Source organism: uncultured Bradyrhizobium sp. (genome assembly GCF_947648125.1).
GTDB lineage: Bacteria > Pseudomonadota > Alphaproteobacteria > Rhizobiales > Xanthobacteraceae > Bradyrhizobium.
Genome location: NZ_CANSMR010000012.1, coordinates 113,093 through 213,704 on the forward strand (window position 1 = coordinate 113,093; position 100,612 = coordinate 213,704).

The 100,612-nt window shown below is 64.6% G+C and carries 89 protein-coding genes, 1 tRNA gene, 1 pseudogene and 1 riboswitch (1 of these 92 only partly in view); of the genes and pseudogenes, 47 read left to right on the top strand and 44 right to left on the bottom strand.

Annotated features, from left to right (window positions below):
* The 3 genes from Q0030_RS21805 to Q0030_RS21815 form a co-directional block, all read left to right on the top strand.
* Nucleotides 1-551: the 3' end of an acyl-CoA desaturase gene (locus Q0030_RS21805; protein ID WP_298371705.1), read on the top strand. It extends 568 nt beyond the left edge of the window; 551 of the gene's 1,119 nt are visible here — the last part of the coding sequence; its start codon lies off the left edge, out of view; the stop codon is at nucleotides 549-551.
* Nucleotides 552-585: 34 nt separating this feature from the next.
* A complete protein-coding gene (locus Q0030_RS21810; protein WP_298371554.1) occupies nucleotides 586-762 on the top strand; it encodes a hypothetical protein in 177 nt (58 codons plus the stop codon).
* Between the two features lie 89 nt (nucleotides 763-851).
* Nucleotides 852-1,088 carry a hypothetical protein gene (locus Q0030_RS21815; RefSeq protein WP_298371557.1) on the top strand — a complete coding sequence of 79 codons (237 nt, stop codon included), beginning with the start codon at nucleotides 852-854 and terminating at the stop codon, nucleotides 1,086-1,088.
* A 24-nt stretch (nucleotides 1,089-1,112) separates the two neighbouring features.
* Here Q0030_RS21815 and Q0030_RS21820 read toward each other — a convergent pair whose 3' ends face one another.
* Nucleotides 1,113-1,484 (bottom strand): cupin domain-containing protein, encoded by a 372-nt coding sequence (locus Q0030_RS21820; protein ID WP_298371559.1) that lies wholly within the window; start codon nucleotides 1,482-1,484, stop codon nucleotides 1,113-1,115.
* A gap of 194 nt (nucleotides 1,485-1,678) precedes the next feature.
* Between Q0030_RS21820 and Q0030_RS21825 the strand changes: the two genes are divergently transcribed.
* Complete coding sequence (locus Q0030_RS21825) at nucleotides 1,679-2,077, top strand: hypothetical protein (protein WP_298371560.1); 399 nt, start codon at nucleotides 1,679-1,681, stop codon at nucleotides 2,075-2,077.
* A gap of 217 nt (nucleotides 2,078-2,294) precedes the next feature.
* On the opposite strand, the gene Q0030_RS21830 is transcribed toward Q0030_RS21825, so the two are convergent.
* Nucleotides 2,295-3,119, bottom strand: coding sequence for a molybdenum storage protein subunit alpha (locus tag Q0030_RS21830; RefSeq protein WP_298371562.1), 825 nt, complete (start codon nucleotides 3,117-3,119; stop codon nucleotides 2,295-2,297).
* Between the two features lie 14 nt (nucleotides 3,120-3,133).
* The gene (locus tag Q0030_RS21835) at nucleotides 3,134-3,946 is read right to left on the bottom strand and encodes a uridine kinase (RefSeq protein ID WP_092123906.1); all 813 of its coding nucleotides are present in this window, start codon (nucleotides 3,944-3,946) and stop codon (nucleotides 3,134-3,136) included.
* A 125-nt stretch (nucleotides 3,947-4,071) separates the two neighbouring features.
* Between Q0030_RS21835 and Q0030_RS21840 the strand changes: the two genes are divergently transcribed.
* Both Q0030_RS21840 and Q0030_RS21845 read left to right on the top strand, forming a co-directional pair.
* Nucleotides 4,072-4,770 carry an ABC transporter permease gene (locus Q0030_RS21840; RefSeq protein WP_298371564.1) on the top strand — a complete coding sequence of 233 codons (699 nt, stop codon included), beginning with the start codon at nucleotides 4,072-4,074 and terminating at the stop codon, nucleotides 4,768-4,770.
* Nucleotides 4,771-4,810: 40 nt separating this feature from the next.
* The gene (locus Q0030_RS21845; protein WP_298371566.1) at nucleotides 4,811-5,659 is read left to right on the top strand and encodes a substrate-binding domain-containing protein; all 849 of its coding nucleotides are present in this window, start codon (nucleotides 4,811-4,813) and stop codon (nucleotides 5,657-5,659) included.
* A gap of 283 nt (nucleotides 5,660-5,942) precedes the next feature.
* Here the strand turns inward: Q0030_RS21845 and Q0030_RS21850 are convergent, their stop codons facing one another.
* A complete protein-coding gene (locus Q0030_RS21850) occupies nucleotides 5,943-7,247 on the bottom strand; it encodes an ATP-binding protein (protein WP_298371567.1) in 1,305 nt (434 codons plus the stop codon).
* The gene (locus Q0030_RS21855) at nucleotides 7,244-7,906 is read right to left on the bottom strand and encodes a response regulator transcription factor (protein WP_298371707.1); all 663 of its coding nucleotides are present in this window, start codon (nucleotides 7,904-7,906) and stop codon (nucleotides 7,244-7,246) included. The genes Q0030_RS21850 and Q0030_RS21855 overlap by 4 nt, the downstream gene beginning before the upstream one ends.
* A gap of 245 nt (nucleotides 7,907-8,151) precedes the next feature.
* On the opposite strand from Q0030_RS21855, the gene Q0030_RS21860 reads away from it, so the two are divergent.
* From Q0030_RS21860 to Q0030_RS21870, 3 genes are all read left to right on the top strand, one after another.
* A complete protein-coding gene (locus Q0030_RS21860) occupies nucleotides 8,152-8,928 on the top strand; it encodes a hypothetical protein (RefSeq protein WP_298371709.1) in 777 nt (258 codons plus the stop codon).
* Between the two features lie 56 nt (nucleotides 8,929-8,984).
* Nucleotides 8,985-9,383 carry a hypothetical protein gene (locus tag Q0030_RS21865; RefSeq protein WP_298371569.1) on the top strand — a complete coding sequence of 133 codons (399 nt, stop codon included), beginning with the start codon at nucleotides 8,985-8,987 and terminating at the stop codon, nucleotides 9,381-9,383.
* Nucleotides 9,384-9,458: 75 nt separating this feature from the next.
* Complete coding sequence (locus Q0030_RS21870; protein ID WP_298371571.1) at nucleotides 9,459-10,229, top strand: hypothetical protein; 771 nt, start codon at nucleotides 9,459-9,461, stop codon at nucleotides 10,227-10,229.
* 35 nt (nucleotides 10,230-10,264) lie between these two features.
* Here Q0030_RS21870 and Q0030_RS21875 read toward each other — a convergent pair whose 3' ends face one another.
* Nucleotides 10,265-11,248: a zinc-dependent alcohol dehydrogenase family protein gene (locus Q0030_RS21875; protein WP_298371573.1), complete on the bottom strand. Its 984-nt coding sequence runs from the start codon at nucleotides 11,246-11,248 to the stop codon at nucleotides 10,265-10,267.
* A gap of 125 nt (nucleotides 11,249-11,373) precedes the next feature.
* Here Q0030_RS21875 and Q0030_RS21880 point away from each other — a divergent pair, with 125 nt between their 5' ends.
* Together Q0030_RS21880 and Q0030_RS21885 are read left to right on the top strand one after the other, a co-directional pair.
* Nucleotides 11,374-11,949: a TetR/AcrR family transcriptional regulator gene (locus tag Q0030_RS21880; RefSeq protein ID WP_298371575.1), complete on the top strand. Its 576-nt coding sequence runs from the start codon at nucleotides 11,374-11,376 to the stop codon at nucleotides 11,947-11,949.
* A 143-nt stretch (nucleotides 11,950-12,092) separates the two neighbouring features.
* The gene (locus Q0030_RS21885) at nucleotides 12,093-12,446 is read left to right on the top strand and encodes a hypothetical protein (protein ID WP_298371577.1); all 354 of its coding nucleotides are present in this window, start codon (nucleotides 12,093-12,095) and stop codon (nucleotides 12,444-12,446) included.
* A gap of 39 nt (nucleotides 12,447-12,485) precedes the next feature.
* Here Q0030_RS21885 and Q0030_RS21890 read toward each other — a convergent pair whose 3' ends face one another.
* The 5 genes from Q0030_RS21890 to Q0030_RS21910 form a co-directional block, all read right to left on the bottom strand.
* Nucleotides 12,486-14,561, bottom strand: a complete 2,076-nt coding sequence (locus Q0030_RS21890) for a pyridoxamine 5'-phosphate oxidase family protein (protein WP_298371579.1) — start codon at nucleotides 14,559-14,561, stop codon at nucleotides 12,486-12,488.
* 60 nt (nucleotides 14,562-14,621) lie between these two features.
* Nucleotides 14,622-15,239, bottom strand: coding sequence for a glutathione S-transferase (locus tag Q0030_RS21895; protein WP_298371581.1), 618 nt, complete (start codon nucleotides 15,237-15,239; stop codon nucleotides 14,622-14,624).
* 236 nt (nucleotides 15,240-15,475) lie between these two features.
* The gene (locus tag Q0030_RS21900) at nucleotides 15,476-15,889 is read right to left on the bottom strand and encodes a Rieske (2Fe-2S) protein (RefSeq protein ID WP_298371583.1); all 414 of its coding nucleotides are present in this window, start codon (nucleotides 15,887-15,889) and stop codon (nucleotides 15,476-15,478) included.
* A 7-nt stretch (nucleotides 15,890-15,896) separates the two neighbouring features.
* Nucleotides 15,897-17,009: an amidohydrolase family protein gene (locus tag Q0030_RS21905; RefSeq protein WP_298371585.1), complete on the bottom strand. Its 1,113-nt coding sequence runs from the start codon at nucleotides 17,007-17,009 to the stop codon at nucleotides 15,897-15,899.
* Between the two features lie 74 nt (nucleotides 17,010-17,083).
* A complete protein-coding gene (locus tag Q0030_RS21910; RefSeq protein WP_298371587.1) occupies nucleotides 17,084-18,148 on the bottom strand; it encodes an amidohydrolase family protein in 1,065 nt (354 codons plus the stop codon).
* Between the two features lie 275 nt (nucleotides 18,149-18,423).
* Between Q0030_RS21910 and Q0030_RS21915 the strand changes: the two genes are divergently transcribed.
* A complete protein-coding gene (locus Q0030_RS21915; protein WP_298371589.1) occupies nucleotides 18,424-18,903 on the top strand; it encodes a hypothetical protein in 480 nt (159 codons plus the stop codon).
* A 7-nt stretch (nucleotides 18,904-18,910) separates the two neighbouring features.
* Here Q0030_RS21915 and Q0030_RS21920 read toward each other — a convergent pair whose 3' ends face one another.
* Nucleotides 18,911-19,621 (bottom strand): DJ-1/PfpI family protein, encoded by a 711-nt coding sequence (locus Q0030_RS21920; protein WP_298371591.1) that lies wholly within the window; start codon nucleotides 19,619-19,621, stop codon nucleotides 18,911-18,913.
* A gap of 75 nt (nucleotides 19,622-19,696) precedes the next feature.
* Here Q0030_RS21920 and Q0030_RS21925 point away from each other — a divergent pair.
* Nucleotides 19,697-20,692 (top strand): annotated as a pseudogene (locus Q0030_RS21925) (DJ-1/PfpI family protein).
* 259 nt (nucleotides 20,693-20,951) lie between these two features.
* Here Q0030_RS21925 and Q0030_RS21930 read toward each other — a convergent pair.
* Nucleotides 20,952-21,500 carry a carboxymuconolactone decarboxylase family protein gene (locus tag Q0030_RS21930; RefSeq protein WP_298371593.1) on the bottom strand — a complete coding sequence of 183 codons (549 nt, stop codon included), beginning with the start codon at nucleotides 21,498-21,500 and terminating at the stop codon, nucleotides 20,952-20,954.
* Between the two features lie 192 nt (nucleotides 21,501-21,692).
* The gene (locus Q0030_RS21935; protein ID WP_298371595.1) at nucleotides 21,693-22,610 is read right to left on the bottom strand and encodes a LysR family transcriptional regulator; all 918 of its coding nucleotides are present in this window, start codon (nucleotides 22,608-22,610) and stop codon (nucleotides 21,693-21,695) included.
* A gap of 113 nt (nucleotides 22,611-22,723) precedes the next feature.
* Here Q0030_RS21935 and Q0030_RS21940 point away from each other — a divergent pair, with 113 nt between their 5' ends.
* The 3 genes from Q0030_RS21940 to rnk all read left to right on the top strand — a co-directional run bounded on the left by Q0030_RS21940 (nucleotide 22,724) and on the right by rnk (nucleotide 24,519).
* On the top strand, nucleotides 22,724-23,290 hold the full coding sequence (locus Q0030_RS21940) for a chromate transporter (RefSeq protein ID WP_298371596.1): 567 nt from the start codon (nucleotides 22,724-22,726) through the stop codon (nucleotides 23,288-23,290).
* Nucleotides 23,287-23,817, top strand: a complete 531-nt coding sequence (locus Q0030_RS21945) for a chromate transporter (RefSeq protein WP_298371597.1) — start codon at nucleotides 23,287-23,289, stop codon at nucleotides 23,815-23,817. The genes Q0030_RS21940 and Q0030_RS21945 overlap by 4 nt, the downstream gene beginning before the upstream one ends.
* 282 nt (nucleotides 23,818-24,099) lie before the next feature.
* Entirely contained in the window at nucleotides 24,100-24,519 is a 420-nt protein-coding gene (rnk, locus tag Q0030_RS21950; RefSeq protein ID WP_298371598.1) for a nucleoside diphosphate kinase regulator, read from the top strand.
* A 4-nt stretch (nucleotides 24,520-24,523) separates the two neighbouring features.
* Here the strand turns inward: rnk and Q0030_RS21955 are convergent, their stop codons facing one another.
* Together Q0030_RS21955 and Q0030_RS21960 are read right to left on the bottom strand one after the other, a co-directional pair.
* The gene (locus tag Q0030_RS21955; RefSeq protein ID WP_163162778.1) at nucleotides 24,524-24,718 is read right to left on the bottom strand and encodes a hypothetical protein; all 195 of its coding nucleotides are present in this window, start codon (nucleotides 24,716-24,718) and stop codon (nucleotides 24,524-24,526) included.
* 142 nt (nucleotides 24,719-24,860) lie between these two features.
* Nucleotides 24,861-25,925, bottom strand: a complete 1,065-nt coding sequence (locus Q0030_RS21960) for a hypothetical protein (protein WP_298371602.1) — start codon at nucleotides 25,923-25,925, stop codon at nucleotides 24,861-24,863.
* A gap of 121 nt (nucleotides 25,926-26,046) precedes the next feature.
* Between Q0030_RS21960 and Q0030_RS21965 the strand changes: the two genes are divergently transcribed.
* The 6 genes from Q0030_RS21965 to Q0030_RS21990 all read left to right on the top strand — a co-directional run bounded on the left by Q0030_RS21965 (nucleotide 26,047) and on the right by Q0030_RS21990 (nucleotide 32,718).
* Nucleotides 26,047-27,273, top strand: coding sequence for a TetR family transcriptional regulator (locus Q0030_RS21965; RefSeq protein WP_298371603.1), 1,227 nt, complete (start codon nucleotides 26,047-26,049; stop codon nucleotides 27,271-27,273).
* Nucleotides 27,274-27,666: 393 nt separating this feature from the next.
* Entirely contained in the window at nucleotides 27,667-28,905 is a 1,239-nt protein-coding gene (locus Q0030_RS21970) for a branched-chain amino acid ABC transporter substrate-binding protein (protein ID WP_298371604.1), read from the top strand.
* Nucleotides 28,906-29,040: 135 nt separating this feature from the next.
* Nucleotides 29,041-29,988 carry a branched-chain amino acid ABC transporter permease gene (locus Q0030_RS21975; protein WP_173638683.1) on the top strand — a complete coding sequence of 316 codons (948 nt, stop codon included), beginning with the start codon at nucleotides 29,041-29,043 and terminating at the stop codon, nucleotides 29,986-29,988.
* The gene (locus Q0030_RS21980; RefSeq protein ID WP_298371607.1) at nucleotides 29,985-31,277 is read left to right on the top strand and encodes a branched-chain amino acid ABC transporter permease; all 1,293 of its coding nucleotides are present in this window, start codon (nucleotides 29,985-29,987) and stop codon (nucleotides 31,275-31,277) included. The genes Q0030_RS21975 and Q0030_RS21980 overlap by 4 nt, the downstream gene beginning before the upstream one ends.
* Nucleotides 31,274-32,023, top strand: coding sequence for an ABC transporter ATP-binding protein (locus tag Q0030_RS21985; RefSeq protein ID WP_028332917.1), 750 nt, complete (start codon nucleotides 31,274-31,276; stop codon nucleotides 32,021-32,023). The genes Q0030_RS21980 and Q0030_RS21985 overlap by 4 nt, the downstream gene beginning before the upstream one ends.
* Nucleotides 32,023-32,718, top strand: coding sequence for an ABC transporter ATP-binding protein (locus Q0030_RS21990; protein WP_229167925.1), 696 nt, complete (start codon nucleotides 32,023-32,025; stop codon nucleotides 32,716-32,718). The genes Q0030_RS21985 and Q0030_RS21990 overlap by 1 nt, the downstream gene beginning before the upstream one ends.
* A gap of 47 nt (nucleotides 32,719-32,765) precedes the next feature.
* Here Q0030_RS21990 and Q0030_RS21995 read toward each other — a convergent pair whose 3' ends face one another.
* Together Q0030_RS21995 and Q0030_RS22000 are read right to left on the bottom strand one after the other, a co-directional pair.
* Nucleotides 32,766-34,529, bottom strand: a complete 1,764-nt coding sequence (locus Q0030_RS21995; protein ID WP_298371612.1) for an adenylate/guanylate cyclase domain-containing protein — start codon at nucleotides 34,527-34,529, stop codon at nucleotides 32,766-32,768.
* A 302-nt stretch (nucleotides 34,530-34,831) separates the two neighbouring features.
* A complete protein-coding gene (locus Q0030_RS22000) occupies nucleotides 34,832-35,746 on the bottom strand; it encodes a LysR family transcriptional regulator (RefSeq protein WP_298371614.1) in 915 nt (304 codons plus the stop codon).
* Between the two features lie 68 nt (nucleotides 35,747-35,814).
* Between Q0030_RS22000 and Q0030_RS22005 the strand changes: the two genes are divergently transcribed.
* Complete coding sequence (locus tag Q0030_RS22005; protein ID WP_298371615.1) at nucleotides 35,815-36,432, top strand: GNAT family protein; 618 nt, start codon at nucleotides 35,815-35,817, stop codon at nucleotides 36,430-36,432.
* A 60-nt stretch (nucleotides 36,433-36,492) separates the two neighbouring features.
* Here the strand turns inward: Q0030_RS22005 and uca are convergent, their stop codons facing one another.
* Genes uca through Q0030_RS22035 form a run of 6 tightly spaced genes read right to left on the bottom strand, consistent with a single transcriptional unit; the run spans nucleotide 36,493 to nucleotide 44,284 of the window.
* Nucleotides 36,493-40,035: an urea carboxylase gene (gene uca, locus Q0030_RS22010; RefSeq protein WP_298371616.1), complete on the bottom strand. Its 3,543-nt coding sequence runs from the start codon at nucleotides 40,033-40,035 to the stop codon at nucleotides 36,493-36,495.
* A gap of 3 nt (nucleotides 40,036-40,038) precedes the next feature.
* Entirely contained in the window at nucleotides 40,039-40,677 is a 639-nt protein-coding gene (locus tag Q0030_RS22015) for an urea amidolyase associated protein UAAP2 (protein ID WP_298371618.1), read from the bottom strand.
* Nucleotides 40,674-41,519: an urea amidolyase associated protein UAAP1 gene (locus tag Q0030_RS22020; protein WP_298371620.1), complete on the bottom strand. Its 846-nt coding sequence runs from the start codon at nucleotides 41,517-41,519 to the stop codon at nucleotides 40,674-40,676. Before Q0030_RS22020 ends, Q0030_RS22015 begins: the two co-directional genes overlap by 4 nt.
* Nucleotides 41,516-42,349 carry an ABC transporter ATP-binding protein gene (locus Q0030_RS22025; protein ID WP_298371622.1) on the bottom strand — a complete coding sequence of 278 codons (834 nt, stop codon included), beginning with the start codon at nucleotides 42,347-42,349 and terminating at the stop codon, nucleotides 41,516-41,518. The genes Q0030_RS22020 and Q0030_RS22025 overlap by 4 nt, the downstream gene beginning before the upstream one ends.
* The gene (locus tag Q0030_RS22030; RefSeq protein ID WP_298371624.1) at nucleotides 42,346-43,164 is read right to left on the bottom strand and encodes an ABC transporter permease; all 819 of its coding nucleotides are present in this window, start codon (nucleotides 43,162-43,164) and stop codon (nucleotides 42,346-42,348) included. The genes Q0030_RS22025 and Q0030_RS22030 overlap by 4 nt, the downstream gene beginning before the upstream one ends.
* 46 nt (nucleotides 43,165-43,210) lie before the next feature.
* Complete coding sequence (locus Q0030_RS22035) at nucleotides 43,211-44,284, bottom strand: putative urea ABC transporter substrate-binding protein (protein ID WP_298371625.1); 1,074 nt, start codon at nucleotides 44,282-44,284, stop codon at nucleotides 43,211-43,213.
* Nucleotides 44,285-44,362: 78 nt separating this feature from the next.
* A riboswitch (guanidine-I (ykkC/yxkD leader) is annotated at nucleotides 44,363-44,473 on the bottom strand.
* Nucleotides 44,474-45,199: 726 nt separating this feature from the next.
* Between Q0030_RS22035 and Q0030_RS22040 the strand changes: the two genes are divergently transcribed.
* The 6 genes from Q0030_RS22040 to Q0030_RS22065 all read left to right on the top strand — a co-directional run bounded on the left by Q0030_RS22040 (nucleotide 45,200) and on the right by Q0030_RS22065 (nucleotide 52,385).
* Complete coding sequence (locus Q0030_RS22040) at nucleotides 45,200-47,170, top strand: AMP-binding protein (protein ID WP_298371627.1); 1,971 nt, start codon at nucleotides 45,200-45,202, stop codon at nucleotides 47,168-47,170.
* Nucleotides 47,167-47,952 carry an ABC transporter ATP-binding protein gene (locus Q0030_RS22045; protein WP_298371629.1) on the top strand — a complete coding sequence of 262 codons (786 nt, stop codon included), beginning with the start codon at nucleotides 47,167-47,169 and terminating at the stop codon, nucleotides 47,950-47,952. The genes Q0030_RS22040 and Q0030_RS22045 overlap by 4 nt, the downstream gene beginning before the upstream one ends.
* A gap of 9 nt (nucleotides 47,953-47,961) precedes the next feature.
* Nucleotides 47,962-48,891 carry a branched-chain amino acid ABC transporter permease gene (locus tag Q0030_RS22050; RefSeq protein ID WP_298371630.1) on the top strand — a complete coding sequence of 310 codons (930 nt, stop codon included), beginning with the start codon at nucleotides 47,962-47,964 and terminating at the stop codon, nucleotides 48,889-48,891.
* Nucleotides 48,892-48,906: 15 nt separating this feature from the next.
* Nucleotides 48,907-50,034: a branched-chain amino acid ABC transporter permease gene (locus Q0030_RS22055; protein ID WP_298371632.1), complete on the top strand. Its 1,128-nt coding sequence runs from the start codon at nucleotides 48,907-48,909 to the stop codon at nucleotides 50,032-50,034.
* A 106-nt stretch (nucleotides 50,035-50,140) separates the two neighbouring features.
* A complete protein-coding gene (locus tag Q0030_RS22060; protein WP_298371634.1) occupies nucleotides 50,141-51,466 on the top strand; it encodes an ABC transporter substrate-binding protein in 1,326 nt (441 codons plus the stop codon).
* Between the two features lie 76 nt (nucleotides 51,467-51,542).
* Nucleotides 51,543-52,385, top strand: coding sequence for an ABC transporter ATP-binding protein (locus Q0030_RS22065; protein ID WP_298371635.1), 843 nt, complete (start codon nucleotides 51,543-51,545; stop codon nucleotides 52,383-52,385).
* 55 nt (nucleotides 52,386-52,440) lie between these two features.
* Here Q0030_RS22065 and Q0030_RS22070 read toward each other — a convergent pair whose 3' ends face one another.
* The 10 genes from Q0030_RS22070 to Q0030_RS22115 form a co-directional block, all read right to left on the bottom strand.
* Entirely contained in the window at nucleotides 52,441-53,085 is a 645-nt protein-coding gene (locus tag Q0030_RS22070; RefSeq protein WP_298371711.1) for a glutathione S-transferase family protein, read from the bottom strand.
* Nucleotides 53,086-53,089: 4 nt separating this feature from the next.
* Nucleotides 53,090-53,833 carry an SDR family NAD(P)-dependent oxidoreductase gene (locus Q0030_RS22075; protein ID WP_298371636.1) on the bottom strand — a complete coding sequence of 248 codons (744 nt, stop codon included), beginning with the start codon at nucleotides 53,831-53,833 and terminating at the stop codon, nucleotides 53,090-53,092.
* A 64-nt stretch (nucleotides 53,834-53,897) separates the two neighbouring features.
* Nucleotides 53,898-55,094, bottom strand: coding sequence for a CaiB/BaiF CoA-transferase family protein (locus tag Q0030_RS22080; RefSeq protein ID WP_298371638.1), 1,197 nt, complete (start codon nucleotides 55,092-55,094; stop codon nucleotides 53,898-53,900).
* Between the two features lie 120 nt (nucleotides 55,095-55,214).
* The gene (locus Q0030_RS22085; RefSeq protein ID WP_298371640.1) at nucleotides 55,215-56,087 is read right to left on the bottom strand and encodes an AraC family transcriptional regulator; all 873 of its coding nucleotides are present in this window, start codon (nucleotides 56,085-56,087) and stop codon (nucleotides 55,215-55,217) included.
* A 215-nt stretch (nucleotides 56,088-56,302) separates the two neighbouring features.
* Nucleotides 56,303-56,983, bottom strand: a complete 681-nt coding sequence (locus Q0030_RS22090) for a hypothetical protein (RefSeq protein WP_298371642.1) — start codon at nucleotides 56,981-56,983, stop codon at nucleotides 56,303-56,305.
* A 79-nt stretch (nucleotides 56,984-57,062) separates the two neighbouring features.
* Nucleotides 57,063-57,641, bottom strand: a complete 579-nt coding sequence (locus tag Q0030_RS22095; protein ID WP_298371644.1) for an invasion associated locus B family protein — start codon at nucleotides 57,639-57,641, stop codon at nucleotides 57,063-57,065.
* Nucleotides 57,638-63,898 carry a calcium-binding protein gene (locus tag Q0030_RS22100; RefSeq protein ID WP_298371645.1) on the bottom strand — a complete coding sequence of 2,087 codons (6,261 nt, stop codon included), beginning with the start codon at nucleotides 63,896-63,898 and terminating at the stop codon, nucleotides 57,638-57,640. Before Q0030_RS22100 ends, Q0030_RS22095 begins: the two co-directional genes overlap by 4 nt.
* 336 nt (nucleotides 63,899-64,234) lie before the next feature.
* Nucleotides 64,235-65,230 carry a helix-turn-helix domain-containing protein gene (locus Q0030_RS22105; RefSeq protein ID WP_298371647.1) on the bottom strand — a complete coding sequence of 332 codons (996 nt, stop codon included), beginning with the start codon at nucleotides 65,228-65,230 and terminating at the stop codon, nucleotides 64,235-64,237.
* 797 nt (nucleotides 65,231-66,027) lie between these two features.
* Nucleotides 66,028-66,462, bottom strand: a complete 435-nt coding sequence (locus Q0030_RS22110; RefSeq protein WP_298371648.1) for a hypothetical protein — start codon at nucleotides 66,460-66,462, stop codon at nucleotides 66,028-66,030.
* 289 nt (nucleotides 66,463-66,751) lie between these two features.
* Nucleotides 66,752-68,305 (bottom strand): winged helix-turn-helix domain-containing protein, encoded by a 1,554-nt coding sequence (locus Q0030_RS22115; RefSeq protein ID WP_298371650.1) that lies wholly within the window; start codon nucleotides 68,303-68,305, stop codon nucleotides 66,752-66,754.
* A gap of 146 nt (nucleotides 68,306-68,451) precedes the next feature.
* On the opposite strand from Q0030_RS22115, the gene Q0030_RS22120 reads away from it, so the two are divergent.
* Nucleotides 68,452-69,432, top strand: a complete 981-nt coding sequence (locus Q0030_RS22120; RefSeq protein ID WP_298371652.1) for a tripartite tricarboxylate transporter substrate-binding protein — start codon at nucleotides 68,452-68,454, stop codon at nucleotides 69,430-69,432.
* Nucleotides 69,433-69,485: 53 nt separating this feature from the next.
* Nucleotides 69,486-69,779 (top strand): hypothetical protein, encoded by a 294-nt coding sequence (locus Q0030_RS22125; RefSeq protein ID WP_298371654.1) that lies wholly within the window; start codon nucleotides 69,486-69,488, stop codon nucleotides 69,777-69,779.
* A 679-nt stretch (nucleotides 69,780-70,458) separates the two neighbouring features.
* Here the strand turns inward: Q0030_RS22125 and Q0030_RS22130 are convergent.
* Nucleotides 70,459-70,533 (bottom strand) — tRNA-Val (locus Q0030_RS22130).
* A gap of 79 nt (nucleotides 70,534-70,612) precedes the next feature.
* Nucleotides 70,613-70,972, bottom strand: a complete 360-nt coding sequence (gene cpdR / locus Q0030_RS22135; protein ID WP_016843340.1) for a cell cycle two-component system response regulator CpdR — start codon at nucleotides 70,970-70,972, stop codon at nucleotides 70,613-70,615.
* Nucleotides 70,973-71,277: 305 nt separating this feature from the next.
* Between cpdR and Q0030_RS22140 the strand changes: the two genes are divergently transcribed.
* The 3 genes from Q0030_RS22140 (at nucleotide 71,278) to Q0030_RS22150 (ending at nucleotide 74,559) form a co-directional block, all read left to right on the top strand.
* Nucleotides 71,278-72,165, top strand: a complete 888-nt coding sequence (locus tag Q0030_RS22140) for an N-formylglutamate amidohydrolase (protein ID WP_298371656.1) — start codon at nucleotides 71,278-71,280, stop codon at nucleotides 72,163-72,165.
* Nucleotides 72,166-72,723: 558 nt separating this feature from the next.
* Complete coding sequence (gene hisN / locus Q0030_RS22145) at nucleotides 72,724-73,503, top strand: histidinol-phosphatase (RefSeq protein ID WP_298371659.1); 780 nt, start codon at nucleotides 72,724-72,726, stop codon at nucleotides 73,501-73,503.
* Between the two features lie 87 nt (nucleotides 73,504-73,590).
* The gene (locus tag Q0030_RS22150) at nucleotides 73,591-74,559 is read left to right on the top strand and encodes a tripartite tricarboxylate transporter substrate binding protein (RefSeq protein ID WP_298371661.1); all 969 of its coding nucleotides are present in this window, start codon (nucleotides 73,591-73,593) and stop codon (nucleotides 74,557-74,559) included.
* A gap of 2 nt (nucleotides 74,560-74,561) precedes the next feature.
* Here Q0030_RS22150 and Q0030_RS22155 read toward each other — a convergent pair whose 3' ends face one another.
* Both Q0030_RS22155 and Q0030_RS22160 read right to left on the bottom strand, forming a co-directional pair.
* Complete coding sequence (locus Q0030_RS22155; protein WP_298371663.1) at nucleotides 74,562-75,209, bottom strand: glutathione S-transferase; 648 nt, start codon at nucleotides 75,207-75,209, stop codon at nucleotides 74,562-74,564.
* Between the two features lie 19 nt (nucleotides 75,210-75,228).
* Nucleotides 75,229-76,122, bottom strand: coding sequence for a LysR family transcriptional regulator (locus Q0030_RS22160; RefSeq protein WP_298371665.1), 894 nt, complete (start codon nucleotides 76,120-76,122; stop codon nucleotides 75,229-75,231).
* Nucleotides 76,123-76,214: 92 nt separating this feature from the next.
* Here Q0030_RS22160 and Q0030_RS22165 point away from each other — a divergent pair, with 92 nt between their 5' ends.
* Nucleotides 76,215-76,967, top strand: a complete 753-nt coding sequence (locus Q0030_RS22165) for a sulfite exporter TauE/SafE family protein (RefSeq protein WP_298371667.1) — start codon at nucleotides 76,215-76,217, stop codon at nucleotides 76,965-76,967.
* On the opposite strand, the gene Q0030_RS22170 is transcribed toward Q0030_RS22165, so the two are convergent.
* Nucleotides 76,951-77,913 carry an IclR family transcriptional regulator gene (locus Q0030_RS22170; protein WP_298371669.1) on the bottom strand — a complete coding sequence of 321 codons (963 nt, stop codon included), beginning with the start codon at nucleotides 77,911-77,913 and terminating at the stop codon, nucleotides 76,951-76,953. The genes Q0030_RS22165 and Q0030_RS22170 overlap by 17 nt on opposite strands.
* A gap of 98 nt (nucleotides 77,914-78,011) precedes the next feature.
* Here Q0030_RS22170 and Q0030_RS22175 point away from each other — a divergent pair, with 98 nt between their 5' ends.
* From Q0030_RS22175 to Q0030_RS22190, 4 genes are read left to right on the top strand one after another with little or no spacing between them, the layout of a single operon-like run.
* Nucleotides 78,012-78,803, top strand: a complete 792-nt coding sequence (locus tag Q0030_RS22175; protein ID WP_298371671.1) for an enoyl-CoA hydratase/isomerase family protein — start codon at nucleotides 78,012-78,014, stop codon at nucleotides 78,801-78,803.
* 8 nt (nucleotides 78,804-78,811) lie between these two features.
* A complete protein-coding gene (locus Q0030_RS22180) occupies nucleotides 78,812-80,005 on the top strand; it encodes an extracellular solute-binding protein (RefSeq protein WP_298371673.1) in 1,194 nt (397 codons plus the stop codon).
* Nucleotides 80,002-81,201, top strand: a complete 1,200-nt coding sequence (locus Q0030_RS22185) for a CaiB/BaiF CoA-transferase family protein (RefSeq protein ID WP_298371675.1) — start codon at nucleotides 80,002-80,004, stop codon at nucleotides 81,199-81,201. Before Q0030_RS22180 ends, Q0030_RS22185 begins: the two co-directional genes overlap by 4 nt.
* Before the next feature lie 52 nt (nucleotides 81,202-81,253).
* Nucleotides 81,254-82,531 carry an MFS transporter gene (locus tag Q0030_RS22190; protein WP_298371677.1) on the top strand — a complete coding sequence of 426 codons (1,278 nt, stop codon included), beginning with the start codon at nucleotides 81,254-81,256 and terminating at the stop codon, nucleotides 82,529-82,531.
* Between the two features lie 54 nt (nucleotides 82,532-82,585).
* On the opposite strand, the gene Q0030_RS22195 is transcribed toward Q0030_RS22190, so the two are convergent.
* Nucleotides 82,586-83,221 carry a LysE family translocator gene (locus tag Q0030_RS22195; RefSeq protein ID WP_298371679.1) on the bottom strand — a complete coding sequence of 212 codons (636 nt, stop codon included), beginning with the start codon at nucleotides 83,219-83,221 and terminating at the stop codon, nucleotides 82,586-82,588.
* Nucleotides 83,222-83,460: 239 nt separating this feature from the next.
* Here Q0030_RS22195 and Q0030_RS22200 point away from each other — a divergent pair, with 239 nt between their 5' ends.
* Both Q0030_RS22200 and Q0030_RS22205 read left to right on the top strand, forming a co-directional pair.
* Nucleotides 83,461-85,260, top strand: a complete 1,800-nt coding sequence (locus Q0030_RS22200; RefSeq protein WP_298371681.1) for a tetratricopeptide repeat protein — start codon at nucleotides 83,461-83,463, stop codon at nucleotides 85,258-85,260.
* A 60-nt stretch (nucleotides 85,261-85,320) separates the two neighbouring features.
* The gene (locus Q0030_RS22205) at nucleotides 85,321-85,980 is read left to right on the top strand and encodes a hypothetical protein (protein ID WP_298371683.1); all 660 of its coding nucleotides are present in this window, start codon (nucleotides 85,321-85,323) and stop codon (nucleotides 85,978-85,980) included.
* 62 nt (nucleotides 85,981-86,042) lie between these two features.
* On the opposite strand, the gene Q0030_RS22210 is transcribed toward Q0030_RS22205, so the two are convergent.
* The gene (locus tag Q0030_RS22210; RefSeq protein ID WP_298371685.1) at nucleotides 86,043-86,990 is read right to left on the bottom strand and encodes an alpha/beta hydrolase; all 948 of its coding nucleotides are present in this window, start codon (nucleotides 86,988-86,990) and stop codon (nucleotides 86,043-86,045) included.
* A 221-nt stretch (nucleotides 86,991-87,211) separates the two neighbouring features.
* Between Q0030_RS22210 and Q0030_RS22215 the strand changes: the two genes are divergently transcribed.
* Complete coding sequence (locus Q0030_RS22215; RefSeq protein ID WP_298371687.1) at nucleotides 87,212-87,688, top strand: Hsp20 family protein; 477 nt, start codon at nucleotides 87,212-87,214, stop codon at nucleotides 87,686-87,688.
* Between the two features lie 156 nt (nucleotides 87,689-87,844).
* Here Q0030_RS22215 and Q0030_RS22220 read toward each other — a convergent pair whose 3' ends face one another.
* Nucleotides 87,845-88,642, bottom strand: a complete 798-nt coding sequence (locus Q0030_RS22220; RefSeq protein ID WP_298371689.1) for a hypothetical protein — start codon at nucleotides 88,640-88,642, stop codon at nucleotides 87,845-87,847.
* Nucleotides 88,643-89,114: 472 nt separating this feature from the next.
* Here Q0030_RS22220 and gltB point away from each other — a divergent pair, with 472 nt between their 5' ends.
* The 3 genes from gltB (at nucleotide 89,115) to Q0030_RS22235 (ending at nucleotide 96,388) form a co-directional block, all read left to right on the top strand.
* Nucleotides 89,115-93,878, top strand: coding sequence for a glutamate synthase large subunit (gltB, locus tag Q0030_RS22225; RefSeq protein ID WP_298371691.1), 4,764 nt, complete (start codon nucleotides 89,115-89,117; stop codon nucleotides 93,876-93,878).
* Nucleotides 93,879-94,017: 139 nt separating this feature from the next.
* Entirely contained in the window at nucleotides 94,018-95,475 is a 1,458-nt protein-coding gene (locus Q0030_RS22230; RefSeq protein ID WP_298371693.1) for a glutamate synthase subunit beta, read from the top strand.
* 214 nt (nucleotides 95,476-95,689) lie between these two features.
* Nucleotides 95,690-96,388 carry a haloacid dehalogenase type II gene (locus Q0030_RS22235; protein ID WP_298371695.1) on the top strand — a complete coding sequence of 233 codons (699 nt, stop codon included), beginning with the start codon at nucleotides 95,690-95,692 and terminating at the stop codon, nucleotides 96,386-96,388.
* A gap of 23 nt (nucleotides 96,389-96,411) precedes the next feature.
* Here Q0030_RS22235 and Q0030_RS22240 read toward each other — a convergent pair whose 3' ends face one another.
* Nucleotides 96,412-98,106, bottom strand: a complete 1,695-nt coding sequence (locus tag Q0030_RS22240; RefSeq protein WP_298371696.1) for an outer membrane beta-barrel protein — start codon at nucleotides 98,104-98,106, stop codon at nucleotides 96,412-96,414.
* A 240-nt stretch (nucleotides 98,107-98,346) separates the two neighbouring features.
* Between Q0030_RS22240 and Q0030_RS22245 the strand changes: the two genes are divergently transcribed.
* A complete protein-coding gene (locus Q0030_RS22245; RefSeq protein ID WP_298371698.1) occupies nucleotides 98,347-99,357 on the top strand; it encodes a KpsF/GutQ family sugar-phosphate isomerase in 1,011 nt (336 codons plus the stop codon).
* Nucleotides 99,358-99,494: 137 nt separating this feature from the next.
* Here the strand turns inward: Q0030_RS22245 and Q0030_RS22250 are convergent, their stop codons facing one another.
* Nucleotides 99,495-100,034, bottom strand: a complete 540-nt coding sequence (locus Q0030_RS22250; RefSeq protein ID WP_298371699.1) for a carboxymuconolactone decarboxylase family protein — start codon at nucleotides 100,032-100,034, stop codon at nucleotides 99,495-99,497.
* An 89-nt stretch (nucleotides 100,035-100,123) separates the two neighbouring features.
* Between Q0030_RS22250 and Q0030_RS22255 the strand changes: the two genes are divergently transcribed.
* On the top strand, nucleotides 100,124-100,459 hold the full coding sequence (locus Q0030_RS22255) for a helix-turn-helix domain-containing protein (RefSeq protein ID WP_298371700.1): 336 nt from the start codon (nucleotides 100,124-100,126) through the stop codon (nucleotides 100,457-100,459).
* Nucleotides 100,460-100,612 lie beyond the last annotated feature (153 nt).

Genomic DNA, 100,612 nt, shown 5'->3' on the forward strand with positions numbered 1-100,612 from the left:
AGCGGTATGTGACGGGCGACGACTCCCGCAACAATTGGCTGCTGGCGCTGGTTACGATGGGTGAGGGTTGGCACAACAATCACCACGCCTATCAAAGCAGTGCGCGGCAAGGCTTCCGCTGGTGGGAGATCGATGCGACCTATTATGTTCTGGTGGCCTTGTCCTGGTTCGGTATCGTCTGGGATCTGAAGGCGCCGCCCGCGCAGGTTCTCCGCAACGAGCAGCGTCTGGGATCGCGTGTGATCAAGCGGACGGCCGAACAGCTCGCCGGCCGTTTCAATCCCGAATACATCGCACAGGCGATCAAATCCTCGGTCCATGAAACCGGATTGTCGGTGCGGGAGGCGCTTTTTCTGTTGCAGCATCGTGCCGACTTGCATCTGCCCAGCATGCCGACGCGCGAGCAGTTGCTCGCTGAAGCCCAGGCCATGTTCGCGAAGACGCGATCATTGGACGACATCGTCGACCGTGCACATGAGCTCCTGGTGGAATCAGTTTGCTTCCTTTTGGCCGTTCCGCCACCGGTGGCCGGCGTAAGCCCGAAAGCTTGAGAGAGCGGTAGTATTTTGCCTCGGGCATCCCTATATGACGTGGATGACCAACTGGCAGAAACCGACCAAGCGAGAAGCCCCCAAGACCAAGGCCGAATTGCGCGAGATGCTGACCGAGGCCGTGCGTAACACGCCGAGCCCGGACCAAGCGTCGAAGCGGCGCCCGGCAAAAGTCAAGACGACCGCGGCTGGGGCCGCCGACGTCGACTAGCCGCGCGCGCCGACCGACCGGATCGCCCGCCCCGGGATACGACCGAATTCCATTCGCGACGAGCGCGAGAATCTTCGTGAAGGAGCAGCATGCGCAAGCTTCCCAAGCCCACCGAACAAGAGATCAATGAGGGACCCCAAGCGGTGTCTTTTCAGATTGCGAACGGAAACGCACGGCAGGACTGCACCCTGCAAACCACATTCCCAACGAAGATGCAGGCGCACAAATATCTGCTCGCGAATTGGCCGGCCATCGAAAAGAGAGCTCGCGATGCCCTTGCGGCGGGGACCATTGAAGGCGGCCAGATCAAGCTCATGATGATCTGAATACCTGACGGAAACACCCAGACCTCACGGCTCCATCGTGTAGGCGCGCCCGGGTTCGAGCGCATAGATCGTCAAAAATCGCAGCGGCCGTTCCGGATCGCAATTGCGAAACAGTGTGTGCGGAACATCGGCCCGGTCCTGCAAGGTCTCACCTGCCCGATATTGTTGCGGTGCCTCGTCGCCATAGGCGGACTCGGCAACCCCCTCGACGATGAAGATCACGCCGCCGACCGGATGCCGGTGCAGCGGAGCAACCCCGCCCGGCGGATAAGTCACCTCGGCAACGACGAGCTCGCGCTGATCGCCGGGCAGCGCAAGTCGCTCGAGGGTCTTGCGCGTGACACCGGCAAAGCCGGCTTGCTGAGCGTTGGCCTGACCGTTGTTGCTTTCAGCCATTGGAACCCTTTCTCATCTCGCGAACGATTGTGTTCTGATCACATCGCAGAGCGATGACTATGGGGGCGCTGCAACGACGCAACAAGCGCCCGAGCCATTTCAATCCGTGCAACACATCTGAGCCGAAGTCCTTGCCACCCCTGCTCCGGCGTTGCAGGATTCCCTCGCCGAAAACCTTCAGCAGTGGGCCTTGCATGAGAACGAGCATCGTTACGACGCCATTGTCGGGAGCCGCCGCCCTGGCGCTCATCCTCGCGACATCAAGTGTCACGCCGGCGTCTTCGGCGCAGGCCGTGCCGGAATGCTCGATGTCGGTGACATTGGCGGATTGGGGCGAGAATTCGACCGGCGACATCGACCTCGCAGCAGGCGAAAGCTGCCAGATCCCGATCGGGATCCGCGGCACGGTGACGGACTCGTCGATCTCGCAGAAACCGGCCTATGGCAAATTGAAGAAGATCAACGCATCGACCTTCGAATACAGGGCGAAGGCCAAATACAAGGGCAGCGACACGTTCGCGATCAAGGCGACAGGTCAGGGACCGAAGGCCTCCGGCACCTCGGTCATCACCGTGCACGCCACGATCAAGTAATCGCTGGCGCATCGCGGTTGGTTCCACCTCTCCCGCTTGCGGGGTCGAGACGAGCGAAGCTCGCTCTTAGGTCGTATTGCATCGAAGATGCAATACGGGTGGGGGCTCTCTCCACGATGTGACTCGTGGAGAGAGCCCCCACCCCACCCCTCCCCCGCAAGCGGGAGAGGGAGCACACCGCCTTAGCAACTGCCACTCAGCGTGACTTTACCGCGTTCTACGCCGGCCGCGCGCCGGTGCGGATGATCGAGCCGACATGCTGGCCGCGCAGCGCCGCGGTGAGCCGGCCGGGAACCAGGCCGTTCACGAGCTGCACGCGTTCGATATGGCGCGCATTGGCCATCACCTCGAGCAGCGCAGGATCGAACGGCAGCGTCCCTTTCAGCTTGGCAAGATCGGCGAAGCTCGTCTCGCGCAGCAGCTGGGCCTTCTTGCCGTTGGGACCATTCGGATCGTCGCTGTACACGCCGTCGACGTCCTCGACGATGGTGAGGCCGGCAGCGCCGAGCGCATCGGCGATCAGGAACGCACCGGTGTCGGCGCGGTGCAGCGGGATGCGCGAGACCGGGAATTCATGATGGTGATACGGCGGGAAGGCGCTGCCGACCACCGCGCGGGCCGCAGAGAGATGGATCGCGAGCTGGCTCGCGATGGTCGGATGCTCGATATAGGACACGCCCTCCGGTGCGAGCAGGCAGCCGAGGATGTGGCCATTCTGGCCGGCCTCGCTCGCGGCAAGCGGCGCGAGCGAGCCGACCGGCAGTCCGAGGTCGAGGCCGACGCTGTAGAGATGGCGGGCGCGGATGCCGGCGCCGGTCAGGATCAGCATGCGGTGCTCGGGCAGCAAGGAGCGCAGCTCGTCGACGATCGGCAGGATCGCTTCATGGCCGCGATCCATGATGGAGCGGCCGCCGATCTTCACCACCTGCACCCAGGGCAGCAGCGGGATCGGGCGTCCGCCGGCGACGGGACGGGTGAGATCGCTGTCGAGCAGGGTCTGGCGCGCGAGCGGCGAAGCGACGTGCTTGATGGTGTCATCCATGGTCGTGTCTCTGCTCAGTTCGCGGTGATGATGGTGCCGACATGCTCGCCCGCGAGCGCGCGGGTGAGATTGCCGGGGACGAGGCCATTGACGACCTGCACCTGGCGGACATGGCGCGCGGTGGCGAGCAGATCGAGCACCGGGAATTCGAGGATCGAATCCTGCAATCCCTTCGCCTTCATCTCGGCGACCGAGATCTTCGGAATGAAGGTGGCGCCCTTCGAGGTCTTGGGGTTCGCGGTGTAGAGGCCGTTTTCGTCCTTCACATAGATCATCGACTTGCAGCCGAATTGTTCGGCGACCAGGAAACATCCGGCATCGGTGCGGTAAGGCGGGATCATGCCCTCGGCTGCGGGCCGCATCCACAGCCCGTAAGGTGGCATGCCGCTGAAGATCACCGCGTTCACCTCGGCGAGATAGAGCGGCACGGCCGAAAGCCCGGCGCCGCTGACCGCGGAGATGCCGTGCTTGGCGAGCAGCTGGCCCAGCATCACCGCATTCTGATCGGCAACCGAGGCGCCGAGCTGCGAGAGCACGCCGGCCGGCAGCCGAAGCCCGGCCGCGATCGAGTAGAGATGCCGGGCGCGGGTGCCCGCGCCGGTCCCGATCAGCATCTTGTGCACCTTGCGGGCGGCGACGATCTCGTCGACCAGCGGATAGACGGCGGCGCGGCCGCGGTCGATGACGCTCTGGCCGCCGATCTTGATCACCGCGGCATCCGGCAGGATCCGGAAGTTCGACGCCGCCTCCGCCGTCGCCAGGAGCTGCGGATCGGTCAGCGACCGCTGCATCAGGAGCGCTTCAAGCTCCGCCGTCGTGTTTGCCATGAGAAACGTCCTTTCTCCAATGCGCCTGGCATTGCTTCCGGATTGCACTGGTAGCGGTAAGTGGGGCGGGTCTCAAGACCTCGATAATTTTGCTTATTTGCCGAGGTCTGGCTTAGTAAGAGACCATGAATGACTTTACCCAAGCGCTGGATATGGCCGTCAGCCTTATCGGCCGTTTTGATCCGGAGCTACGCCAGATCGTCGGCCTGTCGCTCGGCGTCAGCCTGACGGCGAGCCTCTTTGCCTTCGCGATCGGGGCGCCGATGGGCACGGCGCTGGCCATCTACCGGATCCGGGGCAGAGTTGCGTTGATCGTTGCCGTCAATGCGCTCCTGGGGTTGCCGCCGGTCGTGGTGGGGCTTGCTGTTTACCTCCTCCTATCCCGATCGGGGCCATTGGGGGCGCTCGGGATTCTGTTCACGCCAACCGCCATGGTGATCGCGCAGGCCATTCTCGGCATTCCCATCATCATTGCGCTGGTGCACCGGATGATGGTGGATGTCTGGGCTCGCTACGGCGATGCCCTCCTCGTCGACGGCGCCTCGCGCTTGCGTGCCACCTGGCCGCTGATGGCTATCGGACGCGACGGGCTATTAACCGCGTTTCTCGCTGCGTTCGGCCGGGCGATCGCCGAGGTCGGCGCAATCATCATCGTCGGCGGCAATGTGCGCGGCTATACGCGCACCATGACCACTGCCATCGCATTGGAGACGAGCAAGGGGGAGTTAAGCCTCGCGCTTGCGCTCGGCATCATCCTCGTAATCCTCTCGATGACCGTGAGCGCGTTGAGCTTTTTGATCGGACGCATCCTGACCAGTCGCTGAAGCGCCAAACAATATTGTTGTTCAAAGGGAGATCGCTCACATGAACCACTGGTTCGGCTCACTTCGCATCCTCGCAATCATCGCGCTTGCCGTGCTGGGCGCGCAGACCTTCACCCAATCGGGTTGGGCAGAAGATCAGTCAATTGTCGTGGCGTCGACGACCTCCACTCAGGACTCCGGGCTGTTCGGCTACCTACTCCCGATCGTCAAGCAGAAGACGGGGGTTGAGGTGAAGGTGCTGGCACAAGGCACGGGTCAGGCGCTCGACACCGCACGTCGCGGCGATGCCGACGTGGTGTTCGTTCACGCCAAATCAGCGGAGGAGAAGTTCCTTGCGGAGGGATTTGGCGTGAAGCGCTATCCCGTGATGTATAACGACTTCGTCGTCATCGGTCCGAAGGACGATCCGGCGGGCATCAAGGGCAAGGATGTCCTCACGGCGCTGCAGACCATCAAGACCAGAGCCGCGCCGTTCGTCTCCCGCGGCGATCATTCCGGCACCCATATTGCCGAACTGAAGCTTTGGAAGGAGGCCGGCATCGACATCGTGAACGACCGCGGCTCGTGGTACAAGGAAATCGGCCAGGGCATGGGCGCGTCGCTGAACATGGCCTCGGCGTCAAATGCCTATGTGCTGTCCGACCGCGGCACATGGCTGGCGTTCCAAAATCGCGGCGACCTGGCGGTCCTGGTTGAAAGCGACAAGCGGCTGTTCAATCAGTACGGGGTGATGCTGGTAAATCCGGTCAAGCATCCCACGGTGAAGAAGGAAGCCGGCCAGCGCTTCATCGACTTTCTGATTTCACCGGAAGGACAGAACGCGATCGCCGGCTACAAGATCAACGGCCAGCAGCTGTTCTATCCCAATGCGAACGATCCCAATGCTTGAGGAGACAAGGAGCGGCCCGGTCGCGTTCCGTAAGCACGCGCCGGGCCTGACCCACCGCGGGGCAGAGCCTCAGAGCGGCGGGCTGATTGCAAATATGCTCTAACCAATGACCCGCTCAAAGCTATTCGGTTGAGAACCGACGTCATCAATGGGGCGATTGCAACACAAGACAACGCGTTGCGAGGACTTCCGAACTGCACGGGTAGTGATAGTCCGGGCGGGTCTCAAGATGCAATGGCGATGATGCCGCGCGGCCGGCGCCCATTTTGCCGGCCGCGAAGCCTCACCGATCGGTCGCCGGCAGCTTGACGGTCACGCGCAGGCCCGAACGTCCGGCACCGGTCAAATTTTCGAACAGAACCGAACCGGCGGCGCGATCGACGATGCGCTTCACGATCGAGAGCCCGAGCCCGGCGCCCTCTCCGCTCGGCTGACCGCCGCGGAAGAACGGCTCGCCGATCCGCTCCAGATCCTGCGGCGAAACGCCCGGTCCGGAGTCCTCGATCTGGATGACGGCCATTCCGTCCTCCCTAGCGACGGCAAGATCGACGGCCCCTCCGTTCGGCGTGAACTTGATTGCGTTCTCGACCAGGTTCCGGACCGCCGAGATCAGCGACAGCTCATCACCGTTCACCGCGATCGGTTCGACCGTCGTGAAACCGAGATCGATGTTGCGCGCTGCCGCCTCCGGCAGCAGATCGGCGACGACGCCTTTTGCGATCTTGTCCAGCTCCACGGGTTCGCTCACGACGGACGGCGCAGCGTCCTGACGCGCCAGCGCGAGAAGTTGCTCGAGCAGATGCTTGGTGCGCCGCATGCCGCTCTTCAACGCATCGAGCCGGTCGCGCGTCTCCGCCGGCATGTCGAGGGAAGCGAGATTTTCCGCCTGCAGGCTGAGCGCGGTGACCGGCGTTCGAAGTTCATGGGCCGCGTCGGCGATGAAACGCCGTTGCTGGTCCATCATGACGCGCACCCGCCCCAGCAACCCGTTGATCGAGCCAAGGAACGGCTGCAGCTCGCTCGGCGCGCCCGTCGCCGGCAATGCACCGACGTCATCCACCCTGCTCGCATCGAGATCGCCGGCGAGGCGCAACATCGGCCGGAACGATCGGGCAATCACAAATGCCGTCATCAGCAGCAGGCACGGCACCAGCGCGGCAATCGGCAACAGCGTGCGCACGGCCATATCGCCCGCGATCTCGGTGCGGATCTCGGTCTGCTGCGTCACCGCAAAGCGGCTACCGTCCGGCCGTGTCCGAAGCAGCACGCGCACCGGCTGGCTGTGATAGACATCATTGTGCAGCCCATCCGTCAGTCCCCACAGCCGGCGATCGTCGGCAGAGCCGCGCGGCACCTCACCGAGCTCTACGACGGCAACCTCGGCTTCCGCGTCGATGCCGGTGACCGGGCGGCTTTGCCGGATCGGAGCGCTGAGCGCGAAGCTGCCGATCTGGATCAGGACGGAGTCCTGCATCTCGATCGCTTCGCTGTAGGCCCATCTGTAGGCCAGGAGTCCGCCGACGGCGCCCGTCAACAGGATGATCGCAGTGAGTCCGACGAACAGGCGCCCGCGCAGCGATCTCATCATCTCGAACGATCCACCATCCATCCGACGCCGCGCACGTTCCTGATCGCCGTGGCGCCGAGTTTTCTGCGCACGGCGTGGATCAGGAATTCGACCGCGTTGCTCTCGACCTCCTCGCGCCAGCCGTAGATCTGGCGTTCGAGCTCGGCGCGAGACAGGATCGTCCCCGGCCGCGCCAGCAGCGCCTGAAGCAGGGCGAACTCGCGTGCGCTGAGCACGGCTTTTTCTTCGCAAAAAGTAGCTTCCCGCGTTGCCGGGTCGAGATGAAGCTCGCCGTTGGTCAGCACCGGCGGCGCCCCGCTGCCCTCGCGCCGCAGCACCGCGCGCATCCGCGCCAGCAGCTCGGCGATCTCGAACGGCTTGACCAGGTAATCGTCGGCGCCGAGATCGAGCCCCCGGATACGATCGTTCAGCGCATCGCGTGCGGTGAGAATGATCACCGGAAGGCGCGAGGAGCGCTCCCGGATCGCCTTGAGAACGTCGAGACCGTCGGTCAACGGCAGGCCGAGATCGAGCAGCGCGATGTCGTAGGTCTCGCTGCGGCTGGCTTCGATGGCAAGATCGCCATTGCGCACCCAGTCGACCGCATAGGCGGCATCCCGCAGCGCCTCGACGACGGCGGCGCCGATCATCCTGTCGTCCTCCACCACGAGCACCCGCATCGCCTGGCAATCCATCTCGATCCGCACCGGGAGCACGCCCCAGCGAAACTGCGTCGCACCGATCAGCCGGCGACGCTTCCGCGATCATATCAGCTTCCACTTAGCCGCAACTTAGGGGCTTTCGGCGCCCAAATGGCGGCCGCTCCACCCACCTAAGCCGGGGCTAAGTCTCGCCGTGCACGCTCGCTTTCGAACTCGGCGGAACCGCCGACCCTGTCAAAGTGGAGCTTCGCACCGTGCTGGATATCAAACCCATCGGCCGCAGCATGCTGAACAAGGTCCCCGAAGTCACCCTCGTCTTCTGGCTGATCAAGATCATGTCGACCACGGTCGGCGAGACCGGCGCCGATTACCTTGCCGTCCATGTCGGCCTTGGCACCAGCGTGACCGGCCTGCTGATGATTACGCTGCTTGCCGCGGTGCTGGCCATCCAGCTGCGGATGGACCGTTACGTGCCATGGGTCTACTGGCTGACGGTCGTGCTCGTCAGCATCGTCGGAACGCAGATCACCGATGCACTGACCGACAAGCTCGAGATCAGCCTTTACGTCAGCACGGCCGTCTTCGCGATCGCTTTGGCCGCGACCTTCGCGATCTGGTTCTCGGTCGAGCGGACGCTGTCGATCCACAGCATCGTGACCACGCGGCGCGAATTGTTCTACTGGGCCGCGATCCTTTTCACATTCGCGCTCGGCACGGCGGCGGGCGATCTTGCGACCGAAGCGCTGGGCCTTGGCTTCAACGTCGGGGTGGTCGCGTTCGCGGCACTGATCGCGGCGATCGCGGCGGCTTACGCACTCGGCGCCAATGCGGTGCTGACCTTCTGGCTTGCCTACATCCTGACGCGGCCGCTCGGTGCATCGTTCGGCGACCTGCTGTCGCAAGCCCGAGAGTATGGCGGGCTTGGCTTCGGCACGATCTACACCAGCCTCGCCTTCCTGACCGTGATCGTCGCGCTGGTCGCCTGGCTGTCGTTCGAAGGCGACGCCGGCGGAAAGCCTGAGGCGTCGCCCGGCGCGTGAATTCAACTGCACCCCGACGGACACCAATCGAACCAACCCCGCACAGGAGAACCACGATGAACAAGACAACACTCAGCTTGGCGACGGCGATTGTTGCGCTCGCAGTCATCCAGCCGCTCCCCGATGCCAACGCAGGCCTCAGGCTGCTGCCGCACACGCAGACGGCCGCCTCCAGGCTCGGCGACCTGGCGCCCTTCCGCAGCATCGCCGCCGATGTCGCGGCGCTGGTCGACAAGGGCGACCTGGCCGGCGCCAAGACGCGGATCAAGGATCTCGAGACCAAATGGGACGAAGCGGAAGCCGGATTGAAACCGCGCGCGGCTACTGACTGGCACACGGTCGACAAGGCGATCGATCGCGCGCTCGAGGCGGTGCGTGAGACCAATCCGGATGCCGCCAAGTGCAAGAAGGCGCTCGCCGAGCTGCTGTCGATCATGGACTCGATGAAGGCCTGATCTCTCCATCCAGCATTTCGAGCACGCCGGCGGCATCGTCCGCCGGCGACCCGACCTCCCGGAGCGAAGAACCCCATGGAATTATTGTTGCACGACACCGCCGCGGACGAGCGCGCGGGAAAAGTCCCCGCCGTCACGCTCGGCTTCTGGGTCATCAAGATTCTCGCCACGACGCTCGGTGAAACCGGCGGCGATGCCGTCACGATGTCGATGAATCTCGGCTATCTCGTCGGCACCGCGATCTTCGCGATCATCTTCGCTGTTGCCGTCGCCGCGCAGATGGCGGCGAAGCATTTTCATCCGCTGCTGTACTGGACGGTGATCATCGCGACGACGACCGTCGGCACGACCTTTGCCGATTTCGTCGACCGTTCGCTCGGGATCGGATATCTCGGCGGCTCGTCGCTGCTCGCCGGACTGCTCGTTGTGTCCCTTGCCGCATGGCATCGCACCATGGGAACGGTCTCGATCGCGTCGATCGACAACAAGGCGGCCGAAACCTTCTACTGGATCACGATCCTGTTCTCGCAGACGCTGGGCACCGCGCTCGGCGACTGGATGGCCGACTCCACCGGCCTCGGCTATGGCGGCGGCGCCGTCGTGTTCGCCGCCGGCATCGCCATCGTTGCGGCCGCCTATCTCTGGACCAGAGTGTCGCACACGGTGCTGTTCTGGATCGCCTTCGTCCTGACCAGGCCGCTCGGCGCCACCGTCGGCGATTTCCTCGACAAGCCGCTGGATCACGGAGGCCTTGCGCTCAGCCGCTACACGGCGTCGATCGCTCTCGCCGTTGCGATTGCCGCTCTTGTCTTCATCCTGCCGCAGCGGGCCGAGGAGCACGCGTGAATGGCACGCCCGGCAAGACCTGCTCGAACCGTCGATCAGGCCTTGTCGGGCGTAAAGATGACTTTCCCCTTGAAGGCGGCAGCTTGGGCGATCGCCTCGGAAAATCCCTCCAGACCGTATGTCCCGATGACCGGGGCGCTAATCGCGCCGGACGCGACCATCGGCACCAGATGGCCGTACATCGTGGCCAGCGTCTCGTCGGTTGCGGTCTTGCCCCAATGGCCGAGCCAGAAGCCGCGGATGGACACCTCGTTGAAGATCACGCTCAAGGCCGAGCCGGAGAACGGCTGTCCGCTCATCGCGCTGTAGATGACGAGCACCGCCTTCGGCGCCAGGCAGTTCATCAGGTTTAAAGCTGATGTGCCGCCGACGACGTCGAGCGCCAACAGGATCGGCGCGCCGCCGGTCTCCTTGGCGACGCGCTTGGCGAGATCCGGCCCGTCGACCAGCACGATATCGCCGCCGACCGACTTGACCTCACCCACGACCTCCTCGCGCCGGACGACATTGACGGTCTTCAAGCCCAGCGACTTGGCAACCGCGATCACCGCGCGCGCGGTCGCTGAATTGGCGCCGTTCTGGATCACCCAGCCGCCGTGCGGGATCTTCACGAAATCGGTCAGCAGCAGATAGGCGGTCGCCGGATTGACGGCGATCATCGAGAGTTGCTGGACGTCAGCCTTCTCGGGCAACGGCCGCTGCCACGACGCCCTGAACTTGACGCGTTCGGTCCAGGTCGGGACCGTGAACGGGATCAACGTGCGATCGCCGACCTTCAGGTTCTTTACTTCCGAGCCAGCCGCAACCACCCGCCCGACGCCCTCGATCCCGAGCGTCGCCGGCGGCGTCGGCAGATAGCCGTAGCGCCCGGCGATGATCATGAAATCCGAGTTGTTGATCGGCGCAGCCTCCACCGCGACCACGACCTCGTTGGGACCAGGGCTGCCGACGTCGGGCACCTCGTTGAGCTTGACCACATCCTGGGCACGTCCGAACGCAACGACCTGAACAGCTTTCATGGCACGATCTCCCGATTTCATTATGTACTAGTAAGTACAGAACGCAGTTGACGTCAATGGTCCGAACTGCCTTCACGGCAAGGTGAAGGCTTCACATCCGACGCAGGAGTACATAAAAGGGCGGTATGGCAAGGCCGCGCAGCTTCGATCCGGACGATGTCCTGGAGATCGCCCGACAGGTATTCTGGCAGAAGGGCTTTCAGGCGACTTCGCTCGACGAGATCACGGCCGCGAGCGGCGTCGCCAAGCCCAGCCTCTACGCGGCGTTCGGCGACAAGAACGCGCTGTTCCTGAAAGTGCTCGACCGCTATCACGACGGCATTCTGGGCTGGGCCGAGCGCACCCTGGCACAGCCTGTGCCCGCCTGTGAGGCGATCAGGCAGTGGCTCACCGGCTTCATCCCCTACTGCTCGGGTGAGAAGGGACAGCGCGGCTGCCTGTCGATCAATTCCGCGACCGACGGCTCGCTCGATCAGGCCGAGCTCCGCAAGAGCATCGAGCGCTACAACCGGCGGCTCGAAGAGCTGTTGCGCGCGCGGCTGCGCGCCGACCGCGCCGAGTTCAGGAAGGGCTTTGATCCCGACGTCACCGCGCACACCATCATGGTGGTGCATGCCGGGCTGCTGGCGCTCGCTCACCAAAGGCCGGATTCAAAGCGTGTGAAGGCCGTGATCGACCAGGTGATGAGCTTGCTCGCCTGAGTTCGCCGGCACCCGGCCCTGGCCCGGCGGCATGTCGCGCCCTCGCACGAATGTGACTATATGATAATCATCATCTTATTGATGTCACGCGCGTGATGACCATGTCCGGATTGGCTGCTGGGCTGTCCGGATCTGGGGATCAGATGAACAAACCGTTTTGGCGTGCGATGCTTTTTGCCACCGGCTTACTGGCGTTGCCGGCGATCGGCCCGGTGCAAGCCCATGATCACCAGCATCCCGAGTTGAACGGCTGGTACGAGAGCTTGCACAGCGGCAAGGGACCCTGCTGCGACGGCAGCGACGCGCAGCGCGTCGACGATGCCGATTGGGACACCAGGGACGGCCACTATCGCGTCCGGCTCGAGGGTGAATGGGTCGACGTTCCCGATGAGGCCGTCGTCGCCGGCCCGAACCGCGCCGGCCGCACCATGGTCTGGCCGTATTACCTCGACGGCCACCCGCGGCCGCGTTGCTTCATGCCAGGCAGTATGGGCTGAACGTCAGCGAAGACGTCGCGCGTCGACGAACTCGGCTGATCAAAGATCCAGCTGGACCCGTCCCTCGCCGTCGCCATCCGGCTTCGCCGGCACGGCGCAGCAGATCAGCACCTCGTCGTCAGTCACCTCGGCAGTCGGCTCCTTCAGATAGGTCACGGCGCCTGCCAGCAATCGGGTTCGACAGGATCCGCAATTGCCTTCCCGGCAACTGAATGCGGGGCTGAGGCCGCGCTGCTCCGCCAGTTCGAGCAGCGTTCCCGATTCCGGCGTCCAGCGCGCTTCCTTCATCGATGCGGTGAAGGCGACCGGGACCGGCGTGGTCGCAGGCGGCCGGCGCGGCGGCACTGTTGTGGCCACGTCCGGCTTCCGCACCAGCGACGATGGACCAAACGTCTCGGCGTGAATCCTGCCATCGGCAATGTTGTAGCCGCGCAACCCGTCATAGAGCGATTGGGTGAACTGCGGCGGCCCGCACAGATAGAAATCGTAATCGTTGAACGGCAGGACGCGCGACAGCAGCGCCATGTCGATCCGCCCTGCGGCGTCGTAGTCCGTGCCCTGCTCGGCGCCATCGACGTCACTGAGGACGCTGATGATCCGGACTGCGCCGCCTGCAGCATCGGCCAGTTGCTGCAATTCGTTGCCGAACGCGCGCTCGGGCCCGGCATGCGCGGCCTGGAACAGGAACGTCGGCCGGATGCCGCGGGTGCGCAGGCCCTCATAGACCACGTGGCGCAGCATCGCGAGCATCGGCGTGATGCCGACGCCGCCGGCGAGCAGCACCGCAGGCCGCTTCTCGCGCGCATCGATCGTGAAGCCGCCGCTCGGCGCCCGCGCCTCGATGATGTCGCCGACATGGATCGTGTCGTGGAGATGCCGCGACACCAGGCCGTCGCGCTTCACGCTGATGCGGTACATGCCGTCCGACGGCGCGACCGACAATGTGTAGGTGCGAATGACCGGTCTGTCGGAGCCCGGCAATGCGAGGCGGATCGGCAGATGCTGTCCGGCCTGGTGCGGCAGCAGCCCGGCGCCATCGTCCGGCTGCAGATGAAACGAGCGGATCGAGCGGCTCTCGTCGACGATATCAGTGACCTTGAACGGGCGCCATTGCGTCGCGCGCTCCGCCGCGCGGAGCCGGTCGGCGGCCTGCGCCCAATCACCGGTCATCAGAGCATTCGGCGACCAACCTTCGGCCCGGAACGCCCAGCGCAGCGGCAGCGCGCCGCGCCGGCGCACCATACGGCGGACGCGGAAGCTCCAGAGCCGTTCGGCGCCCTGAAACGCCGCGATCTCCGGCGAGTCCAGGATCACCTCGGCATCGCCCGTCAGCTGCAGCATGTCGCCGGTTTCGAAATCGACGAACAGCAGCCCAGCCTTGCCGTTGACGAGGATGTTGCCGAGCGTGTTGAAGAACAGATTGCCGGCGAAATCCGGGACCGTCAGCGTGCCGTCGGCGGCGACGCGGACGAAACCCGCTCTGCCGCCACGATGCGAGACGTCGACCTGGCGGCGATCCTCGCGCTCGGCATAGGACGCCACGAAGAACGTATCCGCCGCCGCGATCGTGTCGCGCGCAGCCTGATCGAGCGTCGTGCCCTGCTCGACTTCTCCGGTGAAAGCTGCGTCCGGCTCGCGCACAAAGGCGAAATCGCGCAGCTGGATGTATTGCGGACAATTGCCAAAGCTCTGATCGAGTTCGAAGCTGAGCGCCTTGCCTGACGATGCACGGAGCAGCCCGTTGGCACGGTTGCGACGCCGGGTGTGCAATTCGATTCCCAGTAGCCCGATCGCATCGCCCTCGCGCATTCCTTCGCTTGCGGGATCGCTGGGCTCCGGCCGCGCCTCGATCTCGAGGCTGCGCGGCGTCGGCGAGGCGATAAAGCCGGGCCGGCCGGCCAGCAGCGAGGCCCAGACGTCGCCGCTGCGGTCCACGCTGCCGACCACGATGAAGGGAATCTGCGCGAAGAAATCGCGATGCTGGTCGGGCATGAAGTCCCGCACGGCGCGCTGGCCGACGGCCGCCATCTTCTCGGCGACGCCGACCTTCTGCTGGATCGCCATCTCGCCGGCATGCCAGGTCGCGAGCTTGCTCTTGGTTCGCCTGTCGCTCATCGCACTGCCCTCCCCTTCGGGGTTGGACGGGCGCGCCCGCGGGCACGCCCGATCGACCTATCACGCAGCCGCAGCCAGGCCGGCGCGCGTCTTGGCAAAGGGCACGAAACCCGGCAACGCCTCGATCCGGCGCAGGAACGCGTTGACGCGCGGATAGGCGGAGAGGTCGACGTTGCCTTCGGGCGCGCTCGACAGATAGCTGTAGAGCGCCACATCAGCGATCGTCGGCTGCGCGCCGACCAGCCACTCGCGCTCGGCGAGATGGGCTTCGAGCCGCTTCAGCAGGACGTGGGCGCGGGCGATCACGTCGTCCGGATTGAACTTCGCGCCGAACACCGTGATCAGCCGCGCCGCGGCGGGCCCGAATGCGAGATCGCCGGCGGCGACCGACAGCCAGCGCTGCACCATGGCGGCACCCTTCGCATCCTGCGGCAGCCAGTCGGTGCGGCCGAACTTGGTCGCGAGGTAGACAAGGATCGCGTTGGAGTCGGCAATGATGGTGCCGTTATCGTCGAGCACCGGCAGCTGGCCGAACGGATTGAGCGCGAGGAATTCCGGCGTCTTGTGCGCTCCGGACCTGAGGTCGACGTCGACCACCTCGTGCGGAATGCCGAGCAGGGACATGAACAGCCGGGCGCGGTGTGCGTGGCCGGAGAGAGCGAAGTGATAGAGCTTCATGGTGCCGTTCCTGATGTCGTGGACGGGGTTATCCCGACCGCGACCTCAAGGTGGCCCATTGCACGTCACATTATAATCACCGACGACAGCACTTGATTGTTGCGTATTCTGCAATAAATACTCTCCCCCGTCATGGCCGGGCTTGTCCCGGCCATCCACGTCTTTCTCGCAGATGGCAATGAAGGCGTGGATGCCCGGGACTAGCCCGGGCATGACGAAGTGCGTACGCGTGTCCGTCACACCTCGACGATCACGTAATCGTCTTCGATGTGCACCGGAAACGTCTCGGCGACATACGGCCCCTTCTGCAACTCGGCACCGCTCTCGACCGCGACCGGATAGGAGCGGATCCTGAATCGCTTGGGATCGAACCAGGACTGGCCGTTGCGCATGTCGAATTCCCAGCCGTGCCACGGACAGCGCAGCATCTCGCCGACACGGTCGCGCTGATAGATGCCGGGCTCCGGCGAGGTCAGGCGCGCGACGCAGGCCGCCTTCTCCAGCGGCGCGCCCTCATGCGGACAGCGATTGAGCAGCGCAAAGAACTCGCCATTGACGTGGAACACGACGATGTCGCGGCCCTCGAGACCGAACACCTTGTTGCCGCCGGCAGGAATCTCACTGGTGCGCGCGACGATGTGACGGGTCATTGCAATCCTAGAACTTGTAGACTGCGCGGGCATTGCTGTTGAAGATCTTGCGCCGCTCGGCGTCGGTCAGCGGCGTCTTGAAGGCGTAGCGCGCGTCGTCATAGTCCCAGTGCGGATAGTCCGACGAGAACAGCAGCCGGTCGATCCCGACCCATTCGATCAGCTGACGCAGGTGCTTCGCTTCATCCGGCTCGTCGATCGGCTGGGTCGTGAACCAGAAATGCTCCTTCACATACTCGCTCGGCTTGCGCTTCAGATGCGGCACCTCGCTGCGGAAGCGCTCGAAATGCTGATCCATCCGCCACATCGTCGCCGGGATCCAGCCGAAGCCGCCCTCGATGAACACGATCTTCAGCTTCGGGAAGCGCTCGGGAACGCCCTCCAGCACGAGGCTGGTCAGGTTCGAGGCGACCGTATGCGCGTTCGACTGATGCTCCTCGCAATAATAGGACGGCCAGCCGCCGCCGGTCGGCGCATGCCCGCCATAGCCGCCGACATGGATACCGAGCGGCAGATCGAGCTCTTGCGCGCGCTCGTAGATCGGCCAGTAGCGGCGGCGGCCGAGCGGCTCGTTGGCGCGCGGCGAGACGTTGATCTGGATGTACTCACCGGTTTTGGCGCAACGGTCGATCTCGGCGAGGCCGAGGTCGGAGCCGTCCTGCCCGACCAGGATCGAGGCCTTCAGGCGGGGATCGCGATGCGCCCAGAACGCGAGCTGCCAGTCGTTGATGGCGCGCTGGATCGCGGCGCCGAATTCCAGATTCTGCTGCGAGAAGATGAAGAGGTCGAGCACCTGCAGGATTCCAAACTCGACATCGAACGGATCGAGATGCTGCTTGCGCATGAAATCGAGATCGGAGCCCGGCACGCCGCCGGTCGGCGGCCACGCGTCGCGCCGCGCGATCAGCGGCGAAGAGCGCGGATACGGCGTGGTGCCGATATAGGGCGTGCGCAGATGGCTGCCATATTCCTTGAGATGCTGCTGCCAGCGCTTCGGCAGAAATTCGTTGAGATCACTGTGCGCGTGAATGCTCGGATGGATGTCGCAATCGATGATCTTCAGCCGCGTCGCCGCGGTGGTCTCCTGGTCGAGCATCGGGCGGTCGATGACGTCACTCATGCGATCCTCCATTTTGTTTGGCGCATGATCTATTCGGAAAACCGGTTCCCACTTTTCCGGATCATGCGCGCGAATTACGAGTCCAGCTTCAGGCGTGGAAAGGTTTCCAACGGATTATCTTCGCACATCCGCTTGACGATGCTCGCCGACAGATGCGGCGGGACAGGATCGTCACCGTCGAACTGCCAATGCGGATAGTCGGACGCGAACAGGAACATCTTGTCGGAGCCGATCTGGTCGATGATGTCGGCGACGCCGGTTGCGTCCATCGGCGCATCGAACGGCTGCATGGTAACACGGAAATGGTCGCGGATGATCGCGGCCGGCTCGCGCTCCACCCACGGCACCTCGACGCGGACGCCGCGCCAGGTCTTGTTGGCACGCCACATGAAGGCCGGTAGCCAGCTGACACCCGACTCCATCAACACGACCGTCAATCCCGGATACTTCCCGAACACGCCCTCATAGATCAGGCTCAGCGTCTGCGCCTGGAACGCCTGCGCCTCGGCCAGATAATATTCGTAGCGATAGGACGGCCAGCCGATCGAGCTCGGCGCGCCGCGATAAGCGCTGCCGGCGTGGATCGCAATCGGCAGTTTGTACTTCTCGGCGGCCTGATAGATCGGCCAGTAATGCCGCCGCCCGAGCAGCATCTCGCCCTGCGAGGGCACCAGCACGGAGACGAAGCGATTGTCGCCGGCGCGGCGCTCGATCTCCTCGACCGCAAGGTCCGGCGCCTGGATCGGCACCACGATCGAGGCGCGCAGCCGCGTGTCCCTGGCCAGCCACTCGGCCGCGATCCAGTCGTTGATCGCCTTGCAGAAGTCCGCCGCCATGTAGGGATCGAACACCGCCTGCGCGCCGTAAACGACGTTGCAGATGGCATGGCTGGCGCCGAGCTGGTCGAACGCGCCGCGCTGCACCATGGCGAGATCGCTGCCCGGCTTGCGGCCGTCGGCCGGCCGCCAGTCGGCGCGGCCCGACAGCGGCATCGACGGCGGATAGGAGTTGAGATCCAGCCCGTCGATGGCGCGACTGACGACCTGTTCCTTCCAGTGATCGCTCAGATAAGGCAGCAGCGTGGTGCGCGTTCCCCCCACCGCGGGATGGATGTCGCAGTCGATGCGCGTGGCCGCCATGATGCTCCCTAGATGTTCCGTTCCTCGGACTGATCGTCTTGTCTTGGTTGTTGGCGGCATCGCTGCCGCAAAGCGGACTGTGACGCCGAAGGCGCGATCGTGCAAGCCGGTCCACGCGGGGCCGCCCTGCCCTGTGCGCGCACCGCCCTCACGCGAAGTTGCGGGCTGGCATGTGAACGGCATCACCCATTCAGGTCACAAGGCGTGCTAGCGATTCCGCGCCGCGGAAGGCGAAGATGCAGGAGACGGGAATGAGACTTGGAATGAGACTTGAAATGAGACTTGGCCGATTGACGATCCTCGCATGTTCATTGTCGCTGGCCTCGTCCTCCGCATGGGCTGCGCCCGCGACCACGTCCGGCTCGGTCGCACTTGCGCTCGCCGGCGTCGTGGCGCCCTATTCCTCGCTGCCGGCCAGGGAGAAGAAGGCGGTCGCCGCGTTCTTTGGCGGCGACAGCAATGTCCGCATCACCAGGAAGATCACCGTCACCGCCGACAAGGTCGTCTGCCGCGCCAGCAATGTCGACATCACCTCGCGCTCCTGCGCGCTGACTTTCGGCAGCAGGACCCACACCGTGAAGGGCAGCGGAGCCAACGCGATCTACGCGACCGTGGCGCTCGCCGGCGTTCCCGGCGACGGAGCCGCCGGGACGATCTACGAGGCGCTGTCGAAATTGTCCTGCACGCTCGATCCCGCCGCGATCAAGGACAAGGCCGGCGGCGGCGCCGACTGCAGCTTCGAGCCGGGGAATTAGTCCGGGCTCAAGCTCCCACGACGAGGCCCAGCCTGGCGGCCACGCGGCGTGCGGTTTCCTCCCGCTGCGCCGTGATCGCGCGCACGGCCTCGCGCGTCTGCTGCAGGATCTCCGGTGGCGCGGTTTCCGGCGTGCCGCACTCGAACGGCGGCTCCGGCGCATACGCCATATAGAGCTGGATCGCGCGCGCGGCATCGTCGCCGCGCAATTCAGCCGCGAGCCGCAATGCCCCATCGATGCCTGCCGTGACCCCGGCGGCAAAGACGAAGCTTCCGTCCACCACCACGCGTTGGTTCACGGGCGTAGCGCCGAAGAACGGCAGCAGATGAAACGACGCCCAATGCGTCGTCGCCCTGCGCCCCTTCAGAAGGCCGGCCGCTCCGCAGATCAGCGCGCCCGTGCAAACCGAGAAGATGCGGCACGCCCCCGCCGCCTGCCGGCTGATCCAGCCGAGCACTTCCGCGTCCTCCATCAAGGCTTGCTGACCGAAGCCGCCCGGCACATGCAGCACATCGAGCGGCGGCGCTTCGGCCAGCGTCGCATCCGGGGTCAGCCGCAATCCCTTGATGTCGCGGACGGGCTCGGCGGTCTTGCCGTAGATGCGGTAGGTCGAATTCGGAATCCGCGACAGCACCTCGAACGGCCCGGTCAAATCGATTTGATCGACGCCTTCGAACAGCAGTGATCCGATCCGCAAGTGGACATCGTGAGCAATCATCGAACTTCCCTCAAACTTCGCGTGAACTTTCCCTGCACTATGGACAAAGCGAATCTAGCGCGGCACGTTTCGGCGATGACGCCAACCAGCCCACGTTTCTCGCCAAACGGCCGCCGCCTGATCGAAGTGCTGGCTTATCCGGCGGTGCAGTTGCTCGATGTCACCGGGCCATTGCAGGTGTTCGCATCCGCCAACGCGCTGGCGGCCAGGGCGGGCAACGCCGAACCTTATGAGGTCCGCGTCGTCGCCAAGGACGGGCCCACGATCGAAGCATCGGCCGGTGTCGGGCTCGCGGTGCACCCGCTGCCCGCCGTCAGCACAGCGGTCGACACGCTGGTGATTCCGGGCGGCGACGGCGTCAACGCAGCGGCGGCCGATCGCGTCCTGGTGGACTGGGTGCGCGGACGCGCCCGGCATGCACGCCGCACCGCATCGGTCTGCACCGGCGCGTTCCTGCTCGCCGCATCGGGCGTTCTCGATGGCCGGCGTGCCGCGACGCATTAGCAATTCTGTTCGGAACTCGCCGAGCGCTTTCCCGATGTTCGTGTCGAGTCCGATCCGATCTTCGTGCGCGACGGATCGTTCTGGACGTCGGCCGGCGTCACGTCCGGCATCGATCTCGCGCTGGCACTGTTGGAGGAAGACCTCGGCCGCGCGGCGGCGCTTGCCGTCGCTCGCTATCTCGTGGTGTTCTTCAAGCGGCCGGGCGGACAGGCACAGTTCAGCGAAATCCTGTCGCTGCAAACGACCGACGACAGGTTCGGCGCGCTGCATGACTGGATCAGCGGCCATCTGGCCGACGACCTCTCGCTTTCGACGCTGGCGAAACAGGCCGGCATGAGCGAGCGCAGCTTCAGCCGGCACTACGCCGATGCAACCGGGTTGACGCCGGCACGTGCGATCGAGCGTTTGCGGGTCGAGGGCGCCCGGCACCTGCTCTCGGAGACGCGCCTGCCGGTCAAGCGAATCTCGCAGCGCTGCGGCTTCGGGTCCGAGGAGACCATGCGCCGCAGCTTCCTGCGCGTGCTGTCGACCACACCGCAGGATTACCGCGCCAGGTTTGCGCGCTGAAGCATGATGAAGTTTGGTTGAACTGGCGACGCGAAGACGCTGCCCTCCCTCTCCCGCTTGCGGGGGAGGGTTGGGGTGGGGGTATCACCGCGAATCGCATAGTGGAGAGAGCCCCCACCCGCCGCGCTATGCGCGGCGGCCTCCCCCGCAAGCGGGAGAGGCGAAGCGCGTCTGGGGGTAAGACCAATTCAACCAAAAATCATTATGCTCGAGAACGGAAGCGTACGCCGGCCCATGGCCGGCGCGCAGTGTTTGACACTCAGCCATTCCAGGCATGCGCCTGCAATCCCGCCTCCAGCGGCGGATTGGTCACGCTGCCCGTGTAATTCGTGATGGTCGACGCAGCCACGATGGTGATCACTTCAAGCACGAGGTCCTTGTAGAACCCGGCCGCCAGGAATCGTTCGATCTCCTCATCGTCGAGCCGCCCGCGCTTTTCGATCAGCGACCTTGCCAGCGTCGAAAGCGCGCCGAGAGTTTTGTCGGCAGGCGAGCGGCCGGCACGCATCGCGTCGACATCGGCCGGATCGAGGCCGGCCTGCAAGCCGAGCGCGGAATGCAGTGCGACCGCCCAGGTGCAGCCATTGGTCACCGCATCGGTGAGCAGCACGGTCTGGATCTGCTGCTCGGTGAAGCTGCCGCCGTGAACCTTGTCGAAAATGCCGATGAAGCTCTGGATCAGCACGGGTGACGTCGCCATCGTCGCCGCAAGGTTCGGGATCATGCCAAACCGCGCCCCGACGTCACGCAGGGCGGGCTTCGAGGCTTCCGGGGCGGAGTCGATCGTATGGACCGGAAAACGTGCCATTGAACTGCCTTTCACTGTGGTGATTGAACCCGAGGCCGCCGGACGCAACCGAGCTGTTGCGATCGACGCGCCGGCCTCAGAGTTCGATGGGAGCTATCTAGCCGCGCGGTGGCGTGAGCGTTCGCCAAACTCCCCACATTCCACGCCATCAAGTGGCAGCGCCGGGGGCCGGCTACATCACACGGAACACGATCAAACCCCGGCGCGATCCTTCACCCGCCGCGTCACGATCCCGAGCAGGCGGCCCAGCGTGCCGCCGGCGGGGCCCTTCTTGCGCGCCAGCGCGAGCGGCGCGACGAGGCCCGTGGCGCGGTCGAGGCGGAGATAGGACACGCCTGCGGTCTCCAGCCGCGCCATCGATTCCGGCACGATCGAAATGCCGAGCCCCGCTGCGACGAGGCTGAGCGTCGACACCATCCGCGTCGCCTCCTGCGCCACTTTCGGGCTGAAGCCCGCCGCGCGGCAGGCGGCGATGATGCTGTCGTAAAGGCCCGGCCCGGTCGGACGGCGGTAGAGGATCAGCGGCTCGTCGGCGAGCGAGGCCAGCGAAATCCGCCGGCGCGGGTCCTTGCGGGCGCGTGGATGATGATCGGGCAACGCCACCAGCATCTCCTCGTCGAGCAGATGCGTGATCGTGAGATTCTCCAGCCGCTCGCTCGGCGAGCGCACGAAGGCGGCATCGAGGCGGTCGGCCTCCACCGCCTCGATCAGCTCGCCGGTCGAGGCTTCCTCGAGCGACAACGTGATCGCCGGCGCGCGCTCGCGCATTTCGCGCATCACGCCGGTGACGAAGGGATGGAAGGCGGCCGATGAGGTGAAGCCGATCGCAAGCTGGCCTTCCTGGCCGCGGCTCGCGCGGCGCGCGGCTTCCACGGCGAGCTCGGTATCGCGCAGGATCGCGCGCGCCTTGCCGACGAAGGCCCGGCCAGCGGCGGTCAGCTCGACCCCGCGCGGCTGCCGGCGAAACAGCGGCGCCCCGATCGCGGCCTCCAGCGCGCGGATCTGCTGGCTCAGCGGCGGCTGCTGGATGCCGAGCCGCGCGGCGGCGCGGGTGATATGGCCTTCCTCGGCGACCGCGACGGCATAGCGGAGATGGCGCAGCTCGATCATCAGGACGATCCATATGCAATAGATATGCAAATTCCCGTATCCATATATTGGATATTTGGCACGCGGCCAACTAAAGTGAGCTCAACAAAGAACGAACTGGAGCCGCCCCGCCGATGGACGCCATACCCGCCGCGCAAACCACCAAGCATCACACACCTGATGTCGGCGAGTTGTTCATGGGCTTCTTCATCCTCGGACTGACCGGTTTCGGCGGCGTGCTGCCGCTGGCGCGCCACATGATGGTGGAGAAGCGCGGCTGGCTGACAGGGGCCGAGTTCACCGACCTGCTCGGGCTCTGCCAGTTCCTGCCCGGCGGCAACATCATCAACATGTCGGTGGCGGTCGGGCTGAAGTTCCGCGGCATTCCCGGCGCATTCGCTTCGATCCTCGGCCTGATCGCGGTGCCGACCGCGGCCGTGATCGGCCTCGGCGTGATCTATGGCCGCTTCGCCGACGATCCGGTGGTGCGTCATTTGTTCGGCGGTCTCGCTGCCGCGGCCGCCGGGCTCCTGATCTCCACCGCGATCAAGATCGCCTGGCCGTTGCGGCGCGATGTGCTCGGCCTATTCATCGGCGCGCTCTGCGTACTGGCGATCGCGGTGTTCAGGTTGCCGCTGCTGCCGACCTTGTTGACGCTCGCGCCGCTCAGCATTTTCCTCCGATCGAGGCAGGCGTCATGACGGCAACCCTGGTCACGCTCGCCCTGATCTTCGCCGAGCTCTCGCTGCTCGCCTTCGGTGGCGGCAACACCATACTGCCGGAGATGCAGCGTCAGGTGGTCGACATCCATCACTGGATGACGGCGCAGGAGTTCGGCGCGCTGTTCGCGCTGGCGCAGGCCGCACCGGGACCGAACATGATGGTGGTCCCGCTGGTCGGCTGGCATGTCGCCGGCTTCTCCGGCGTATTGGTGACCTCGCTCGCCAAGTTCGGGCCGTCGTCGCTCGTCACCGGCTTCGCACTGCGGCTCTGGGAACGCTTCAAGGACCGGCCATGGCGCCGCACGGTGCAGGCCGGGCTGGTTCCGGTGACCGCCGGCCTCGTCACCGCCAGCGCCATCGTCATCACCCATTCGTCGACCTCGAGCTGGGGCACAATCCTGATCGCGGCCATGGTCGCGATCGCCACCACCACGACCCGGATCCATCCGCTGCTCGCACTCGCCGCCGGCGCGATGCTCGGCCTCACCGGCATCGGCCAGCCCTGATACGGCGCATGCGCGCTTTCGCCGCAATGGATGCGACGTGATCAGCGGCTATGTTGATGGTGCCATGATCGACACCTTGAGCATCGACACCCGCATCGCGCGCCTCGGTTTGCGCGCTGGACGTCTGCACGCAGGCACTTAGCCGGCCGGCGATCGCGCGCCGTCCGGATTTTCGTCGTCGTCAATTCATAACACTATCAAATCATTCGGCCCGTTGCGTCGCGCCAGACATCCGCGCGCCGGCGTCGCCGTACCTGCGATCAACCGCAAAGATCATCCGACATGACCCGAACCATTCAGAACAACTTTACCGCGGCCGCATTGCCGCCGATCGTGATCACCGCGAGCGAGGCGCATCGCCTCAGCGCGCTGGCCGATTCCAGCATGGCGGTGTTTCCCCGCGTGGCCCAGTTCCTGGCACGCGAGACCGACCGGGCCCGGGTCGTCGCCGACGATTCCGAACTGCCCGACGTGGTCCGCATGGGTGCGCGCGTGCGCTACCGCGACGACGAGACCGGCGACGTCAGGGAAGTCGTGCTGGTGTACCCGCACGAAGCCGACATCGCGCTCCGGCGCATCTCGGTGCTGACGCCGGTCGGCGCCGCGCTGATCGGTTTGTCGGTCGGCCAGACGATCGATTTCCAGACACCGAGCCACCAGACGCGCTCGGTGACGATTTTGGCCGTGAAGCAGCAGAGTTAGCGGCCTACGCCGCTAGATGGCACTGCCCCATCTCGAGACCGTGCCGGCGTCCGCGCGCGATGCCCTCAGCGATCGCCTTCACGACGATCTCAGCGTCGTCGGGGGAAAGATGGTCGAGCGGCTGCCAGGCGCGCATGATGTCGCGCGCGCGATCGAGGTCGCCATAGATTGCAAGGAGAGGAAGCGATTTGATCGGCATGTGCGTGGCTCCCAACTGCAACTGCGCGAGCCTACCTCACCTGGCTAGGCGGAGCCATGCGTTCGGCATCCGCGATTGCGTGCTTTGCTGATCGCCGATGCATGGCGAGGGCGCCTCCTGCCCCCGCCACGAGCGCATTCCGTTACTGGGCGCTCGAGCCGCCCTGCACGATCTTCTCGTTCAGCTTCTGATCGACGGTCTCGACGGTGCGGTCGATCTCGGCGCTCGGCGTGCCGAGCTGGTGCGAGATCAGCTTCACCAGCAGATCGACGCGCTCGATGAAGGGTGCGCCGGCGGCGACCGCGCGGGCCGCCGATGACGGCTTGAGCAGGCTTTCCGCGGCCTTGGCGTATTTCGCGAACGGCACCTGATCCGCAGGATCGGCGCCGAGCTTCCGCGCGATGCCGTCGACATGGTCATAGATCGCCTGCGAGCGGGTCAGATCACTGTGGACGGCGTCGCGGATCGATTGCGGCTCTGATGGTGTGATGCAGCGATAATTGCCGGTCAGCAGCATCGACCATTTCGCCAGCGGCACGAACAACGAATCGAACACCTTCAGCTTCACCGGAACGTCCTGGCCGTCGAGCGTCACCGCGTCGATGTCGGCTTCGAGCTCGCGCAGCACCTTGTTGTGCTTGTCGTCGGCGAAGGCCGAAGCCTTGAAGTTGGTCGGCAGGCCGACATGCAGCACGTTGGCCTTCTCCTCCGGCGGACGGAACGCCTGCGGATCCGGCGAGCACAGCGTGACGAGGCCCGGCTCGAAGCGCTCCCAGACCTGGGCGTTGGTGTAGGCCTCCTCGAGGTCCATGCCGGCGAGCGCGGGGATCCGCTTCAGATACGGCAGCGGCGGCATGTTCATGATCGACAGGCAGGGCAGCTTCGCCGCCGCGATCTTGATCATCAGCACGCGAACCGTGTGGTTGGTGTATTGCGGCTCCTGCATCGCAAGGCCGACCATGTCGTAGCGCGACACGTCGACATCGGCGGGCGTGACGGCGTCGAGCTTGCCCGGCAGGTCACGCGAGAAGATCGAGCGGTGCTCCTTCTCGTCCCGCAGCTTGATGCGCACTTCGGTGCCATCGCGGTTGATCAGGTCGGCGGTGTTCTTGCGGCACACCAGGGACACGTTGTGCCCAGCCATCAGAAGCTTGGTCCCCAGCAGGGAGCCGTAGGAAGCCCCAAGGATCAGAATGTTGCGCGCCATGCTCTCTCCAAAAGCGACTGGTGTATGGTATACCAGCGTCTATCGCAGATCGACAAGCTGCTGCCAAGGGGATTATCTCGCGTGCGGATTTTCGTTCCGCGATCAGGAAGGGCAATCGAGCTTGCAAGTCGCCGCCGACCCGACGGATCGGGCTGAAGAAATCCTCGTCTCAGCCTCCCGGCTGTTTGCCCGCCACTCCTACGCGAACGTGACGATGGAGCAGGTCGCGGCTTCCGTTCAGGCCGTGCCGGGCGCGCTGTACCATTATTTCCGCGACAAGGAAGATCTGATCTTCCACTGCTATCTGCGGGGACTAGCGATCTATCGGCACGAGATCGAAGCGGCGGCCGAGCCCGGTATCGACGGGCTCGAGATCGTCAGGCGCTTTGTGCGCGGCAGGCTGCGGTCCGAAGCCCAGCGCATGATCCTGTTCACCGATATCGATGCGCTTGCTGCGCCCTACAGCAGCGAAGTCCATGCCAAGCGCTGGCAGAATGCCGCATGGCTTGCGGACATTCTGGATCGGGGCGTGGCCGACGGCTCGATCGCCTGCGACGAACCGCTGCTCACGGCGGTGGCGCTGATCTCCATCCTGGACTGGGTGCCGTTCTGGCTGTCCGAACGCGACTACTACACGCGTCAGCAGGCGATCGATGCCATCGATGACATCATCACGCATGGCGTTTACCGGCGCGAGATCGCGGTTCCCGAGATGCCCGAACCGCTCAGCCTCGCACCTTTCCTGGAGTCGCGCGCGGCGTTGAACAAGCGGGCCGCAAAGTTCGACAGGATGCTTTCGATTGCCTCCGACAGCTTCAACCGCAGGGGCGCGTCGGGCACGTCGCTCGAAAGCATCGCCGTGGATGCAGGCATGACCCGCGCCGGCATCTACTATCACTTCAGCGAAAAGGAGAGCCTGTTGCTGGCTTGCCTGCGACGCGGGCTCGCCGGCGAGATCAGCATTCGCGAGCACCTGCAAGAGCACAGCCTCGGGGCATTCGAACACATCGTGCAGAGGATCCGCTTGCTGTTGATGCTGCACGACACGCCCTGCGGCCCGAAGGCGACCTACCACAACATCAACTATCTCAACGACGTCGACCGGAAAGCCTATGTCGGCGAGGTGCTGGCGACGATCCGACAGGACCAGGACAGCTATCAGCGCTGGATCGACGAGGGCCGCTTCCGCCGCATCGATACCTACTTCGCCGAGCGTATTCTGACCGGAATGGGCCACTGGTATCCGATCTGGTTCAAGACCAGGCGCGACTGGTCACCAACAGAGATCGCCGATCATTTCGCGCGGTTGTTTCTCGCAGGCCTCAAGCCGCGCCGGCATCCGGCCTGATCCGTCGCGGTAGCGATCCCGGTTTGCTCCTTCCCCCTGAAAGGGGGAAGGTCGGGATGGAGGTCAACCGCAGGCTATGCTGTCTGCGGAGAGAGCCGATCCCCACCCGCTTCGCTCTGGCGAGCGAAGCGAGCTGCCCTTTTCAAGGGGAGGTTAGAGTCGACGTCAGTTCCAAAAAGTGAGCCAGCGTGCGAGCGCAGGTCTCATCCAAAAGTTTACCTGTAATTCAAAACAGCGACCAATTCCGAAGACATATAGCCTATAACATCATACTACCTTCCGCTAAAACTTGACGCCGTATTCAAAGCGAAAGTTGCGAAGGCGCGGCAATTGGGGTTATGAGACGGCCTCGATCGCTGAAGATCAAGAAACACGAGCAAGGGAGAACGCGCGATGCATAAGCTGATCGTTGCCGCCGCGGCAGCGCTGACGGTGTTGGGAGGCGCGGCGTCCGCGCAGGAAACCATCAAGATCGGCTATATCGATCCGCTCTCCGGCGGCGGCGCCAGCGTTGGCGAAGGCGGCCTGAAGACGTTTCAGTATCTCGCCGACGAATTGAACGCCAAGGGCGGCATCCTCGGCCACAAGGTCGAGATCGTCCCGCTCGACAACAAGACCAATCCGCAGGAAAGCCTGGTGCAGGCGCAGAAGGCGGTCGACGCCGGCATCCACTACATCACCCAGGGCAACGGCTCGTCGGTCGGTGCGGCGCTTGAAGACTTCGTCACCAAGAACAATTCGCGCAACCCCGGCAAGGAAGTGCTCTACTTCAACTACGCCGCGGTCGATCCGAGCATGACCAACGAGAAGTGCAGCTACTGGCATTTCCGCTGGGATGCGAACTCGGACATCAAGATGGCCGCGCTGACCAACTACATGAAGGGCCAGCCGTCCATCAAGAAGGTCTATCTGATCAACATGGACTATTCGTTCGGCCAGTCGGTGCGCTCAGAAGCGCGCAAGATGCTGGGCGAAAAGCGTCCGGATATCCAGATCGTCGGCGACGAATTGCACCCGATGCTCAAGGTCACCGACTTCTCGCCCTACATCGCCAAGATCAAGGCGTCCGGCGCCGACACGGTCGTGACCGGCAACTGGGGACAGGACTTCGCGCTGCTGCTGAAGGCCGCGGCTGACGCCGGCCTCAAGGTCAACTGGTACACCTATTATGCCGGTGGCGCCGGTGGACCGACCGCGATCAAGCAGACCGGCCTCGACCACCAGGTGTTCCAGATCAGCGAGGGCATTCCGAATTCCGGCAACAAGGCGGCGATGGATTTCGAGAAGGACTTCCGCGCCAAGACCGGCATTTCCGTGTGGTATCCGCGCGCCGTCAATGAGATGCGGATGTTCAAGGCCGCCGCCGAGAAAGCCAATTCGATCGATCCGGTGAAAGTTGCAGCCGCACTCGAGGGCATGAAGTTCGAAGTGTTCGACGGCGGCGAGGGCTTCATGCGCAAGGATGACCATCAGTTCTTCCAGCCGATCATCATCTCCTCGTTCGGAACCTTGGCCGACAAGGCCAAGGAGCCGTTCGACGAAGAGAACACCGGCTGGGGTTGGCACCCCGTCTTCAAGATCGACACCGATCAGACGATGCTTCCGACCACCTGCAACATGAAGCGGCCCTGATCGGCCGCTGCAAGGCGCCTCCGCGACCACGGGGTTGCGGAGGCGTTCGTCTTCCGGCAGCGTGACGGCGCCGTAGTTCATTTCACCGACAGGTTATCGATCACGTGAACCCTTCCAGTCTCAAGCGGGTGCGCCGTGGCTGAGCTCATCGTCATCTCGACGCTCAATGGCGTCCTGTTCGGCATGCTGTTGTTTCTGCTGTCCAGCGGGCTCACCGTCATCTTCAGCATGATGGGCGTGCTCAACTTCGCGCATGCGAGCTTCTACATGCTGGGCGCGTTCTTCGGCTTTCAGCTCACCCGCTGGATCGGCTTCTGGCCGGCGCTGGTGATCGCACCGCTCTTGGTCGGCGTGGTCGGCATGGGCGTCGAGCGCTACGGCCTGCGCAACACCCACAAGCACGGCCATGTCGCCGAGCTGCTGCTGACCTTCGGTCTCGCCTTCGCCATCGAGGAAATCGTCTCGATGATCTGGGGCAAGAGCCCGGTCGACTACCGGGTTCCGGCGGCACTCGACTTTCCGGCCTTCACCGTGTTCTCCACCAACTACCCCGCCTACAAGATCTTCATGCTGGTGGTCTCGGTCGTGATCTTCATCGCGCTGCTGGTCACCCTGAAGCGGACGCGGGTCGGCCTCATCGTGCAGGCCGCGCTGACTCATCCGAGCATGGTCGGCCATCTCGGTCACAATGTCGGCCGCGTGTTCATGCTGGTGTTCGGCGTCGGCAGCGCGCTGGCGGGTCTCGCCGGCGTCATCGCCGGCCCCTCGCTGGTGACGCAGTCCGACATGGCCGCGCTGCTCGGCCCGATCCTGTTCGTCGTCATCGTGTTCGGCGGCCTCGGCTCGCTGCCCGGCGCCTTCATCGCTTCGCTCCTGATCGGGCTGATCCAGACTTTTGCGGTCGCGCTCAACGGTTCGCTCGCCAGCGTGTTCGGTCCGCTCGATCCGAGCCTCGGCGCTTCGCCGCTCACCGACATCTGGAACGTCACGATCGCGCAGATCGCGCCGATCCTGCCCTATCTGCTGCTGGTGCTGGTGCTGATCTTCCGCCCCATGGGCCTGTTGGGGACGCGCGAGTCATGACGAACGCTGTGACCCCCGCTCCCGCAATGGCCAAAGAAGAGTCCAGCAGCGCCCTGAGCTTCTATGGCATCTGGCTGGTCGCAGCCGCCGCGCTCGTCGTGCTGCCGCTGATCTTCTCCTCCGGCGGCTCGCTGACCTCGTTCAGCCTGATCGGCATCGCGATCATCTTCGCGCTGTCCTACAACATCCTGCTCGGCCAGACCGGCCTCTTGTCGTTCGGCCACGCCGTGCAGTACGGCCTCGGCGGCTTCCTCGCCGTGCACGCCATGAATGCGGTCGCGAGCCACAACTGGCCGATCCCGCTGCCGGTGATCCCGCTGATGGGCGGCATCGGCGGCATGGCCTTCGCATTGCTGGTCGGCTGGGTCATGACCAAGCGCGCCGGCACCGTGTTTGCGATGATCTCGCTCGGCATCGGCGAACTGGTCGCCTCGTCGTCGCTGATCCTGCGCAGCGTGTTCGGCGGCGAATCCGGCATCACCACCGACCGCACCGCGCTGATGCCGCTGTTCGGCTGGACCTTCGGGCCTCAGATCCAGGTCTACTACCTGATCGCGTTCTGGGTGATGGTCTCGGCGATCGCGATGTACGCGCTGACCCGCACGCCGCTCGGGCGCATCTGCAACGCGGTGCGCGACAATCCGGAGCGCGTCGAGTTCATCGGCTACGATCCGCATGTGGTGCGTTACCTCGCCTACATGTTCGCCGGCTTCTTCGCCGGCATCGCCGGCGGGCTGACCGCGATCAACTTCGAGATCGCCAACTCGGCCTATCTCGGCGCGACGCAGTCGGGCCTCGTGCTGTTCTCCGCGTTCATCGGCGGCACCGCCTATTTCTTCGGTCCGATCCTCGGCGCCATCCTCGTGACCTATCTGCAGCTCGGTCTGACCAACGTCACCTCGGTCTGGCAGCTCTATTTCGGCATCATCTTCATCGCCATCGTGATGTACGCGCCGGGCGGCATCGCCGGCATCTTGATGAAGCACCGTCCGCTGATCCGCGCCGGCACGCTTCGTTCCGTGATCCCGTCCTATCTGGTCGCGGCGATCCCGACGCTGGCGCTGGCGCTCGGCATCATCCTGACCATCGAAACCGTCGCACGCTTCTCCGGTGGCGATGTGATCAATCTGCTCGGCATTCCCTTCGTCGCAACCGCGCCGACGACCTGGGCGGCTGCCGCCGTTCTCGTGGTCGGCGGCTTCCTGGTCGCGCGCATCACCTGGCGGCGCATCGCGGAAGCCTGGGATCGCGCCGCGACGGTGGCCCGTGATCGGGGGTATCTCGCATGACCGCGGCCATCCAAGTCAACGCCGTCGAGAAGAGCTTCGGCAATGTCGCCATCATCCGCGATCTCAATTTGAGCGTCGCCAAGGGCGAGCGTCACGCCATCATCGGCCCTAACGGCGCCGGCAAGTCGACGACGTTCAACCTGATCAGCGGCCACATCAAGCCGACCTCGGGCGAGATCCGGCTGAACGGCGAAGTCACCTCGGGCCTGCGGCCGTTCGAGATCAACCGGCGCGGCCTGTCGCGCTCGTTCCAGGTCACCAACGTGTTCGCCCGCATGACGGTGTGGGAGAACGTCCGCTGCGCCGTGCTGTGGGCGACCGGCCACCGCTACGCGTTCTGGAAGAACGTCGACAACCTGCCCGAGGTGAAGCAGCGCACCGCGCAGATCCTCGACGACATCCATCTCAGCCATCGCCGCGACGTGCCGGCGGGCCTCTTGACCTATGCCGAGCAGCGCGAGCTCGAGATCGGCATCACGATTGCGGGCGGCGCCAGCGTCATCATGCTGGACGAGCCGACCGCGGGCATGAGCCACGCCGAGACCGAGCGCGCCGTCGCGTTGATCCGCCGCCTCACCGAAGGCCGCACGCTCGTGATCGTCGAGCACGACATGAGCGTGGTGTTCGGCCTCGCCGACCGCATCTCGGTGCTGGTCTACGGCCACATCATCGCCTCCGGCACCCCGGAGGAGATCCGCGGCAATCCGAAGGTCAAGGAAGCCTATCTCGGCGAGGAGGTCGACTGATGCTCGAGGTCAGGAATCTCCACGCCTATTACGGCAAGAGCCACATCCTGCAGGGTGTCGATCTCGACATCGCTGCCGGCGAGGTCGTGAGCCTGCTCGGGCGCAACGGCGTCGGCCGCTCGACCACCGTCAAGGCGATCATGGGCGAGGTGCCGCCACAGGGCACCATCCGTTTCAAGGGCAAGGACATCGCGGGCCTGCCGAGCCACAAGATCGCCCGCCTCGGGCTCGGCTACGTGCCCGAGCATCGCGACATCTTCCCAAGCCTGACGGTTCGCCAGAACCTGATCCTCGGCATCAAGGACCCGCGCCGTCCCGGCAAGTGGCGGCTGCAGGAGATGCTCGACATGTTTCCGAACCTCGCCCGCCGCGCCGACACGCCGGCCGGCGTACTCTCGGGCGGCGAGAAGCAGATGCTGACCACCTGCCGCACGCTGCTCGGCGATCCTGAATTGATGATGATCGACGAGCCGACCGAAGGTCTGGCACCGCTGATCGTGCAGCAGGTCGGCGAGCTGATCGCGCGGATCGCCAAGGCCGGCGTCGCCATCCTCCTCGTCGAGCAGAAGCTCTCGATCGCGATGAAGATATCGAACCGGGTCTACATCATGGGCCACGGCCGCGTCGTGTTCGAAGGCACCCCCGAGCAGTTGAAGGCGAATGCCGCCATTCGCGAGGAATGGCTGGAGGTTTGAGGCGGGACGGCGGGCCGCGTGTCATCCGGGCCGACAACGTCCGTAACCTAGCTTGACGACGGCAACCCGGCTTCCGTCAGGGCCTGGTGAAAAAGCTGTTGTGCAGCCTTCGGCCGCACGGGCTGGATGGGCATCGATCTGATCGACAAGCGCGGCAGCGCCGCCAGCAAGGCGCCACATGCGGTTGCCGCCTCACTGGTCTTGCCGACGATCTGAAGACTTGCAGTCAAGAGCGCGTGCGCCACCCAGTAGTCGGGCTTCCGTTCGATCGAAGATCGCGCCCACTTTGCTGCCTCCGAATAATCCGCCAGCAAGAAATGCGAGATGGACAGCACGGTGTAGCGAAAGAAGATGCTGGGATCTTTTGGATTGAGCTTGATCGCGAACTTCGTCGTTTCGATGCTTTCCTGCGCGCGGCCGCCATAGGCGAGAATGGTGCCCAATGTCCCATAACCGAGTGAAAAGTTTGGATTGATTTCAATCGAGCGTTGAAGGGCTCCGATTGCCTCGTCAATCCGGTCGTTCAGGGTACCGAATACAATTCCAAGGCCCCAATAGACATGCTCGTCGTTGACTGACAGCTTCAGGGCCGTTCGGATTGATTGCTCCGCTTCGGACTTGAACTCCTCCGCATTCGAAGCAAAACCCATGAACACCAGGTGGCTCGTGACGAGGGACAACAGCTTATAGCCTTCCGGGCTCGCCGGGAAATCGACCGTCATTTGCCTTGCAAGGTCCCGAGACTTTTCCAGACTATCCCGATTGAGGCCGTAAAACTCCCTCCAAGCCTTCTTGTTCGCGGTCCAAATATCAAGGCCTGCTGAGGATGTTCGATCTATCAGGCTCCCTTCCAGGAAGATCAGCTCGGTCTGGAGTGTCGCAACGACCCGCTTCGTGATGTCATCCTGCAGGTCGAAGATATCGACCAGGTCCCCGTCGTATCGCTCGGCCCAGACGTGACCGCCCGTCTCCACATTGATCAACTGAGCATTGATACGCACGCGCTGGCCGGAGCGCCGGACACTGCCTTCCAGGATGTACTTGACGCCCAGCTCCGCTCCGATCTTCTTGATGTCGACGGGCTTGCCCTTGTAGGTGAAGGTCGAGTTGCGCGCGATGACGAGCAGCCCCTTGAAACGAGAAAGCTCGGTGATGATGTCTTCCGTGATGCCGTCGGCAAAGAAATCCTGCTCGGGGTCGCTGCTCATATTGTTGAACGGCAAGACCGCAATGGATGGCGTTGCTTCCAGGGTGACGACCACGGGGCCCGAGCTCTGCACCCCCTTCCCGACCGAGTAGGCGCGAATAGGCTTGCCGATGTTCTTGAGCTTCAACTCACCGCGATCCTCGAACCGGACGTCGATCTTACGGACCACTTCGGAATAGAGTTTTTCAGATACCAGGATCGTTCCCGGCTCGCACAATCCTTCCAGGCGGGCGGCGATGTTCACGCCTTCCCCATAGACATCGCCATCGTCCTGGATGATCACATCACCCAGATTAAGGCCGATCCGAAGTTGCAGAGGCAGCGTGAGCCGCGAAACTTCTTCTTGAATTGTGATGGCGCTTCGGAGCGCGGCCATCGGGCTTGCAAATTCGGCGAGGAATCCATCTCCCGTCGTCTTGATGAGACGTCCATGCTCCTCGTGGAGACTGGGTTCGATAACTTCGGTCCGCAGTTGAGTAACACGCGCAACAGTGCCTTCTTCGTTCTCCTCCATGAGGGCCGAGAAGCCAACGACATCGGCTGCCAGAATAACAGCTAGGCGCCTCAACATCGGGACACCGGGAGCGTGAGCAAATTTGATCAAGAATATAAGGTCTGATCATACCTGCTCATCCCAGGTTGTAAATCGACTATTCCCGTGAGCTGGCATCTCGCTAAGACCCGCGATCCCCTCTCGCTTGTCTGTTGAGGGCGAAAAGGAACTACGCCGGCCGGATCAACGCCACCGATGTAATCCTGCCCGCGCCTGGCGCGGCACGCTGATCTCCATCTTCATGGACTCGACGGCGGCTGGTCGCGCCACGCTGGATGTGCCGGTCAAGCCGGCGGCCAAGCCGCCCAAGCTCGCTTGAAACGCCGCATCCGGGCAAAGCCGCCCGGATCGGGTCAGGCCGGAGCGCGCGCGGGCTTCCTGTATTCCGCGGTCTCGGCGCGAAGCAGGTCGCAGAATTCGAGCGCAAGACGGCTGCGCGGCCGTTGCGACGGAAACAGCAGCACGGTGGTGAGCTCCAGCCGCGGCTTGAACGGCTTGAGCACGATCCGGGCGCTGGCAAAATCCCGCGCCACGACCGGATCGACGATCGAGAAGCCCAGCCCCTGCGCAACCAGAGCGCAGCGCTGCATGCTGTACTGAATCTCCGCCACCGTTCTGACCTCGGCCCCGGCGTCTTCGAAGGCGCGTTCGAGGCGCGTTCGATGCGGCGCGCCTGGGGCTGGCGCAATCATCGCCTCGCCGTGCAGGTCCTTCGGCATGATCAATCGCTTGGACTGCAGCCGGTGCTGACGCGGCAGCACGCAGATGGCGTCGGTCGTCATCAGCAGCTCGTCGTCGACCGCTGCAAAACCCGACTGGGGTCGCGCCAGCCCGACATCGCACTGGCCCGCGGCAACCAGACTCCAGACGCGTTCAGGGCTGTGCACGGCGACCGACAGCATGATGCCGGGGTTCTTCCTGGAGAAGTTGCTGACGATCCGCGGCATCAACGAATAGGTGAATGCCGGAAGGCAGGCGATCCTCAGCGTCCCGCTGCCTCGCGCGCGAATGCCGCGCGCCGCACGCGCCAGATACTCCAGCCCTGCCTGGTTGCGCTCCACCTCATGCAGGAATATCTCGCCTTCCGGCGTCAACGTGACGCCGCCGCGGCCGCGTTCGAACAGCGCGAAGCCGATCTCGCGCTCCAGCCGCGCGATGGCGCGACTGACGAAGGGCTGCCCGATCCGCAGGCTCAGGGCCGCCTTGGTGATTCCGTTGTGACGCACGACCTCGCGAAACAGGTCAACGTGTCTCGGATTCAGGGACATGACCAATCCGCATATGAACTGCCATTTCGGTCATTTGACGGCATATCGGTTCGATGCGTCAATAGGGCATGCAATTCGCAGACAGCCATGCCGCCTTGGCCACCGACCGCATCCTGCTGACCAGGATCCACGGTTCCGAGATCTCGCGGGTCAAGCCGCTCGGGGACGCCGGCATGCTTCGGCAGCTCGATCGCGGCGGCTCCGGCCGGGCGGCGGCCGCGCGCATGGCAGCCACGTTGAGCTGCGCGAACGTCACGGCCGCGTTCGCGATCGAGGACGCCGGGTCAGGCGACATTATTGGCCTTACCGCTTTCGCGGCGCTCGAGCCGGAGGAGAAGCGGGCGACGCTTGCGCCGATCTGGAGCAGCGGACGAATGGACGATGTCCTGCTCATGAGCCATATCGCACATCTCATGACGCGGTATGCGTTCGAGGTGCTCGCCGTCGAGCGGGCCGAGGTGCATCTGGATTGGCGCCTGCGGCGTACGCTCGAGCTCTACACCGGCCTCGGCTTCCACTGCGAAGGACGGCTTCGCGCCTATTTTGCTTGCGATGAAGGTCCATCCGCCGACGCTGCGGTCCTCAGCGTGGTACGCTCCGGATGGCCTGCCATCACCGACCGACAGCGCCGGCTCCTTGCCAACGAGGCGTGGCGCTATCGGCTTCCGTCCGATCGTCCCCCATAGCACAATGACGGGGACAGGACCCCAGCAGATCGGCATGAGAGGCTCGTGACGCGGTCGAATCTACTCCGGCCGGATCAACGCCACGACATCGCCCGCGCGCAGCGTCTGGCCGGGCTTGACCGGCACCGACGCAATCCTGCCCGCGCTTGGCGAATGCACGCTGATCTCCATCTTCATGGACTCGATGATGGCAAGCACGTCGCCGGCCGCGACCACGGCGCCCTCCTCGACCAGGATCTTCCAGATGTTACCCGGCACTTCCGAAAAGGCGCCGACCTGGCCGTCGGGAACGCCCGTCGAGGCGACACCCGCATCGATCGATTCAACCAACGTCTCGTCAAGCTTCATCTCGCGCCAGCGCTGGCGCTCGGCATCGAACGCGGCCTGCTGTGTCGCCTTGAACGCGGCGATCGACGGCTGCGCGTCGGCCAATGTCCTGGCATAGTCGGCGTAGGAGAACTCGTTCTGCTCGATCCTGATGTCGTATTGCCCGTGCGGGAATGCGGCGCGTGCATCCAGCAATTCATCGGCGTCGACCGGAAAGAAACGGATCTTGTCGAAGAACCGCAACAGCCAGGGATGACCGGGTTCGAACACCCGCGTGGTGCGCCAGGTGTTCCAGACCTGGATGGTGCGGCCGAACAGCTGGTAGCCGCCCGGCCCTTCCATGCCATAGATGCACATATAGGCGCCGCCGATTCCGACCGCGTTCTCCGGCGTCCAGGTCCGTGCCGGATTGTACTTCGTGGTCACCAGCCGGTGCCGCGGATCGAGCGGGGTCGCCACCGGCGCGCCGAGATAGACGTCACCGAGGCCGAGCACGAAATAGTCGGCATCGAACACGATGCGGCGGACATCGTCCTCACTCGCAAGTCCGTTGATGCGCCGGATGAACTCGACATTCGACGGACACCACGGCGCATCGGCGCGGACCAGCTCCTGATATTTGCGCATCGCCAGCTCGGCCTCTGGATCCCGCCACGACAGCGGCAGATGCACGGTGCGGCTCGGCACCCGCATGGCGTCGACCGGCGGCAGGTCGCGCTCGATCCGCCTGAGCACATCGAGCAGCTTCGTTCGCGACAGCGCCGTGCCGTCATAATGGATCTGCAACGAGCGGATGCCGGGCGTCAGATCGATCAGGCCGCCGAGCTTCGCTTCCTCCAGCGCCTGCGCCAGTACATGGACGCGCAGCCGCAGCGCGATGTCGAGCTCCATCGGACCGTATTCGACCAGCAGATTTTCGTCGCCGGCGCGGCGGTAGACCACCGGGATCGGGCCATCATCATTGCGTCCGACAACTGCCGAGCCGAGCTCGGGCGCGCGCAGCACGGTTGGGCCGGCAACCGGATCGTTGCGTTCCACCGGCACGAAGCGGACGGTGTCGCCGGGCCGGAGCTGGCCGATCTTCCAGAGCTCGTCGCGCGCGACGACCGCCGGACAGACGAAGCCGCCGAGACTCGGTCCGTCCGGGCCGAGAATGATCGGCATGTCGCCGGTGAAATCGATCGAGCCCACCGCATAGGCGTTGTCGTGAATGTTCGACGGATGCAGCCCGGCCTCGCCGCCATCGGCGCGGGCCCAGCGCGGCTTCGGTCCGATCAGCCGCACGCCGGTCCGCGCGCTGTTGAAGTGCACCTCGTAGCTCGATGCGAACAGTGTTTCGATGTCCTCGTCGAGGAAGAAGTCCGGCGCACCATGCGGGCCATAGACCACGCCGATCTGCCACGCCGAAGTCAGCTCTGGCCGCTCGTCCTCCGCAGCGCGTCGCGGCGCGGCAAGGCTCGACGGCTCGGCGCCGATATGCAGCACGTCGCCGGCCTTCAGCGAGCCCGTCGCATGGCCGCCGAAGGCGCCGAGCGCGAACACGGCGCGCGATCCCAGGATCTCGGGCACGTCGATGCCGCCGCGCACGGCGAGATACGCGCGTTGGCCCGGGCCCCTGATACTGCCGAGGACGAGCGTCTGGCCTGCGCGTACCGCGACCGGCTCGTCATAGCCGACATCGGCGCCGTCGAGCGATGCCTTCATGCGTGCGCCCGACAGCGCGACGATCGATTCGGTATTGAAGCGCAAGGTCGGGCCGTTGACCGTCAGCTCCAGCGCCGTCGTTACTTCCGGATTTCCGACCACACGGTTGGCGAGACGAAACGACCGCTCGTCCATCGGCCCGCTCGGCGGCACGCCGACATGCCAGAGATGCAGGCGGCCGGGCAATTCCTGCACCCCGCTCTGCGCACCCGGTGCGACGACGTCGATGGTGCGGGGGCGATAGGCGAACGCGCCGAGCACGCTGGTTGCCACCTGCCCGCTGCGGAACACATCGGACGCGGCGATGGCGCGGAGATAGTCGAGATTGGTCTCGATCCCGGCGACCACCGTGTCGTCCAGCGCCTGCGCCAGCTTCGCGATCGCGGCATTGCGCGTCTCGGCCGAGACGATGATCTTGGCCAGCATCGGATCATAGAACGGCGACACCTCGGTGCCGGTCTCGATCCAGCCGTCGATCCGCGCGTCCGGTGAAAAGCTGACCTGCGTCAGCCGGCCCGCGCTTGGGCGGAAGCCCGCGCCCGGATTCTCGGCATAGAGCCGCACCTCGATCGCCGCGCCTTTTGGCGTCAGCGTGCCGACCTGGCCCAGCACGTCCTCGCCGGCCGCCTGCCGGATCATCCATTCGACGAGGTCGACGCCGGTGACCTGCTCGGTGACGGGGTGCTCGACCTGGAGACGGGTGTTGACCTCGAGGAAGTAGAAATCCTCGCGCGCGACATCATAGATGAACTCCACCGTGCCGGCGGATTCGTAGGACACCGCCTTGCCGAGCGACACAGCAGCCGCGTGCAGCCGCCGGCGGATGTCCGCTGAAAGGCCCGGCGCGGGGGTCTCCTCAAAAACCTTCTGGTTGCGCCGCTGCAGCGAGCAGTCGCGTTCGCCGAGCGCGACCACATCGCCCTTGCCGTTGCCGAAGATCTGCACCTCGATGTGCCGCGCGCGCGCCACGAACCGTTCGAGATAGACCCGGGCATCACCGAAGCTCGCGCGTGCCGTGCGCTGCACGGATTCGAACCGCTCGCGCAGCGTCGCCATGTCGTGGCAGAGCTGCATGCCGATGCCGCCGCCGCCCGCGGTGCTCTTCAGCATCACCGGAAAGCCGATCGCTTCCGCCTGTTGCACCGCCTCGTCGATCGTCTCCAGCAGGCCGGAGCCCGGCAGCAGCGGCACGCCGCTGCGCTCGGCGATCTCGCGCGCGCGGTGCTTGAGGCCGAAGGTGTCAAGATGCTCCGGCCGCGGCCCGATGAACTTGATGCCATGCTCGGCGAGCCGCTCGGCAAAGCGGCGGTTCTCCGACAGGAAGCCATAGCCGGGATGGACCGCCTGCGCGCCGGTCGCGAGGCACGCCGCCATGATCGCATCGACGTTGAGATAGCTCTCCGCCGCCGGCGCCGGGCCAATGCGCACCGCCTCGTCAGCCTCCAGCACCGGCCGCGTGAAGCGGTCGGCGTCGGAATAGACCGCGACCGAGCCGATGCCCATGCGGTGCAATGTTCTGCCGATCCGCCCGGCGATCTCGCCGCGGTTGGCAATCAGGACCTTGCTGAACATGCCTCACGCCTCCGGCTCGAAGATCGCGACCTGCACGGGCGTCGGGAAGAAGCCGTTGCAGGGATTGTTGATCTGCGGGCAGTTCGAGATCAGGCACAGCACATCCATCTCGGCAACCAGCTCGATCGCATCACCGGGCTTGGAGACGCCGTCGACCACGGTGAAATTGCCGGCGGGATCGATCGGCACGTTCATGAAGAAGTTCAAATTCGGCACGATGTCACGCTTCGACATGCCGTATTTCGCAGCTTCCAGCACGAAGTTCTCGCGGCAGGCGTGCTGGTAGCGGGTCTGGTGCCCGAACCGCACGGTGTTGCTTTCGCAGGAGCAGGCGCCGGCCGAGGTATCATGCAGGCCGCAACTATCAACCGTGACGCGCAGCATCACCCGGCCTTCATTGGACATGACCCGGGTGCCGAGCCCGACATAGGCCGAGCCCTGCGCGCGCAGCGTATCCTGGCCGCTGTAGCGCTCGCCAAGATCGTCGGCGCGATAGAACAGCGTATCGACCGCCTGCTGGCCATGGGTATCCGTGATCCGCAGCGTCTGCCCCTTGCGGATGACGGAGGACCACGGCTTGCGTGCGGGAATTTCCACGTCGAGAACGATGCGGCCGCGGGTCTGAGCGGATTGCGTGGTCATTGCACGGCTCCTTCGCTGGTCTCGCCGAGATACAGCGCATTGTTCTCATAAGCGCGGATCGCCTCGGCCGTCGCGGTGCGGCACAGATCATCGGCGGCGGGCGCGCCCGCGCGATAGCGCACGATCTCCACGCTCGCTCGCGGATAGCTTTCCGCGGGATCGAGCGGATGCGGGCAGTTCGACAGCGCAATGAGCAGGTCCATCTCCGCGCGCAGATCGACGAAATCTCTCTTTTGCCGACGCGCGTCGGACCAGGCAAACTTGCCGTCCGCGTCGATCGCAACCGGTGCAAAGAAGCTGACGCAGGGATGGACGTCGCGGCGATCGAGCCCGAGCTTGGCCGCAGCCAGGACGAAATTGTCGCGCGTATTGCGGAAACTCCCTTCGCCGTACTTCGCCAGGTTGGTCGCCGCGGTCGAGCCGCCGACCACGGCATCATGCGCGGCGCTGCTGTCCTCGGTGATGCCGAGCAGCGCGCGCCCCATGTCCGACAGCAATACGCGTCCCTTCTGCAAGCGCGCCGCCCACTGCACCTTGATTGTGTCGGCGTGGTTAAGCCGCTCGATGGGATCGGCGGCATTCCAGGCGAGTAGGCTGACGGTCGATGTCCCCAGCGTGTTGACGATGCGCAGCGTATCGCCGCGGTTCAGCCTGGTCGTCCAGTACCAGCCGGCCGGAATCACCTCCCGATGAATGATCGTGTCGGCGGCGATTGGCGCAGCGGCGCGCGAGGTCGGCGCCGGCAGCGCACGCGGAGCATGCTCCTGCCCTGCCGCCTTCAGCTCGTTGTAGCGTCGCGCATGCGCGGCGATCTCGGCCTTCTGTTCCTCTGTGAGGATCATGGTTGCTCCTTCAAGACGAGAGCGCCGGGCCGTCCCGGCTGATGCTCCTGGTCTGACCGGGTCGTCCCGATCGGAGCTGGTTGAACTGGTGACCGCAGCTCGGCGCTGCGGCGTGGAAAGATCTCGAGGTCGCGCGACACCGTGGCGCCGTAGCGCTCGCGCTCCTCCGGGCGGTTGCGCTGTCGCTCCAGCGCGATCACACGCGTTGCGAGACCGAAGGCCTCGCTGAGGTCATGCGTCACCATCACGACCGTCAGATGGGTCTCGTTCCAGAGCCGCTTCATCAACAGATGGATGTCGGCGCGAATGCCCGGATCGAGCGCGCCGAACGGCTCGTCGAGCAGCAGGATCTTTGGCTCGCGCATGATCGCCTGCGCCAGCGCGAGGCGCTGCTGCATGCCGCCCGACAGCGCGGAGGGATATTTACTCTCCTGACCGGCGAGTCCGACCTCGGCGAGCAGCTTCATGGCCTCGTCGGTCGCGGCACGCCGCGCGGCGCCGAACAGCCGGGCGGTGAATTTGGCGTCGCGCAATTCGCGGCCGAGCATGACGTTTTGCAGCACGGTCAGATGCGGAAACACCGAGTAGCGCTGGAACACCACGCCGCGATCGGCATCCGGCTCGGCACGCAACGGCTTGCCGTCGACCAAAATCTGCCCGCGGCTCGGCTGCTCCTCGCCGAGCAGCATCCGCAGCAGCGTGGTCTTGCCGCAGCCGGACGGACCGACCAGCGCAATGAAGGCGCGCGGCTCGACCTCCATCGTGATGCGCTCGAGCACGATGTGATCGCCGTATTCCTTCCAGACGTCGTCGAACCGGATCGCGCTCATTCCGCCCTCACCGACGCAAACCAGGGAAACAGCCTGCGCTGCATGACGCGCAGGCCGACATCGATCAGGAACGCCAGCAGCGTGATCCAGGCGACGTAGGGGATGATGACGTCCATCGCGAGATAGCGACGCACCAGGAATATCCGGTAGCCGAGCCCGGAGTCGGATGCGATCGCCTCGGCCGCGATCAGGAACAGCCAGGCCGGGCCGAGCTGCAGACGCAGCACGTCGATCAGCCGCGGCAGGGTTTGCGGCATCGCAACGCGCAGCGCGATCTGCCAGGTCGAGGCGCCGAGCGTCTGCGCCTTGACGATCTGCTCGCGCGGCAGCTCCTGCACCTTCATGGCGAGGTCGCGGATCATGCAGGGCAGCGTCCCGATCACGATCAGCGCAATCTTCGAATTCTCCCCGAGGCCCATCACGATGAACAAGATCGGCAACAGCGCCAGCGGCGGCACCATCGAAGTCACCGACACGAACGGCCCGAGCAGGGCATTGGCGCCCGGCAACAGGCCGATCACGATGCCGAGAACGAGCGCCGCCACCGTCGAGATCGCCAGCGCCGACCCCAGCCGCCCCAAGCTGGCGACGGTGTCGGAGGCCATCAGATAGCTGCTGGTGCGCGGATCGACCTCGAACGCCATCTGCTTGACGGCCTGCACCATGTTCGGCAGCGCCGGCAGCAGCTTGTCGTTCGGGTTTTGCGCGAGCCGCGCGCTGGAGCCGACGAAGTAGGCGATTGCGACCAACAGGAACGGCAGCGCGAGCAGATAGAATCGCGTCTGCCGTCCCGGCCGTATGTTCACAAGTCGCATGTCCGGCTCCTGCTTGAGGCAACGCGATGCGCGTCAGGGCTTGGCGTCAGAGCTTGCCTTTGGCGGCTTCGTCCATCCAGGTCGGGTCGAAGCGCAGCTTGACGTTCGACTTGTCGCCCAGCACCGACTTGTCGGCGAGCTCGATCCCGACCGCGTCGACCGACTTCGCGCCCTTGCCGAGCAGGTCCTTCTCGAACAGGAACTTGCGCACCCGATCCATGGTCACGCCGATGGTCTGGCTGCGCGTAAACGCTTCCGCGTCCGTTGCCTTGTCGAACAGTTTTGTGGTCGAGAGCTGGCTGTCGAAGCCGGCGAGATCGGTGCCGGAGGCCTTGGCCATCGCCTCCTTGGCGGCCTTCGCCGCGGGATCGTTCGCCGTCATCCTGGAGAGCGTCTCGTACCAGATGCCGACCAGCGCCTTGGCGAAATCCGGATTGTCCTTGGCGACCGCCGTGTTGACCACCATCAGGTCCATGATCTCGCCGGGAATCTGCGAGGAATCGAACACCTTCTTCGCATCAGGCGAGCCGAGGATTTCCGTCACGATCGGATTCCAGGTCACGACCGCATTGACGTCGGGCGTCTTGTAGGCGGCGGCGATATCGGCATCGGACGTGTTGACGACCTTGACGTCCTTCTCGCTCAGCTTGCTGGTCTCGAGCGCGCGGGCGAGCAGATAGTGCGACACCGAGAATTCGACCAGGTTGACCGTCTGTCCCTTGATCGCGGCGAGATCCGACTTGTTCTTGAGGATCACGGCATCGTTGCCGTTGGAGAAATCGCCCATCACGACCGCGGTGGTGTCGACGCCACCGGCGGCCGGGATCGACAGCGCGTCCATGTTGGTGATGGTGACGGCGTCATAGCCGCCGGCGGTGTACTGGTTGATCGATTCGACGTAGTCGTTGAATTGCTTGACCTCGATCGTGATGCCGTATTTGTCGGCCCACTTCTTGACGATGCCGGTGTCGGCCGCATAGCCCCACGGCATCCACCCGACATAGATCGACCAGGCGACCTTGAAGCTTTTCTTCGGTGCGGCGTCAGCGACGGATGCGGCCGCGAGCACGATCGCGCAGCCGATGACAACAGAGCGGAGGAAGAAAGAGAACTTGTTCATTGCCGATCCCTCTTGCGAAACTTCACAAAAAGGGACTGGCGAAAAGACCATCGCTCCGCCAATCCCTTGGCTAACGAGGTCTCCCGGGCTTTTATCCCGCCGTGCACCTGCGGGGATGTCTCCCCCGCAAGCGGCTGCTCTCGGACCAGCACCTTGTGTATCAAGGTCGGAACCCTAGCGGCCAACTCGACGCCATTGATGCACGAGGCGTGCCACAGCACCGGCGTTTGAATCTCATGAGATTTTTCGGCGCGCGTGGCGCGGCTGCGAGAACGCTCTGCTTAAAAACTACGCAGGCCTGCTCAGATTTGGCTCTGTCATTCCGCCGGTGACGTCAGCAGGATGCCTGCGATCGCTGATGTCGAGGGGACGTTCGATGCAAATGCTCTTGAGTGCCCTCTGGCGCGGACTGCATGGCCGCTACGGCCTGACGCCGCAATGCGACGTCGGCGGTCCGAACAGGACCGGGACGCGGGCTCACCGATACGCAGCCATACCCTGATCGATGCGAGTTGGACGAGCGCAGGGTAGATGGCAGCAAGCCTGTCCTATCGCGTCGCGCCCCGACGACGTCGCTTTAATCTATTGACCTGGGGCTCGCAGTTCGAACGACGGAGACTCTGTTCTCGCGCTCAGCCCGTCAGAGATGAGGCTCGCCGGGCATTGGGGCTACCCCTTCTGAGCCGACCAGCCTGCTGGCAGAAACGTTCTTGATCGGTTGGCTGCAAGATTCGCTTCGGGAATTGGCGGCCAGTCCGCCCTGCCGGAGGACTGCCCCGTAATCCGGACTTGTAGGACTCTCGATCCGCTGTCATGTTGGAACATGCGGAACTCGCATGGCTGTTGCCCAAAACGGGCCGGCGCCACCATAAGCAGGGGCGAACCAACGCGCCGGTTTTTGGGATCGAGACCGACATGGCCGGTGGCGGATCGTTTGACACGTTCCCCAAATTGCTGCTGCGGAATGCAGCGCAGTTAGGCACGCGTCCGGCGTTTCGGCACAAGGATCTTGGCATCTGGCAGAGCTGGACCTGGGCTCAAGTTGCCGAGATCGTGCGCGCCTACGCCGCGGGCTTGCATCGTCTCGGTTTGCAGCCGGGCGACACGATTGCCGTGGTCGGCTCCAATCGGCCGAAGCTTTACTGGACCATGATGGCAGCGCAGGTGCTGTGCGCTATTCCCGTTCCGGTCTACTCCGATGCGGTGGCCGACGAGCTTGCGTTTGTGCTCGCTCACGCCGAGGCGAAGTTTGTCGCAGCGCAAGACCAGGAGCAGGTCGACAAGATCCTGTCGGTGTCCGACCGACTGCCGCAACTCAGCAAGATTGTCTATGACGAGCGGCGCGGCCTTGAGGGCTACGACCACAGTCGGATCATCGCAATCGGCGATGTCATCGAGGACGGCCGCGCAGCGCTTGCAGCCGACGCCGCGCTTGGTGCACGGATTGACGAATTCGTTAGAGCAGCTAAAGGCTCGGACATCGCGATCATTCTCTACACCTCGGGAACGACCGGCGCGCCGAAGGGTGTCATGCTGTCGGCGCGAGGCTGCATCGATGCTGCGACCGACACCACGCGGTTCGACAGACTGACTGACAGGGACGTGGTGCTCGCCTATCTGCCGTTGGCCTGGGCCGGCGATCATTACGTCAGCTACGTGCAAGGCCTTGTGGCCGGCTTCTGCATAGCGTGTCCCGAGAGCGGCGACACGATTGAGCAGGATCGGCGTGAGATCGGACCAACCTTCTACTTGGCCCCACCACGCGGTTTCGAGGCCATGCTGACACGGCTGATGGTCCGGATGGAGGACGCAGCGCCGATCAAGCGGCGATTGTTCAGCTACTTTCTGGACGTCGCGTGGCGGTATGGCGAGCAAGTCTTGACGGGACGTCCGGTGCCGCTGTCAGGCCGATTGCTCTATGGGCTCGGGCGCTGGCTGGTCTACGAGCCTCTCAAGAACGTTCTTGGCCTGTCTCTGGTGCGCGTTGCATACACTGGAGGCGAAGCGATCGGTCCGGAACTGTTCGCGTTCTACCGTTCGATCGGACTGAATCTGAAACAGCTCTACGGCCAGACCGAAGCGTTCCTTTATGTAACGTGCCAGCCTGATGGCGAGATCTACTCGGATACGGTTGGTCCGCGGGCGCCCAATGTTGACATTCGCATTGCGGAATCGGGCGAAGTGCAGTTTCGATCGCCCGGCATGTTCCTAGGATATTTCAAGGATCAGGCAAAGACCGCGGAAGCCATGACGTCCGACGGATACGTCAGGACTGGTGACGCGGGCTTTTTCGACGAGAAGACCGGGCATCTGAAGATCATCGACCGCGCGAAGGACGTCGGTCGGCTGGCGGACGGCACGATGTTTGCCCCGAAATATCTCGAGAACAGACTGAAGTTCTATCCCAATATCAAGGAAGCGGTCACTTTCGGTGACTCCCGGGATTTTGTTTGCGCGATGCTCAACATCGACCCGGTCGCCGTCGCAAATTGGGCGGAACGCAACAACGTTGCCTACGGTTCGTATCAGGAACTGGCCGGGCATCCGCTGGTCTACGACATGGTCGCGAAAGACGTTGCCGAGGTGAACCGCTCGCTTGCCAAGGAAACGGTGCTGGCCGGCGCGCAGGTTCGCCGCTTCCTCATCCTGCCCAAGGAGCTCGACGCGGATGACGGCGAGTTGACCCGCACGCAGAAGGTGCGCCGCCGGTTCATTGCCGAGCGCTATGCGCCGCTGGTCACGGCGCTCTACAACGGCTCGCAGGAAGCCGACATTTCCACCGAGGTCACGTTGGAGGATGGTCGCAAAGGTACGATCGCGGCACGGGTCAAGGTTCGCGACATGCAAGTCATCGGTCCGGCAGAATCGTTGGGAATAGCAGCATGAGAGCGCCGGACACCAACGAAATCCTGCTGCAGGTCGAGGGCGTGGCACTTGCCTTCGGCGGCGTCAAGGCGCTGCGCGACGTTTCGTTCAACGTCAGAAAAGGCGAAATTCGGGCCATCATCGGCCCCAACGGCGCCGGCAAGACCTCGATGCTGAACGTCGTCAACGGCTTCTATCATCCCAACCGTGGCGTCATCACCTTCAAGGGGCGCACCCGGGCCAAAATGCAGCCTTTCGAGGCGGCGCGCGGCGGCATCGCGCGCACCTTTCAGAATGTCGCTCTGTTCAAGGGCATGAGCGCGCTCGACAACATCATGGCGGGCCGCACCTTGAAGGTGCGCCGAGGGCTGTTATGGCAGATGCTGCGTTATGGCCCCGCCCTCGCGGAGGAGGCCGAGCATCGGCGCAAGGTCGAGGAGATCATCGACTTTCTGGAGATCGAGACAATCCGCAAGGTACCGGTTGGGCGTTTGCCATACGGCTTGCAGAAGCGTGTCGAACTCGGTCGCGCTCTGGCGATGGAGCCCGACCTTCTCCTCCTCGACGAGCCGATGGCAGGCATGAACCTCGAGGAGAAGGAGGACATGTCGCGCTTCATCACTGATGTGAACAACCATTACGGCACGGCCATCGCCCTGATCGAGCACGACATGGCCGTGGTCATGGATCTGTCGGATCGCGTAGCGGTGCTTGATCACGGTGTAAAGATCGCCGACGGCACGCCCGATGAAGTGAAGAAAAGTCAAGCCGTCATCGACGCATATCTTGGCGTCGCGCATTGAGGTGCGTCTATGATCGCACTGGGTCAGTTTCTCGAGGTCCTGATCGGCGGATTGATGTCCGGCGTGCTCTATTCGCTGGTCGCGCTCGGCTTCGTGCTGATCTTCAAGGCATCCGGCGTATTCAATTTTGCTCAGGGAGCAATGGTATTGCTCGCGGGATTGGCGCTGGTTCGCGCCCTCGACCTCCTGGTCGCCAACGGCCTTCCGCTTTGGGTCGCGGTCGTCCTCGCGATCGGCTTTGCCGCCGTGATCATGGCGGCAACGGCCTGGCTCATCGAGCGGTTCGTGATCGGACCTCTTGTCAACCAGGATGGCCTGACGCTGTTCATGTCGACGATCGGCGTGACATTCGTCATCGAGGGCGCCGCGGAGATGATCTTCGGATCGGATGTCTATCCGTTGCGGCTGTTCCCGACCGACGCCTGGTTCTTGTTTGAAGGCCTGTTCCCGGGTGGGATTCTCGTCAACAAGCTGGATGTCTGGGGCGCGTTGATCGCAGGCGTCCTGGTCGCCGGCCTCGCCGTCTTCTTTCAGCGCACCAAGACCGGTCGCGCTCTCAGAGCCGTGGCCGATGACCATTTGGCCGCGCATTCAGTCGGTATCCCGATCAGTTGGATCTGGTTTGTCGTCTGGCTTGCCGCCGGCCTCGTTGCGCTGGTCGCGGCGACCGTGTGGGGGACCAAGCTCGGCGTGCAGTTCTCCATCACTTTTCTCGCACTAAAGGCGCTGCCGGTTCTGATCATCGGGGGCCTCACCTCGATTCCGGGAGCCATCGTCGGCGGGCTTATCGTGGGGGCGGGCGAGAAGCTTGCCGAGGCGTATCTAGGGCCGTCCATCGGCGGCGGTATCGAATATTGGTTTGCGTTTGTGCTGGCGTTGGCGGTGCTGCTCGTACGGCCGCAGGGGCTGTTCGGCGAGCGGATCATCGAACGTATCTGAAGCAAGGAGTTCGTCGTGCTTTATCGCGAGGCCGGCCAGTTCAAGACGAGCTACGCGGAGGACATGGCGATCTTTCCGATCCGTCAGGACCGTATTGCGCTTGCCGTCTTGCTCGCGATCGCTTTCGTTGGCGTGCCGCTGTTGGCCACCTTCCATATCTGGCCGTTCCGCACCGACTATCTGTTGTGGGCGATCCTGCTGCCCTTCCTTATCCTGGCGCTCGCCGCCATCGGCACGAACATACTTGTCGGCTATTGCGGCCAGATTTCGCTAGGCAGCGGCGCGTTCATGGCCATCGGCGCCTATTCCGCCTACAAGCTGGCGACAGGCGTTCATATCCCGCTTGCCTGGCTTGGCTTCGCGATCTCGATCCCGCCATTGCCCGTGCTGGCATCCATTCTGCTTGGCGGGTTTATGGCGGCGGGTGCCGGAATCCTGTTCGGCATTCCCAGTTTGCGGATCAAGGGTCTCTACCTGGCGGTCGCAACGCTCGCCGCGCAGTTCTTCTTCGATTGGGCGTTCCTGCGAATTCCGTGGTTCACCAACTACGCCCCGTCGGGATCGGTCAATGCGCCGGCGCTGGATTTCTTCGGCATGGTCGTTCGCACGCCGGTCGAGCGCTACCTGCTGTGCCTGCTCTTCGCGACCGTGATGGCGGTGTTGGCGAAGAATCTCGTTCGCGGCAATCTCGGCAGGCAGTGGATGGCGATCCGCGACATGGATATCGCCGCCGAACTGATCGGTATCCGGCCGCTCTATGCCAAGCTCACGGCGTTCGCGGTCTCTTCCTTCATCATCGGGGTGGCGGGTGCGCTCTGGGCGTTCGTCTACCTCGGTTCATGGGAGCCGCTTGCGTTCTCGATCGACCGCTCGCTCGAGCTTCTGTTCATGGTCATCATCGGCGGGCTCGGATCGATCATGGGTTCGTTCATCGGGGCGGCTTTCATCCTCATCGCGCCGATCATGCTGAATGTGATTCCAACCGAACTCGGCCTGCCACTGTCGACGCAAACGATCACGCACCTCCAGTTCATCATCTTCGGATCCTTGATTTGTTATCTGCTGATCAAGGAACCCCATGGCTTCGCCCGGCTGATATCGATCGGCAAGGAGAAGCTTAGACTTTGGCCGTTTCCCTATTGAAGGAACGATCGCGCCTCGGTTGCAACGCGGATGGCGGCCGCTGACAGCGGAGAGGAAGCAAGCATCGCGGACGGGAATGAGGGACTCTAAAGAGGAGGATATCAATATGGCAAGCATTGCACGCAGTGTATTGGTACTAGCGACCGCCTTGGCCGGCGCCGCGTTTAGCGCACCGGCCGCAGCGCAAAACGAGCAGTTCATCCCGATTCTGTCCTACCGGACCGGACCGTACGCCGTAAACGGCGCGCCGTATGCGAACGGCGTGGCCGACTATTACAACCTGATCAACGAGCGCGACGGCGGCATCAACGGCGTCAAGCTTCTGGTCGAGGAGTGCGAGACCGCCTACGCGACCGACAAAGGCGTCGAGTGCTATGAGCGTCTCAAGAGCAAGGGTCCAACCGGCGCGGCCTTCATCAATCCGCTGTCGACCGGCATCACCTTCGCGCTCACCGAAAAGACCGCGACCGACAAGATCCCGATCATCACGATGGGGTACGGCCGCGCCGATTCCAAGAACGGCGCGGTGTTCCCGTACAACTTCCCGCTGCTCGGCACCTACTGGTCCGCGGCAGATATCGCGATTCAGCACGCCGCCAAGGAGCTCGGCGGGTTCGACAAGCTGAAGGGCAAGAAGATTTCGCTGCTGTATCACGACAGCCCGTATGGCAAGGAGCCGATCCCAATGCTGCAGGTGTTGGCGCAGAAATACGGCTTTGAGTTCACGCCGATCCCGGTCACCCACCCCGGTGTCGAGCAGAAGTCGCAATGGCTGGCGATCCGCCAGAATCGGCCGGACTATGTGCTGGTCTGGGGCTGGGGCGTCATGAACAGCACGGCAATCAAGGAAGCGGCCGCCGTCGCCTATCCGCGCGACAGGATGATCGGTGTCTGGTGGTCGGGCGCAGAGCCGGATGTGACGCCGGCAGGTGATCAGGCCGCTGGCTACAAGTCGCTGATGCTTCAGCATGGTGCAGGAAAATATCCCGTTCACACTGACATAGAGAAGTACGTCTACGCCAAGGGCAAGGGTTCGACAGAACCTGGCAAGATCGGCGAAGTTCTCTACAACCGCGGCATGACGAACGCCATGCTCGGCGTGGAGGCGATCCGCAAGGCGCAGGAGAAGTTCGGCAAGAAACCGCTGACGGGCGAGCAGGTCCGTTGGGGGCTTGAGAACCTCATCCTCACCGCTGATCGTATCAAGGAACTCGGCTTTGAGGGGATGTTGAAGCCGGTGAGCATTTCCTGCTCCGACCACGAGGGCGCGCGCTACGGGCGCGTCCAGCAATGGGACGGCAAGGGTTGGAGAGTGATCTCCGACTGGTACACGGCCGACGAATCGCTCATCGAACCGCTCGTGGCCGACGTGTCCGCGAAGTATGCCGCGGAGAAGAAGATCGCGCCGCGCGACTGCGCAAAAGAAACCTGAGCCGGTGCAAGTGATCCGGGAGGCAGGTTTGCCTGCTCCCGGATCCAGGACCCTGTTCCAGTTTGGAGGTCTGCGCGTGTCAATCGCCAAGGTCGTCACCGCTGCGACGGAAACGGCAGCTCTGATTCTATCGGTCAACAATATCGAGGTTGTCTACGATCACGTCATCCTCGTGTTGAAGGGAGTCTCGCTGGAGGTCCCGCGAGGCGGCATTGTCGCGCTTCTCGGCGCCAACGGCGCCGGCAAGACGACGACGCTGAAGGCGATCTCCAATCTGCTGCACGCAGAGCGCGGCGAGGTCACCAAGGGCTCGATCCTGTTCAACGGCGTCGAGGTGAAGTCCCTGTCGCCAAACGACGTGGTGCGACGCGGCTGCATTCAGGTGATGGAGGGCCGGCGCGCCTTCCCTCATCTTACGGTCGAGGAGAACATCCTGACCGGCGCCTTTACGCGGACGGATGGCAAGTTCGCGATCGCGCAGGATCTGGAACGGGTCTACGCGTATTTTCCCCGTCTAAAGGAACGGCGCGGCTCCACCGCCGGCTATACATCCGGCGGTGAGCAACAGATGTGTGTGATCGGGCGCGCGCTGATGTCGCGCCCGAAGATGATCCTGCTCGACGAACCTTCGATGGGCCTCGCGCCGCAGATCGTCGAGGAGATATTTGACATCGTGAAGGATCTCAACGTCAAAGAAGGTGTATCGTTTCTTCTCGCCGAACAGAACACCAATATGGCGCTTAGATATGCGAGCCACGGCTACATCCTCGAGAACGGCCGCGTGGTGATGGATGGCGAAGCGCGCGCCCTCGCCGACAACGAGGACGTCAAGGAGTTCTATCTTGGCATCGCCGGCGACAAGCGAAAATCATATCGCGATGTGAAGCACTACAAGCGGCGCAAGCGTTGGCTCGCTTAGCCGATGGCAACGTTTGCCTTTGAGCGGCCAAGGAGGCCCTGACGCGTGTCACCGATCAGACCTTCACGGTGTTGATCGCGACACTTTCCTTGTAGGCCGGCCGCGCCGTGACGCGGTCGAGATAGGGCGTTGCGACCTCGCAAACCCCGACACCGTAATCGATCGCCCATACCAGGCAAGTCGTCAGCAGGATATCCGCGCTGGTGAATTGATCGCCCATCAGATACTGGCGGCCGTCCGACAAGGCGACTTCGACATGGCGAAGCTGCTGGCGAAAATACTCGGCCGCTTTCACGACCACATCCGGAGCATGGCCGTAGATATGGGCGAGGCCTTGGACGTCATGGCGGCGCATCACATAGAGGCTGGTCGAGTCCAGCTCAGCCACGATGAAGAAGCACCATTCCAGCCATCGCGCAAAGTCGCGCTCTTCGACCGGCACGAGCGAAATGTTCGGGTTGGAGTAATGGCGCGCCAGATAGGCGACGATGGCCGCACTCTCCCCGATCGTAAAGTCGCCGTCCTGCAGCAGCGGAATTTTCTGCCGCGGATTGAGCAGCGTGTATTCCGGCGTCTTGGTCTCGCCCGAACGCGGCAGGATCGGCTTGCAGTGATAGTCCAGCCCCAATTCGTGCAACGCCCAATGGGCCCGGATCGTCCGCGATGTCCCCACCCCCCATAACGTCAGCGTCTCCGGCATGACGTCACCATTTCTCGACGGAGGGACGCAGATCCAGTTCATGGCTCCATCCGTCGCGGCTCTGCTGGTGCACGAACCAGTAGGCCTCCGCGATCGAGGACGTGCGGGTCAGCGAATCCGGGGGGATCTCTGATGCGTCGACGCCCGTGGCGGCTTTCATCCGCTGGTGGATGGCCGGGCTGTCGACACCGGCATCGATCAGGAGATGAGCGACATGGATGTTTTTCGGCCCGAGCTCGCGCGCCATCGCCTGGGCAACCGCGCGCAGGCCGAACTTGGCGGATGCGAATGCCGCAAAGCCGCTGCTGCCGCGCACGCTCGCGGTCGCGCCGGTGAACAGCATGGTGCCGCGGCCATGCCGCAGCATGTGCCGGGTCGCCTCGCGCCCGACCAGGAAGCCGGCGAAGCAGGCGAGCTCCCAGGCCTTGAAGAACAGTTTTTCGCTGGTCTCGTGCAGCTCCTTCTTGACGTTCGAGCCGGCGTTGAACAGGCAGACCTCGATCGGCCCGATCTCGCGTTCGACCCGCTCGCACAGCTCCTGCACCTCGGTCTCGCGCCGCGCGTCGACACTGAACGCATGCACCCGGCTGCCGGCGCCGGTCAGCTCCTCCACCAAGGCGCCCGATTTCGCCGCATCGCGTCGCGCGATGCAGACCGAATAGCCGCCGGCGGCGAAGCGCCGCGCCACCGCGGCACCGATCGCATCGCCCGCACCCACCAATAAGGCAGTCTTGTTTGTCTCGGCCATAGGACATCTCCCACCGACGGCGGTTGTTCAGTTCAGCAATGGTGACGTTGCGTGGCGCGGTCGCTCAGACCGCTCGCACGGCCTTCTGCTCGATCATCTCTGCGATCGCGGCATCGCCGTAACCGAGATCGCGCAGCACCTGTCTCGTATGCTGGCCGATGCGCGGGGCCGGGCCGCCGATCGCAGCGGCGTCGACCTCGAAGCGCGCCGCAGGTTTCGGCTGCCGCACCGTGCCGACCCCGGGCTGTTCCAGCTCGGCGATCAGCCCGCGGGCAACCACCTGCTCGTTGGCGATGATTTCGCCACGCCGCAGGATCGGCGCGCAGGGCACGTCGGCCGCATCGAGCCGCACCAGCCATTCGGCGGTGGTGTGCCTGCCGATATAGTCCTGCATCTTGTTGATGCGCGCCGTTGCGTTGACCGAGCGCGAAGCCGGCGTGGCGAAGCGTTCATCTCTGGCAAGCTCCGGATCGCCCGTGGCCTTGCAGAAGCCCTGCCATTCGGAATCGGAGATGGTCCCGCAGGTCAGATAGCCGTCCGAGGTCTGGAACACGAGATCGGGACGATCGTTCGGATCGGCCGTCGCCTGCTCGCGGCCGACCACCGTGTATTGCATCATGCCTTCCGGCCAGAGATAAGCGATCATCGCATCGAGCATCGCCACCTGGATATGCTGGCCGCTGCCGGATTTTTCCCGCGCGTAGAGCGCTGCCGTGATCGCCTGCGCGGCATAGACCGCCGTCGTCTTGTCGGCCACGATGGTCCGGATCATCTGCGGACGGTTGGTCACCGGCTGCGCCTGGATATCGCAGAACCCCGACAGCGCTTGCACGATGGGGTCGTAGACGCGCTTCTTGGCGTATGGACCGTCTTCGCCGACGCCGCTGATCGAGACATAGATCAGCCGCGGATTCTTCTTGCGCACCTCGTCCGGACCGAGCCCGAGACGTTCCATCGTGCCGGGCCGGAAATTCTGCACCAGCACGTCGGACTGCATGACCAGCTTGTCCAGCACGTCCCGGCCGGCGTTGGTCTTCATGTCGATCGAGAGCGAACGCTTGCCGCGGTTCGACGAGATGAACAGCGCCGAGAACTCACCCGTCTTGTCGACATTGGCCCGGCTGCGGCGGGTGATGTCGCCGCCGATCGGTTCGACTTTCAGAACGTCCGCGCCCTGATCGGCCAGAAACATCGTCGCAAACGGGCCCGAAACGACACCGGTCAGATCAAGTACGCGAACTCCCGCCAATGGCCCTGGCATGCTTTGCTTCCTTCTCCAATGCGCGGACGGGACCGAACCTTGAGCGCAATCCCGGCATACGATGGACGGTGCGCCGGCGCTTGCTGGAAAGCGCCTCGACTTGCAAAAAAGCGCCGAAACTCACGCCCGGCCCTGCTGCCGGAACACCGACGGACTGACACCCGTGACTTGCCTGAACGTCGACGAGAAATGCTGGGCGTGACTGAACCCCGACGCCAGCGCGATGCTGGTCAGGCTCTCATCGGTGTCGCTGAGGCGACGCTTGGCCACCTCGATGCGCAGGCCGAGCACATAGCGATGCGGGCTGGTGCCCATGCTCTCCTGGAACGCGCGCAGGAAATGCCGCTTGCTCAGGCCGGCAACATCTGACAGTGCCGACAACGAGATCGTCTCGCCAAGATTGGCCCGGACGAATTCCTCGATCCGCCGCAGCTTGAGCGCCGGCAGTCCACCGCGGCTCAATGCCTTCGCCGGTTCCGCGCCGCGCGACAGCCGCGCCATATGGGCCAGCGCCTGACTGGCCCAGCCTTCGGCGAACAGATCGAACAGATTGTCCGGCGCGGTCGCTTCCTGGCAAAGTTCGGAGAGACCACGACAGAGCTGGTCATGGCCGAACGCAATCGCTGATGTTTCGATCAAACCATTGAGACGGCTCTGCACGAATTTCGGGTCGACGAAGACGACCACATAGTCGAACGCCGGCCCGACCGACCACTCACCCTCGATCTCGGTACCTGCCGGAAACAGCGCCAGGTTGGCCGCCCTGGAGAAATCATATTCAACCGGACGGCCGTTGATCGTGGCCTGCAACCGCGAGCAGCCGTTGCGGAACCAGAACAACGTCAATTCGGGCTGGCGGAAATGCCAGTTCATGCGCGGCCGCGAGGTCCGGCTGAGCAGCTCGACCCTGATCGGCTCCGACCGCGCGATGACGGACGACACCAGCTCACCGCCGACCTTGCGGACAAACCGCTCCGGACGCGCTTCCTCCATGGGACATCTCCTCCGCGTTTGGCACGGATGGTAAGTTCCAAATCAGAATTGACTATCCACGACCAGAAATCCAGCCCTTTGATGGCTGATCGCCAAGATGTTAGCGGGCAGGTTCGGCGGATAGCGCACGCGGGGGATCGCGCCGCGATGGCCAGGCGCCTTGCAGAGGAGAGGTAGATGCGAGGAGGCAGGCGCCCGGCGCAGCTCGCGCCGAGTTAGCCGGCGACCCGGAGCGCGGTCACCGCGACGCAGGCGTTGCCGAACGGAATCAGCACCACCTGCGCGCCGTTCGGCAGCGCGATCGTCGCGAGGTCACCGAGCGCGCCGTTCTGCCCGTTGAGCTTGGCGAGCTCGGCTGCAACTGTCGGGCAGCTTTCCGCGCTCGGCGTCACCCGCACCAGATTGCCTTCGCAGGACGACCCGACCGGCGCGGCAAACACGATGCCGGCGGCGCGCTGGGCAGCGCTGCCCTGCGGCGCCTGGTTTGGCGCGAGCGCGACCAGCGACTGCACCGAATGCGAATTGCCGGCCTTTGCATCCCACTGCGACTGCGCGGTGTAGTTCGAGTTCGTCGCCAGACCCCGGCCGAGCAACCCGAACAGATTGGCGCAGGTCGCGATGTTGCCCTGCCGCGCGTGATCGTCGAACACGGTCGGCTGCTGCCCCGCCTGCTGCTGCGGAACGGATGCCGCGGCTGCCGCTGGCGTCTGCGCCTCCTGCGGTCGCTGCTTGTGCGGCTGCGGCTTCGCGGCGGCGGCAGCAGGCTTCTTGGCCGGCGCAGGTACGGCCGGCTGCAAGGGTACAGGTTGCGTTTGCTGCGCGTAGACCACGACGCCGGCAGCACCGAGCGCGGCCACGACGACCGCAACAAAGATCAATCCAAGGGTGCGCCGCATCGACAATCCGTCCTTTTCACTTCGCACTTCAGTTTCGAGCCGGACGCCGGAATCCCACATCCGCATGTCCGACCTCGCTTCATTTCAGTTTCGCCAGCACACCGGACAGTCCGTCGAGCGGCGCCGCCAGCACGATCGGCCCTGCTTGCGGAAGCTGATAGGACACAAGGCACGGCGTCGCCGCGCGGATGTGCCGCCTCAACACATTGCCGATCGCGATCGTGGCAAAGCAGAAATTGCCTTCGCAGCGATCGGTCTGCGCGACGATGCGGTCCGGACTATCGCCCATCGCGAGCTCGATCTGCGCGCCGACCCCGGCAGCTGCGGGAATCCGCATCGCCATCAGCGGCTTGCCGTCGGCGGTCGCAATCAGCGACCAGTTGAAGGCGACCGCGCCCTGCGCGTTGACGATCGACTGCGTGACGTTGCAGACGCGGCGCCTCGATTTCAGGCTCTCGTCGCAGATCAAGGTCCAGTTCTTGAACGGCTGGATCATCCGCCTGAACTCGCCGAGCGTCTCGCCTTCCGGCACCGCGACGTCCGACGGCTTCACGGTGTAGGCGGCCGGCGGCGCGCCCTGCGCGACCGCGCTCGCTGCCGCGCAGAGCCAGATCGCCAAAGCCAGACACGCCAGCCGCCTCGTCGCCGCCAGGGTCAATTGAGCGTCAGGCTCACGCCGGCGCTGACGCCCCAGTCGCTGCCGGCGGTGGTCGCCGCCAAATTGCTGCGCAGCCGGCTGTTCTCGCTGGTGTAACCGATGCCGAAGGCAAGCGCGCCCTGGCTGCGCCAGACGCCGCCGCCGGCCGATGCGCTGATCTTGCCGGGCCGGTCGTCATAGCGCAGCGATGCCGCAGCCATGCCGATCGCGGCGGCGCGCCAGGCGTCCTGCCGAACTTCGCCGATCTGGCCGTTGAGCTGCTGGAACGCGCTGTTGAGCTGGTTGACGTTGACCGCATCGGTGCCGGCGACACCCGCCGCCACGTTGCTGATGGTGACCGGCCCGGTACTGCCGCTGTTCAGCGTCACCTTGTTGGTGGTGTTCCCTGAGGCATCGGTGTCGTAGCGGATCGAGCTACTGGCAACCGCCTGCAGCTGGCTCACATTGACCGCATCCGTCGCAGCCGAGCCTGCGGCAACATTGGTGACGCGGCGTTCAGCCCCGGACGAGCCGACCGACACTTCGCCGGTCGCAACCCCCGCGACGCTCTTGCCGACGACGGGCGTATAGGCCGCATCGCTCAGATTGGCCGTGGTGGTCGAGTTCGCGCCGAGCGCCAGCGAGTTGGCCGAAGTCGCCTTGGCACCAGCGCCGATCGCGACCGAGTTGGCGCCCGACGCGGCGGAGCCGTTGCCCATCGACACTGCGTTCGCGCCGCTTGCGACCGACTGCGGTCCGATCGCGACACTCTCCGCGCCGGTGGCGGACGAATCCGCCGCGGTCGAGTTGGCGTGGAAGTACTTGATGCCTCCGCTGCCGGTAGAGATGTTGTTGACCGTGGTATAGAGCGCGTCGAGCGAGGTGTTGGTGGCCCAGAGCTGCGAGCCGTTGATCGCGTCCGTCGAGGTCGAGCTGATCTGGCCGGCGGCGACGTTGGTGACGGTGCGTTCCGCCCCGACGCTGCCGACGCTGACGGTTGAGGTCGGCGCCGTGCCGGCGAAGGCGTAGGCGGTGCCACCAATCGATGTGCTCTTGGTCTGGACCACCGTCGAGGTTGTCGAATTGGCGCCGAGCGCGACGTCGCCGGCCTGCGCCGTCGCCTTGGCATTCGGACCGAGCGCAACGCTGGTCGGGTTGGAGGTCTGCGATCCGGCGCCGATCGACACCGACTGGATGCCGCTGGCCTGCGCATTCGTTCCGAACGCGATCGAGTCGGCGAAGTTGGATACCGAATTCTGGCCGATCGCGATGCCGCCGGGCGCGGTCTGCGCCACGGTTGCGCCAAAGCCCATGCCGATGCCGTTGTCGCCATTGACCACGGTCTGCGGTCCGACCGCGACGGAATTGTTGCCGACCGCGAGCGAGTCGGCGAGCGTCGAATTGGCGTGGAAGTATTTCGTGGTCGTGGTCGCGAACGAGGTGAGCGCGCCGGTCAGCTGTCGCACGGTGACGGCGTCGCTCGACTGGGTGCCGTCGGCCACATTGGTGATCTGGCGATAGCTCGTCGCGTTGCCGACCGACACCGCGCCGAGCAGCGCGAGATCGGTGGTGTTGTAGGGAATGATGGTGCCGCCGATCGTGCCGGAAGCCGGCGCGAGCGCGCGGTTCGAGATCGAGCCCGAGCCGATCGCAACGCCGCCGGCGACCGTGGCCTGGGTGTTGAAGCCGAGCGCGGTGGAGTTTGCAGCGGTTGCCGACGCGGCGATGCCGGCAGCCATCGAATTCGCACCGGTCGCGCCGTTGTTGGTGTAGTTCGCCAGCTGGGTGCCACCGTCGTTGACGCTGTAATAATGCGTCAGGCCGTTGCTGACGACGGTCGACAGGCTGTCGATCGCCTGCGTCGCGGCAAACAGCTGCGAGCCATTGATCGCATCGGTCGAGCCGTTGCTGATCCGTCCCGCGGCGACGTTGGTGATGGTGCGTTCGTGGCCGACCGTGCCGACGCTGACGGTCGAGAGCGGCGCCGTGCCGGCGAAGCTGTAGGCGGTGGTGCCGATGGTGATGCCTGACGTGCCGACCGCCGTGGTGGTCTGGCTGCCGGAGCCGAGCGCGATGTCGTTGGCATTCGTGGCGGTCGCGCCATTGCCGATCGACACCGAGCCGCTGCCGGTCGCGGTCGACACCGGCCCGATCGCAACCGAATTCGTCCCGGCGGCCGACGAGTCGGCCAGCGTCGAATTGGCGTGGAAATACTTGATGCCGCCGCCGGTGTTGATGTTGTTAACGGTGGTCGCGAGACCGTCGACCGCCTGGTTGGTGGACCAGAGCTGGGAGCCGTTGACCGCATCCGTCGAGCCGTTGTTGAGCCGTCCCGCGGCCACGTTGGTGATGGTGCGCTCGGCACCGACCGCACCGACGCTCACCGTCGAGGCCGGCGTGGTGCCGGCAAAGCTGTAGGTGGTGCCGTTGATCACGGTGTTCGGGGTGCCGACCGCGGCTGACGTGACGCTGCCGAAGCCGAGCGCGACGGCGCCGGCATTGCTGGCGTTGGCATTGGCGCCAAGCGCGAGCGAATTCGCGGCACCGGCACTCGAATTGACACCGAGAGAGGTCGCCTGAACATCGGAGGCCGCTGCATTCTGGCCGATCGCGGTGCTGGACGTGGCCGAGGCCTGGGCATTGGGTCCGATCGCGGTGCTGAACTGGCCTGTCGCCTTGGAGATGTATCCCAAGGCCACTGCGTCGAGCGCCGATGCAGTCGATTGGTAGCCGGCGGCGATCGCATTGTCGCCGCTGGCGGCCGAAGCGTTACCGACCGAGATTGCGTTGGCGCCGGTCGCGGTCGACACCGGACCGACCGCAACCGAGTTGGTTCCGACGGCTGACGAATCGGCCAGCGTCGAATTGGCGTGGAAATACTTGATGCCGCCGCCGGCGTTGATGTTTTCGATCGCCTGGTTGGTGGCAAACAGCTGCGACCCGTTGACCGCATCCGTCGACCCGTTGTTGAGCCGCCCCGCCGCGACATTGGTGATGGTGCGCTCGGCGCCGACCGCGCCGACGCTGACCGTCGAGGCCGGCGTCGTGCCGGCGAAGCTGTAGGTGGTGCCGTTGATCACCGTGTTCGGCGTGCCGACCGCAGCGGTCGTCACGCTGCCGAAGCCGAGCGCGACGGCGCCGGCATTGCTGGCGTTGGCATTGGCGCCAAGCGCGAGCGAATTCGTGAAGCCGGCACTCGAATTCACACCGAGAGCGCTCGACTGAAAGCCGGACGCCGCCGCATTCTGGCCGATCGCGGTGCTCGACGTGGCTGAGGCTTGGGCATTGGGTCCGATCGCGGTGCTGTATTGGCCTGTGGCCTTGGCGATGAATCCAAACGCCGTTGCGTCGAGGGCCGATGCCACGGAAGCGGCGCCGGTGGCGATCGCATTGTCGCCGGTGGCGGACGAGGCGTTACCAACCGAGATGGCGCTGGTGCCGGTCGCCGTCGACAGCGGGCCGACCGCAACCGAGTCGGTCCCAACCGCAGAGGAATCGGCCAGCGTCGAATTGGCGTGGAAATACTTGATGCCGCCGCCATTGTTGATGTTGTTGACGGTGGTGCCAAGGGTGCCGACAGCCTGGTTGGTGGCGAACAGCTGCGAACCGTTGACCGCATCGGTCGAGCCGTTGTTGAGCCGTCCCGCCGCGACATTGGTGATGGTGCGCTCGGCGCCGACGGCGCCGACGCTGACCGTCGAGGCCGGCGTGGTGCCGGCAAAGCTGTAGGTGGTGCCGTTGATCACCGTATTCGGGGTACCGACCGCCGCGGTGGTCACGCTGCCGAAGCCTAGCGCGACGGCGCCGGCATTGCTGGCGTTGGCATTGGCGCCAAGCGCGAGCGAATTCGCGGCACCGGCACTCGAATTGACACCGAGAGAGGTCGCCTGAACATCGGAGGCCGCTGCATTCTGGCCGACCGCAGTGCTGGACGTGGCCGAGGCCTGGGCATTGGGTCCGATCGCCGTGCTGAATTGGCCGGTCGCCTTGGCTATGTATCCAACCGCGACGGCGTCCACGCCGGACGCCGCAGCGCTCACTCCTGCCGCAAGCGCATTGGCGCCTGTGGCTCCAGCGTTGTTGTAGTTGGTATCCGTGCCCGTGCTCACGCTGTTGACGCTGTAGTCGTGGATCGCGCCGGCGGTGATCTGGCTCGAGAGCGTATTGGCAACGCTGTAGAGCTGCGAACCGTTGATGGCGTCCGTGCTCGACGTGCTGATCCGCCCGGCCGCGACGTTGGTGATGGTGCGTTCCGCGCCAACCGCCCCGACGCTGACCGTCGAGCCCGGCGTGGTGCCGGCGAAGCCCGAATAGGTGATGCCGTTGATCACCGCATTTGGCGTGCCGACCGCGGCAACGGTGACGCTGCCGGAGCCGAGCGCGACATCGCCGGATTTTGCCGCCGCGGTTGCGCCGTTACCCAGTGCGATGTTGCCGGCGAGACCGGCGGCGCCCGCGGTGGAGCCATTGCCGAGCGCCACGGAGCCCTGCCCGATCGCCTTGTTGTTGTTGCCGATCGCAACCGCGCCGTTGGCCTGGTTGGCGGCGGTGGCGGAGGCGGTGCCATCACTGTTGGCGATGTTGTTCGCGCCGCCGGTGAAGGCGCCGGTGCCGCTGGCATAGCTGGGATCGCCGATCGCCACCGCGCCGTTGCCAAAGGCGGTGTTGTTCGCGCCGATGGAAACGGCCTGGCCGCCTGTGGCCGTCGAATTGGTGCCCAAGGCCACCGCGTTGGCGGAACTGGCCGCGGCATTGTTGCCGATGGCAATGGCGCTCGTGGCCGACGCCTTGGCGCCGATGCCGAGTGCGGTACTGGCGGTTCCGCTGGCGTTGGCGCTGACGCCGGCCGCGAGAGAGTTGTCTCCTGCCGCGCTCGCTCCAGACCCGAATGAGGAGGAGTTTTGGCCGCTGGCAACGGCTGCGTTGCCAACCGCAGTGCTGGCGGCGGCACTCGCATTTGAGGCAGTGCCGATCGCCAGCGAGCTCGTGCCGGCGGCACTGGCCCCAACGCCGGTCGCGATCGAACTGATGCCGGCGGATGCCGCATTGTTGCCGAGTGCGATGCCGCCCGTCGCTGCACTGTTGACGATTGCGCCCGATCCGATCGCGACCGAGCCCCCGGTGCTCAGCGCCTGCGCCTGATTACCCAACGCGACGGCGAAATCCGCTGACGCCTTGGCGAGGTTGCCGGCGGCCAACGAACTGATGCCCGACGCGGCCGACTGGATGCCAAAGGCGGCGGCGCTGGAGCCGCTGGCATTGGCGAGGTATCCCACGGCTGCGGCCCCTACCGCGGAAGCGGTCGCCCCATTACCAACTGCGGTGGCCTGATTTGCCGACGCGGTGGCCGACGTCCCGAAGGCGCTGGCTCCTGTGCCCGTCGCTGAAGCGCTTGGGCCGACACTGGTTGACCAAGCCCCCGTGGCGGTGGAACCGGTGCCAAGCGCAACAGCCTCGAACGTGAAGCCGGCAGGTGCGGTCCCGCTGGCATTGGCATTTGTGCCGATGGCGATTGGAGACCCGCCGCCGGTTCCGGCGTTTGCCTTGGCGCTGACGCCGATGGCGGTGCCCGAACCGTTTGAAGATGAGGCGGAGGATGACAATCCAATCGCGATCGAGGCACCACCGGAGGCGCTCGCCGTCGAGCCCAGCGCCAAGGCACCCACCCCATTTGCAGTGGTGTTGACGCCGAAGGATGAGGATCCGTCCCCGGTGGAGTGCGCGTTTCCGCCTATGGCGAGGGCATTGGTGCCGGTCGCGTTCGCAAACACACCCATACCGATCGCATTAAGGCCGTTCACGGAGTTGGAATAGCCCACGATGATCGAACCATCGCCGGTCGCGGTGTTCGAATCGCCGATCGCCAGGGAGTTCTGGCCATTCGCATTGGTATTGGCGCCAATGGCGGTTGCGGTGGTCCCGGCGGCGTGGGCGCCGCAACCAATAGCCGTGCTGCCTGCAGTTGCAGCGGTGGGATTGGTGCAGTTGGCGGGGTTGCTCAAAACACCATTGCCGATGGCAACCTGCGCGAATGCCGCCTGCGGGATCATGATCCCCATGACGACGAGCAGCGCACCGACCGCTCCGCTAGCGCCGAGCGAACCAAGCCCTAGCCGCTCGCGCTTTACGCCGAGCCTGCGATGCGCCTCACGCAGCACCGCGATCAGCCGCCGCCGCAGCGAACGGCTGCCCGCATCGCCCGATGCGACCCAGCTCCGGACGAAGCCGGTGCGGCCTTGACGCTTCAGCGATTCGGTTGAGTTGCGTGCGACAACCATGGTGCGCCCCATTCATGACATCTGGTCCAGACGTCGGGGGTGCCATGCCGCGGACTGTGCCGACATGCGTGTCCTTTGGGACCGCATGTGGAGATATGAAGACCGCGCGATGCGTGCGCGCCTTCCAGTCCTGGCCAACGATGTGTCGAACTCAACGAGCGCGATCTTGCCACCCAGCGCTCGCTCGACTGCCCCATCAATGTGCCCCGAGTCGTCATATCAAAAATGATAGACACATATTTGACAACGTCACTCAGCAGGCCGTCCAAATAGCGCGCAGATCGTCTCACAAGTTGAATGATTTGCTCGATGCACCGTGGGGTAATCCGCAAATCTTCAACCGGCAGTTGACCTGCGGCGCACGCGTTCACGCATCTCGCGCGGACTGACGCCGAACTCGCGGCGAAACGCGCGCGTGAAATCCGACGCCAGCTTGAAGCCGTGACGGTAGGCGATCTCCTGCACCTGCCTGTCGGTGGACGCGACCAGTTCGGCATGCGCGGCGCGCAGCCGCTTGCGCAGGATATATCCGGCGACGCCGCCGACGCTCTCGAATGCACGGTAGAGGGCAGAGCGCGAGATGCGCAATTGCTGCGCAATGCGATCCGGCGTCAGATCGAAGTCGCCGAGATGCGTCTCTATATAAAGACGGGCACGCTCGAACAGCACCGATTCGATGGCGCCGCGCGCCTGCTCCAGCCGGTCCGAGGACAGCTGAATGCATGCGGCGATCATCTGCGCGGTCGCTCGGCCTGCCTGCCGCAGTTCCTCCGGCGACATCAGGACCAGGCGCGTTTCGAGTCTGTCGAGATAGTCGGACAGCAGTTCGATCAGATTGCCCGAGAGCAGAACGTTGCAGGCGTCGTTAAGCTGATCGGCGACATCCGCGAATGACCGGCGCGGCAAAGCCAGCACCAGGCCATCATAGTCGGTGATGCTGCCGCGGAAATCGTCGTCGAGCGAGATCAGGAACATCGCGCCTGGCCCGGCGTGGACGCGCCGCTCTGCGGTTTCGAAGCGGGCCTCGCCGGAGCGCAGGCGGAACAGCCACCAGGTATCGACCGGCGCGCCTTGTGACGGCTCGGCGGCGCGCGCGAATGTTTGTGCGGCCATGCGTCCGGATGTGAAGACGACATCGGCCATGTTGCAGGTCAGGTACTCCACCTCGAATCCCTGCGCTGGGCTGTAGCCATCGGGCGGCGCGACGTCGATCAGCGAGGCCATGCGCGTTTTCCAGACCTCGAACTGTTCCGACGGCGGATAGAGTCGTGTCGTGAAGAGCCGCGGGATCGCCGGGACGATGTCCCTGATGTTCCGGGGTTCGCGCGGCAAGGGAACTTGTTCCAGGAGCTTCGCTGCGCTCGCCGGCCTATTGTCGTCTTCTTGCATGTAGTTTCGTCCCCGGTTGTCGCGACGAACGTCGTCTCAACGGAGGCGCATTCCCAAGGTTGCGTCGCCGGCCGCTGGCGGGCAGGCGATTTTCAGGCGGACAAGGAAGCAGCATTTTCGGATACGGACGCCACCCGCTTACGCCGGCCGCTCCTGATAGGGCCGATGGGTCCTGCGGCAGTCGGGCTCACACATGGCATTCATCATTGTCGCGTCATAGCCGGATCCGGCCCGGAAGCTCCGTCACCGAGTCGGCCTGACTGATCTAGAGAACAATCTGTGCGAGAACCAGAGCGGCAGCAACGTGCGCCGTGAAGAAATCCAAGATTGCGTTCATGCGATGCGATCGGGCAACGCATCATCGCAGAGACTTCAGAAAATTTTCTCGATCCTCGCGCCGAGACGAAATGAATGTCGCGAGAGCGCAGCAACCTAAGCACGGTACATGACACATCGCGAATCCCGCGCACGGGATTCGCGTCGACCGCGCCGGAAGACGCTTGCCTAATCATGCGGCATTCCACCACGTGCGACGTCGATGCGATTGATGGGAACGGATCACGCGCGCCGCACGAGGGCGCACATGTTGTGGCACGCTGCGGCATTTTCATATGAACGTCGAGATGACGAAAGTAATGATGGCTCATGACATTCGTCGATCAACACACCCGCTATGCCGGAGGGCGAGCCTGATCGCACGCCGGCGACGGAGCATGCGGTCCTCGATCGGCGCCGCCCGGCTATGCCTTGGCTTGCCCGATCCCGTCGAGCCATGCCGCAAAGCGCGGATGCTTCGCGAACCTGCCTTGCACAACCGCCAACTCCTGCTGGAAGACCGGCAGCAAGAGCACCCGTTCGATGTCGGGCTCCCTGATCTTCCAGATTCCCGGCGGAACGAAACCATGCACCTTGAGCTCATAGAGCTCAAAGATCGAGAAGATGACTTCATGCACAATTCGGCGCTCGTCCGGCGTCATCTCAATGGTGCCGCCGGTGCCCTCGTCATGGAACGCCGCCGTTGGCAGGCGACGCCGCAGATCGGAAATGCGTTCGGAATATCTGAGGAAGATGTCGGCTCCCAGACGCCGGTTGTTGGTGTGCAGTGCCGTGTAGATCGCGGTGATGCCGACGATGATGGTCCCGAGCGTCATGAACTTCAGGATATGATCGAGCACTGCGATGTCTCCTTCGACCTTCCGTGATCGCGCCAGGAGCCCTGTGCAAGCTGTGCTCCTCGCCCTTTATTGCCCGAGGCGCAGTAATCGTCGAGATGTGGATCACGGGTTTGCCTGGCGGCGCTCGGTCCGGGCGTCGCCGACAACCATACTTTCGCCGGGGAAGCGTGGCTTGACCGCAGCCGTCCGTCCGGCCGCGCGCCGCGAACTTGTTCAGGAGAACTTCGATGCCTTCGCATCGCGGATACGCGCCTAGAGGGGTCGCGTTGCGGAGGGAGCCCGGCGTGGTTCAATCGGGAAAGCCTGCCTTGCGCAGTCCTTCCGCGACGCGATCGGCATCGGCCAGCCGTGCGAACCGATGCAATTCCAGCCATTTTCCGATCGTGAACGCGCGATCGCGACGAAGCACGATGACCACCGCGTCGCGAGCTTCCTCCTGATTGCCGAGCTGCGCAGCCGTGGCGGCCAGCCATACGAATGTCGGACGAAACGTAGGCAAGCGTCGCGCCGCTGCCCGAAGACTCTCGATCGCGTCGGAATAGCGGCCGATGAAGTAGTAGGCGTTGCCCAGGAATGTTTGGCAGGCGGGCGGATGGAAGGGATCAAGCCGCATGATCCGCTCCAGATGCTCCAATCCATCTTCGAGGCGCCCCCAATGAATGAGCGCGAGTCCGTAGCGATAATCCACCAGGTTGGGATTCAGCTCATAGGCACGTGCGAACTCCGCCTGGCTCTCCGCCGGACGATGCAGCCAGCGCAAAATATGGGCAAGCGCAACGCGTGCGTCGGGCAAATGCGGATCCAGCTCGACGGCTCTTTGCGCCAGCATCAGGCCCCGCTCCTGGGTGGCTCGCCGCTGATACTCCGCTGCAAGCATCTCGCACGGTTCGATCCAGGCGGCATGGCATGTCGAGGCGAGGCCGTGCACCGGCGGCGCATAGTTGCTGTCTGCCGCGATCGCCTGTTCAAAGAACGAGCGGGCGGCAATGATGGTCTGCCCGGTCGGATCGCCATGCGACGTCTTCATGATGGCGCTGCCGCGCAACCAACAGTCATACGCAGAGAATGCGCCGGGCGGCTTGGCCATCGCGCGCTCGACTTCGAATCGCGAGATGTGCGCAACCAGGCTTCCGACGATCTTCTGCGTCACCTCATCCTGGACCGCAAAGATGCCCGTCAGCTCACGATCATAATACTCAGCCCACAGCTGCTCGCGGGTCGCGGCATCGACGAACTCGGCCGTGATGCGAACCCGCGCGGCATCGTGGCGGACGCTGCCGAGCAGCAGGTAGCGGACACCGAGTTCGGCCCCGATTTGCCGCGCATCGAGGTTGGCGCCGCGATAGCGGAACGACGAGTGCCGCGCGATCACGAACAAGCCGGCAAACTTGGACAGGCTGGTGACAATATCCTCCGAGATGCCGTCGCTGAAATAATCCTGCTGAGGATCGCCGCTGAGGTTGGTGAACGGGAGAACGGCGATAGACGGGCGATCGGGAAGCGGCAGCCCCGCGCGGACGACGGGGCGGCTGACGGGCACGGCGATCATGTAGCCCCGTCTCGGGATCGTCTTGATGATGCTCTGATCGGCGTCGCCGAGCGCAAGCCGAACATCACTCATGCAGCGCGCAAGAGAATCGTCGGAAACGACGACGTTGGGCCAGACCGCGCCGACAATTTCTTCCTTGGAGAGCAGCCGCTCGGCGTTCTCGACGAGATGGCGCAGCACCTCGAAGCTCTTCGGCCGCAATTCGATGTCTTGCCCGTCGGCGCGGAGGCGGCAGCGCGCCAGGTCGAGCGTAAACCGGCCGAACTGAAGATTGCTCGTCGCGGAGCCGTTCATAAGCAGCCTCAAGAAGGTGACCACAGTTCAGGATAGCCAACGTTCAGCGCAATTTCAGCCAAATTGGAGCGTGCTTTCAGGACTATTGGTGCGGCGCTCCCTACGATGGCCTCTGCGCTACCCCGTGCCCCAATGGGAGAAGACCGATGAATGGGCGGAAATCCATCCTGATGCTGGCGTCGCTGGTGAGCGCGTTCGCAGCATTCGACCCTGCCAGCAGGGCGGACGGCAACCACGGGGGACCGGTCAAGATCGTCGTGCCCTATCCAGCCGGCGGCCCTGTCGATTTCGTCGGCCGCATAGTCGCGCAAAAGCTGACGGAAAAGGCGGGCGCGAGGTTCTATGTCGAGAACCAGCCGGGCGCCGGAGGCGCAATCGGCGCAGCATCGGTGGCGCATGCGCCGGCGGATGGCCGGACAATTTTGTTGGTAAATCAGGATTTCGTCGTCGAGCCCGCCGTCAAGGCAAAAGTGCCGTTCGACCCGTTCAAGGACTTTGCGCCGGTCATCGAGATCGCGACCGCACCAGAGATGATTTCCGTCAATCCATCGCTGCCGGCGAGCAACATGAAGGAGCTCTTTGCGCTCCTGAAAGCCAACCCCGGAAAGTACAACTACGCGACGCCGGGTTATGGAACCTCACCGCATCTTGGCGCCGAATGGCTTTTCAGGCTCAGCTACGGCCTCGACGTTCTCGCCATCCCGTTCCAGGGCGCCGTACCCGCCGTGCAGGCGACGCTCGCGGGCGATACGCAGATCATTCCTATCGTGGTGACGGCGGTCGCGCCCTTGATCGCGGACGGCAAGCTGCGCGGTCTTGCGGTCGCAGCGCACAAGCGTTCGCCGGTGGTCCCCGACGTGCCGACACTCGAGGAGCAAGGCATCCAGGGCCACGAGATCGGATTCTGGATTGGAGCCGTGGTGCCGGCCGGCACCCCGAAGGCGATGGTCGACCTACTCCACGACCAGATCGCGGAAGCGATGGTGCAGCCCGAGGTTCAGAAACGTCTCGCCGAGATTGGCTTCGAACCGGCTGTGGGCACGTCCCAGGACTTCATGACCTTCACCAAAGCCGAATCCGACAAGTGGAAGAAAGTCGTCAGCGACGCGCATATCCACATCGACTGATGAGCGGGAGCCGTCGATGACCGGGTTCACGCGCCGAGTCTGGGAGAATTGCAATGGTCGACACAGCCACCTTCACGAACACTCAGACACGTTATCGTCTTTTGTATTTGACATTTGCTGCCGCGCTGGCGGCCGGCGGCCTATGGGCGGCCTTGATCGGCGGACCGGCCATGCGAGCAAGCGCTCAAGAGCAATTCGATCGCGAGATCACTGCCGAAAATCTTGGTTTCTGCGAGAAGTTCGGAATGCGCTCCGGAACAAGCGAGCTTGTCGCCTGCACCGGGGAGCTGGCGATCGTCAGGCAAAGGCAGGCTGACCGCGACCGCGCCGCCGAGATTGGCCTCTGATAACACGGTCACATCGCGACAGCGCCCGGCCCGCGCGTGCGAGGCAGTTCAGAACACGGATCACTGAGTTGCCCGACGGCGCAAGCCCCCCGTCCGATCAGCCCCCATGGCGCCCGCAACGCATGGCTCGCGGCGGGAAGCCTGGCGTGACGGGGCCCGGACTTCCTGCGGACCTGCGACCGCTCCGCGACCTCCTCGGTGCAGGCGCGCCGCCACTTGCAACCAATGCCACGCGATCGCGGCCCGATGCCGCCGAAGCAACCATTCCGGTGGCCGGTCATCCGTTCGATCACGGCGGCAAGTTTGCCCTCGACGAAAGTCTCAATAAATGGGCCGCGCGCCTGTCGTCGATTTGTAACCATCTTGCAAATCGCATTGACTCATCGCCGCGCCAACAACCTCGATGTCGTCCCTGCCCAGTGCGCAATTGCGCACCAGGCAGGGACGACGCCGGGAGAAGCCGCGGCCTCTCGGCTCAAGCACAAGCGTCTCTGGAATGCTGGATCACCCGCATGCGCTTGCGCGGGTGATGACACTGAGCAAGCTGTTTGAGAGGTTGAATCAGAAGCCCGCCGTCATGGCGCAGCCTGGCTTGCCGAGCCGTAGCTCGCGGCCAAAGGCCCGCCTTCGCCCTTTGGGCTTCGGCGCGGCATCCTTCTCTCGCTTCGCGAGCGAAGGATGGTGGGTGCGACAGGGATCGAACCTGTGACCCCTACCATGTCAAGGTAGTGCTCTCCCGCTGAGCTACGCACCCAAAGCCGTGTTTGGATCGGGTCCCTATAACGGACCCGGACGGGGCAGGCAAGGACGCAAAGTGAAGGTTTTTTGGCGAATCAGGCCGCCAGCAACTTGTTCACTTCGCTAACCAATTCCCTGAGGTGCACGGGCTTGGCCAGCACCTTGGCGTTTTTCGGCGCCTCCGAATCGGAATTGAGGGCCACCGCGGCAAAGCCGGTGATGAACATGATCTTGATATCGGGATCGAGTTCCGAGGCACGGCGCGCCAGCTCGATGCCGTCCATCTCGGGCATCACGATGTCGGTGAGCAGCATTTCGAACGGCTCCTCACGCAGCCGCTGATAGGCCGACATGCCGTTGTCGTGCGGCGAGACCTTGAAACCCGCGTTTTCCAGCGCCTTGACCAGGAAGCGGCGCATATCGGTGTCGTCTTCGGCGAGAAGAATTTTCGGCATGGCAGGGATCGTCGAATCCGGCTTGAGGAGCAGTCCGAACAGTAAGCCCGACAGACGGTAAATTTCGGGTGAAATTTGCGTCAAGCCAGCGGCAAATGCGCGCCAGCCATTTGTGGACCGAACCACGCATCGAATCAACCTTGTGCGGCATTTCACGCCTTTAAGACGCGTTCCAGGCGGCGCCGCACTCTTTTCACTTGGCAGAATGATCGCGATTACCGACAATGCCCGCCCATAAATCTCCGCTTTTCCGGCAGAATCAGTTCTTGCGGGGCGAGGCGGACGCAAGGGACGGCGCCAAGGGAATGACCGAATTTGCTGGCGAGTTGTCGCCCCCGTTCGAGATCGTTGAGCCGCAGGCCTGGCGTGCGCCGATCATCTTCAATTCCCCGCATTCGGGCTCGGTCTACCCGGCCGAATTCCTCGAAGCGTCGCGAATCGATGTGGCGTCGCTGCGCCGCTCCGAAGACTCCTTCATGGACGAGTTGATCGCCGGATTGAGCGATCGCGGCTTTCCGATCATCCGGGTCAACTTCCCGCGTTCCTATGTCGACGTGAACCGCGAGCCCTATGAGCTCGACCCGCGGATGTTCACCGGGCGGCTGCCGAGCTTTGCCAATACCCGCTCGATGCGGGTGGCCGGCGGCCTCGGCACTATCCCGCGCGTGGTCGGCGACGGGCAGGAGATCTACCGCGAGCGGCTCGACGTCGACGAGGCGCTGCGGCGGATCGAGGTGCTCTACAAGCCCTATCACCGCGCACTGCGCCGGCTGATCAACAAGGCGCACCAGGCATTCGGCGCCGTGATTTTGGTCGATTGCCATTCGATGCCGTCGGTCGGGGTATCGCGCGACGAGCCGCGCCGGCCCGACGTCGTGATCGGCGACCGCTACGGCACGAGCTGCGCGCCGCTGCTGCCCGATCTGGTCGAGGAGATGATGAGTTCGCTCGGCTATTCGGTCGGCCGTAACAAGCCCTATGCCGGCGGCTTCATCACCGAGCATTACGGCAATCCGGCGAGCGGCCTGCACACGGTGCAGATCGAGCTCAACCGCGCGGTCTATATGGATGAGCGCCAACGCGAGCGCGGACCGCGCTTCGCCCAGGTGGCGGCCGACTTCGCGACGCTTGCGGATGCGCTCGCGAAAATTCCGTTCGGAGATCTCGGCCCGTTCCAGGCGGCGGCGGAGTAAATTGTTCATCGGCCACCGTGATGCCGATGAAGCCTTGAACGCAGAATACAAATTGGCGATCCGACAAGCGCCGAATTGGATTCTCAGTTCACTCCGAGAAAGACGGTCCAAGAAAAAAGGGCCGCTTGAATGAACAAGCGGCCCAAGTCTAGGGAGGAAACGCCCAAGGAGGGCAGCGATAGCGCGAGGCGCTACCGCACCGCAACAATATGCGACCGCGCTGCACAAAACGCAAGAACTTTCGAAACATTTCTTCTGTAATGTTGGTAAGTCTGGCGAAACTGCAACACGGCCAGAGAGCCAAATTAAGATGTTTAATATCAACATCTTACGCGAGAAATTCAGATCGGACAGCGTTCAGCGCATAGCTTGTATACCAGAACTCGCAACTTCGTGATCCGCCTCGAAGCCAGAGAGACTTTCGAATCGAAGCCAAATCGAAAGTCCGGAACCGGGGCATCAGGCTGGGATAACACTCCGTTAATCGTGCGCGCCGCATCGGATTGAGCTAGGCAAGAACGCATCTATCGCGTCGTTTGCGCATTTCAGGGACATGCCGTGACGGTCATCGACTTTACCGCCTTCATCGGCCGCCTCGCGACCGCATCCGGCGAAACCATCCTGCCTTTCTTCCGCACCTCGCTTTCGGTCGACAACAAGAGCTCGAGCGATTTCGATCCGGTCACCGAAGCCGACCGGGCCGCCGAAGCCGTGATGCGCCGGCTGATCAAGGCGAACTTCCCCCAGCACGGCATCGTCGGCGAGGAATTCGGCAATGAGCGCGAGGATGCTGACTATGTCTGGGTGCTCGACCCGATCGACGGCACGAAGTCCTTCATCGCCGGCTTTCCGATCTGGGGCACGCTGATCGCGCTGCTGCATAAAGGTACGCCGGTATTCGGCATGATGCACCAGCCCTATATCGGCGAGCGCTTCTCCGGCGACAACGGCTCGGCGAACTACTCCGGGCCGTCGGGCGAGCGGAGGCTCTCGGCGCGGCGCTGCGCCTCGCTGAAGGAGGCGACCGTCTTCACCACCAGCCCGCTGCTGATGAATCCGGATGACCGCGCCCGCTTCGGCCGCGTCGAGCATGCGGCGCGCCTGTCGCGCTACGGCGGCGACTGCTACTCCTATTGCATGCTCGCGGCCGGCCATCTCGACCTCGTGGTCGAGACCGAGCTGAAACCCTACGACATTGCCGGCCTGATCCCGATCGTCACCGGCGCCGGCGGCGTCGTCACCACTTGGGACGGCAAGCCGGCACAAGCTGGCGGCCGCATCATCGCAGCCGGCGATCCGCGCGTGCACGAAGCCGCGATGAAGCTGCTCAACGCCTGAACTTTTCTCCGGCTGATTTCTTGAGTTGCCGGGCGATTGATCTGCGCCCATCCTGACGGCAACGAGAAAAGTCAGGGATGGGCGCACATGACGATTTGCGGCAGGCTGCTGGCAGCCATTCTCCTGCTTCTCGCGACCGTCACCGCTAGCGCCCAGCAGTTCCCAACCAAGCCGATCCGGCTGATCGTACCGTTCCCGCCCGGCGGGCCGAACGACATCATTGCGCGGGTGATCGGGCAGAAGATCTCGGAACTCACAAAGCAGCCGATCATCGTCGACAACCGCGCCGGCCAGGGCGGCGTGCTCGGCACCGATGCGGTCGCGAAGGCCGCACCCGACGGCTACACGGTTGCGATCGCGAGCGCCGGTGCACTGGCGATCAGCCCGAGCATGGAGAAGGTCGCCTACGACACGCTGAAGGACCTCGCGCCGGTGACGCTGGTCGCGACCGTGCCGGAGATGCTGGTTGTCGCCACCGACGTGCCGGCAAAGAACATGAGCGAGCTGGTCGCGCTCGCCAAAGCGCAGCCGGGCAAGCTCAACTTCGCCTCCTCCGGCCCCGGCAGCCTGCCGCATCTGGCCTGCGAATTGTTCAAGCTGACGGCGAAGATTGACATCATGCATGTGCCCTATCGCGGCGCGGCACCGGCGGTGAACGATCTCCTGGGCCAGCAGGTGCAGATGACCTTCCTCGACCTGCCGGTGATCCTGCCGCAGATCAAGGCGGGCACGCTGCGGCCGATCGCGGTCGGCGGCCGCCAGCGCGCCCCGACCGCACCCGACGTGCCGACCACGACAGAGGCCGGCATGCCCGACCTGATCATCGAGAACTGGTACGGCATGGTCGCCCCCGCCGGAACGCCGCCGGCGATCGTCACCAGACTGAACCAGATCGCGACCGAGGCGATGGCTGATCCGGCGGTCAAGGCAAAACTCGCCGAGCAAGGCCTGACACTGGTCGGGGACACACCGGAGCATTTCCGCGACTTCGTCGCCGCCGACATCAAGCGATGGGCGAAGGTGATCCAGGACGCCGGCGTGGTGACGGCGAAGTAGGTTTAGTTGTCGAGCCGGCCGCGCAGCTCCTCGAACGGAAGCATGACGTGCTGACGAAACGGCGGGCGCTGCTGCAGCCTCTGATACCAACGCCCGACCGCTGGCAGCGACGGGCGCGCGATCTCAAGCCCGAAATAGCGATAGAGCGAGGTTCCCGCGGTGATGTCCGCGAGCGACAGCGTCTCGCCGAGCAGGAACGGATTGGCGTCGAGAAGCTGTTCGAGCTTGGCAAAATGCTGCTCGCAGCGGGCAAGCGCCTTGTGAATCGCCGGCCAGTCGCGCTGGCTTTCGGGTGTGCGGAAAAATCCCCAGAACACGCCGCCGAGAAAATCCGGCTGCAGCGCGGTCTGCGACCAGTCCATCCAGCCATCGACCCGCGCCCGGACGACGGGATCATCGGACCAGGAGCGGCCGTTGCCGTGGCGCGCGGCGAGGTAGCGCAGGATGGCGTGGGATTGCCAGACGGTGGCGTCGTCATCCCTGACGACGGGCACGCGGCCATGCGGGTTCATCGCGAGGAACGCCGGCGCATCGAGCCCGCCGAACGCGCCGCCGGCATCGATATGCTCGTGCGCCAGATCGAGCTCGCCGATCAGCCACATCACCTTCTGCACGTTGAACGAACTGCGCCGTCCCCAGACCCTGAGCATTGCACCCTCCTCGCTTGCGTCAGCGCTGCGCTTCGGCCCGCAAATATTCCACGAGCTGCTTGGCCGCGCGCGGCAATGCCTTGAAGCTGCGCGCGCAGATCGTCAGCCGGCGGTTGGCCCAGGCGTCGCGGATCCTGATCGTTGTGATCGGCATCGCCGCCGCACAGCGCCGCGCCGCGGTTTCCGGGATCACCGCGATGCCGACATCGGCGGCGACCATCTGGCAGATGGCGTCGAAGCCGCGCAGGCGGGCGCGGAAGCGCAGCCGCGCCCCGAGCTTCGCCGCGTGCCGCGAAATATGGACCTGCAGCGCCGACGCCGCCGTGAGGCCGACGAAATCGCGGCCGACCACCTCCTGGAAGTCGATCTGGCGGCGGTTGCCAAGATCGCTGCGTCGCGACGCCACCAGCATCAGCCGATCCTCGCTGAACAGGAAACGCTCGACGCTGTCGGGCAACGCGTGTTCGGCGGCGAAGCCGAGATCGGCTGCGCCGCTGGCGATCGCGGTCGCGATGTCGGTGCTCTCGCGCTCCTCGACGTCGACACTGATATCGGGATGTTCGTGCAGAAACGCCGCCAGCGCCCGCGGCAGGTGCTCCGACAGGCCCGAGGTGTTGGCAAGCAGCAGCACGTTGGCGCGGACTCCGCTGGCATAGGCGGCGAGATCGCTCTGCAAGGCCTCGACATTATGCATCACGATCCGCGCGTGACCGAGCAGGCTCTCGCCCGCCGCCGTCAGTTCGACGCCGCGGCGGCCGCGCTTGAGCAGCGCGACGCCGAGCGCCTCTTCGAGCCCCTTGATCCGCTCGCTGGCCGAGGCCAGCGCAAGATTTGCGCGCGCCGCGCCCTGCGTGATACTGCGCGCATCGGCAACCGCGATGAACAATTGCAAGTCGATCAGGTCGAACCGCATGACGTTTCCCGCCCCCGCCCTTCGGGTCGCCCGAAGGCTAACTCCGTAACCTCCAGATTGTGCCGATCGCATCGATCGGTCAATGTCCCGCCATGGTCGACCATCTCCTGATCTTCATCGCTTTCGCTTTCCTGCTCGCCGGCTTGGTCAAGGGCACGCTCGGCCTCGGTCTGCCGACGGTCGCGATGGGACTGCTGGCAACCACGATGGCGCCGGGTCAGGCGATTGCGATCGTGATCGTGCCGGCGATCGTCACCAATATCTGGCAGACCTTCGTCGGCCCCTATCTGCGCGACATCCTCAAGCGGCTGTGGCCGCTGATGCTCGGCACCGTGGTCGGAATCTGGATCAATGCCGGGCTATTGACCGGGCCCTACGCAGCCTACGGCACCGTCGTGCTCGGCGCGCTGCTGGTGATCTACGCGATCGTCGGCCTGAGCAGATTCAGCTTCAAGGTCAGGCGGCGCGACGAGAAATGGATCGGCGGCATCGTCGGCGTCATCACCGGGCTGATCTCGGCGGCAACCGGCGTCCAGGTCATTCCCTCGATGCCGTTCATGCAGGCGATCGGCATGGAGCGGGACGAACTGGTGCAGGCGCTCGGCGTCTTCTTCACAACCGCGACCATCGAACTCGCCTTCAACCTCACGGCCTTGGGCCTGCTGACCGCGGCCACCGCGCTGCCGGGCGCGGTGGCGATGGTGGCGTCGTTCATCGGCATGTTCATCGGCCAGGCGGTCCGCACACGGATGCAGCCGGACGTCTTCCGCCGTTGGTTCCTGATCTCGATGATCCTGCTCGGCATCTATCTCGCCGGCAGCGCGCTGCTCAAGATCCACGGTTAGGCTCGCGCGCTTTCGGCCGCGGACCACGCCTGTCCGCGGTTCCGGCACCGACAGACATCTGCAACGAAAGACGCTCGCCGCGATAGCCGAGCTGCCGCGAAATGTCTTCCGCGGCGCCGCCAGCGATCTCTATCGCAGTCTCCAGCGATGCGGTCATGTCCTTCATGGGGAGGAACGGCACCGTCAGCGCCGCGATTGTCTCACCGTGAAAATCGCGGATCGGGAGAGAAATATTCGTCACACCGGCGACCACAAGCGACGGCCGGACGTCGCAAGCCTGACGCGAGATCGCTTCGATGTATGAATTGACCGTTTCAATGTCTTCGTCAGGGCCGAGCATGCTCGCGACGATCTCGAGCACGCTGCTACGACGGTCCGGCGGCAGCCCTGCAAGCAACACGAGCCCCGAGCTGGTCTGGTGCGCGGGAAACCGCGCGCCCGGCGAGACGGAGTATCGCATCGCCAGCGGCGAATTGACCTGGCAAACGATCGCCACCTCGGCGCCGGTCAAGACCGCCACATGGCAGCTTTGATTGATCGCATTGACGAGTTCGCGCATCGGCCCGATCGCCGCGTCGCTCAATCCGCGGATCTGCTGGGTCGAATGCGCGAGCGTGAACAGCTTCAGCGATGCGACATAGAGATCGCTCGCAGGATCGCGCTGCAGGTAGCCGCGACGCTCCAGGAGCTGGATGATTCGATAGACCTCCTGGATCGAGCGGCCCACGCCTGCCGCGATCTGGCTTTGCTTCTGCGGCTCCGGCGTGACGGCCATGAACTCCAGGATATCCAGAGCCCTTTCCGCAGCAGGAGCCCGATAGGTACCGGCGTCTCTGGCCGGCTCCTGCTCGTCCGCTGTCTTGGTCAAACCATGTCTCCCACGCCGTCGAGCGCGCTCCGCGAGCGCTTTGCATGCCCGATGGCCATTCGGCTGTCCATTCGTCACAGGCGCCGCGACAAGCCCGGCACCCCGTTGACATCGAGTTTTTACATATGCAATGTAGTTTTACTAATAAAAGTTCTAGCATGGTTTCGGAGGCTGCGATGGGCGGAAGTGGAGATCTGATTCTGCGCGAGGAGGTTCTGCCAGGCGTTGCGCGGCTCTGCTTCAATCGCCCGGACAAGCTGAATGCGCTTTCGCTGCCGATGCTGCGGCTGTTCGAAAGTCATCTCGACGAGATCGCAGTGGATGCCGCGGTTCGCGTCGTCATCCTCGAGGGCGCCGGAGGCCGCGCTTTCGTGGCCGGTGCCGATATCGAGGAGTATCGCGGCGGCCGCCACGCTGAATTTGCCGCCTACCAGTTCGAGAGCCGGCGTATCTTCGACAAGCTGGAAGCCTTGCCAAAACCGACGATCGCCGGCGTGCGCGGCTACGCGCTCGGCGGAGGCTTCGAGCTCGCGCTGTGCTGCGACGTGCTGTTGTGCAGCCGGGATGCGCAGTTTGGCCTGCCGGAAGGCCGGCTTGGATTAAGCCCCGGCGGCGGCGGCACGCAACGGCTGACGCGCGCGGTCGGACGCCAGACTGCATCCGACGTCATGCTTGCCGGCTGGCGCTTGAGCGGAGTGCGCGCCTACCAGCTCGGCCTGGCGGCGGTGTGCTGCGAGGACGCCGAGCTCGATGGACACGTGAGAACGCGCGCCCAGGCGATGCTGAAGGTTGCGCCACTCGCGCAAACCGAAATGAAGCGGCTGATGCGGCAGGGCTTCGACGCGCCCCTGCCAGTCGCCCAGAGCCTCGAGCAGGAAGTGCTGCTGCGCCTCTACGCCACCGACGACGGACAGGAAGGCATCGACGCCTTCCTCTCCAAGCGCGAGCCACGGTTTTCGGGAAAGTAGTAGCGGCGATGTCCAGCGAAGCGCTGTCTCCCGCGGCCACCAGCCTCGAGGACCCACGACCGAATCTCGGCCTCACCTGGGATCATCCGCGCGGCTATCAGGCCCTGGATGCCGCCGCAAGGCTCCTCAATGTCAGAGCAACGACACTGCTCTGGGAACGTCAGCCGCTCGAAGGATTCGAGTCGCACCCGATCGGCGAACTGGCCTCGCGCTACGACCTGCTGGTGCTCGATCATCCGCATATCGGCGAGGCGGTCGCGCTGGATTGCCTGGTGCCGCTCGAAGCCTTCTTCTCCAGCGAGCAGATCGCGGCGTGGTCGCAGCACACGATCGGCCACGCGATGGCGAGCTACGCCTGGCAGGGACAGCACTGGGCGTTGCCGCTCGATGTCGCCACGCAGGTCATGGCGCTGCGCCGCGACCTCGTCGACGGTGCTGCGCCGCAGAGCTGGCCGGACGTCGTAAACCTCTCCAAAGAGAAGCCGGTGGCGCTGTCGGTCGCCGGACCTCACATCTTCCTGTGCCTGATGTCGATCGCGGTTGCGACCGGCGAAGAACCTGGCACCGGCGATCTGTTCCTGTCCGACGACACATTCGTCGCCGCGCTTGCGCTGCTGGAGGAACTGTACCACCGCAGCCCGGACTGGACGCTGCGCCTCAATCCGATCGGGCTCCTGGAGGCGATGTCGACGCGCGACGATCTCGCCCTTGTCCCTCTTGTCTATGGTTATGTGAACTACACCCGGCCATTGCCCGATCGTCGCCCGGTCGCATTCACGGAAGCGCCGGCCGGAGCGTTGTCGGGACGGCGCGGAAGCATTCTCGGAGGCACCGGCATCGCGATCACACGGCGGGCGCGGCCCGATCGCGCGCTGCTCGACCATCTGGCCTGGCTGATGTCGGCCGAAGTGCAGCGCGGATTCATTCCACTCCATGGCGGACAGCCTTCGCATCGAGAGGCCTGGTCCGATACGGCGGCCAATCGAAACAGCGGGCAGTTCTACGCATCGACCTTTGCGACGACCGAGCAGGCGTTCGTGCGCCCGCGCTTCGACGGCTACATCGCGTTCCAGAACAAGGCGGCGGACGTCCTGCGCACCGCGCTGTCCGAGCGCACCGCGCACGCGCGCGTGATCGGCGATCTGCGACGGATCTGGCGCGCGGCACAACATCAACATGTGAACAACGGGAGGACGAAGTGACTGAAAAGGCGCTTGATCACATCACCATCATCGATCTCAGCCATCTACTGCAGGGGCCATTCGCGACGCAACTGCTCGCCGATATGGGCGCCAACGTCATCAAGGTCGAACGTCCCGGTCAGGGCGATCTGTTTCGTACGTTGACATTCAACAACCGCTGGGTCGGCGGCAAGGAGAGCCCGAACTTCCTGGCGTGGAATCGCAACAAGCGATCGCTGGCGCTCGATCTCAAGTCAAGCGAGGCCAAGACGATCCTCTACAAGATTGCAGAGACCGCCGACGTCGTGGTCCAGAACTTCCGTCCCGGCGTGCTGGCCAAGCTCGGCTTCGGCTACGAGGACTTCAAGCGCGTCAACCCGCGCATCATCTACTGTTCCGGCTCGGGCTATGGCGAGAGCGGACCGTATGTCGACCGGCCGGGCCAGGACATGCTGCTGCAAGGCCTCACCGGTATTGCCGCTGCGACCGGGCGCGGCGACGGCCCGCCCGTTCCGGTCGGGTCCGGCTTTTCCGACCAGGTCGGCGCAATGAACATGGTCTATGGCATCCTCACCGCCCTGTTATGGCGCGAGCGGTCCGGCAAGGGCCAGGAGGTGAAGGTCAATCTCATGTCGGCGATGCTGGCCCATCAGGGCCAGGAATTGCTGACGGCCATGAACTTCAATACCGACTTCACGCGTCCGAAGTCCGGGATCGGGCATCCGGGCATGGACGCCCCCTTCGGGGTCTATCCGACCTCTGACGGCTGGGTCACGATCGCAATGAGCCCGTACCGCAGGCTGGTCGGCGTGCTCGGCGACGAGACGCTGCTCGTCTATGACGACCCGAAGCTGCTGTTCGAAAAGCGCGACGAGATCTGGGAGAAGCTCGCGGCGCGGACCGCGCTCTGGACGACCGCGGATCTGATGCGCGCGATGCTCGCGGTCGATATCTGGTGCGGCGAGGTGAAGAGCCATCTGCAGGCCACCGTCGATCCTCAGGTCGAGCATCTCGGCGCGATCGCTCACTATGATCATCCGACCGCAGGTCGCGTGAAGGTCGTCGGGCCGGCGGTTGCCATGAGCGAAACGCCGGCGACGATCGAGCGCCATGCCCCGCTTGTCGGCGAGCACTCTCGCGAGCTGCTGTCGCACTACGGTTTCTCGACAGACGAGATCGAAGCAATGCTCAGGCGCGGAGCCGTCGCCCAAGCCTGACGTCACAACGGACGAACCAATCACAACGACAAGATAGCTCTGGGGAGGGCACATGTTTCACAAGGTGCGTTGGCAGCTCGTCGCGCTGCTGTTCATGGCTGGCGTCATCAACTACCTCGATCGGGCCGCGCTCTCGGTCGCGGCTCCCTTGATCACGCAGGAATTGGGGCTCGATCCGGCGCAGCTCGGCGTCGTCTTCAGCAGCTTCTTCTTCGGCTACGCCTTGTTCTGCTTCGTCGGCGGATATGCCGCCGACCGCTACGGGCCGCGCCTGGTGATCATCGTCGCCATGACGCTGTGGTCGGTGTTCTGCGGCCTGACCGCGGCGGCGACCAGCGTCGCCGCGCTGGTGGTCCTGCGCGTGATCTTCGGAATGGGTGAAGGCCCCTTCAACACCACGATGGCGAAGTTCATCGGCAACTGGTTTCCCAAGTCGGAGCAGGCGAGCGCCATCGGGATAGCGAATTCCGGCACGCCCCTGGGCGGCGCCATCGCCGGGCCGATCGTCGGCTTCATCGCGCTGTCCTATGGATGGCGAATTTCGTTTATCGCGATCGCGGCGATCGGACTGCTATGGGTGCTGTTCTGGGCTCTCAGCTCTTCCGACAGCCCCGAAAGGCATCACCGGGTCGGCGATGCCGAACGCGCCGAGATCCGTCGAGGCCAGGCTGCCGAGGCGGCCCAGGCGCAGCTTCCGCTCACGCATTACCTGCGGCAGCCCGCGATCCTCGCCACTGCGCTCGCGTTCTTCGGCTACGCCTACATTCTCTACTTCTTCCTGTCCTGGTTTCCGAGCTATCTGACAATGGCCATGCATCTCAGCATCCAGAAGATGGCGATCGTCAGCGTCATTCCATGGGCGCTCGGCTTTGTCGGCCTCGCCTCGGGCGGCTTCGTCTGCGACGCGCTGGGCCGCCGGCTTGGCGACCAGGTCGCAGCGCGAAAGCTCGTGATGGTCGTCTGCCTGCTCGTCGCAGCGGTGACCGTAGCGCTTGCCGGTATCGCATCCAGCCTCGAGGCCGTGATCACGCTGATCGCGATCGCGGTGTTCTTCATGTATCTCAGCGGTTCGACCTATTGGGCGATCATCCTGGGGCTCGTCGAGTCCGGCCGGGTCGGCGGAGTCGCCGGCTTCGTCCACTTGATCGCCAACACGGCGGGAATCGTGGCGCCCATCGTCACCGGCGTGCTGGTTGAGAAAACCGGAAGTTTCGCAAGCGCGTTCGTTCTGGCCGGCGGCCTCGCGATCGTCGGTGCGCTGCTCGTCGCGTTGCTGGTGCGCGGGCCTTCATCTCGCCCCGTGGCGCTTGCCCAGGCGAGCCAACGCTGAGCGTCGCGCCGTTCGTCCTCGGTGCATCGGGCACCGAGGACACGCGCTGTCCCGCTAACGCGCCTCCAGCATGGCGACGCGGACGCCGAGATAGATGAAGAGCGCGCCGAGCGAACGGTTGATCCAGGCGATCACGCCGGTCGATTGCCGGATGCGGCCGGCAGCCCGCGCCGCAAAGGCCGCGAGGCCAAGGCACCACAGCGTGCCGCCGGTGATGAAGATCAGCCCAAGCACCAGGAAGGCGAGCGTCTTGTGGGCTGAGTCCGCCGCCACGAATTGCGGCAGGAATGCCAGGAAGAACAGCGCCACCTTCGGGTTGAGGATGTTGGTCAGCGCGCCCTGCCAGAACACACGCGAGATCGAGGTCTCGCCGCCCTGCCCGGCGATGTCAGCGATCGGCTTGGCGCGCGACAGCAGCATCTGCAGCCCGGTCAGCACCAGATAGGCCGCGCCGATCAGCTTGACGGCCAGGAACGCGGTCGACGACGCCATCAGCAGCGCCGACAGCCCGATCGCCGCGCCCAGCACATGGACCAGGCAGCCGCAGCTGATACCGACCGCCGCAGCGGCGCCGCCGCGCCATCCGTGCTGAATCGTGCGCCCTATGATATAAGCGGTATCCGGCCCCGGCGTGACGTTGAGTAACAGCCCGGACAGGACAAACAGCCAAAGCTCGTGAATTCCCAGCATCTCGGCCACATTAACCTATTTAAGCAACGAACCCGAAAGGACGGTCAGCCAACCTGCGCCATTGCAGCGACACACGAATTCAGTAGAGAAACGGACTGTACGATCCGTTGGTCGCATGCCAATTCCTGCTACTATGCATTATAGGTGCCCGTAAACCGAGCTTCCGCCGGACCCGGCCTGCCTTGTAAGTATCGGATTCGGTCACCTCGGCTAAGTGGCCATTCCGGGGCACAGGAGACATGGAAAGACGGCTCGCTGCCATTCTTTGCGCTGATATCGCCGGCTATTCCCGCATGATGGGTGTCGACGAGGCGGGGACGCATGCCTCGTTCAAGGCGCACCGCAGCGCGATCTACCCGATCATCCTCAACCATGGCGGCCGAATCGTCAAAAACACCGGCGATGGCTTCCTGCTGGAATTTCCGAGCATCATCGGTGCGATCGAGGCAGCCGTCGCGATGCAGACGCTGATGGCCGAACGCAACGAACATCTGCCGGCCGACCGCGCCATGCACTTCCGGATGGGCGTCCACATGGGCGACGTCATGGCCGACGAGGACGAGGTGTTCGGCGACGACGTCAACATCGCAGTCCGCCTCGAGACCGTCGCCGTGCCGGGCGGCATCGCGGTATCGGACAAGGCCCGCACCGAGTCAGGGCGGCGGCTTGCCGTCAGCCTGGTCGATGCCGGCCCGCACCGCTTCAAGAACATCACCGAGCCGGTCCATGTCTGGACCTGGGCGCCAGCCGGCTCCGACAAGCAGGAGCAGGTCCCCGACGACGGCCCGCATCTGCCGGGGCAATACCGGACCGCGATCGTCGGTGTGCTGCCGTTCGATAATCTGAGCGGCGGCGCCGACGAGTATTTCTCTGACGGCCTGACCGAGGATCTGATCCACGCGCTGTCGCTGCAATCCTTCTACCGCGTGCTGAGCCGCAACTCGACCTTCGCCTACAAGGGCAAGAACGTCTCGACCCGCCTGATCGCGCGTGAAATCGACGCGACCTATCTGATCCAGGGCTCGGTGCGCCGCGCCGGCAACAAGATCCGCGTCTCCGCCGAACTGATCGCGCCCGAGAAGGGCGAGCAGCTGTGGACCGGCCGCTACGACCGCGACATGGGCGACCTGTTCGCGATGCAGGACGAGATCACCGCCAACCTCTCCGCCGCGGTGGCCCAGGAGATCTACCGTGCCGAAGCCTCGGCGCCGGCGCGCTCGCCGAACGCCGAGCTGACAGCGTGGGATCGCTTCCTGAAGGGTCTGTCGCACTACTATCACCAGACCAAGGACGATTGCGAAACCGCGATCGCGCTGTTCAAGGAGGCGATCGAGCTCGACCCCGCGCTGTCGATCGCGCGCGCCTATCTCGCGCTGATCCAGATCCAGAGCATCCAGTTCGGCTGGATTCCGAGCACGCGCGAATTGTGGGCCTCGTCGGTCAGCCTCGCCGAGAGCAGCGTCCGGCTCGACCCGCGCTCCTCGTTTGCATTCTCGCTGCTGGCCTATCTGCATGCGATGCAGGGCCACTACGAAGCCGCGATGGACGCCATCAAGCGGGCGATCGAGCTCAACCCCTACGACATGGGCGCCCGCGGCGTGCTCGGCATCTGCCATATGGTGATCGGCGATCATCGCAAGGCGGTCGATCTGTTCTCGACGGCGGTCCAGCGCGGCAACAGCGACCCGCGCTACCAATGGGGCGCTTTGAACGCGTTCAGCCATTACCTGCTCGGACAATACGACGCATCGCTGTCATGGTCGCGCGAAACGCTCTATCTCAACCCGAACCACCTGCAGGGTCTTGCGGTGCGCGCCGCCGCGCTCGCCCAGCTCGGCCGCGCCGACGAAGCCGCACAGGCGGCCGAGGCGCTGCTCGCCAACCATCCCCACCTGACGGTCGAGCGTCACCTGCGCAATTTCCACTGGAAGAACCCGGCCGACATCGCGCTCTATCGCGATGGCCTCTTGAAAGCCGGCCTCCCGTTCGGCAAACTCGCTCTGGTTGCATCCAACTCGAAATTCGCCGCTGATTCCTGAGCGAATTCATCCACCGGTAATGGATGCTTTTTAAGCTGACGCTTTTCAGGATGTGGTCTGATGTCCGATACGGCTGCAAGCGCGGCACCCGCCGCGCAGGTTTCCCCTGACAATCCCTGCCCGTTCCTGCGTGCGCTGGTCGCCGGCGACTATGTCGGCGGCCATATCGTGCCGCTGCCGAAGCTGACCGAAACCATCGACCGCGCCACCGGCAAGACCGGCCTTCCGGCGCTCAGCGCCGGCGCCAAGATCTTCATGGTCGCGCAGATGGCCAACGGCATTGGCCCCTTCAGCCAGGTCCGCAGCCTGTTGCAGGGCGCGATCCTCGACGAATTGCGCAACGGCCCCCTCGACAAGCACGGCGCCGGCTCGCGCATCCTCGACCAGCATGCCGTCGTGCATGAGGACGAGATCGCGAGGCTCGCGACCTTCGGCAGTGACTACAAGGCTCCCGACGGCAGCGTCGAGCGCGGGCTGTCGGCCTCCGAGATCAAGACGTTCATGGCGGCAAACTTCCAGCGCGCCAAGGACGAGAATCCGCCGTCCTACGCGATCCTGCACTGCTACTATCCGCTCTTGATGCTCGGCGAGTGGCCGGTGCTGCTTGACATCATGGGCAAGGGCGAAGGCAAGGACCGCTATCTCAGCGTCGCCGAGGTCAGGACCTTGTTCGTGGAAAAGCGCTTTCCCGACCGCATCGTCGCGCTGCTGCAGGGCTAGATTCTTCTTGACGCGTTTTCTTTACGCGAACCGGTATGCACTTCGCTCGAAAACGCTATGGTTCACTTGAACAGCGGCGTGCCCGGCACGAAGGCGTCGAACGCCGCCCAGAATTGCCCGCGGTAACGATCCTGCTCCTGCAGGATCTCATGCTTGGAGCCGGCGATCACCAGATGCGAGCCGGCGCGCAAATGATAGGCGAACTCCTCGATTGCGGCCGTCGATACCACCTCGTCATTGCTCGCCGCCAGCATCAGGATCGGCTGGCGGATTTCGGTCGGATACGACATGCCGCGGAAGGTGCGCATCGCGGTGAACGCGGTGTCGGCCCAGGCGATCGTCGGCGCGGCGATACCGAGCGTCGGGTCTTCATCCAAGATCGCGGCGTTGCGTGCATGGCGCACCGGATCGCTGGTCACGGGATTGCCTATGAAGGGCGCAAGCCCGACCAGTTCGCTGCTGCCGCCCGGAACGTAATTGCCGCCCTGCCCGGTCAGCCGCATGATCCTGAGCAGCGCGCTCGGAAAGAACGAGACGCGCTTGCGCGGCAGGTCGATCATCGGAGCCGACAGCACCATGCGATCGAACCAGCGCTTGCCGGCATGCGCGACCCGCAGCAGGACGGCACCGCCCATCGAATGCGCCAGCGCGAAATAGGGCGGCGGGCAATCCGGCAGCACCACCTGCTGCACGAAGGTCTCGACGTCGACCTCGTAGTCGGCGAAGTCGCGCACGTAACCCTTGCGTGGATCACGCAGCCGCCGCGACGAGTGGCCCTGCCCGCGCCAGTCGATCATCGCCACCGCAAAGCCGCGGTCGCGCAGGTCGCGCACGGTCTCGAAATATTTCTCGATCATCTCGCCGCGTCCGCCGAACACGCAGACCGTGCCCTTGCGGCCGGGCGGCGGCGCCCAGCGCGCGAAGCGCAGCTCGGCTCCGTCAGGTGTCTTGATGGTGCCACTGACAACGTCGTCCGGAACCGGGTTGGCGGGGATCGAGACGAGCGTCATGCAGGAGACCGGCGTGGTGGGAACAGGGTGGAGATCAAGGACGCCGGCGCCGAAAAAAGCGACGCGGTTTCCGCCTCTTGAACGCGACGTGACCCCTCCCATATCACCTCAGTGCAGGCCGCTACCAGTGTTTCGGAACCGGAACATGAGGCTGCACACATCTAAGCCCGGCCCGATGGCGGGCGGGTAACTGAAACAGTCGCTCATTGGAGGACTATTCTATGCGTAGCTACGACCTCACTCCGTTCTATCGTTCCACCGTCGGCTTCGACCGCCTCTTCAGCCTGCTCGATCAGGTGACCTCGGACGGCAGCCCCGGCTATCCCCCCTACAACATCGAGCGCACCGGTGAGAATGCTTACCGGATCAGCGTTGCGGTCTCCGGCTTCTCGCAAGCCGAGCTTTCGATCGTCGCGAAGGAGAACACGCTGACGATCAAGGGCGAGAAAACCGCCAACGAGAACTCCGGCAACAGCTCCGAAGTGCTCTATCGCGGCATCGCCTCCCGCGCCTTCGAGCGCGTCTTCCAGCTTGCCGATTTCGTGCAGGTGAAGAACGCTTCGCTCGAAAACGGCCTGCTCCACGTCGATCTCGTCCGCGAGATTCCCGAGGCCAAGAAGCCCCGCAGCATTCCGATCGGCGGCGGCGAGAAGGCCCCGCAGGTGGTTGACGGCTCGGCCGGCAAGGTCGCGGCCTAAGCGACACATCCCGCGTCAGCAGATATTGGCTGAACGCGAAAACGCCCCGGGAAACCGGGGCGTTTTTGTCGCGAAGGGCCGTAGCCCCGGATGGAGCCAACGGGGCGCGCGTTGGCGCGACCCGTTGGCTCCATCCGGGCTACACAGCGACGCTGGTCACTCCAGCCCCTGCACCTTGGGCATTTCCTGGGTCGGCAGGATCGCGGGTGCAGGAGCCGGCGGCGGCGGAGCGGCCTGACCGACGGTCGGAGCCTCGGCTTGCTGAACGGCCTGCGGTGCGGCCGCCTGCGCTTCGGTCGGCTTGGGTGCGGCCGCGGCCTGCTCGGCTGGCGCGGGTGCAGCTGCCTGGGTCGGCGCAGGCTGCGGCGCAGCGGTCGGCGAGACGGCCGCCTGGGCGGCTGGAGCCTGGGTGGCCGGGGCGGGAACCTGCGCCTTGGCCGCGAGCGGGCTCCGCTTCGGCACCGGCACGCGGCTGGCGACATGCGGGATCGGGAGCGGCGGCCGCGGCACCCGGGCCTGGATCGGCCGCAGGATTGGGCCGACCGGGCCGTAGGTGGAGCTCATCTCCTCCTCATAATTGTCGCCGAGCCTATAGGCCGGGGTGAAGCGGATGATGTGGCCGTCGCGGGCGTCGATCACCAGCCGGCCGTCGTCGCCGCCCTGGTCGATCACCGAGATCGTGTAGACGAAGCCGCGCTGCTGCGGGGCGCCGAGCGGCAGGTAGCCGTTCTCGCGCAGCACGGTGTAGACCTCGACCGGCGGCAACAGGCTCGGGACGCGGCCGAAGCGCGGCGGCGGCGGCACCTCGGGCATGGCGGCGTAGGGCCCGCCCATGTCGGATACCCTGACGAAAGACGGGCTGCCGATTCGGGCTGATGTCACCAGCTGCGCTTGGGCCGAGGCCGCGCTGAGCGCGAGAGCGGCGGCTGCGACCGAACCTGTGAACAACTTCATCGCCGTAACTCCTGTCTGGCCCGCCCTATGGGAGCTTCCCGCTCTCTTGCCGGCTTGCCGGGCGAAATTTCGGTTTGAATTCCGGCGGTCCTTGGTCCCTCCTTGGGCCAGATCACGGCGTGTTTGCTTCGAATCAGGGGCGCCCAGGCACCCACCGAGCTGTCCGATCTGAGCATGCGGGCGAGGACTTCCTCGCGCTTGTGTGATAGACAAAAATTTGGCAAGGTCGAGGTTAGGACAGCAAAGCTGTCTCAATTTCGAGGCCATTCCGGCATAGGGATTGCAACGAAACCTCGGCGCCCCGGGCTCCGAGAATGCTGCAGGCAGGGCCGTCCTTCAGGGGACGTTGAAACGCCCGTCGCCTGAATTTAGGAAAATGCGGCTCGCGGCGGACGAGCGGTGGCCCGGTGGGTGCCGCAACGTCCAAGGTGCGCCAAATGCGGTGAGGCCCCTTACGAAAGGGAGAGGACACATGAGCGGATCGGAATTCGAGCGCGAAACCATCGTGGCAGGCATGCTGTCGGCGACCGCGGACTCGAAAGCCGCCGATGCCGCGCATGATGCGTCTATTGGGCCGCACACCCCCGAACTGCATACTTGGCGACCTGAGGCCGAAGGCCTGTACGACCTGAGCCTGGAAAAGGACTCCTGCGGCGTCGGCTTCATCGCCAACATCAAGGGCCAGAAGTCGCACCAGATCGTCTCCGACGCGCTGAGCATCCTGTGCAACCTCGAACATCGTGGCGCCGTCGGCGCCGACCCGCGCGCCGGTGACGGCGCCGGCATCCTGGTGCAGATCCCGCACGCCTTCTTCGCGCGCAAGACCTCCGAGCTCGGCTTCAAGCTGCCGAAGCCCGGCGAATACGCCATCGGTGCGCTGTTCATGCCGCGCGATGCGGCGTGGCGGAACGTGATCAAGAGCATCATCGCCGACGAGATCAAGAACGAGGGCTTCAAGCTGCTCGGCTGGCGCGACGTGCCCAGTGACAATTCCTCGCTCGGCGTCACGGTGAAGCCGACCGAGCCCTATCACATGCAGGTCTTCATCGGCCGCAATGGTGCTGCCAAGACCGAGGACGATTTCGAGCGCCGGCTCTACATCCTGCGCAAGTCGATCTCGCAAGCGATCTATCAGCGTCGCGACCGCGGCATGGCGGGCTATTATCCGTGCTCGCTGTCGTGCCGCACCGTGATCTACAAGGGCATGTTCCTGGCGGACCAGCTCGGCAAATACTATCCCGACCTGCATGAAGCGGACTTCGACAGCGCGCTGGCGCTGGTGCATCAGCGCTTCTCGACCAACACCTTCCCGACCTGGTCGCTGGCGCATCCCTACCGGATGATCGCCCATAACGGCGAAATCAACACGTTGCGCGGCAACGTCAACTGGATGGCGGCGCGGCAGGCTTCCGTGCATTCGGAGCTCTACGGCAAGGACATCAGTCGCCTGTGGCCGATCTCCTATGAAGGCCAGAGCGACACCGCCTGCTTCGACAACGCGCTCGAATTCCTGGTGCAGGGCGGTTACTCGCTGCCGCACGCCGTGATGATGATGATTCCGGAAGCGTGGGCCGGCAATCCCCTGATGGATGAGCAGCGCCGCGCCTTCTACGAATATCATGCCGCGCTGATGGAGCCGTGGGACGGCCCGGCTGCGATCGCCTTCACCGACGGCCGCAAGATCGGCGCGACGCTCGACCGCAACGGCCTGCGCCCGGCGCGCTATCTCGTCACCAAGGACGACCGCATCGTGATGGCGTCCGAAATGGGCGTGCTGAAGATTCCGGAGGACCAGATCGTCACCAAGTGGCGGCTGCAGCCCGGCAAGATGCTGCTTGTCGACCTCGAGCAGGGCCGCCTGATTCCCGACGACGAGATCAAGGCCGACCTCGCCAAGAGCCATCCCTACAGCGACTGGCTGCATCGCACCCAGATCCAGCTCGAGGAGCTGCCGGATGCGCCGGCCAAGGGCGTGCGCTCCAACCTGCCGCTGCTCGATCGCCAGCAGGCGTTCGGCTACAGCCAGGAAGACATCACGATCCTGATGACGCCGATGGCGGCCACCGGTGAGGAGGCAGCCGGCTCGATGGGCAACGACACGCCGATCTCGGCGCTGTCGGACAAGCCGAAGCAGCTGTTCACCTACTTCAAGCAGAACTTCGCGCAGGTGACCAACCCGCCGATCGACCCGATCCGCGAAGAGATCGTGATGAGCCTCGTCTCGATCATCGGGCCGCGGCCGAACCTGTTCGACCTGCAGGGCGTCGCCTCGACCCAGCGCCTCGAAGTCCGGCAGCCGATCCTGACCGATGCGGACCTCGAGAAGATCCGCTCGATCTCCGACGTTCCCGAGACCCACTTCAAGTCGCGCACGCTCGACACCACGTTCCACGCCGGCTTCGGCGCGGCGGGCATGGAGCAGGTGCTCGACGAGCTCTGCGCGCGCGCCGAGGGCGCGGTGCGCGAGGGCATCAACATCATCATCCTGTCGGATCGGATGACCGGCACCGACCGGATTCCGATCCCGTCGCTTTTGGCCTGCGCCGCCGTGCATCATCATCTGATCCGCACCGGCCTGCGCACCTCGGTCGGCCTCGTGGTCGAATCCGGTGAGCCGCGCGAAGTGCATCACTTCGCCTGCCTCGCCGGCTACGGCGCCGAAGCGATCAACCCCTATCTCGCGTTCGAGACCATCCTCGCGATGAAGGACCGGCTGCCCGGCGCGCTCGACGACTACGAGATCGTCAAGCGCTACATCAAGTCGATCGGCAAGGGCCTGCTCAAGGTGATGTCCAAGATGGGCATCTCGACCTACCAGTCCTATTGCGGCGCGCAGATCTTCGACGCAGTCGGCCTCAAGGCGGACTTCGTCGCCAAGTATTTCGCGGGTACCCACACAAGGATCGAGGGCGTCGGCCTCGGCGAGATCGCCGAGGAGACCGTGCGGCGCCACACCGATGCGTTCGGTGACGGCCAGATCTACAAGAGCGCGCTCGATGTCGGCGGCGAATATGCCTACCGCACCCGCGGCGAGGATCATGCCTGGACCGCGGAATCGGTCTCGACCTTGCAGCATGCCGTGCGCGGCAACTCGCTGGAGCGCTACCGGGCGTTCGCCAAGATCCTCAACGAACAGTCCGAGCGTCTGTTGACGCTGCGCGGCCTGTTCCGGATCAAGAGCGCCGAGGACGACAAGCGCAAGCCGGTCAAGCTCGAGGACGTCGAGCCGGCCAAGGACATCGTCAAGCGGTTCTCGACCGGCGCGATGTCGTTCGGCTCGATCTCGCGTGAGGCCCACACCACGCTCGCGATCGCGATGAACCGGATCGGCGGCAAGTCGAACACCGGCGAAGGCGGCGAGGAATCCGACCGCTTCAAGCCGCTGCCCAATGGCGATTCGATGCGCTCGGCGATCAAGCAGGTCGCCTCGGGTCGGTTCGGCGTGACGACGGAATATCTCGTCAACTCCGACATGATGCAGATCAAGATGGCGCAGGGTGCCAAGCCCGGCGAAGGCGGCCAGTTGCCCGGCCACAAGGTCGACGCGACGATCGCGCGCGTCCGGCATTCGACGCCGGGCGTCGGCCTGATCTCGCCGCCGCCGCATCACGACATCTACTCGATCGAAGACCTCGCCCAGCTGATCTACGACCTCAAGAACGTCAATCCCGACGGCCAGGTCTCGGTGAAGCTGGTGTCCGAGGTCGGCGTCGGAACGGTTGCCGCCGGCGTCGCCAAGGCACGCGCCGACCATGTCACCATCGCGGGCTTCGAGGGCGGCACGGGTGCTTCGCCCCTGACCTCGATCAAGCATGCCGGCTCGCCGTGGGAGATCGGCCTTGCCGAAACCCATCAGACGCTGGTGCGCCAGCGGCTGCGCAGCCGCATCGCGGTTCAGGTCGACGGCGGTTTCCGCACCGGCCGTGACGTCGTGATCGGCGCGCTGCTCGGTGCCGACGAGTTCGGCTTCGCCACCGCGCCCTTGATCGCGGCGGGCTGCATCATGATGCGCAAGTGCCACCTCAACACCTGCCCGGTCGGGGTTGCGACCCAGGATCCGGTGCTGCGCAAGCGCTTCACCGGCCAGCCCGAGCACGTCATCAACTACTTCTTCTTCGTCGCCGAGGAAGTGCGCGAGATCATGGCGCAGCTCGGCTACAAGACGTTCGACGAGATGGTCGGCCAGGTCCAGATGCTGGACCAGACCGCGCTGGTCTCGCACTGGAAGGCCAAGGGCCTCGACTTCTCCAAGCTGTTCGTGCGGCAGAAGGAGGAGAAGGGCCAGACGATCTATCACTCGGAGGGCCAGAACCATCATCTGGAAGCCGTGCTCGACCGCCGGCTGATCGAGAAGGCGCAAGCCGCGCTCGATCGCGGTGCGCCGGTCAAGATCGAGGAAGAGATCAACAACACCAACCGTTCCGCCGGCGCGATGCTGTCGGGCGCGGTGGCCAAGATCTACGGTCATGCCGGCCTTCCGCTCGACACCATCCATGTCGGCCTGAAGGGCACGGCGGGACAGGCGTTCGGCGCCTGGCTCGCCAAGGGCGTCACCTTCGAGCTCGAGGGTGAAGGCAACGACTATGTCGGCAAGGGCCTCTCGGGCGGCTGCATCATCGTCAAGCCGCCGAAGAACTCCGGCATTGTGCCGGAAGAGTCGATCATCGTCGGCAACACCGTGATGTACGGCGCGATCGCGGGCGAATGCTACTTCCGCGGCATCGCCGGCGAGCGCTTCGCGGTGCGCAACTCCGGCGCGGTCGCGGTCGTCGAAGGCGCCGGCGATCATTGCTGCGAATACATGACCGGCGGCATCGTGGTGGTGCTCGGCAAGACCGGGCGCAACTTCGCGGCCGGCATGTCCGGCGGCATCGCCTACGTGCTGGACGAGAGCGGCGACTTCAGCAAACTCTGCAACCTGTCGATGGTCGAGCTTGAGCCGGTGCTGTCGGAGGAGATGATCAACGCCGACACCTACCACCACTCCGGCGATCTCGAGGCGCATGGCCGGGTCGACGTGTTTCAGAACCTGCTCGATTCCGACGTGGAGCGGCTGCATGTCCTGATCACGCGTCACGCCAAGCTGACCGGCTCGAAGAAGGCGGCCGCGATCCTCGCCGACTGGAAGAGCTGGCTGCCGAAATTCCGCAAGGTGATGCCGGTGGAGTACCGCCGCGCGCTGAAGGAAATGAAGGCCAACGCCGACGCCGAGCCGAAGATCGCGATCGGCGCGTAGTATCACCGGGCGTCATTCCGGGGCGCGCCATGAGCGCGAGCCCGGAATCTCGTCAAACCACTTCGAGACCTCCGGGTCTGCGCCTCGCGGCGCAGCCCGGAATGACGGAACAACTGAGATGCAGGGGCATCGGGTTTCAATGGGTAAGATCACAGGTTTTCTCGAGATCGAGCGGCATGACCGCAAGTACGAGCCGGTCGCCGAGCGGCTCAAGAACTTCAACGAGTTCGTCATTCCGCTGAGCGAGAAGGACACGCGCGACCAGGCCGCGCGCTGCATGAATTGCGGCATCCCCTATTGCCACGGCACCGGCTCGACCGCGCCGGGCACGCCGGGCTGCCCGGTCAACAACCAGATCCCCGATTTCAACGACCTCGTCTACCAGGGCAACTGGGAAGAGGCCTCGCGCAACCTGCACTCGACCAACAATTTCCCCGAGTTCACCGGCCGGATCTGCCCGGCGCCGTGCGAGGCGTCCTGCACGCTCAACATCGACGACAACCCGGTCACCATCAAGACGATCGAATGCGCGATCGTCGACCGCGCCTGGGACAATGGCTGGCTGAAGCCGGAGATATCAGCGCAGAAGACCGGCAAGAAGGTCGCCGTGATCGGCTCGGGCCCCGCCGGCATGGCTGCGGCGCAGCAGCTCGCGCGCGCCGGCCACGAGGTGCATGTCTACGAGAAGTTCGCCAGAGCCGGCGGCCTGCTGCGCTATGGCATTCCCGACTTCAAGATGGAGAAGGGCATCATCGATCGCCGCGTGGCGCAGATGGAAGCCGAGGGCGTCACCTTCCACTACGGCAAGGCGGTGGGCGGCTCGACGCTAGGTGCGATCGACCCGCAGGAGCTCGCCAAGCAGTATGACGCCGTGGCGCTGACCGGCGGCGCGGAAGCCCCGCGCGACCTGCCGATCCCGGGCCGCGACCTCGCCGGCATCCACTTCGCGATGGACTTCCTGCCGCAGCAGAACCGCCGCGTCTCCGGCGAGCCGCTGAACGACGCCGCCGACATCCTCGCCGGCGGCAAGCACGTCGTCGTGATCGGCGGCGGCGACACTGGATCGGACTGCATCGGCACCTCGTTCCGGCAAGGCGCGAAGTCAGTGACCCAGCTCGAGATCATGCCGGCGCCGCCCGAGCATGAGAACAAGGGCGTGACCTGGCCGAACTGGCCGCTGAAGATGCGGACCTCGTCGAGCCAGGCCGAAGGCGCGGTGCGCGAATACGCCGTGCTGACCACGAAGTTCGAGGGCAAGGACGGCAAGGTCACCAAGCTGCATTGCGTCAAGGTCGACGACAAGTTCAAGCCGCTGCCCGGCACCGAGTTCACGCTCGACGCCGAGCTGGTGCTGCTGGCGATGGGCTTCGTGCATCCGGTGCACGAGGGCCTGCTCAAGACGCTCGGCGTCGAGCTCGACCAGCGCGGCAACGTCCGTGCGTCCCTCCAGGACTACAAAACCTCGCGCGCGAAAATCTTCTCCGCCGGCGACATGCGCCGCGGCCAGTCGCTCGTGGTCTGGGCGATCCGCGAAGGCCGCCAGTGCGCGCGCTCGATCGACAGCTTCCTGATGGGCAAGACCGACCTGCCGGGGTAATCGCCCCGGCTGTTGCCCGACGCTTTAGCCGCATACTGAGTTGTCATCGCCCGCGAAAGCGGGCGATCCAGTATTCCAGAGACCTCTGCTGAATGATCCGGCGCCGCGGCGGATCGACACCATTTGCGTTCTTAATCGAGATCAGTGGCTCAATTAATTTCACCGCGCCCGTTACGCCTGTCAGGATCGCCGCGCATGGCGAGGAATTGAAACGATGTTGGCGGGACCGCGGCCGGAATGGCTGACTTTCGATTGCTACGGGACGCTGATCCAATGGGACGAAGGTCTGGCTGCTGCGGTTCGCAGCATCCTGTCCCGCAGCGGAGGATCGGTCGATCCGAATGAGCTCCTCGCGATCTACGACCGCCATGAGCATCGGCTGGAGCAGCAACGCCCGCATATGTCCTTCAGGGACGTCAGTGCCGAAGCGCTGCGCCTGACGATGGCGGAGCTGGCGTTGCCCTTCGACGCGAGCCAGGCGGAGCTTCTGATTTCGTCGATCAGCGTGATGCCTCCGTTTCCGGAGGTGGTCGAGACGCTGGGCCACCTCAAGGCAGCCGGCCTGAAGCTTGCGATCATCTCCAACACCGATGATGCGATCATCGCCGGCAATGTCGCGCAACTCGGCAGTCACATCGATCGCGTCATCACCGCCGAGCAGGCCGAAGCCTACAAGCCCTCCGCGCGGATCTTCCAGCACGCCTGGAACGCCATCGGCGTCGGCAAGGACAGGCTGCTGCATATCTGCGCCAGCCCGCATCTCGACCTCGCGGCCGCTCGCGAACTCGGCTTTCGAGCGATCTGGATCGATCGTGGCACGGGCCGGCAGCCGTTGTCGGACTATGTGCCGAACGCGACGGCCAGCGCGCTCGACCGGGTGCCCGAGCTGCTGCGCGCTGCCGGCTGGATGTGACGCTGCACCGGAAGCGAAATCAGCTAGTTCTGCACCCGCACGCCCAGCATCACGACCGTCGACGCCGAGCTCTGTCCGGCCAGGTTCGAATCCAGCCAGTCGCGGCGCACGGTGCCCTTGATCCAGAGGCTGCGGGTCATCTTGTAGATCAGGTCGGCCGACACCGAATAGATCGTGTCGTTGCGGTTGTCGCCCTGGTAGTCGAGCGTGCCGTAGGTGAATTTGCCGATGCCGGTCAGCCAGCGGCGGAAGTCGTGGTCGACCTCGACGGTGTAGGTGCGCGACAGCACGCCGGAGGTACCGGGCAGCGTGGTCTCGCCGAGCTGGGTGTCGGAATAGAATTTCGCCGTGGTCAGCGGCGTCGCGGTCCAGGTCAGCGATGCGGTGGTCAGCAGGCCCTCGAGTGGGCTAAGCCGCGGGTCGACATAGTCGCGCCTGGCATAGCCGATCGAGATTTCGCCGAACAGAATCCGCGTGAACTCGAACGACGTGCCGACCTTGGCGTAACCGCCCGACGAATTGCGCGCGTAACCGGCGCGGTCGAGATAGAGATCATGGAAGCGGCTGTCGCCCTCCACTTCCACGAACGGCTTCACGGCCGGATTGAGCTCATAGCTGACGCGGCCGACACCCCCATATTGGGTGAAGTTGCGGTCGTCGTTCGACGACGAGGTGCCGTCGGTCAGCTTCGACCATTGGTAATCGGTGCGGTCGACGGTGCCGCCGAGCGAGACCTGCATGCGGTTGAAATGCTGGTCGATGCCGAAGGTGCCGCCGACCGTGGTGTAGAGCGGATATTTGGCGAGGCCGGCCTGCACGTTCGGGCTGCCGGGATTGTCGGTCGAGACCAGCATGCGGGCCTGTCCCGTCAGATGCGTGTCCCTCGACACATCGAGACGGCCGTCGATATGGCCGGTGAAGTTCGGACGGTCGATATCGAGCGGCGCCGACAACGGCGTGCCGTCAATCGGCGTCAGTTGGGAGCCGTAGCCGGTGAACGAGCCGCGCAGATCGGCGACGACGGCGTGGCGCTCCCAGTCCGACATCGCGACGAATTCCGGCGCGACCATGTAGAACGCCTTGCCCTGCGGCGAATTCAGGCGGCCCGGATTGGTATCGTAGCCCGCCATCACCTCGACCGCGGTCTTCACCATGAACGAGCCGGCGTAATCGCCGACCGCGCCGAACGGATCGTCGTCGATCTTGAGCCGCCTGCGCGCCGGCTGGCCGACGATGGTGCCGGCCATCGCCGGCGGCAGCGGCGGCTTGCTGGCGGTCTCCGACGGCGGGATCGACAGCCGCAACTGCCCGGCCGCGGTCAACGGCGGCGGCGTGGGCACCGGCGAGCCGGGTCCCGGCGGCGGCTTCGGCTTGGCTTGGCCCGGATAATATTTCGGCTTCAGGCGCTTCCGATTGAGCGAGTCATAGCCTGATGTCGCCGCGCCGTTGGCGGCAGGCAGACCATAGGTCGGGACCTGTCCGACGCGTTCCGGCGTTGACGCCGACGACGAGGCACGCCGGGCAGGATCGGCGTCGGGCAGCCTCAAGCCGTTGAGCGGATCCATGGCATCGGCGGTGGTCCGGCGCAGCGGCGAATCCTGGGTGATCACCTGGCTCTGCCGGTTCGGGCTGAACAGATCGGGCGTCACGGTCTGGGCGCTGGCGCGCCCGGTCGTCGCGGCCAGCGCAGGAGTCAGCAAAAGGCATGGCAAAACCACGCGAACGAGGCGTCCGCGCCGATTTGGGCCGCTTGCTGGCCGCCGCCACACGATGGAAATACCCCAACGAATTCATGCACTTGACGTACGCATCCCGCCTGGCGGCGAAAAACGTCGTTAATGGAGTTAAAACAATTATGGTTAATGAGCCGTTGAGGATCCGCCGCCGCGCGTCGCATCGCGGAATCGAACGTGCTAAGGGAGACGCCCGGGTGCAAAAGCCCTCCCCTGGAATCCGAAATGGCCAAACCGAAACCGCTGATGACCAAATCATCCGGCCCCGATGACGGCGCCGTTCAATCGGCGCTCCGCACCCTCGATGCCGAAGCAAGCGGCGTCGCTGCGCTGTCTGCGGCACTCAAATCCGACCTCGGCGCGACGTTCACGGCGGCGGCCGAGCTGATCCGCAACGCCAAGGGGCGGCTGATCGTGACCGGGCTCGGCAAGTCGGGCCATATCGGTCGCAAGATCGCCGCGACCTTTGCCTCGACGGGTACGCCGGCGTTCTTCGTGCACACCGCCGAAGCCAGCCACGGCGACCTCGGCATGATCACGGCCGACGACGCGATCCTGGCGCTGTCATGGTCCGGCGAGCAGCCGGAGATGCGCAATCTGATCGCCTATGCCGCGCGCTTCGGCATCCCGCTGATCGCGATGACCGCCGACAAGGACTCGACGCTGAGCAAAGCGGCCGACGTGCAGCTCACCATGCCGAAGGCCCGCGAGGCCTGCCCGCACAATCTGGCGCCGACCACGTCCTCGCTGATGATGCTGGCGCTCGGCGATGCGCTGGCGATCGCGCTGCTCGAAGGCCGCGGCTTCACCTCGACCGATTTCAGCGTGCTGCATCCGGGCGGCAAGCTCGGCGCGCTCCTGAAATATGCCCGCGACCTGATGCACAGCGGCGAGACGCTGCCGCTGAAGCCGCTCGGCACCAAGATGTCGGATGCGCTGGTCGAGATGACCTCCAAGGGCTTTGGCTGCGTCGGCATCGTCGACCGCCACGGCCATCTCGTCGGCATCGTCACCGATGGCGATTTGCGCCGGCAGCTGACGCGCCCCGAGCTTTTGACGCTGTCGGTCGACGAGGTCATGACCAAGACCCCGAAAACCATCAGCCGCGACACGCTGGCCGGCGAAGCGCTGGAAGTGCTCAACGCCTCGAAGATCACGACGCTGATCGTGACCGATGCGAAGAAGCCGGTCGGCATCATCCATCTACACGATCTGCTGCGCGCCGGCGTGGCGTAGGCCACGCTTCTCTCCGTCATTGCGAGCCAACGGGTCGCGCGAATGCGCGCCCGATGACAGGCTAAGCGAAGCAATCCATCTCTCCGCTCGCGGAGGCATGGATTGCTTCGTCGCTTCGCTCCTCGCAATGACGGCGATTACCTCGGAAACCGCGCCGCGGTCGCCTCCAGTGGCAAGGCCAGCGCGTTGGCGAGGTAGGAGACCGTGCGGTAGAAGCCGCACAACAGGATGATCTCCAGCACCTGATCGTCATCATAATGCGCCGACAGCGCGGCGAATTCCGCGTCATCCAGCGTCGCCCGCGCATGCAGCGCGTCGACCGCGGCGAGCAACGCCTGTTCGGCCGGCGACCAGCAGTCGGCATCGGCCGCACCGCGCACGGTGGCGTGGACCTGCTCATCCGACAGCCCGGCGGCGGCGCCGAACGCCGTGACATGCACGCCCCATTCATATTCGCAGGCGTTGAGCGCGCAGGTGCGGTCGATCACGATCTCGCGCTCCCGCAACGGCAGCGGCCCGCGGTCGAGCAGGCTGCCGCCGCGAAACTTCTCCCAGGCGCGCGGGTGCCCCGCCATCATGCGGAACAGCACCAGCGGCGGCTTGCCGCGCATGATGCGGTCGAAATGCTGTTGAACGTCCGCCGCATAGGGCGGATCGAGTGGCGCGATGCGTGACATGGGCTGATCTCATTGCTACATTTACTGTAGCAATACGCTACAATATCTGTAGCGATCGACGCAAGCGAGATTCATGAGGTATTCGCGACATGGCGAAGCAGGCTCCAGCCACGAAACCCGGCGTCCGCGGTTCGCGATCCGGCCGCCCGATCATGGCGCTGCTCGATCTGCTCGGACGACGCTGGACCTTGCGCATCGTCTGGGAGCTGCGCGAGGGCGCACTGACCTCACGCGCGCTGCGCACCGCCTGCGACGAGGCCTCACCGACGATCCTGCAGACCCGGTTGACCGAGCTGCGCGAGGCGGGCTTCGTCGAGCTGACTGATGATGGTTACGGCCTCACTGTGCTGGGCCGGGAGCTGTTCCAGACCTTCACGCCACTCCATCGCTTCGCCGAGCGCTGGAGCAAGCAGGAAGGCAGCTAGGCCGTGATGAAGTCAGGTTGAACTGGCAACCGCAAAGACGCTGTGCTCCCTCTCCCGCTTGCGGGGGAGGGCCGGGGTGGGGGGTTCGCCGCAGATCCCATCGTGGAGAGAGCCCCCCCCCGCCGCGCTGCGCGCGTCGGCCTCCCCCGCACG

What these genes read in the sequence shown, in the direction of transcription:
- Q0030_RS22040 (WP_298371627.1), top strand. Translation starts at nt 45,200, where the DNA reads ATGGCCGGTGGCGGATCGTTTGACACGTTCCCCAAATTGCTGCTGCGG.
- Q0030_RS22175 (WP_298371671.1), top strand. Translation starts at nt 78,012, where the DNA reads ATGGGCGGAAGTGGAGATCTGATTCTGCGCGAGGAGGTTCTGCCAGGC.
- Q0030_RS22235 (WP_298371695.1), top strand. Translation starts at nt 95,690, where the DNA reads ATGTTGGCGGGACCGCGGCCGGAATGGCTGACTTTCGATTGCTACGGG.
- Q0030_RS22195 (WP_298371679.1), bottom strand. Translation starts at nt 83,221, where the DNA reads ATGCTGGGAATTCACGAGCTTTGGCTGTTTGTCCTGTCCGGGCTGTTA.
- Q0030_RS22070 (WP_298371711.1), bottom strand. Translation starts at nt 53,085, where the DNA reads ATGCCGGAGACGCTGACGTTATGGGGGGTGGGGACATCGCGGACGATC.
- Q0030_RS22250 (WP_298371699.1), bottom strand. Translation starts at nt 100,034, where the DNA reads ATGTCACGCATCGCGCCACTCGATCCGCCCTATGCGGCGGACGTTCAA.
- Q0030_RS22255 (WP_298371700.1), top strand. Translation starts at nt 100,124, where the DNA reads ATGGCGAAGCAGGCTCCAGCCACGAAACCCGGCGTCCGCGGTTCGCGA.
- gltB (WP_298371691.1), top strand. Translation starts at nt 89,115, where the DNA reads ATGAGCGGATCGGAATTCGAGCGCGAAACCATCGTGGCAGGCATGCTG.
- Q0030_RS21810 (WP_298371554.1), top strand. Translation starts at nt 586, where the DNA reads ATGACGTGGATGACCAACTGGCAGAAACCGACCAAGCGAGAAGCCCCC.
- Q0030_RS22165 (WP_298371667.1), top strand. Translation starts at nt 76,215, where the DNA reads ATGGTCGACCATCTCCTGATCTTCATCGCTTTCGCTTTCCTGCTCGCC.
- Q0030_RS21825 (WP_298371560.1), top strand. Translation starts at nt 1,679, where the DNA reads ATGAGAACGAGCATCGTTACGACGCCATTGTCGGGAGCCGCCGCCCTG.
- Q0030_RS21855 (WP_298371707.1), bottom strand. Translation starts at nt 7,906, where the DNA reads ATGCGGGTGCTCGTGGTGGAGGACGACAGGATGATCGGCGCCGCCGTC.
- Q0030_RS21980 (WP_298371607.1), top strand. Translation starts at nt 29,985, where the DNA reads ATGACGAACGCTGTGACCCCCGCTCCCGCAATGGCCAAAGAAGAGTCC.
- Q0030_RS22120 (WP_298371652.1), top strand. Translation starts at nt 68,452, where the DNA reads ATGAATGGGCGGAAATCCATCCTGATGCTGGCGTCGCTGGTGAGCGCG.
- Q0030_RS21960 (WP_298371602.1), bottom strand. Translation starts at nt 25,925, where the DNA reads ATGGCGCGCAACATTCTGATCCTTGGGGCTTCCTACGGCTCCCTGCTG.
- Q0030_RS21830 (WP_298371562.1), bottom strand. Translation starts at nt 3,119, where the DNA reads ATGGATGACACCATCAAGCACGTCGCTTCGCCGCTCGCGCGCCAGACC.
- Q0030_RS22205 (WP_298371683.1), top strand. Translation starts at nt 85,321, where the DNA reads ATGTCCGATACGGCTGCAAGCGCGGCACCCGCCGCGCAGGTTTCCCCT.
- Q0030_RS21920 (WP_298371591.1), bottom strand. Translation starts at nt 19,621, where the DNA reads ATGATTGCTCACGATGTCCACTTGCGGATCGGATCACTGCTGTTCGAA.
- Q0030_RS22000 (WP_298371614.1), bottom strand. Translation starts at nt 35,746, where the DNA reads ATGTCCCTGAATCCGAGACACGTTGACCTGTTTCGCGAGGTCGTGCGT.
- Q0030_RS22045 (WP_298371629.1), top strand. Translation starts at nt 47,167, where the DNA reads ATGAGAGCGCCGGACACCAACGAAATCCTGCTGCAGGTCGAGGGCGTG.
- cpdR (WP_016843340.1), bottom strand. Translation starts at nt 70,972, where the DNA reads ATGCCGAAAATTCTTCTCGCCGAAGACGACACCGATATGCGCCGCTTC.
- Q0030_RS21990 (WP_229167925.1), top strand. Translation starts at nt 32,023, where the DNA reads ATGCTCGAGGTCAGGAATCTCCACGCCTATTACGGCAAGAGCCACATC.
- Q0030_RS21835 (WP_092123906.1), bottom strand. Translation starts at nt 3,946, where the DNA reads ATGGCAAACACGACGGCGGAGCTTGAAGCGCTCCTGATGCAGCGGTCG.
- Q0030_RS21870 (WP_298371571.1), top strand. Translation starts at nt 9,459, where the DNA reads ATGGAATTATTGTTGCACGACACCGCCGCGGACGAGCGCGCGGGAAAA.
- Q0030_RS22080 (WP_298371638.1), bottom strand. Translation starts at nt 55,094, where the DNA reads ATGCCAGGGCCATTGGCGGGAGTTCGCGTACTTGATCTGACCGGTGTC.
- Q0030_RS21955 (WP_163162778.1), bottom strand. Translation starts at nt 24,718, where the DNA reads ATGCCGATCAAATCGCTTCCTCTCCTTGCAATCTATGGCGACCTCGAT.
- Q0030_RS21880 (WP_298371575.1), top strand. Translation starts at nt 11,374, where the DNA reads ATGGCAAGGCCGCGCAGCTTCGATCCGGACGATGTCCTGGAGATCGCC.
- Q0030_RS21935 (WP_298371595.1), bottom strand. Translation starts at nt 22,610, where the DNA reads ATGATCGAGCTGCGCCATCTCCGCTATGCCGTCGCGGTCGCCGAGGAA.
- Q0030_RS21910 (WP_298371587.1), bottom strand. Translation starts at nt 18,148, where the DNA reads ATGGCGGCCACGCGCATCGACTGCGACATCCATCCCGCGGTGGGGGGA.
- Q0030_RS21895 (WP_298371581.1), bottom strand. Translation starts at nt 15,239, where the DNA reads ATGAAGCTCTATCACTTCGCTCTCTCCGGCCACGCACACCGCGCCCGG.
- Q0030_RS21885 (WP_298371577.1), top strand. Translation starts at nt 12,093, where the DNA reads ATGAACAAACCGTTTTGGCGTGCGATGCTTTTTGCCACCGGCTTACTG.
- Q0030_RS22220 (WP_298371689.1), bottom strand. Translation starts at nt 88,642, where the DNA reads ATGAAGTTGTTCACAGGTTCGGTCGCAGCCGCCGCTCTCGCGCTCAGC.
- Q0030_RS22030 (WP_298371624.1), bottom strand. Translation starts at nt 43,164, where the DNA reads ATGCGACTTGTGAACATACGGCCGGGACGGCAGACGCGATTCTATCTG.
- Q0030_RS22140 (WP_298371656.1), top strand. Translation starts at nt 71,278, where the DNA reads ATGACCGAATTTGCTGGCGAGTTGTCGCCCCCGTTCGAGATCGTTGAG.
- Q0030_RS22200 (WP_298371681.1), top strand. Translation starts at nt 83,461, where the DNA reads ATGGAAAGACGGCTCGCTGCCATTCTTTGCGCTGATATCGCCGGCTAT.
- Q0030_RS22155 (WP_298371663.1), bottom strand. Translation starts at nt 75,209, where the DNA reads ATGCTCAGGGTCTGGGGACGGCGCAGTTCGTTCAACGTGCAGAAGGTG.
- Q0030_RS22060 (WP_298371634.1), top strand. Translation starts at nt 50,141, where the DNA reads ATGGCAAGCATTGCACGCAGTGTATTGGTACTAGCGACCGCCTTGGCC.
- uca (WP_298371616.1), bottom strand. Translation starts at nt 40,035, where the DNA reads ATGTTCAGCAAGGTCCTGATTGCCAACCGCGGCGAGATCGCCGGGCGG.
- Q0030_RS22150 (WP_298371661.1), top strand. Translation starts at nt 73,591, where the DNA reads ATGACGATTTGCGGCAGGCTGCTGGCAGCCATTCTCCTGCTTCTCGCG.
- Q0030_RS21945 (WP_298371597.1), top strand. Translation starts at nt 23,287, where the DNA reads ATGACGGCAACCCTGGTCACGCTCGCCCTGATCTTCGCCGAGCTCTCG.
- Q0030_RS22035 (WP_298371625.1), bottom strand. Translation starts at nt 44,284, where the DNA reads ATGAACAAGTTCTCTTTCTTCCTCCGCTCTGTTGTCATCGGCTGCGCG.
- Q0030_RS22090 (WP_298371642.1), bottom strand. Translation starts at nt 56,983, where the DNA reads ATGCGGCGCACCCTTGGATTGATCTTTGTTGCGGTCGTCGTGGCCGCG.
- Q0030_RS21985 (WP_028332917.1), top strand. Translation starts at nt 31,274, where the DNA reads ATGACCGCGGCCATCCAAGTCAACGCCGTCGAGAAGAGCTTCGGCAAT.
- Q0030_RS21970 (WP_298371604.1), top strand. Translation starts at nt 27,667, where the DNA reads ATGCATAAGCTGATCGTTGCCGCCGCGGCAGCGCTGACGGTGTTGGGA.
- Q0030_RS21940 (WP_298371596.1), top strand. Translation starts at nt 22,724, where the DNA reads ATGGACGCCATACCCGCCGCGCAAACCACCAAGCATCACACACCTGAT.
- Q0030_RS21905 (WP_298371585.1), bottom strand. Translation starts at nt 17,009, where the DNA reads ATGAGTGACGTCATCGACCGCCCGATGCTCGACCAGGAGACCACCGCG.
- Q0030_RS21820 (WP_298371559.1), bottom strand. Translation starts at nt 1,484, where the DNA reads ATGGCTGAAAGCAACAACGGTCAGGCCAACGCTCAGCAAGCCGGCTTT.
- Q0030_RS21840 (WP_298371564.1), top strand. Translation starts at nt 4,072, where the DNA reads ATGAATGACTTTACCCAAGCGCTGGATATGGCCGTCAGCCTTATCGGC.
- Q0030_RS22115 (WP_298371650.1), bottom strand. Translation starts at nt 68,305, where the DNA reads ATGAACGGCTCCGCGACGAGCAATCTTCAGTTCGGCCGGTTTACGCTC.
- Q0030_RS22100 (WP_298371645.1), bottom strand. Translation starts at nt 63,898, where the DNA reads ATGGTTGTCGCACGCAACTCAACCGAATCGCTGAAGCGTCAAGGCCGC.
- Q0030_RS21815 (WP_298371557.1), top strand. Translation starts at nt 852, where the DNA reads ATGCGCAAGCTTCCCAAGCCCACCGAACAAGAGATCAATGAGGGACCC.
- Q0030_RS21900 (WP_298371583.1), bottom strand. Translation starts at nt 15,889, where the DNA reads ATGACCCGTCACATCGTCGCGCGCACCAGTGAGATTCCTGCCGGCGGC.
- rnk (WP_298371598.1), top strand. Translation starts at nt 24,100, where the DNA reads ATGACCCGAACCATTCAGAACAACTTTACCGCGGCCGCATTGCCGCCG.
- Q0030_RS22215 (WP_298371687.1), top strand. Translation starts at nt 87,212, where the DNA reads ATGCGTAGCTACGACCTCACTCCGTTCTATCGTTCCACCGTCGGCTTC.
- Q0030_RS22025 (WP_298371622.1), bottom strand. Translation starts at nt 42,349, where the DNA reads ATGAGCGCGATCCGGTTCGACGACGTCTGGAAGGAATACGGCGATCAC.
- Q0030_RS22015 (WP_298371618.1), bottom strand. Translation starts at nt 40,677, where the DNA reads ATGACCACGCAATCCGCTCAGACCCGCGGCCGCATCGTTCTCGACGTG.
- Q0030_RS22075 (WP_298371636.1), bottom strand. Translation starts at nt 53,833, where the DNA reads ATGGCCGAGACAAACAAGACTGCCTTATTGGTGGGTGCGGGCGATGCG.
- Q0030_RS21845 (WP_298371566.1), top strand. Translation starts at nt 4,811, where the DNA reads ATGAACCACTGGTTCGGCTCACTTCGCATCCTCGCAATCATCGCGCTT.
- Q0030_RS22005 (WP_298371615.1), top strand. Translation starts at nt 35,815, where the DNA reads ATGCAATTCGCAGACAGCCATGCCGCCTTGGCCACCGACCGCATCCTG.
- Q0030_RS22190 (WP_298371677.1), top strand. Translation starts at nt 81,254, where the DNA reads ATGTTTCACAAGGTGCGTTGGCAGCTCGTCGCGCTGCTGTTCATGGCT.
- Q0030_RS22125 (WP_298371654.1), top strand. Translation starts at nt 69,486, where the DNA reads ATGGTCGACACAGCCACCTTCACGAACACTCAGACACGTTATCGTCTT.
- Q0030_RS22085 (WP_298371640.1), bottom strand. Translation starts at nt 56,087, where the DNA reads ATGGAGGAAGCGCGTCCGGAGCGGTTTGTCCGCAAGGTCGGCGGTGAG.
- Q0030_RS21890 (WP_298371579.1), bottom strand. Translation starts at nt 14,561, where the DNA reads ATGAGCGACAGGCGAACCAAGAGCAAGCTCGCGACCTGGCATGCCGGC.
- Q0030_RS22020 (WP_298371620.1), bottom strand. Translation starts at nt 41,519, where the DNA reads ATGATCCTCACAGAGGAACAGAAGGCCGAGATCGCCGCGCATGCGCGA.
- Q0030_RS22050 (WP_298371630.1), top strand. Translation starts at nt 47,962, where the DNA reads ATGATCGCACTGGGTCAGTTTCTCGAGGTCCTGATCGGCGGATTGATG.
- Q0030_RS22245 (WP_298371698.1), top strand. Translation starts at nt 98,347, where the DNA reads ATGGCCAAACCGAAACCGCTGATGACCAAATCATCCGGCCCCGATGAC.
- Q0030_RS22180 (WP_298371673.1), top strand. Translation starts at nt 78,812, where the DNA reads ATGTCCAGCGAAGCGCTGTCTCCCGCGGCCACCAGCCTCGAGGACCCA.
- Q0030_RS22160 (WP_298371665.1), bottom strand. Translation starts at nt 76,122, where the DNA reads ATGCGGTTCGACCTGATCGACTTGCAATTGTTCATCGCGGTTGCCGAT.
- Q0030_RS21850 (WP_298371567.1), bottom strand. Translation starts at nt 7,247, where the DNA reads ATGATGAGATCGCTGCGCGGGCGCCTGTTCGTCGGACTCACTGCGATC.
- Q0030_RS21930 (WP_298371593.1), bottom strand. Translation starts at nt 21,500, where the DNA reads ATGGCACGTTTTCCGGTCCATACGATCGACTCCGCCCCGGAAGCCTCG.
- Q0030_RS21875 (WP_298371573.1), bottom strand. Translation starts at nt 11,248, where the DNA reads ATGAAAGCTGTTCAGGTCGTTGCGTTCGGACGTGCCCAGGATGTGGTC.
- Q0030_RS22210 (WP_298371685.1), bottom strand. Translation starts at nt 86,990, where the DNA reads ATGACGCTCGTCTCGATCCCCGCCAACCCGGTTCCGGACGACGTTGTC.
- Q0030_RS22230 (WP_298371693.1), top strand. Translation starts at nt 94,018, where the DNA reads ATGGGTAAGATCACAGGTTTTCTCGAGATCGAGCGGCATGACCGCAAG.
- Q0030_RS21915 (WP_298371589.1), top strand. Translation starts at nt 18,424, where the DNA reads ATGAGACTTGGCCGATTGACGATCCTCGCATGTTCATTGTCGCTGGCC.
- Q0030_RS21865 (WP_298371569.1), top strand. Translation starts at nt 8,985, where the DNA reads ATGAACAAGACAACACTCAGCTTGGCGACGGCGATTGTTGCGCTCGCA.